109 protein-coding genes, 1 pseudogene and 1 other annotated feature (1 of these 111 cut by a window edge) are annotated in these 115343 nt (G+C 57.5%); of the genes and pseudogenes, 23 read left to right on the top strand and 87 right to left on the bottom strand.

The features are described from left to right. The 6 genes from ybeY to C7J97_RS02130 form a co-directional block, all read left to right on the top strand. A protein-coding gene (gene ybeY, locus C7J97_RS02150) for an rRNA maturation RNase YbeY (protein WP_005925846.1) crosses the window boundary here: on the top strand, positions 1 to 163 show its end. 329 nt of this gene lie to the left of the window's left edge; the window shows 163 of its 492 coding nt (coding positions 330–492); the start codon falls outside the window, past its left edge; it ends in the stop codon at positions 161 to 163. Then, a complete protein-coding gene (era, locus tag C7J97_RS02145) occupies positions 160 to 1134 on the top strand; it encodes a GTPase Era (protein WP_005925851.1) in 975 nt (324 codons plus the stop codon). Before ybeY ends, era begins: the two co-directional genes overlap by 4 nt. A gap of 103 nt (positions 1135 to 1237) precedes the next feature. Next, a complete protein-coding gene (locus C7J97_RS14950) occupies positions 1238 to 1402 on the top strand; it encodes a hypothetical protein (protein ID WP_170126615.1) in 165 nt (54 codons plus the stop codon). Beyond that, entirely contained in the window at positions 1353 to 2102 is a 750-nt protein-coding gene (gene recO / locus C7J97_RS02140; protein ID WP_005925854.1) for a DNA repair protein RecO, read from the top strand. The genes C7J97_RS14950 and recO overlap by 50 nt, the downstream gene beginning before the upstream one ends. Positions 2103 to 2117: 15 nt before the next feature. Continuing rightward, a complete protein-coding gene (locus C7J97_RS02135) occupies positions 2118 to 4532 on the top strand; it encodes an endonuclease MutS2 (protein ID WP_113991908.1) in 2415 nt (804 codons plus the stop codon). Positions 4533 to 4719: 187 nt separating this feature from the next. Next, positions 4720 to 5505 carry an N-acetylmuramoyl-L-alanine amidase gene (locus tag C7J97_RS02130; RefSeq protein ID WP_242983416.1) on the top strand — a complete coding sequence of 262 codons (786 nt, stop codon included), beginning with the start codon at positions 4720 to 4722 and terminating at the stop codon, positions 5503 to 5505. A gap of 629 nt (positions 5506 to 6134) precedes the next feature. Here the strand turns inward: C7J97_RS02130 and C7J97_RS02125 are convergent. From C7J97_RS02125 to queA, 7 genes are all read right to left on the bottom strand, one after another. Continuing rightward, positions 6135 to 7343 (bottom strand): tyrosine-type recombinase/integrase, encoded by a 1209-nt coding sequence (locus tag C7J97_RS02125; RefSeq protein WP_113991906.1) that lies wholly within the window; start codon positions 7341 to 7343, stop codon positions 6135 to 6137. 15 nt (positions 7344 to 7358) lie between these two features. Next, a complete protein-coding gene (gene radA, locus C7J97_RS02120; protein WP_015538502.1) occupies positions 7359 to 8705 on the bottom strand; it encodes a DNA repair protein RadA in 1347 nt (448 codons plus the stop codon). A gap of 131 nt (positions 8706 to 8836) precedes the next feature. Continuing rightward, positions 8837 to 9583: a hypothetical protein gene (locus C7J97_RS02115; protein WP_113991905.1), complete on the bottom strand. Its 747-nt coding sequence runs from the start codon at positions 9581 to 9583 to the stop codon at positions 8837 to 8839. 42 nt (positions 9584 to 9625) lie between these two features. Continuing rightward, positions 9626 to 10024, bottom strand: coding sequence for a TIGR04086 family membrane protein (locus C7J97_RS02110; protein WP_005925876.1), 399 nt, complete (start codon positions 10022 to 10024; stop codon positions 9626 to 9628). 66 nt (positions 10025 to 10090) lie between these two features. Beyond that, complete coding sequence (gene yajC / locus C7J97_RS02105) at positions 10091 to 10408, bottom strand: preprotein translocase subunit YajC (RefSeq protein ID WP_005925879.1); 318 nt, start codon at positions 10406 to 10408, stop codon at positions 10091 to 10093. Positions 10409 to 10482: 74 nt separating this feature from the next. Next, positions 10483 to 11628, bottom strand: a complete 1146-nt coding sequence (gene tgt, locus C7J97_RS02100) for a tRNA guanosine(34) transglycosylase Tgt (protein ID WP_055184384.1) — start codon at positions 11626 to 11628, stop codon at positions 10483 to 10485. Positions 11629 to 11806: 178 nt separating this feature from the next. After that, on the bottom strand, positions 11807 to 12835 hold the full coding sequence (gene queA / locus C7J97_RS02095) for a tRNA preQ1(34) S-adenosylmethionine ribosyltransferase-isomerase QueA (RefSeq protein ID WP_113991957.1): 1029 nt from the start codon (positions 12833 to 12835) through the stop codon (positions 11807 to 11809). 165 nt (positions 12836 to 13000) lie between these two features. Between queA and asd the strand changes: the two genes are divergently transcribed. The 6 genes from asd to C7J97_RS02065 all read left to right on the top strand — a co-directional run bounded on the left by asd (position 13001) and on the right by C7J97_RS02065 (position 18397). Beyond that, positions 13001 to 14083: an aspartate-semialdehyde dehydrogenase gene (gene asd / locus C7J97_RS02090; RefSeq protein WP_113991904.1), complete on the top strand. Its 1083-nt coding sequence runs from the start codon at positions 13001 to 13003 to the stop codon at positions 14081 to 14083. Positions 14084 to 14127: 44 nt separating this feature from the next. Continuing rightward, positions 14128 to 15021, top strand: a complete 894-nt coding sequence (dapA, locus tag C7J97_RS02085) for a 4-hydroxy-tetrahydrodipicolinate synthase (protein ID WP_005925892.1) — start codon at positions 14128 to 14130, stop codon at positions 15019 to 15021. 73 nt (positions 15022 to 15094) lie between these two features. Beyond that, complete coding sequence (gene dapB / locus C7J97_RS02080) at positions 15095 to 15853, top strand: 4-hydroxy-tetrahydrodipicolinate reductase (protein ID WP_113991903.1); 759 nt, start codon at positions 15095 to 15097, stop codon at positions 15851 to 15853. 41 nt (positions 15854 to 15894) lie between these two features. Continuing rightward, on the top strand, positions 15895 to 17187 hold the full coding sequence (locus tag C7J97_RS02075; protein ID WP_113991902.1) for a CapA family protein: 1293 nt from the start codon (positions 15895 to 15897) through the stop codon (positions 17185 to 17187). Between the two features lie 55 nt (positions 17188 to 17242). Then, positions 17243 to 17710, top strand: coding sequence for an ACT domain-containing protein (locus C7J97_RS02070; protein ID WP_005925901.1), 468 nt, complete (start codon positions 17243 to 17245; stop codon positions 17708 to 17710). Between the two features lie 117 nt (positions 17711 to 17827). Beyond that, positions 17828 to 18397: a PTS sugar transporter subunit IIA gene (locus C7J97_RS02065; RefSeq protein ID WP_113991901.1), complete on the top strand. Its 570-nt coding sequence runs from the start codon at positions 17828 to 17830 to the stop codon at positions 18395 to 18397. 57 nt (positions 18398 to 18454) lie between these two features. Here the strand turns inward: C7J97_RS02065 and tyrS are convergent, their stop codons facing one another. The 40 genes from tyrS to C7J97_RS01860 form a co-directional block, all read right to left on the bottom strand. Continuing rightward, positions 18455 to 19675 (bottom strand): tyrosine--tRNA ligase, encoded by a 1221-nt coding sequence (tyrS, locus tag C7J97_RS02060; RefSeq protein ID WP_113991900.1) that lies wholly within the window; start codon positions 19673 to 19675, stop codon positions 18455 to 18457. Positions 19676 to 19737: 62 nt separating this feature from the next. After that, positions 19738 to 19992: a binding site (T-box leader), on the bottom strand. 72 nt (positions 19993 to 20064) lie between these two features. After that, the gene (gene recN, locus C7J97_RS02050; protein ID WP_113991898.1) at positions 20065 to 21735 is read right to left on the bottom strand and encodes a DNA repair protein RecN; all 1671 of its coding nucleotides are present in this window, start codon (positions 21733 to 21735) and stop codon (positions 20065 to 20067) included. Positions 21736 to 21753: 18 nt separating this feature from the next. Continuing rightward, positions 21754 to 22242 carry an arginine repressor gene (locus C7J97_RS02045; protein ID WP_005925916.1) on the bottom strand — a complete coding sequence of 163 codons (489 nt, stop codon included), beginning with the start codon at positions 22240 to 22242 and terminating at the stop codon, positions 21754 to 21756. A 20-nt stretch (positions 22243 to 22262) separates the two neighbouring features. Beyond that, positions 22263 to 23114 (bottom strand): NAD(+)/NADH kinase, encoded by an 852-nt coding sequence (locus tag C7J97_RS02040; protein WP_005925919.1) that lies wholly within the window; start codon positions 23112 to 23114, stop codon positions 22263 to 22265. 30 nt (positions 23115 to 23144) lie between these two features. Next, positions 23145 to 23948 (bottom strand): TlyA family RNA methyltransferase, encoded by an 804-nt coding sequence (locus tag C7J97_RS02035; RefSeq protein WP_097783934.1) that lies wholly within the window; start codon positions 23946 to 23948, stop codon positions 23145 to 23147. Beyond that, positions 23945 to 25828 carry a 1-deoxy-D-xylulose-5-phosphate synthase gene (dxs, locus tag C7J97_RS02030; protein ID WP_113991897.1) on the bottom strand — a complete coding sequence of 628 codons (1884 nt, stop codon included), beginning with the start codon at positions 25826 to 25828 and terminating at the stop codon, positions 23945 to 23947. The genes C7J97_RS02035 and dxs overlap by 4 nt, the downstream gene beginning before the upstream one ends. 48 nt (positions 25829 to 25876) lie before the next feature. Next, on the bottom strand, positions 25877 to 26344 hold the full coding sequence (locus tag C7J97_RS02025; protein ID WP_113991896.1) for a divergent PAP2 family protein: 468 nt from the start codon (positions 26342 to 26344) through the stop codon (positions 25877 to 25879). Positions 26345 to 26362: 18 nt separating this feature from the next. Further along, positions 26363 to 27244 carry a polyprenyl synthetase family protein gene (locus C7J97_RS02020; protein ID WP_113991895.1) on the bottom strand — a complete coding sequence of 294 codons (882 nt, stop codon included), beginning with the start codon at positions 27242 to 27244 and terminating at the stop codon, positions 26363 to 26365. Beyond that, positions 27244 to 27474, bottom strand: a complete 231-nt coding sequence (xseB, locus tag C7J97_RS02015; RefSeq protein WP_242852882.1) for an exodeoxyribonuclease VII small subunit — start codon at positions 27472 to 27474, stop codon at positions 27244 to 27246. Before xseB ends, C7J97_RS02020 begins: the two co-directional genes overlap by 1 nt. Further along, positions 27452 to 28675 (bottom strand): exodeoxyribonuclease VII large subunit, encoded by a 1224-nt coding sequence (gene xseA, locus C7J97_RS02010; protein ID WP_113991894.1) that lies wholly within the window; start codon positions 28673 to 28675, stop codon positions 27452 to 27454. Before xseA ends, xseB begins: the two co-directional genes overlap by 23 nt. Continuing rightward, positions 28663 to 29505, bottom strand: coding sequence for a tRNA (adenosine(37)-N6)-threonylcarbamoyltransferase complex transferase subunit TsaD (locus C7J97_RS02005; RefSeq protein ID WP_242983415.1), 843 nt, complete (start codon positions 29503 to 29505; stop codon positions 28663 to 28665). The genes xseA and C7J97_RS02005 overlap by 13 nt, the downstream gene beginning before the upstream one ends. A 95-nt stretch (positions 29506 to 29600) precedes the next feature. Further along, positions 29601 to 30047 (bottom strand): transcription antitermination factor NusB, encoded by a 447-nt coding sequence (gene nusB, locus C7J97_RS02000; RefSeq protein WP_113991892.1) that lies wholly within the window; start codon positions 30045 to 30047, stop codon positions 29601 to 29603. A gap of 83 nt (positions 30048 to 30130) precedes the next feature. Then, a complete protein-coding gene (locus tag C7J97_RS01995; protein ID WP_005925945.1) occupies positions 30131 to 30505 on the bottom strand; it encodes an Asp23/Gls24 family envelope stress response protein in 375 nt (124 codons plus the stop codon). Positions 30506 to 30779: 274 nt separating this feature from the next. Further along, positions 30780 to 31403: a SpoIIIAH-like family protein gene (locus C7J97_RS01990; RefSeq protein ID WP_015538489.1), complete on the bottom strand. Its 624-nt coding sequence runs from the start codon at positions 31401 to 31403 to the stop codon at positions 30780 to 30782. 59 nt (positions 31404 to 31462) lie between these two features. Then, complete coding sequence (locus C7J97_RS01985) at positions 31463 to 31975, bottom strand: stage III sporulation protein AG (RefSeq protein WP_113991891.1); 513 nt, start codon at positions 31973 to 31975, stop codon at positions 31463 to 31465. Continuing rightward, positions 31972 to 32283, bottom strand: a complete 312-nt coding sequence (locus tag C7J97_RS15320; protein ID WP_242983414.1) for a hypothetical protein — start codon at positions 32281 to 32283, stop codon at positions 31972 to 31974. The genes C7J97_RS01985 and C7J97_RS15320 overlap by 4 nt, the downstream gene beginning before the upstream one ends. A 171-nt stretch (positions 32284 to 32454) precedes the next feature. Then, a complete protein-coding gene (locus C7J97_RS01975) occupies positions 32455 to 33486 on the bottom strand; it encodes a stage III sporulation protein AE (protein ID WP_242983413.1) in 1032 nt (343 codons plus the stop codon). Positions 33487 to 33509: 23 nt separating this feature from the next. After that, entirely contained in the window at positions 33510 to 33893 is a 384-nt protein-coding gene (locus C7J97_RS01970; protein WP_113991888.1) for a SpoIIIAC/SpoIIIAD family protein, read from the bottom strand. Beyond that, positions 33890 to 34084, bottom strand: coding sequence for a stage III sporulation protein AC (gene spoIIIAC, locus C7J97_RS01965; RefSeq protein ID WP_005925971.1), 195 nt, complete (start codon positions 34082 to 34084; stop codon positions 33890 to 33892). Before spoIIIAC ends, C7J97_RS01970 begins: the two co-directional genes overlap by 4 nt. A gap of 27 nt (positions 34085 to 34111) precedes the next feature. Beyond that, positions 34112 to 34576 carry a hypothetical protein gene (locus tag C7J97_RS01960; protein WP_113991887.1) on the bottom strand — a complete coding sequence of 155 codons (465 nt, stop codon included), beginning with the start codon at positions 34574 to 34576 and terminating at the stop codon, positions 34112 to 34114. Continuing rightward, entirely contained in the window at positions 34573 to 35463 is an 891-nt protein-coding gene (locus tag C7J97_RS01955; protein WP_242983412.1) for an ATPase, T2SS/T4P/T4SS family, read from the bottom strand. Before C7J97_RS01955 ends, C7J97_RS01960 begins: the two co-directional genes overlap by 4 nt. 156 nt (positions 35464 to 35619) lie before the next feature. Then, on the bottom strand, positions 35620 to 37635 hold the full coding sequence (gene ligA / locus C7J97_RS01950) for an NAD-dependent DNA ligase LigA (protein WP_113991885.1): 2016 nt from the start codon (positions 37633 to 37635) through the stop codon (positions 35620 to 35622). Between the two features lie 410 nt (positions 37636 to 38045). Beyond that, a complete protein-coding gene (locus C7J97_RS01945; protein WP_113991884.1) occupies positions 38046 to 39563 on the bottom strand; it encodes a DUF3794 domain-containing protein in 1518 nt (505 codons plus the stop codon). 120 nt (positions 39564 to 39683) lie between these two features. Next, positions 39684 to 39764, bottom strand: a complete 81-nt coding sequence (gene spoVM / locus C7J97_RS15590) for a stage V sporulation protein SpoVM (RefSeq protein WP_015538484.1) — start codon at positions 39762 to 39764, stop codon at positions 39684 to 39686. 71 nt (positions 39765 to 39835) lie between these two features. Next, positions 39836 to 40471 (bottom strand): thiamine diphosphokinase, encoded by a 636-nt coding sequence (locus C7J97_RS01935; protein ID WP_112120744.1) that lies wholly within the window; start codon positions 40469 to 40471, stop codon positions 39836 to 39838. Between the two features lie 18 nt (positions 40472 to 40489). After that, positions 40490 to 41368 (bottom strand): ribosome small subunit-dependent GTPase A, encoded by an 879-nt coding sequence (gene rsgA, locus C7J97_RS01930; RefSeq protein WP_097783927.1) that lies wholly within the window; start codon positions 41366 to 41368, stop codon positions 40490 to 40492. Between the two features lie 12 nt (positions 41369 to 41380). Continuing rightward, complete coding sequence (pknB, locus tag C7J97_RS01925) at positions 41381 to 43267, bottom strand: Stk1 family PASTA domain-containing Ser/Thr kinase (RefSeq protein ID WP_113991883.1); 1887 nt, start codon at positions 43265 to 43267, stop codon at positions 41381 to 41383. Beyond that, positions 43260 to 44009: a Stp1/IreP family PP2C-type Ser/Thr phosphatase gene (locus C7J97_RS01920; protein WP_005925995.1), complete on the bottom strand. Its 750-nt coding sequence runs from the start codon at positions 44007 to 44009 to the stop codon at positions 43260 to 43262. The genes pknB and C7J97_RS01920 overlap by 8 nt, the downstream gene beginning before the upstream one ends. Positions 44010 to 44025: 16 nt before the next feature. Beyond that, positions 44026 to 45066 carry a dual-specificity RNA methyltransferase RlmN gene (gene rlmN, locus C7J97_RS01915; protein WP_055184449.1) on the bottom strand — a complete coding sequence of 347 codons (1041 nt, stop codon included), beginning with the start codon at positions 45064 to 45066 and terminating at the stop codon, positions 44026 to 44028. Between the two features lie 41 nt (positions 45067 to 45107). Then, positions 45108 to 46439 (bottom strand): 16S rRNA (cytosine(967)-C(5))-methyltransferase RsmB, encoded by a 1332-nt coding sequence (rsmB, locus tag C7J97_RS01910; protein ID WP_113991882.1) that lies wholly within the window; start codon positions 46437 to 46439, stop codon positions 45108 to 45110. After that, on the bottom strand, positions 46439 to 47359 hold the full coding sequence (gene fmt / locus C7J97_RS01905) for a methionyl-tRNA formyltransferase (protein WP_113991881.1): 921 nt from the start codon (positions 47357 to 47359) through the stop codon (positions 46439 to 46441). The genes rsmB and fmt overlap by 1 nt, the downstream gene beginning before the upstream one ends. Next, positions 47359 to 47895, bottom strand: a complete 537-nt coding sequence (gene def, locus C7J97_RS01900; RefSeq protein WP_005926004.1) for a peptide deformylase — start codon at positions 47893 to 47895, stop codon at positions 47359 to 47361. The genes fmt and def overlap by 1 nt, the downstream gene beginning before the upstream one ends. Positions 47896 to 47914: 19 nt before the next feature. Next, positions 47915 to 50176 (bottom strand): replication restart helicase PriA, encoded by a 2262-nt coding sequence (gene priA / locus C7J97_RS01895; RefSeq protein WP_113991880.1) that lies wholly within the window; start codon positions 50174 to 50176, stop codon positions 47915 to 47917. Positions 50177 to 50204: 28 nt separating this feature from the next. After that, on the bottom strand, positions 50205 to 50777 hold the full coding sequence (gene gmk, locus C7J97_RS01890; protein WP_113991879.1) for a guanylate kinase: 573 nt from the start codon (positions 50775 to 50777) through the stop codon (positions 50205 to 50207). Further along, complete coding sequence (locus tag C7J97_RS01885; RefSeq protein WP_015538478.1) at positions 50767 to 51045, bottom strand: DUF370 domain-containing protein; 279 nt, start codon at positions 51043 to 51045, stop codon at positions 50767 to 50769. Before C7J97_RS01885 ends, gmk begins: the two co-directional genes overlap by 11 nt. 18 nt (positions 51046 to 51063) lie before the next feature. Then, on the bottom strand, positions 51064 to 51942 hold the full coding sequence (locus C7J97_RS01880; protein WP_015538477.1) for a YicC/YloC family endoribonuclease: 879 nt from the start codon (positions 51940 to 51942) through the stop codon (positions 51064 to 51066). A 268-nt stretch (positions 51943 to 52210) separates the two neighbouring features. Continuing rightward, positions 52211 to 52552 carry a helix-turn-helix domain-containing protein gene (locus C7J97_RS01875; RefSeq protein WP_015538476.1) on the bottom strand — a complete coding sequence of 114 codons (342 nt, stop codon included), beginning with the start codon at positions 52550 to 52552 and terminating at the stop codon, positions 52211 to 52213. 195 nt (positions 52553 to 52747) lie between these two features. Next, entirely contained in the window at positions 52748 to 54151 is a 1404-nt protein-coding gene (locus tag C7J97_RS01870) for an oxaloacetate decarboxylase subunit alpha (RefSeq protein WP_005926028.1), read from the bottom strand. A gap of 16 nt (positions 54152 to 54167) precedes the next feature. Next, complete coding sequence (locus tag C7J97_RS01865; protein WP_113991878.1) at positions 54168 to 54545, bottom strand: biotin/lipoyl-containing protein; 378 nt, start codon at positions 54543 to 54545, stop codon at positions 54168 to 54170. Between the two features lie 51 nt (positions 54546 to 54596). Then, on the bottom strand, positions 54597 to 55916 hold the full coding sequence (locus C7J97_RS01860) for a carboxyl transferase domain-containing protein (protein WP_113991877.1): 1320 nt from the start codon (positions 55914 to 55916) through the stop codon (positions 54597 to 54599). Between the two features lie 369 nt (positions 55917 to 56285). Between C7J97_RS01860 and C7J97_RS01855 the strand changes: the two genes are divergently transcribed. After that, positions 56286 to 58238: a glycerophosphodiester phosphodiesterase family protein gene (locus C7J97_RS01855; RefSeq protein WP_223451578.1), complete on the top strand. Its 1953-nt coding sequence runs from the start codon at positions 56286 to 56288 to the stop codon at positions 58236 to 58238. A 155-nt stretch (positions 58239 to 58393) separates the two neighbouring features. Here the strand turns inward: C7J97_RS01855 and tsf are convergent, their stop codons facing one another. From tsf to C7J97_RS01835, 4 genes are all read right to left on the bottom strand, one after another. Further along, positions 58394 to 59317 carry a translation elongation factor Ts gene (gene tsf, locus C7J97_RS01850; RefSeq protein ID WP_015538474.1) on the bottom strand — a complete coding sequence of 308 codons (924 nt, stop codon included), beginning with the start codon at positions 59315 to 59317 and terminating at the stop codon, positions 58394 to 58396. Between the two features lie 48 nt (positions 59318 to 59365). Next, positions 59366 to 60088 (bottom strand): 30S ribosomal protein S2, encoded by a 723-nt coding sequence (rpsB, locus tag C7J97_RS01845; RefSeq protein WP_015538473.1) that lies wholly within the window; start codon positions 60086 to 60088, stop codon positions 59366 to 59368. A gap of 201 nt (positions 60089 to 60289) precedes the next feature. Then, entirely contained in the window at positions 60290 to 62227 is a 1938-nt protein-coding gene (locus C7J97_RS01840; protein ID WP_113991876.1) for an LTA synthase family protein, read from the bottom strand. 155 nt (positions 62228 to 62382) lie between these two features. Next, positions 62383 to 62703, bottom strand: coding sequence for a PRC-barrel domain-containing protein (locus C7J97_RS01835; RefSeq protein ID WP_423240991.1), 321 nt, complete (start codon positions 62701 to 62703; stop codon positions 62383 to 62385). Positions 62704 to 62812: 109 nt separating this feature from the next. Here C7J97_RS01835 and C7J97_RS01830 point away from each other — a divergent pair, with 109 nt between their 5' ends. Further along, on the top strand, positions 62813 to 63427 hold the full coding sequence (locus C7J97_RS01830; protein WP_113991875.1) for an HAD family hydrolase: 615 nt from the start codon (positions 62813 to 62815) through the stop codon (positions 63425 to 63427). Between the two features lie 75 nt (positions 63428 to 63502). Here the strand turns inward: C7J97_RS01830 and C7J97_RS01825 are convergent, their stop codons facing one another. The 10 genes from C7J97_RS01825 to C7J97_RS01780 form a co-directional block, all read right to left on the bottom strand. Then, positions 63503 to 63661 carry a hypothetical protein gene (locus C7J97_RS01825; protein WP_015538470.1) on the bottom strand — a complete coding sequence of 53 codons (159 nt, stop codon included), beginning with the start codon at positions 63659 to 63661 and terminating at the stop codon, positions 63503 to 63505. 57 nt (positions 63662 to 63718) lie between these two features. After that, positions 63719 to 64141 carry a flavodoxin gene (locus tag C7J97_RS01820; RefSeq protein WP_113991874.1) on the bottom strand — a complete coding sequence of 141 codons (423 nt, stop codon included), beginning with the start codon at positions 64139 to 64141 and terminating at the stop codon, positions 63719 to 63721. Positions 64142 to 64348: 207 nt separating this feature from the next. After that, positions 64349 to 65104 carry a heparan-alpha-glucosaminide N-acetyltransferase gene (locus C7J97_RS01815; RefSeq protein WP_242983411.1) on the bottom strand — a complete coding sequence of 252 codons (756 nt, stop codon included), beginning with the start codon at positions 65102 to 65104 and terminating at the stop codon, positions 64349 to 64351. A 28-nt stretch (positions 65105 to 65132) separates the two neighbouring features. After that, entirely contained in the window at positions 65133 to 66356 is a 1224-nt protein-coding gene (locus tag C7J97_RS01810; RefSeq protein WP_113991873.1) for a peptidase U32 family protein, read from the bottom strand. Positions 66357 to 66437: 81 nt separating this feature from the next. Next, positions 66438 to 67580, bottom strand: coding sequence for an endolytic transglycosylase MltG (gene mltG / locus C7J97_RS01805; protein WP_113991872.1), 1143 nt, complete (start codon positions 67578 to 67580; stop codon positions 66438 to 66440). A gap of 16 nt (positions 67581 to 67596) precedes the next feature. After that, positions 67597 to 68409 carry a hypothetical protein gene (locus tag C7J97_RS01800; protein WP_097783918.1) on the bottom strand — a complete coding sequence of 271 codons (813 nt, stop codon included), beginning with the start codon at positions 68407 to 68409 and terminating at the stop codon, positions 67597 to 67599. 35 nt (positions 68410 to 68444) lie between these two features. Then, positions 68445 to 69116: a dTMP kinase gene (locus tag C7J97_RS01795; RefSeq protein ID WP_113991871.1), complete on the bottom strand. Its 672-nt coding sequence runs from the start codon at positions 69114 to 69116 to the stop codon at positions 68445 to 68447. After that, positions 69113 to 69892 carry an FAD-dependent thymidylate synthase gene (gene thyX, locus C7J97_RS01790; RefSeq protein WP_113991870.1) on the bottom strand — a complete coding sequence of 260 codons (780 nt, stop codon included), beginning with the start codon at positions 69890 to 69892 and terminating at the stop codon, positions 69113 to 69115. The genes C7J97_RS01795 and thyX overlap by 4 nt, the downstream gene beginning before the upstream one ends. Positions 69893 to 69896: 4 nt before the next feature. Further along, positions 69897 to 72575: an ATP-dependent helicase gene (locus C7J97_RS01785; RefSeq protein ID WP_113991869.1), complete on the bottom strand. Its 2679-nt coding sequence runs from the start codon at positions 72573 to 72575 to the stop codon at positions 69897 to 69899. Between the two features lie 83 nt (positions 72576 to 72658). Beyond that, positions 72659 to 73201: a GNAT family N-acetyltransferase gene (locus C7J97_RS01780; protein WP_113991868.1), complete on the bottom strand. Its 543-nt coding sequence runs from the start codon at positions 73199 to 73201 to the stop codon at positions 72659 to 72661. A gap of 176 nt (positions 73202 to 73377) precedes the next feature. Between C7J97_RS01780 and C7J97_RS01775 the strand changes: the two genes are divergently transcribed. From C7J97_RS01775 to C7J97_RS01765, 3 genes are read left to right on the top strand one after another with little or no spacing between them, the layout of a single operon-like run. Further along, positions 73378 to 74133 (top strand): GntR family transcriptional regulator, encoded by a 756-nt coding sequence (locus C7J97_RS01775; protein ID WP_113991867.1) that lies wholly within the window; start codon positions 73378 to 73380, stop codon positions 74131 to 74133. A gap of 17 nt (positions 74134 to 74150) precedes the next feature. Continuing rightward, complete coding sequence (gene pyrB / locus C7J97_RS01770) at positions 74151 to 75092, top strand: aspartate carbamoyltransferase (protein WP_015538463.1); 942 nt, start codon at positions 74151 to 74153, stop codon at positions 75090 to 75092. Between the two features lies 1 nt (position 75093). Next, positions 75094 to 75531 (top strand): aspartate carbamoyltransferase regulatory subunit, encoded by a 438-nt coding sequence (locus C7J97_RS01765; protein WP_005926098.1) that lies wholly within the window; start codon positions 75094 to 75096, stop codon positions 75529 to 75531. Between the two features lie 615 nt (positions 75532 to 76146). Here the strand turns inward: C7J97_RS01765 and C7J97_RS01760 are convergent. The 9 genes from C7J97_RS01760 to C7J97_RS01720 form a co-directional block, all read right to left on the bottom strand. Beyond that, the gene (locus tag C7J97_RS01760) at positions 76147 to 77439 is read right to left on the bottom strand and encodes a sensor histidine kinase (protein WP_113991866.1); all 1293 of its coding nucleotides are present in this window, start codon (positions 77437 to 77439) and stop codon (positions 76147 to 76149) included. After that, complete coding sequence (locus tag C7J97_RS01755) at positions 77432 to 78154, bottom strand: LytR/AlgR family response regulator transcription factor (protein ID WP_005926107.1); 723 nt, start codon at positions 78152 to 78154, stop codon at positions 77432 to 77434. The genes C7J97_RS01760 and C7J97_RS01755 overlap by 8 nt, the downstream gene beginning before the upstream one ends. Positions 78155 to 78289: 135 nt before the next feature. Then, entirely contained in the window at positions 78290 to 79660 is a 1371-nt protein-coding gene (locus C7J97_RS01750; RefSeq protein WP_005926109.1) for a sodium-dependent transporter, read from the bottom strand. 14 nt (positions 79661 to 79674) lie between these two features. Then, the gene (locus C7J97_RS01745; RefSeq protein ID WP_005926111.1) at positions 79675 to 80502 is read right to left on the bottom strand and encodes a pseudouridine synthase; all 828 of its coding nucleotides are present in this window, start codon (positions 80500 to 80502) and stop codon (positions 79675 to 79677) included. A 130-nt stretch (positions 80503 to 80632) separates the two neighbouring features. Beyond that, positions 80633 to 81037: a GerW family sporulation protein gene (ytfJ, locus tag C7J97_RS01740; RefSeq protein WP_005926114.1), complete on the bottom strand. Its 405-nt coding sequence runs from the start codon at positions 81035 to 81037 to the stop codon at positions 80633 to 80635. 79 nt (positions 81038 to 81116) lie between these two features. Beyond that, on the bottom strand, positions 81117 to 81845 hold the full coding sequence (locus tag C7J97_RS01735) for a DUF2953 domain-containing protein (RefSeq protein ID WP_113991865.1): 729 nt from the start codon (positions 81843 to 81845) through the stop codon (positions 81117 to 81119). A 3-nt stretch (positions 81846 to 81848) separates the two neighbouring features. After that, on the bottom strand, positions 81849 to 82394 hold the full coding sequence (gene scpB, locus C7J97_RS01730) for an SMC-Scp complex subunit ScpB (RefSeq protein ID WP_113991864.1): 546 nt from the start codon (positions 82392 to 82394) through the stop codon (positions 81849 to 81851). Continuing rightward, positions 82391 to 83113 carry a segregation and condensation protein A gene (locus tag C7J97_RS01725; RefSeq protein WP_097783908.1) on the bottom strand — a complete coding sequence of 241 codons (723 nt, stop codon included), beginning with the start codon at positions 83111 to 83113 and terminating at the stop codon, positions 82391 to 82393. Before C7J97_RS01725 ends, scpB begins: the two co-directional genes overlap by 4 nt. Next, entirely contained in the window at positions 83114 to 83788 is a 675-nt protein-coding gene (locus C7J97_RS01720; RefSeq protein ID WP_113991863.1) for a site-2 protease family protein, read from the bottom strand. It abuts the gene before it with no gap. Between the two features lie 193 nt (positions 83789 to 83981). Between C7J97_RS01720 and rpmB the strand changes: the two genes are divergently transcribed. From rpmB to C7J97_RS01695, 5 genes are all read left to right on the top strand, one after another. Continuing rightward, positions 83982 to 84170 carry a 50S ribosomal protein L28 gene (rpmB, locus tag C7J97_RS01715; RefSeq protein WP_080545321.1) on the top strand — a complete coding sequence of 63 codons (189 nt, stop codon included), beginning with the start codon at positions 83982 to 83984 and terminating at the stop codon, positions 84168 to 84170. A gap of 69 nt (positions 84171 to 84239) precedes the next feature. Then, positions 84240 to 84416: a DUF4250 domain-containing protein gene (locus tag C7J97_RS01710; protein WP_113991862.1), complete on the top strand. Its 177-nt coding sequence runs from the start codon at positions 84240 to 84242 to the stop codon at positions 84414 to 84416. A gap of 79 nt (positions 84417 to 84495) precedes the next feature. Beyond that, positions 84496 to 85254, top strand: a complete 759-nt coding sequence (locus C7J97_RS01705; protein ID WP_113991861.1) for an esterase family protein — start codon at positions 84496 to 84498, stop codon at positions 85252 to 85254. 269 nt (positions 85255 to 85523) lie between these two features. Continuing rightward, on the top strand, positions 85524 to 85886 hold the full coding sequence (locus tag C7J97_RS01700) for a metal-sensing transcriptional repressor (RefSeq protein WP_015538454.1): 363 nt from the start codon (positions 85524 to 85526) through the stop codon (positions 85884 to 85886). A 38-nt stretch (positions 85887 to 85924) separates the two neighbouring features. Beyond that, positions 85925 to 88480, top strand: coding sequence for a heavy metal translocating P-type ATPase (locus C7J97_RS01695; RefSeq protein ID WP_113991860.1), 2556 nt, complete (start codon positions 85925 to 85927; stop codon positions 88478 to 88480). A 273-nt stretch (positions 88481 to 88753) separates the two neighbouring features. Here C7J97_RS01695 and C7J97_RS01690 read toward each other — a convergent pair whose 3' ends face one another. Beyond that, positions 88754 to 89305: an NADH peroxidase gene (locus tag C7J97_RS01690; RefSeq protein ID WP_005926148.1), complete on the bottom strand. Its 552-nt coding sequence runs from the start codon at positions 89303 to 89305 to the stop codon at positions 88754 to 88756. Between the two features lie 256 nt (positions 89306 to 89561). Continuing rightward, positions 89562 to 90923 carry a uracil-xanthine permease family protein gene (locus tag C7J97_RS01685; RefSeq protein WP_015538452.1) on the bottom strand — a complete coding sequence of 454 codons (1362 nt, stop codon included), beginning with the start codon at positions 90921 to 90923 and terminating at the stop codon, positions 89562 to 89564. Between the two features lie 383 nt (positions 90924 to 91306). On the opposite strand from C7J97_RS01685, the gene C7J97_RS01680 reads away from it, so the two are divergent. Then, complete coding sequence (locus tag C7J97_RS01680; protein ID WP_113991859.1) at positions 91307 to 92428, top strand: cysteine desulfurase family protein; 1122 nt, start codon at positions 91307 to 91309, stop codon at positions 92426 to 92428. Between the two features lie 124 nt (positions 92429 to 92552). Here C7J97_RS01680 and tuf read toward each other — a convergent pair whose 3' ends face one another. The 15 genes and pseudogenes from tuf to C7J97_RS01605 form a co-directional block, all read right to left on the bottom strand. Beyond that, positions 92553 to 93755, bottom strand: coding sequence for an elongation factor Tu (tuf, locus tag C7J97_RS01675; protein ID WP_005926172.1), 1203 nt, complete (start codon positions 93753 to 93755; stop codon positions 92553 to 92555). Between the two features lie 172 nt (positions 93756 to 93927). Continuing rightward, positions 93928 to 96054 (bottom strand): elongation factor G, encoded by a 2127-nt coding sequence (fusA, locus tag C7J97_RS01670; protein ID WP_080545323.1) that lies wholly within the window; start codon positions 96052 to 96054, stop codon positions 93928 to 93930. A gap of 24 nt (positions 96055 to 96078) precedes the next feature. Then, positions 96079 to 96549, bottom strand: a complete 471-nt coding sequence (gene rpsG / locus C7J97_RS01665) for a 30S ribosomal protein S7 (RefSeq protein WP_005926179.1) — start codon at positions 96547 to 96549, stop codon at positions 96079 to 96081. 159 nt (positions 96550 to 96708) lie between these two features. Next, on the bottom strand, positions 96709 to 97137 hold the full coding sequence (rpsL, locus tag C7J97_RS01660; RefSeq protein ID WP_005926182.1) for a 30S ribosomal protein S12: 429 nt from the start codon (positions 97135 to 97137) through the stop codon (positions 96709 to 96711). A 293-nt stretch (positions 97138 to 97430) separates the two neighbouring features. After that, positions 97431 to 101003 carry a DNA-directed RNA polymerase subunit beta' gene (rpoC, locus tag C7J97_RS01655; protein ID WP_113991858.1) on the bottom strand — a complete coding sequence of 1191 codons (3573 nt, stop codon included), beginning with the start codon at positions 101001 to 101003 and terminating at the stop codon, positions 97431 to 97433. Positions 101004 to 101130: 127 nt separating this feature from the next. Then, a complete protein-coding gene (rpoB, locus tag C7J97_RS01650; protein ID WP_112120760.1) occupies positions 101131 to 104994 on the bottom strand; it encodes a DNA-directed RNA polymerase subunit beta in 3864 nt (1287 codons plus the stop codon). Between the two features lie 476 nt (positions 104995 to 105470). Beyond that, positions 105471 to 106553, bottom strand: coding sequence for an RNA polymerase sigma factor RpoD (gene rpoD, locus C7J97_RS01645; protein ID WP_005926193.1), 1083 nt, complete (start codon positions 106551 to 106553; stop codon positions 105471 to 105473). 48 nt (positions 106554 to 106601) lie between these two features. Beyond that, entirely contained in the window at positions 106602 to 108377 is a 1776-nt protein-coding gene (gene dnaG / locus C7J97_RS01640) for a DNA primase (RefSeq protein WP_112120761.1), read from the bottom strand. Between the two features lie 25 nt (positions 108378 to 108402). Next, a complete protein-coding gene (locus C7J97_RS01635; RefSeq protein ID WP_015538447.1) occupies positions 108403 to 109401 on the bottom strand; it encodes a deoxyguanosinetriphosphate triphosphohydrolase in 999 nt (332 codons plus the stop codon). 142 nt (positions 109402 to 109543) lie between these two features. After that, positions 109544 to 110164 carry an IMPACT family protein gene (locus tag C7J97_RS01630; RefSeq protein WP_005926201.1) on the bottom strand — a complete coding sequence of 207 codons (621 nt, stop codon included), beginning with the start codon at positions 110162 to 110164 and terminating at the stop codon, positions 109544 to 109546. 113 nt (positions 110165 to 110277) lie between these two features. Beyond that, a complete protein-coding gene (locus C7J97_RS01625; protein ID WP_112120764.1) occupies positions 110278 to 111216 on the bottom strand; it encodes a CAP domain-containing protein in 939 nt (312 codons plus the stop codon). Positions 111217 to 111763: 547 nt separating this feature from the next. Beyond that, positions 111764 to 112237: pseudogene (locus C7J97_RS01620) on the bottom strand (electron transfer flavoprotein subunit alpha/FixB family protein); the annotation flags it as partial. A 71-nt stretch (positions 112238 to 112308) separates the two neighbouring features. Next, positions 112309 to 113478, bottom strand: coding sequence for an acyl-CoA dehydrogenase (locus C7J97_RS01615; protein ID WP_005926213.1), 1170 nt, complete (start codon positions 113476 to 113478; stop codon positions 112309 to 112311). A gap of 106 nt (positions 113479 to 113584) precedes the next feature. Then, the gene (locus tag C7J97_RS01610) at positions 113585 to 114457 is read right to left on the bottom strand and encodes a 3-hydroxyacyl-CoA dehydrogenase family protein (RefSeq protein WP_055184540.1); all 873 of its coding nucleotides are present in this window, start codon (positions 114455 to 114457) and stop codon (positions 113585 to 113587) included. 39 nt (positions 114458 to 114496) lie between these two features. After that, positions 114497 to 115282 carry an enoyl-CoA hydratase-related protein gene (locus C7J97_RS01605; RefSeq protein ID WP_113991856.1) on the bottom strand — a complete coding sequence of 262 codons (786 nt, stop codon included), beginning with the start codon at positions 115280 to 115282 and terminating at the stop codon, positions 114497 to 114499. Positions 115283 to 115343: the final 61 nt, after the last annotated feature.

The raw sequence follows: 115343 nt of genomic DNA, 5'->3' as shown, positions 1-115343 counted from the left end.
TCCGCTGCAGCGGGAGGTAGCCTTTTTGACCGTTCACTCCATGCTGCATCTGCTGGGCTACGACCACGAAAACGGCGGTTTGGAAGCCATGCGTATGCGCGAAAAAGAAGAGGCTGTGCTGCTGCAGCTGGGTCTGCCCCGCACGGTCAGCTATACGGAATGATATCCCAGAACATAAAAACAAGACAGGAGTTCGCTTTGAGTACTACAACACCCGTTCAGGAGCATTACGACACCTCCTCTGTATTCGTTGCTGTCATCGGACGGCCGAACGTGGGCAAATCCAGCCTGACGAACCTCTTGGTCGGCGAGAAAGTGGCTATCGTCACCTCTAAGCCCCAGACTACCCGCACCCGCATTACCGGCGTGATCACCCGGGGGCCGCTGCAATATGTGCTGCTGGACACCCCCGGTGTGCACAAAGCCCACAACAAGCTGGGAAAGCGCATGGATAAGACCGCCAGCGATTCCATTGCGGATGTGGATGTTTCCATGATGCTGTTCGAGCCTTACGGCGCGCTGAACGAATCTGAGATGGCACTTGTGGAGGCGCTGCACCGCAGCGGCCCGGCCATTGCAGTCATTAATAAGACCGACCTTGTTAAAGAACCTGCCGATTTGGAAACCCGCAAGGCAGAGCTGAAGGCGCTGGGCGTGTTCGATGAGATCTATACCATCAGTGTGCGCAACAAGGAAGGCAGCGAGGAACTGTTCGATGCTTTGAGCCGCTACGCTGTGGAAGGTCCCCATTACTTTGACGATGATGCCTATACCGATATGCCGGAAAAAGAGCTGGTGGCCGAGGTCATCCGCGAAAAGGCACTGCTCTTTATGCGGGATGAAATCCCGCACGGCATTGCAGTGGTGGTGGAGCGCTTCAAGGAGCGCCCGGGCACAGACCTGATCGACATTGATGTGAACATCTACTGCGAGCGGGAGAGCCACAAGGGCATGGTCATCGGTAAGGGCGGTGCCATGCTTAAAAAGATCGCCAGCGCTGCCCGTGCCGACTGCGAGGAGTTTCTGGGCTGCCGGGTCAATCTGCAGTGCTGGGTCAAGGTGAAATCCGACTGGCGGGATAACGAGTTTTTGCTGAACAACTTCGGCTTTAAGCAGAATTCCTCCAACCGCTGAGTGATGCCAAAGCAGGACAGTTTTCCCTTGTATGCTGTGCTAGAATCAGGCTGACACTATAACAAAAGCAGCCTGTGCACAGAAAAGGGAAGGAGTGCTGAAGATGGATGCTGCTGCAAGCTGGCAGGCCTTTGCCTGCACGGGGAACATTCTCCGTTATCTCGATTACAAACAACTGGTGCAGCTGCCCGCCGAGCATCCGGCAGGAGAAACGGACGATGGAACCATTCGTGACCATGGGTCTGGTATTGAAGGAGACCCGTTATAGAGAAGCAGATCGCATTTTGACGATTCTTACCCCGAAACTGGGCGTGATCACAGCAATGGCTGCAAACAGCCTGCGGCTGAAAAGCAAGCTGTTCAGTGCCTGCGGGCTGTTCTGCTATTCGGAGTTTACACTGGTGCCCGGACGCAATATGTATACCGTGCGGGAAGCCGATGTGCAGAACATCTTCCATGGCATTTCCTCCTCCATTGAAGGGGTAAGCCTTGCCATGTATCTTACCGAATTGGCCGCTGCGCTTTCGCCTACCGGAGAGGAAGCAGCCCGGGAGCTGCGTCTGGTGCTGAACAGTCTGTATATGATCAACGAGCACCGCACCGACCTGCGGGTGATCAAGGCAGTATTTGAGCTGCGCACCATGAGTGAGTGCGGCTTTATGCCGCAGATTGTCTGCTGCCGGGACTGTGGCACCTACGATGAAGGAGATGCCTTTTATCTGGACGCACAGGAAGGGCACCTGCTCTGTGCGTCCTGTGCGGCAAAGGCAGGCAAGAACTGCAATCTGGACAAGGCTGCGCTGTTTGCACTGCGCCACATCTGCTTGGTGGAGGACAAAAAAATATTTGCATTCAAGATCTCTGTGGGCAGTCTGGCAAAGCTTTCCGCAGTGGCTGAAAACTATGCCCTGACGCATCTGGATAAGCCGCTGAAAAGCTATGCCTTTTTGAAAAGCGTGCTGCCCTGACCAAAAAGGAACAGTATGGAAACAAGCTACTTAAAAACATTAGAACTGGATAAGATCATTGCGCGTGCAGCGGAGGGCTGCGTATGCAAGGAAGCCCGTGCTATGCTGCTGGCCATTGAGCCGCAGTGCGACCCGGACGAGGTGCGCTACGCACTAGAGCAGACGGACGCCATCAACACCCTGCTGATTAAAAACGGCTCGCCGCGCTTTGGCGGGGTAGAGGGGGTCAGCCAGCTTGCCGCCCGTGCCGTAAAGGGCGGCGTGCTTTCCATGGGCGAACTGCTGATGGTGGCCGGTGCGCTGCGCAATTTTCAGCACCTGACCAGCTGGTACGGCTCCTCTGAGCATGACGCGCTGCCGACCAATGATCTGTTTTACGCGCTGGCACCGGAGCCGGGCCTTGAGCAGCAGATCTCCAGCGCCATTCTGGCACCGGATGCCATGGCGGATACCGCCTCCCGCACGCTGGCAGAGCTGCGCAAAAAGATCCGCGCCACCGAAAACAGCATCCGCGACCGGCTGGAAAGCATGGTACGCAATATGGACACCTCCAAATACCTGCAGGAGAGTGTGGTTTCCATGCGCAACGGCCGGTATGTTGTGCCGGTCAAGAGCGAGTACCGCGGCGAGGTGAGCGGTATCATCCACGATGTATCCTCTACGGGCGCTACGGTGTTCGTGGAACCGCAGGCTGTGGTGGAGGCAAACGCCCGCATTCTGCAGTACCGCGCACAGGAGGCACAGGAGATCGAGCGCATTTTGGTGGCCTTTACCGCACAGGTGGCCGCCATTGAGCCGCAATTCCAGTACAGCTACAAGGCCATGCTGGAAATCGACATCCTGCTGGCAAAGGCGCGGCTTGCACTGGAGCTGAAGGCCTTCAAGCCCGCTGTGCGGACGGATTCTTCCTTTAATCTGATCCGTGCCCGCCACCCGCTGATCGACCCGCAAAAGTGTGTTCCTGTGGATATTGCACTGGGCGGGGAATACGATTCCCTTATCATCACCGGCCCGAACACCGGCGGTAAGACGGTTACTCTGAAAACCGCCGGTCTGCTGTGCGCTATGGCACAGTGCGGTTTTTTGATTCCTGCTGACGAGCGCAGCGAGATCTGCGTGTTTGATGAATTTCTGGTGGATATCGGCGACGAGCAGAGCATTGAACAGAGCCTTTCCACCTTCTCCGGCCACATGAAAAAAATCACCGGTATTCTGGAACTGGCTATGCCGCACACCCTTGTGCTGCTGGACGAGCTGGGTGCCGGTACCGACCCCGCCGAGGGTGCCGCGCTGGCAGTTGCCATCATTGAGGAGCTGCGCCGCCGTGGTGTGCTGCTGATGGCAACCACCCACTATGCGGAACTGAAGGTTTTTGCACTGGAGACTAAGGGCGTGGTCAACGCCAGTTGCGAGTTTGATCTGGAGACCCTACGTCCCACCTATAAGCTGAGTGTGGGCGTACCAGGCAAATCCAACGCATTCCTGATCAGTGAAAAACTGGGCATCCCCAGCCGCGTCATTGAAGCGGCTCAACAGCATCTGTCTGCCGAGGATAAGCGTCTGGATGCGGTTCTGGGTCAGCTGGACGACCTGAAGCTGCAGCTGAAGGAAAGTCAGAACGAAGTGGAGCAGCTACGCAACGAAGCTTCCCATCAGCTGGAAGCAGCCCGCAAAAAACGGGATGAGTTGATCCAGCAGGGCGAAAATGAATTGGAAGCTGCCCGTGCCAAGGCGCGCACGCTGGCACAGCAGGTGGAAACGCAGGCCTACGCACTGACCGATGAACTGCGCCAGCTGCAAAAGGACGAGCGCATGAGCGCCCAGCAGAAGGCGCAGCGTGCCCGCGAAATTGCCAAAAAGGAGACCGAAAAGCTGTTTGCCGGTACGGAGGTGGTGCATAACCCCGTCAAGGAGTTTGTGCCGCTGAAGGAGGTAAAAGTGGGACAGGAGGTCTGCATTGCAGAACTGAACCAGCTGGCCACCGTTCTGGCGCTGCCTGATAAAAACGGCGATGTGCTGGTGCGTGCCGGTATCATCAAAACCAAGGTACCCCTCAAGGGCCTGAAGCAGCCGGAAAAGCTGGTGAAAGAACCCACTGTGCCCAAGACCAAAGCGCAGCAGCGGTATTCCCGCCTGACCGGCGACACTAACCGTCCCAACGGCAGGGTAGAGCGCGTACAGCGTACCGCCAAAATGGAGTGCAACCTGCTGGGACTTACAGTGGACGAGGCGCTGTCGGAGGTGGACTCCTTTATTGACCGCGCCATCCTGAACGGACAGACAGTAGTCTATCTGATCCACGGCAACGGCACCGGCGCACTGCGCACTGCCATCCATAAGCATCTGCGCGGCAACCGCATGGTAAAAAGCTTCCGTCTTGGCCGTTACGGCGAAGGCGAAAGCGGCGTGACGGTTGTAGAACTGAAATAACCCCAAAGGACTGCCTTTTGAAAAATTGGCAGTCTTTTTTTGTTGCAGTGCAGGGAAAAGGCGAGTATACTCGTATTATAAATGTAAAACGAACAGGAAGTAAAACTTTATGCCAACCAGTCATCGCAGACCCGCAAATAAGCATAGTAAACGCAAAACGCACCGCCGCAAAGCCCAGCGTCGGATTTTGCATGGACTACTGCTTGTTTTTGCGGCATTGATGCTCTGTTTCGGCCTGTTTTTATGGAGGGCGGCGCTGGAACTGAACGCACCCGCAGAATCCGCAGTCTCAGTCTCAGCGGAGGACTTTCGTCCTGTGGTGGGCGACCCGCCGTACCGGGTGGCAATAGACGCCGGGCATGGCGGCAGTGACCCGGGCGCAAGGGGAGTGGTCGAAGAAAAACAGGTCACCGCAGCCACGGCTGCTGCGCTGCTCCAATGGTTAGAAGAGGATTCGAATTACATCCCGCTGCAAACCCGGGAAAGCTTTGATGCAACCGCCACGCCTGCCCAGCGTGCAGCAGCAGCCAACGCCCAAAGCCCGCAGCTGCTGCTGTCCATCCACGGCAACTCCGCAGCCAATGGCTCTACGGCAGCCGGTTTTGAATGCTATCCGGCAGTGCCCGGGCGTACATGGCATCAGGAAAGTTTTTATTTTGCAAAACTGCTGGCCGGTGGAATGCAGAGCATTGGCGCAAAGCTGCGCGGACGTGGGGGAGTGCGTTACATTTATTATCTGGAAAACGACCAGAAGCAGCTGGTGGAGAATACCTACACGCAGGTTCGGCCTGAGCGCAGCTTTACGCTGCTGGAGGATGTGGATTGTCCGGCAGTGTTGGCAGAGCAGTGTTTTGTGACGAACGATGAGGATGTGGAGCATTTTGGCAGTGAACAGGGCTGCAAGACAGTGGCACGCATTTATTACGAAGCCATCTGTGTATACTTCGGCACAAAGCCGCTGCCGGTGAAATGAGCATCGCATCACCAAAGGAAAAGAAACGATACTGCTTTTATAACAGGACCTGTAACGCACTGGAACGGCTATCGCAGACATAAGTCGAACGCCTGAACGTACTGGTAATATGTCCAGCGGCGTAGAAGCGTGCGTGTGCGAACTGAAAAGCATCCACAGAAGCTGCCGGAAATCTGACAAAGAGAGAAGGGCAGCTTCTCTCTTTTGATTATAGATATTTCGTATAATGCACGTTATGCGAAACTTAGGGAAGCGAAAAATGCCCATTTCCCGGATTTTTGGCGTTCCAGCCTCAGCTGGCTCATTTTCGGGCTTAGTTCAGCCGTTTTGCACATTCTGCAAATTTTATCATATTTTATGGTTTTATTTGTCTCATGCTTACAGATGCTTCCTGTGTTATGCGCTGCTGCATCAGTTCATTTGTAATTCATTTTATTCCAGTAAGCATCTATGTGCTTGCTTTATAACATTTGTTTTTGTGTAGACATTACGTTGCGCGTTTCTATGGATGCTCCTGTATGTATTGCTGCTGACTGCTTATAATGTAAATTATAAAGACCCATGACGTTATCCGGTCAAGCCGGATCGCGCCATAGGTCTTTGAATCGTCTCAGACGTTTTGTGCAGGTTTAAGTATCGCGCGATGAATCGTCCATTTCATCGTTGGACATTGCCGAGATATCTGCCCGGAAGCCATCCTGTGCAGCGCCCTCAAAGGCCGCCATAGGGCCGGACGGCTCAGAAGCGTCATCTCCCGCCGGGTCATTTTCAACAGATGTCTCCCCTGCCGCATCTGTTGTATCCAAGCTTACTTTTGCAGCTTTGATGGGCAGTACCTTGCCCAGCGGGTTTTCCTCAATGGCAGAGCGCACCTGAAATTCTTGCAGGTGCGTATAAATTTGTGTTGTTCCCACACTGCTGTGCCCCAGAAGCTGCTTGAGGGTAAGGATATCCACATTGCCGGTCTGATACATCAGCGTTGCGGCGGTGTGCCGCAGCTTATGGGTGGAAAAGCCCTTCAGCCCCGCAGCCTTCATTGCACCGGAGATCAGCTGTTCTACTCTGCGGTTCGAAATACGTTCCTTGCGCATACGGGTAATAAACACCGCTTTTTCCTTGGGTGAAAGTCCCTCCATGGTGTTGCGCTTGCGCAGATATAGTTGCAGTGCCTCCACGCAGGCATCATTCAGGTAGACCATACGCTCTTTATGGCCTTTGCCGAACAGGCGGATCTGACGCTGCTCTAAATCGATGTCTCCAAGGTCCATGCCTACCAGCTCTGCAAGACGCATACCGCAGTTGAGGAACAGCACCACCATGCAATAATCCCGCTCCGGGAAATCGCTCTGGGTCTGGGTACTCTCCAAAAGCGAAATGGATTGCTCTGCCGTCAGGTACTTGGGCAAGACCTTATCCTGTTTGGGCGGGCGGATGGCCGCCGTAGGGTCCTCGGATAAGCGGTTGACCTGATTGACCAGATAATCATAAAAGCCGTGCAGACTGGCCAGCCGCCGGGCGGTAGAGGATTTTTTGTTGCCGCACTCCCGGTTCAGAAAATACAGATATTCGTAGATATCCTCTTTTGTTATGCTGCCCCAGAAGGCCGTATCCAGCCCCTTGGGATCGATCTCTTTGAATTCTGCATCCGTGGCCACAAGCCCGCGGCGGCGCTTCATAAAGCGGCTGAAGGAGCGCAGGTCACAGTAATAACTGAACGCCGTATTGGCACTTTTGCCGGCGATCACTTCAAGATAACGCACATATTCTACAATATCCGGCGCAGCATCCTCAAAGGGTGCGTGCTTGCCGGGGTTTCTTTCGTCCAGATAAATCGACATAGGTTCCTCGTTTCATCACAGGCGGTCATTTTTTAGCGCATTGATGGCATCTGCGATATACGCTGCACCGACCAGCTTCATGCCGGGATAATCTGCGGCATTCAGGTGTGCAAGGCTGTGCTTGGGGATAACAGCCCGCTCAAAGCCGATACGCTCAGCCTCGTGCAGGCGCTGTTCCAGATTGGGCACACTGCGCACTTCCCCGCCCAGACCTACCTCACCAATGGCGATAAGCTTATCGCTGACCGGGCGGTCCAGCAGCGAGGAGACCATGCTCAGGCAGACTGCAAGGTCGCAGGCGGTATCCCGCAGTGCAATGCCGCCCACGATATTGACATAGACATCCAGATTGCCAAAGAAGTACCCTGCCCGCTTTTCCAGCACGGCGATCAAAAGGTTCATGCGGTTATAGTCGTATCCGCTGCAGGCGCGACGGGGTGCCGGAAAATTCGTCTTGGTGGCAAGTGCCTGTATCTCGCTCAGGATTGGACGACTGCCCTCCATGGTACAGGCCACACAGTTGCCGGAAACCCCCAGCGGACGTCCTTCCAGCAGCATCTGGGATGGGTTTTCAATCTCGGCAAGTCCTGTGCCGGTCATATCGAACATTCCCAGCTCATTGGTGGAGCCATAGCGGTTTTTGGCTGCCCGCAGAATGCGGTACGGCAGCATCTTGTCGCCCTCAAAGTAGAGCACCGTATCCACGATATGTTCCATGACCTTGGGGCCTGCAATTGCGCCGTCCTTGTTCACATGACCCACGATAAACATGGGAATCTCCTGCTTTTTGGCTACCGCCAGCAGCCGGGCGGCACTCTCCTTCACCTGACTGACCGTGCCGGACGAGGACGAGATATCCATGCAGCGCATGGTCTGGATGGAGTCAATGACCACAAGGTCCGGCTTTTCTTTTTCGATCAGACCGCAGATCTCATCCACGTCATTTTCCGCCGCCAGAAAGATGTTATCCTGCGGTACCTTCAGCCGCGCTGCACGCAGCTTGACCTGCCGGACAGACTCCTCGCCGGTGATATACAATACGCTGTGCTGGTTGGAGATGGCGCCGCACAGCTGTAACAGCATAGTGGATTTACCCACGCCCGGCTCACCGCTCAAAAGCACCACGCCGCCCAGCACGATGCCGCCGCCCAATACGCGGTCCAGCTCCGAGATACCGGTCAGGATGCGGCTTTTTTCCTCCGTGGTGCTGATCTCTGACAGCCGCCGGGCGGTCAGGGTGGTCACGCCCTCCTGACGAGCCGCGGCAGCCTGACGGGCGGCAGGAGTCCCCGCCTTTGGCGCTTCAGCAACAACATCCTCGTTCATGGTATTCCAGCTGCCGCAGCTGGGGCAGCGCCCCATCCAGCGGGGGCTTGTCTCTCCGCAATTGGAGCATACATAGACGGATTTCAATTTCATGTCTGTCCCTCATTTATTATGGTCTTTTGTTATTGTAACACACTGTGCCAAAACCCGCAAGAAAAGGATGCTGTTCACAGGCGACTGCCAAGATACGAAAGCCCTGCTGCTGCACCGCACAGCGGCAGCAGCACCACCATGGTCAGCAGATATTGTCCCAACAGTGCCTGTACCCCGGGGCGGGCTTGTCCGCCGGGATGCCTGCGGAAGGAGTAGGCGTGGATCCGGCTGCTGACCTGCAAAGCACAAGCCCCGAAAAAGCACAGACAGCCGCTTGCTGCTGCCGCCGGCAGGCCTGTCCACAGCAGCGCCAGAAGTACCGTTTTCCATCCGCCTGCGGCGCAAAGCTGTACCATAAGCAACCCGCTGCCCAAGCCGTACAACATCATATTGCCAAAGATCATTACTGGGCCAAGGGCAGAAAGCCCCAATACCAGAAATAGGCTGACCACAAGGCCGAGTGTCAGGTATTCCATGCCGAAAAGCTGTACCGCTCCTTGCATACTGCCCGGCGCAAACAGCCTTTGCCACGCTTCCAGATAATACTGCAGCAGTTCTGTCTGCCGGGCATCGCATACGGCCTGCAATACACCGGCTGCCGTACACCCCAGCAGAAACGCCGCAGCCAGCAGCCAGCAATCTCGGGTGGCGTGGCGCTTTGCCGGGGTGCAGGGCTCTTTTTGCGTCAATTGTTCTGCCGGTTCAGCTGCCTGTGCCGGCGCGGGCGACAGGGCAGACTCTGGTGTTTGCACCGGTAGGCCGACCGTCTGCGGCAGCAAAGAAAAGTTTTCTTCTGATTTTGTCTGTTCATAGATCCACATACGCTGTTTTCTCCCTCTGATGGATTCGATTTGCCGGATCGATCAACGAAGCGTGTGCCTGCGGCTGCGCAGGGTGACTCCAAGAAGCCCACCAATGCAGCCGCAGAGTAGCACCGCCAGAAGGCGGCATACCACAGCAGGCTCAGCGGCTGTGCCGTTCCATATAGCAGAAAGCGCCAGCGGCACTGCCAGAAATGTACTTTGGAGCAGTCCGGTCAGCAGACCGCGCGCCTTTTTACGAAACGCTGCCGTCAGTGCACACAGCAGGCTGCCCATGCACACGGCTGTTGTGGCAAGTATCGGCACTACACTGCCGGAGCAGCCCTGCCCGGCCATCAGCTGCGCAAAACATGCCAAAGCTGCCGCCGTTACAGCTACCCCCAGCACCCCGAAAAGCAGAAACGAAAGAAGCTCCGCCGGGAAACCTCGAGACTCAGACATAACAAAACCGCCTCCCTGCACATAGTCTATGCAGGGAGGCGGTTCATGTATGCACGGTGTAAACGCTTACTTCTTGTCGGCAGGAGCCTTGTCCATGTTCAGCTTTTCGACCGAAGAGATCGCAGACTTGGTGAAGCGGATCTTCACGCGGTCAGCGCCGGTCTCCAGAACAAAAGTGTCGTCCTTGATGGCGACAACGCGGCCAATGACACCGCCGATGGTGGTGACCTGATCGCCGATCTCCAGACTGCTGCGCATAGCGGCATCCTTCTTTTCCTGCTTCTTCTGGGGACGGTAGATCATGAAGTACAGCAGGACCAGCATCAGTGCCAGCGTGAAGAACAGGCTGATATAGCCTTCGGACGTGGTAGTCAGAAATTGCATGGGGCAAAATCTCCTCTCAAAAATTCAGATAATGCTATTATACCCTCTTATCAGTCTTGTTGCAAGGCTAAAGTTTAAATTCGGGTATCCAGAAGTTTAACGTATCTGTCATGGAAGGCGGTAAAGGTGCCGGCATCCAGTTCGTCCCGGATACGTTCCATCAGATGATTGTAGAACCACAGGTTGTGCATCACGGTCAGGCGCATACCCAGCATCTCGTCTGCCTTGAGCAGGTGCCGGATGTAGGCGCGGGAATAGTTGCGGCACACCGGGCAGCCGCAGGCGGGGTCAATGGGACGCTCGTCCCGCTCATACTTGGCATTTTTAATGTTAATGATGCCGCTCCATGTATTCAGATGGCCGTGGCGGGCATTGCGGCTGGGCATAACGCAGTCAAACAAATCCACACCACGGGCTACGGCCTCGATGATGTTGCCGGGGGTGCCGACGCCCATCAGATAGCGGATCTTGTCCTTGGGCATGTGCGGCTCCACCTGACTGATCATCTCATACATCACCTCGGTAGGCTCACCCACAGCCAGACCGCCGATGGCGTAGCCGTCCAATTCCAACTCGGCGATCTGCTTCATGTGCTCCACACGCAGGTCTGCATAGGTGCAGCCCTGATTGATGCCGAACAGAAGCTGATCCGGGTTGACCGAGATACCCTCGTGCTTCAGCCGTGCCATCTCAGCCTTGCAGCGCTTCAGCCAGCGGGTGGTGCGTTCGCAGCTGTCCTTGGAGTAATCGTGCTGGGCGGGGTTCTCTACGCACTCATCAAAGGCCATGGCGATGGTAGAGCCCAGATTTGCCTGAATCTGCATACTCTCCTCGGGCCCCATAAAGATGCGGTGCCCGTCCAGATGGGAGGCGAAGGTCACGCCCTCCTCGGTGATCTTGCGCAGCTTTGCCAGACTGAACACCTGAAATCCGCCGCTGTCGGTCAGGATAGGCCCGTTCCAGCGGGTAAACTTGTGCAGGCCGCCCATATCCGCTACCAGCTTGTCGCCGGGACGCAGATGCAGATGGTAGGTGTTGCACAGCATGACCTGCGCGCCGATATCCTTCAGATCCTGCGCCGACAGGCCGCCCTTGATGGCACCGGCGGTAGCAACGTTCTGGAAGGCAGGGGTCTGCACCGTGCCGTGCACGGTTTTGAACTCGCCCCGCCGGGCGTTGTGCTCCTGCTTGAGCAGGGTGTAGGTCGTCAAAGAAGGCATGATTATTCGTTCCTTTCTGAGCACGGAAAACAGCCGTGCAGCCTCGATGCAGGCCACGAGCCTGCAAGTTATCAGAATGATCACAGCAGCGGTCTGCCGTAATTGTAAGGGGAGCGGCGGATGCAGATCGCATCCTTACCTTTCACATACAAATATCGCAAAAAGCGCGAATTTTGTATCAAACTATCAGCATAGCATCGCCAAAGGAGAAGAAACGGTACTTCTCTGCCACAGCCACCTCATAGGCGTGCATGGTCTTTTCGTAGCCGTACAGGGCGGACACCAACATGATCAGGGTGCTCTCCGGCAGATGGAAGTTGGTGATCAAACCGTCGATGCAGTTGAACTTCACCCCCGGGTACAGGAAGATGGAGGTGTTGCCGCTGCAAGCCTTGATCTCGCCGTACTTGGCAGCGGCAGCCTCCAGTGTGCGGCAGCTGGTAGTGCCCACAGCGATGACCCGGTGGCCTGCGGCCTTGGTCTCGCGGATGCGCCGGGCGGTCTCCTCGCTGATGGAGTACCACTCGCTGTGCATCTTATGGTCGGCGATCTCGTCCTCCTGCACAGGTCGGAAGGTGCCCAGACCAACGTGCAGGGTGACCTCGGCAATGCCGACCCCCATGGCGCGGATGGTGTCCATTAGCTCCGGGGTAAAGTGCAGCCCGGCGGTGGGAGCAGCTGCGCTGCCCAGCTCCTTGGCATAGACGGTCTGGTACTGGCTCTGATCCTCCAGCTGCTTTGTGATGTAGGGCGGCAGAGGCATCTTGCCAAATTCATCCAGCTTTTCATAAAGCGTTTCGGTATCATAATAGAATGTAACGTACTTGTTGCCGTCCTCCATGGTCTCGTCCACCACGGCGGTCAGACTGCCGTCGCCAAAGCTTACCTTCGTGCCGGGCTGCATCCGCTTGCCGGGCTTTGCCAGGCACTCCCACTGGTCTCCCTTCACCTGCCGCAGCAGCAGCAGCTCGCACACGGCACCGGTAGGCTGCTTGACGCCCACGATGCGGGCGGGCAGCACCTTGGAATTATTCACTACTAAAAGATCTCCCGGCTCCAGAAATTCCGGCAGGTCGCGGAATACCTTGTGCTGAATGCTGTCGTCCTTTTGGCTCAGAACCATCAGCCGTGCCGCATCCCGCGGGGACGCAGGTTCCTGTGCAATGAGCTCTTTGGGTAAATCATACCAAAAATCTTTTTTTAACATACTGTGCATTTGCCTTTCCGATGATTGACACGGACAACGTATCAATGATATTATAGAATCTGTATAAACAGTATCTATTATATTGCATTGCTGTCCGGTTTGCAAGCCGTGTTGTGCACAATGATAAGATTTGCTGTTTGTTTTTTGAAAGGAAAGGTGCTGGAAATGGATAGACAGTATAAAGTGGGTATCGTAGGCGCAACTGGTATGGTGGGTCAGCGTTTTGTGACTCTGCTGGAGAATCATCCCTGGTTCAAGCTGACCGTGCTGGCTGCATCCGGCCGCAGTGCGGGCAAAAGCTATGAGGATGCAGTGGGCTCCCGCTGGGCCATGACTACTCCCATGCCGGAGAGCGTGAAGAAGATGACCGTTTTGGACGCTTCCAAGGTAGAGGAAGTTGCTTCGCAGGTGGATTTTGTTTTCTGCGCTGTCAATATGCCCAAGGACGAGATCAAAGCACTGGAGGAAGCATACGCCAAGGCTGAGTGCCCGGTGGTCTCCAACAACAGTGCCCATCGTTTCACCCCGGACGTTCCCATGGTGGTTCCCGAGATCAACGCCGACCATATCGAGATCATCCCTGCCCAGCGCAAGCGTCTGGGCACCAAGCGCGGCTTCATCGCGGTCAAGTCCAATTGCAGCCTGCAGAGCTATGTGCCCGCCCTGCATCCCCTGATGAAGGACTTTGGCGTGAGTAAGGCACTGGTGTGCACCTATCAGGCCATTTCCGGCGCTGGTAAGACCTTTGACCGGATGCCTGAGATTGTGGACAACGTGATCCCCTACATCGGCGGCGAGGAGGAAAAGAGCGAGCGCGAGCCGCTGAAGCTGTGGGGCCACATTGAGGGCGACCGGATCGTCAATGCCGAGAAGCCGGTCATCACTGCACAGTGCTTCCGTGTGCCTGTTTCGGACGGCCACACCGCAGCCGTGTTCGTAAGCTTTGACAAAAAGCCCACCAAGGAGCAGATGTTGGAAGCTTGGGCGAACTTCCGCGGCCCTGCACAGGAACTGAACCTGCCCAGCGCTCCCAAGCAGTTCCTGCACTACTTTACCGAGCCGGATCGTCCGCAGCCCAAGCTGGATCGCAACACCGAAAACGGTATGGCAGTGTGCATCGGCCGTCTGCGGGAGGACACCCTGTTTGATTACAAGTTTGCCTGCATGAGCCACAACACCCTGCGCGGTGCTGCCGGCGGTGCTGTGCTGCTGGCCGAGCTGCTGGCAGCAAAGGGCTATATGGACTAATGCCTGAATTTTTGCGCGATACACGCAGCAAAGGAGTTTTTACTATGAAGAAGCCTGTCTTTACCGGTGCGGGTGTTGCCATCATCACCCCGATGTACGAGGACGGAAGCATCAACTTTGACGAGTTGGGCCGCATTATCGAGGATCAGATCGCCCGCCACACCGATGCCATCATCATCTGCGGCACCACCGGCGAGTGTTCTACCATGACCGATGAGGAGCAGCTGGCCGCCATCAAGTTCACCGTGGATACGGTCAATCACCGCGTACCGGTCATTGCCGGTGCCGGTTCGAACGATACCGACCACGGCTGCGCACTGGCAGCAAAGTCTGCCGCCTGCGGTGCCGATGCCCTGCTGATGGTCACCCCCTACTACAACAAGACCTCGCAGGCCGGTCTGGTGGCGCACTTTACCGCCATGGCTGAGGCCGGCGGCATCCCGGTCATCCTGTACAATGTACCCTCCCGCACGGGTCTGAACATTGCACCCGAGACTGCTCTGGAGCTGAGCAAGCACCCGCTCATCAACGGCATCAAGGAGGCCTCCGGCAACATCTCTCAGGTGGCCAGAGTTGCTGCACTGTGCGGTGATGCGCTGAACATCTACTCCGGTAACGACGATCAGGTGGTTCCCCTGCTGGCACTGGGCGGCAAGGGTGTCATCAGCGTGGTGTCCAATGTTGCGCCGGAACTGGTGCATAACTGCTGTCAGGCTTTCTTTGACAGAGATACCGCCAAGGCCTGCGCTTTGCAGCTGGAAATGCTGCCGCTGGAGGAGGCTCTGTTCTGCGAGGTGAACCCCATTCCGGTCAAGTATGCCATGAACGTGCTGGGCTGGAACGCAGGCGAATGCCGTCTGCCGCTGGTAGAGCCCAGCGATGCCCACAAGGCAAAGATCGAGCAGGCTCTGCAGGCTGCAGGTCTGATCAAGGAATAACAACAGCGTACAGAATGCCCGGGATCTTCAGCTTCCGGGCATTCTGCCATATTATAGAAATGAGGAAACAGCAATGACAGAGATCGTGATTCAGGGTATTGGCGGCCGCATGGGCCATGTGCTGTGCGATATGATCGCACAGCGGGAGGACTGCTGTGTGGTGGCCGGTATTGATATGAAGGACGGCGAGCAAAACGGCATTCCGGTCTACGACAGTCTGGAAAAGCTGAACGGCAAGGGCGATGTGATCATCGACTTCAGTTCCCCTGCCGCAGTGGAAAAGGCATTGCCCTACTGCCAGACCCACAAGCTGCCCATCGTGGTGTGCACCACCGGCCTTTCGGAGGAGCTGCAGCTGAAGGTAGTGCAACTGTCCCGCAGCGTTCCGGTGTTCAAGAGCGCCAATATGTCCATGGGCATCAATGTACTGGCAGAGCTGTGCAAGCGAGCCTCTGCTGTGCTGGGTATCAACTATGATATCGAGATCGTGGAGCAGCATCACCACAACAAGCTGGATGCCCCCAGCGGAACGGCACTGATGCTGGCCGACGCCATCAACGAGGGAAATAACGGCGCGTACCATTATGTGTACGACCGCTCCTCCGTGCGCCAGAAGCGTGACCCGAAGGAAATCGGCATCAGCTCTGTGCGCGGCGGCAGCATCGTGGGCGACCACGAGGTGCTGTTCTGCGGCCCGGACGAGGTGATCACCCTGCGGCATACCGCCTATTCCCGCAGCATCTTTGCCAACGGTGCAGTAAATGCTGCGGTCTATCTGGCAAAAAAAGAGCCGGGTCTGTACGATATGGGCGATCTGATCGCTGCACTTTGAAAAACGAGCTGCCCGGCATACGCCGGGAGAAGAGGTGAACGATGAAGCAGGAGCCTTTAAAGCGGCGGCGTCCGGCTGCCCGTAAGCGCGGCCAAAAACAAACGCTCCGGGCGGTGGTGCTGTCGGTTCTGGCTGTGAGCGTGATAGCATTGTGTCTGGGAATCTGGACAAGGCTGCCGGGAGAAGATGTACCGGTGGGCGGCGTCGAGCCGCCGGAGGAGGTGTTATCCCCTGTTTCATCCGTTGCGACCCCGGAGCCGGAGCCCGAACCGCAGCCTGTGGTGGAAACCATCCGTTTTTCCGCAACAGGAGATAACCTGATCCATTCTCCCATTTATAATCAGGCCGCCCGCCGGGCAGGCGAAGACGGAAAGTACAGCTTTGATTACTGCTATGAGCACATTGCTCCTTTCTATGCGGAACAGGATGTGAACTGGATCAATCAGGAGACCCTTTGCAGCGACACCCTTGCACCCTCCACCTACCCATGCTTTTCCACCCCCGGCGACTGTGCGCGGGCGCTGTACCGTGCCGGGGTGCGGGTGTTCAGCCTGTCCAATAACCACACCTATGATAAGGGCGCGTCCGGCATTGCGGCTACTCTGCAATTCTGGGAGTCCATGCCGGAGGATGTAGTCACCACCGGTCTGTGGTGCGGCGAAGAGGACTACGACCGCATCCCGCTGCAAACCGTCAACGGTGTGACCATCGCCTATCTCTCCTATACTGAACACACCAACGGTATCCGCCAGAATAAGAATATGACAGCCAATGTCATCTACACCAGCCAGACCGATGTGATCGAGCATCAGGTGCGCTTAGCGCGTCAGCAGGCGGACTTTGTGGTGGTGGGAGTGCATTGGGGCGTAGAGAACAGCCACGCCGTCGTGGACAGTCAGCGCACACTGGCGCAGAATCTGGCAGACTGGGGCGCAGATGTCATCGTGGGCACCCATCCGCATGTGCTGCAGGACGCCCAGTGGCTGACCGCGGCAGACGGACGGCGGAGTTTTGTCGCCTTCTCGCTGGGCAATTTCCTCAGCACCCAGAGCCACCCGGATCAGCTGGTGGGAGCGATCCTGACCTTGCAGCTGCAAAAGACCACCCAGCCGAACGGCTCGGTGCAGTGTGAAGTGCTTGCGCCGCAGCTGCACCCCACCGTGACCCATTATGATACCGGAAAAACCAATGTGCGCACCTACCTTTTGCGCGATTACACGCAGAAATTGGCGGCAGCGCATGGTGTGCGGGCAAATTATTCTGATTTCAGCCTTGACAGGATACAAAAAATCGCGCAAAATAATATCAGTGCATCCTTTTTAGCACTTACATAAAAATGTGAAATGATTGAGCGTTGTCCGGCAACCCGGGCAGAACGGAGGACTTTTTATGTACGGAGTATCGAAGATCAATATCGAGACTGACCTGATGATGATCAGCGTGCAGGACGTAGTGTTCCGGGGCAACAGTCTGTCCCGGTATCTGGATATTTTTGCAGAGACCGGCGTAGTGGTGGATATGATCAGCCAGAGCGCTCCCCACGGCACTACCATTGATTTCAGCTTTACTGCATCCAGCAGCGATTTGCCGCTGGTGATGAAAGCAATCTCGGCAGCAAATCTGGATAAGGACGCCAAGGCTTCTCCCCTGATCAGCGTAGGCTATTCCAAGCTGAATCTGTTCGGTGAGGATATGGTCACCAGCTGTGGTGTGGCTGCGCGGGCGCTGAATGCACTGGCTATGGCCGGTATTGAGGTGCTGCTGATCACCACCAGCGATCTGGATATTTCTCTGCTCGTCCACGCGGAAAACGAGGACGCCGCTTATGAGGCACTGAAAAAGGCATACGAGCTGTAACAGTAATCAGCCGGGGCCGAGGGGACAGCTTCCCTTTCGGCCCTGTTTTTGCGGAATGCGTAGAGACAAGAAAAACACCGCCACGGCAGTTTCCCTGCCGAAAGAAGGAAAAACGGAATGAAAGAACCTGCTACTCTTATGCACAGCATCCGGCAGCGGCTGCTGGCACATTTTGAGAAAAGCACACCGTTTGCCCCGGAAGACCCTGCAGCGGAAGCTGCGCCTGCGGACAGCGGGCAGCTGCTCTATGCACCGGTCTCAGGACGTATCCGCGCACTGACCCGGATCAAGGACCCTGTGTTCTCCAGCGAGGTGCTGGGCAAAGGGTGTGCCATCGAGCCCAGCTGCGGCGAGGTAGTAGCACCCGCAGACGGCATTGTGGAAAAGATCGCCAAGACCCATCATGCCATCAGTTTGCTGTGCGACAACGGCATGGAGGTACTCATTCATGTTGGCATGGACACCGTGGAGCTGAAGGGTAAGGGCTATGAGCTATTTGTACAGACTGGAGACCATGTGCAGAAGGGCCAGCTGCTCTTCCGGTTCGATATGCAGGCCATTGCAGCGGCAGGCTACACGCTGACCACCCCCGTGATCGTGACCAACAGCAGCCGGTTTGCACGGATAGAGCCTTTGCTCTCCGGCCGGGTGACTGCCGGACAGCAGCTGTTGCGCGCTAAAATGTAAAAAATGGGCCAGAAACGCCTACGGACGTTTCTGGCCCATAAATTTTATAATGCTTTTTTACAGCGTTACCTTGTGGTAGATCTTTTTGCCCTTCTTAATGACGATACCCTGGGCCAACTGTTCTGCGGTAAAGCTGACAGTGGGAGCAGCGACCTTTTCACCGTCTGCCAACACACCGCCCTGTACTACCAGACGGCGAGCCTCGCCGTTGGAAGCAGCCAGACCGGCCTTGACCATCAGGGTCAGAATGCCGATGGCACCATCCGTCAGATCAGCCTCGGTCAGCTGGGTGCTGGGCATGTGCTCGGTATCCATTGCGTTGCCACTGAACAGTGCGCGGGCAGCATTCTGAGCCTTTTCGGCCTCTTCCTTGCCATGCACCATGCTGGTCATCTCGTAGGCAAGAATCTCCTTGGCCTCGTTCAGGCGCTGATCCTGCCAGGTGCTCATCTCATCGATCTGCTCCAGCGGCAGGAAGGTGAGCATACGGATGCACTTCATCACATCGGCATCGCCCACATTGCGCCAGTACTGGTAGAACTCGAAGGGGCTGGTCTTGTTGGGGTCCAGCCAGACAGCGTTGCCGGCGGTCTTGCCCATCTTCTTGCCCTGAGAGTCGGTCAGCAAGGTCACGGTCATGGCGTAGGCATCCTTGCCCAGCTTGCGGCGGATCAGCTCGGTACCGCCCAGCATATTGCTCCACTGGTCATCGCCGCCGAACTGCATATTGCAGCCGTAGTGCTGGAACATGTAGTAGAAGTCGTAGCTCTGCATGATCATGTAGTTGAACTCCAGGAAGGACAGGCCCTTCTCCATGCGCTGCTTGTAGCACTCGGCGCGCAGCATGTTGTTCACGGAGAAGCAGGCACCTACCTCGCGCAGCAGCTCAACGTAGTTCAGGTCCAACAGCCAGTCGGCGTTGTTCAGCATCAGCGCCTTGCCCTCGGAGAAATCGATAAACTTCTCCATCTGCTTTTTAAAGCAGGCGGCATTGTGAGCGATATCGTCCTTGGTCAGCATCTTGCGCATATCGGTGCGGCCGGAGGGGTCACCGATCATAGTAGTGCCGCCGCCGATCAGGGCGATGGGCTTGTTGCCTGCCAGCTGCAGGCGCTTCATCAGGGTCAGCGCCAGAAAATGACCGGCAGTCAGGCTGTCGGCGGTGCAGTCAAAGCCGATATAAAAAGTAGCCTTGCCGTTGTTGATCAGGTCAATGATCTCCTCATCGGTGATCTGGGCTACCAGACCACGGGCTTTCAGTTCTTCGTACAGCGTCATGGAAAAACCTCCTGTTTTTGGGGCAGAGGAAACAAAAACGCCCTCTGCCAAAAATGAATTTGGCAGAGGGCGAGATAACTTCGCGGTACCACCTCTGTTTGCCGTTTCCTCACGGAAGCGGCCTTACGAGTGCGCACCCCAGAGTAGAGTGACACTCCTGCGTCTTTAACGCTCGCACGCGGCACAGCCTACTAGCCTTACGCATTCAGCCTGCAGCTCCGGGAGGTATTTCCCCTGCTGTTCTGTGATCCCTTGCACCAACCGGGACTTCTCTGGACAGAACACTCTAGGGTACTTGTTCCCTTCATCGCCATTAACATTGTCTACTCTATCACAAGACCGCCGCCTTGTCAAGAGCTGTCCTTTCTGCAAAAATGCATTCCGCTGCATCATCCGCCGTGCTTGCGCTCCTGCAGCATCTCTCGTGCATTGGCGCGGGAAAGCTCGGTAACGTGGTCGCCGGAGATGAGGCGCGCCAAGGCCTCTACACGGCCATTTTCATCCAACGGATGGATCTCGGTGTAGGTGCGCTCGTTGGACACATTTTTCTGGATGAGCAGATGACAATCAGCCAGTGCTGCAATCTGCGCCGTATGGGTAATGCACAGGATCTGATGCCCTTGCGCACTCTGACGCAGCACCTCGCCGATGCGTCCCGCAGCCTTGCCGGACACACCGCTGTCGATCTCATCGTAGATCACGGTAGGCACGGCATCCTTATCGGCCATTGCATTCTTGATTGCAAGGGTGATGCGACTCAGTTCGCCGCCGGATGCGATCTTAGCCAGCGGCTTGGGTGCTTCACCGGGGTTTGTTGAGATGTAGAATTCAACGCTGTCCTGTCCATGGCTGGCCAGCGGACCGCGGGTATGCCGCAAGGTCATACGCACACCCGGCATATTCAAAAAGTCCAGCGTGCCGGAAATGCGGGCGTTCAGTTCCTCAAAGGCCTTCAGTCGGGTCTGGGTCAGAACCTCTGCTTTTTCCCGCGCTTTTGTGTAAAGACGCAGCTTTTCTGCCTGCAATGCATCATAGCGCTGCTGGGAATGCTGGATGTTATCAAGCTCTTCCCGGGCCTTTTGCCCGAAAGCGATCACATCCTCCACTGTGCTGCCGTATTTGCGCTTCAGCCGGTACAAAAGATCCAGTCGCTGCTCCACCTCGTCCAGTTCTGCATCGTTGGTGTCGTAGGTGTCCAGCCGCCCAATCAGATCTGCGGCCACATCCTTGGCGTTATAGTATAAGTCCAGCAGCTGCCCGGCGGCGGCTGTAAGCGCAGGGTCTAACTGCGCAGCGGCATCTACTGCGTTGGAGGCTTCCCCCAGCAGATCCACAGCGCCTGCGGCATCATCACTGCCGGAAAGCAGCGCATAGCTTTGCGCCAGACGGTCCCGGATGGCAGACGCATTGGACAGCACCTTCCGGCGGTTTTCCAGCGTCTGCTCCTCACCGGCAGTCAGCCCGGCATCCTCAATCTCCTGCACCTGATACTGCAACAGGTCGATCTTGCGCTGCTTTTCAGCCTCGTCAGTGATCAGAGCATCCAGCTCCCGCTTGACCCGCACCAGCTCCCGGTACAGGGCATAGTACTCCTGAAAAACAGTGCGGTTCTGCGCATAATCGTCCAAAATGCCCAGATGATGCGCCGGGTTGAGCAGACCCACCGAATCGTGCTGGCCGTTGATGTTGATCAGACCACCGCACAGCTCCCGCAGAACGGCTGCCGTAGCCGGCATTCCGTTGATGCGGCAGCTGCTCTTGCCCTCGGCGGTGATCTCACGGCTGAGCAGCAGTGCTTCGGAGCGCTCGTAGCCGGACTGTTCAAGCTTATCCAGCACAGCAGGCGGCACCTGCTCAAAGGCGGCGCGAATCACCGCCTTTGCAGCTCCGGTGCGCACCAAGTCCTTAGAGGTGCGGTTGCCAAGGATCGCATTGATGGAGTCGATCAAGATGGATTTGCCCGCACCGGTCTCGCCGGTCAGCACATTCAGCCCCGGTTCAAAGTGCACCTCTGCCTTTTGGATCACGGCAACATTTTCAATTTGCAGGCTGCTCAGCATGGCTTCGTTCTCCTACCGTCATCTCTGCCCCACATAGCGGGTCAGCTCCGAACAAATGGTCTTGGCATCGCGCTCCGAGCGCGCAACAATTAAAAAGGTATCATCACCGGAAAGGGTGCCAACGACATTTTTCCACTGCAATGCGTCAAAAACCTCACAGGCGGCATTTGCCATGCCGGAATAGCATTTTACCAGCACAACGTGCCCGGCGTAATCTACCCCCAGAACGGACTCGTGGAAGATGGTCTCAAAGCGTCCTTGCGTCTTGGGGTTGAAGCTTTCATTCCGGCTGGAAACGTAGCGGTAGCCCTCGGTAGTGGCTGCCTTTACAAGACACAACTCCCGGATATCGCGGGAAACGGTGGCCTGCGTTACCTCAAAGCCTTCGTTCCGCAGGTGCTCCAGCAGCACCTCCTGTCGGCTGATGGGATGCTCCTGCACAAGACGCAGGATCGTCTGCAAACGTTCCGCTTTTGTTTTTGTATCTTCTTTGCGGCTGCGTGCCATCTTAAAAATCGCCTCCCGTGTTATTGTCTTTTGCGCAGTTTCTGGTCAATGGCCTGAAACTGGTCTGCCCGCCCAAAGGTAATAAGCTTGACGTTCTGATCGGACAGGCGGATCTCTGCGGTGGCACCCGCCTTGAGGGGGTAGCCCGTACCGCCGTCACAGCTGATAAATACTTCATCGTCTGCTACCTGCCCCACACAGACGTTCAGCTTGCGCTCCTGCGCAAATACCATGGCCGGACTGGCCAGACTGTGGGGACAGATGGGGGTCACCACGACGCCCTTGGTCTGAGAATCCAGAATCGGGCCGCCGGCTGCCAGCGAGTAGGCCGTAGAGCCGGTGGGGGTCGCCACGATAACGCCATCGCCCCGGTAGTGCTCTACCAGAATATCATCGCAGTAAATGCTGAAGTCGATGGCCTGTTGCAGGCGTCCCTTGGTCACGACCACATCATTGAGGGCGTGCCCCTCCCAGCCGTCCTGACCAAGCACCCGGGCGTATAAAAGCATCCGGTTGTCCAGCTGGAAATCGCCCCGCGCCACAGCGGCCAGCTTTGTTTCCATTTCGCCGATCTCGCAGGTAGCCAGAAAGCCGCAGCGTCCCAGATTGATGCCGAGGATGGGCTTTGCGTACCGGAGCGAAAGATTCGCTTCGTGCAAGATGGTACCGTCCCCGCCAATGGTCAGGATCACGTCAGCACGCTTCAGACACCGCTCCAGCGGCAGGTAAATGACCCCTGCCGTGTTGCAGCTTTCCCGCAGAGCATCGCTCATCAGTACAGCTGCGCCGTGGGTCAGCAGGATCTGCGCCGCACGCAACGCGATTTCGCTGGCAGAGGTCTTGCCCGGATTGGGCGAAATGTAGATCGTCATACCGGTTTCTCCTTTGCTGACAGTTGAGTCTCAGCGATCCAACGTGGTGTGGCTTGCTGCCACCACCTGTGCGGCGGCTTCGTCGTCCAGCACTGCGGGCTGGTCGCTCTTCTGCACAAACATCAGGTACTCGATATTGCCTTCCGGCCCTTTGACCGGGCTGTAATCCAACCCGCGCACTACAAAGCCGTTTTCCGCAGCATAAGACATGGCATTGTGCAACACCTCACGATGCACGGCAGGGTCACGCACCACGCCGTTTTTGCCCACTTTCTCGCGGCCTGCCTCGAACTGCGGCTTCACCAGACAGACGCCCATGGCGTCCGGGGTGGTGATGCGCTGTGCCACCGGGAAGATGTGATGCAGAGAAATAAAGGAAACATCCACACTGAAAAATTCAATGGGCTCTGCAAGATCCTCCGGCGTGACATAGCGGATGTTCGTGCGCTCCATATTCACCACGCGCGCATCCGTCCGCAGGCTCCATGCCAGCTGACCGTAGCCAACATCTACGGCATACACCTTCACGGCACCATTTTGCAGCATACAGTCGGTAAAGCCGCCGGTAGATGCACCGATGTCCATGCAGACCTTGCCGTTGGGGGTAAGCGGGAAGCACTTCATGGCCTTTTCCAGCTTTAAGCCGCCACGGCTGACGTAACCGATGTCGTGGCCGCGAACCTCGACCACAGCATCCTCCTTGATCATCTCGCCGGCCTTGTCCACCTTTTGTTGGTTGACAAAAACCACACCGGCCATGATCAGAGCCTTGGCGCGCTCCCGGCTCTGCACAAGGCCGTTCTGCACAAGATATTGATCCAACCGAATTTTCACAGCTCGTTTTCTCCTTTCGTGAGGGCAGACCGGACTGCCTGCACAAGATCCGCAGCGTCCAGACCGGTGCACTGCTTGATCTGCGGAACAGTCGCGTGCGGCAGGCAGGCCGTGTGGACAGCGCAGTGTAAAAAGCGGCCGTTCCAGCCTTTTTGCTGCAAAGCATATGCCAGATGTTCACCAATACCACCAGCTGCAACACATTCTTCTGCAAACAGTACGATTTTATATTTCGACACAGTATCGATAAGTTTATCTGTAAAGGGGTATAGCTTTACAAGCCTCAGAACGTCTGCATTCTGCGATGCAGCGTTCAATTGAACGGCAGCTTCCAACAGATCCTCCAGTTCGTCCGCATAGCTGACCAGAAGGACCTCTGCCCCGGGCGTTTCATACAAAAAGTCGTATTCCCGCTTTGTGCAGGGATACTGCGCCAGCTTTGCACTCTCGCCGCCGCGGGGGTAGCGGATGGCCCGAGGGCCGGAGACCGTGTCCTGCAGCAAATAGTGCAGCCAGTATTGCAGCTCCTCGTAATTGGAGGGTGCATAGACCGGGATGCCGATCTGGCTGAGGAAGGCTGCATCATAGATGCCCTGATGGGTCTCGCCGTCTGCAGGGACAAAGCCGGCGCGGTCGATGGCAAAGACCACATTCTCCTTCAACAGGTTGACATCGTGGATGATCTGGTCATAGGAGCGCTGCAGGAAGGTGGAGTAGATGCACACCACCGGCAGCATTCCCTGACTGGCAAGACCGGCCGCAAAGGTGACAGCATGCTGCTCCGCCATGCCCACATCAAAAAAGCGCTGCGGGTGACGATGGGCAAAGAATTGCAGTCCGGTACCGTACTTCATGGCAGCGGTGATCGCGCAGAGCTTCGGGTTTTGTGTTCCCTCCTGCACCAGCAGTTTGCCGAAAACAGTGGAGAAGGATTCCTTCGGCGCAACCTCCGGGTCCGGCATTCCGTCCGGGTCAAAAGCAGATACACCGTGATAGTTTCCTGGGTTCATCTCTGCCGGCTGATAACCTTTACCCTTTTTGGTCACAATATGCAAAAAATGGGGACCCGGCCGCTGATAGATCGAGCGCAGGGTGCGTTCCAGCTCCTCCACGTTGTGGCCATCCACCGGGCCGATGTATTCAAAGCCCATATCCTCAAACATGGTGGAGTGGTACATAGCGCGGCGTACCAGCGTTTTTGCGCCGATCAGAGACTTTTTCATCGGCGTACCAATCAATGGCACACCGTCCAGAAAACTGCGTACATTATCCTTGGCATCATAATACGCCGTAGTTGTGCGCAGATGGGTCAGATATCGTGCCAGTGCACCGACATTTTTAGAGATGGACATCTTGTTATCGTTCAAGATCACAAGCAGGTTGTCCAGCCCGCCGATATTGTTCATCCCCTCATACACCATGCCGCCGGTAAAAGCGCCATCGCCGATCACCGCCACCACAAGCCCGGGCTCATGCTTGATCTTTTTGGCCCAAGCCATACCAATAGCGAGTGAAAGCGCCGTATTGCCGTGTCCGGCAATAAAGGCATCGTGCACACTTTCGTGAGGATTGGGAAAGCCGGAAATGCCATCCAGCTGCCGCAAATGGTCAAACTGTTTCCGGCGTCCGGTAAGCAGTTTGTGGGTGTAGCACTGATGCCCCACATCAAAAACGATCTTATCCTTAGGCGTTTCCAGCACACGGTGCAGCGCCACGGTCAGCTCTACGGTGCCAAGATTAGAGGCCAGATGGCCACCTGTCTTGGAGATATTTTCCAGCAAAAAATGCCGTATCTCTGCGCAAAGTTTTTCCACCTGCTGCGCATTCAGCTTTTTAAGATCGCTGGGCTGATCGATCTTGTCCAGCAACAACGATTCCATATTCACACGTCCTTTATGCGTTTGTACTTTGGGCATCTCTGCCGTCTTTTACACGACCGGGAACAGAAAGCCTACCAGGGAGCCGAGCAGTACGCCCGCCACGACTTGCAGCGGCGTGTGGCCGACCATTTCTTTCAGGTGCATATTCTGCAAAAAGGGAGCGTTTTTCTCGCTTACATCGATCCACTGGGCAATCATCTGGTTCAGCACCTTTGCCTGTTCACCGGTCTCGTGCCGGACGCCCATGGCATCGTGCATGGTGATGATAGCCACCACACAGGCCACCGCAAAAATCGGCGAGGCGACCCCGGCGCTGCGTCCGGTAACAATAGCCATGGCGCAGACGGTCGCGCTGTGTGCGCTGGGCATACCACCATCGCCCCACATCCGCTCTAACTGGAACTTACCCAGCAGAATAAAGTTGATGATGGTCTTTAGCACCTGTGCAATGAACCAGCTGAGAAGCGATGCGGTCAAGATCTGATTGACTGATAAGATATTTTGAATAAACTGCATATCTGTATTCCTTTTTCTTTAGTTTTTGCGCACCAGAAGCTGCTGAGCCAGCTGTTGCAAAAAAGCTGCCTTTGCACCAAAATGCTGCTGCAGATCATTGCAGATCTGCTCGTTCAGCTTTTGCGCCAGCACCATTGCGCCGTCTACCCCATACAGAGTAACAAAAGTGGTCTTGCCGTTTTCGCTGTCACTGCCGATGGGTTTGCCCAGCTGTTCCGGGGTGCTGGTAACGTCCAGCACATCGTCCACGATCTGGAACACCAGCCCCAGCCCGTATGCGTAGGAGGCCAGTATCTCGCACTGCTGCGGTGTTGCACCGGCTGCGGCAGCGCCCATCTGGACGGCGGCATTGATCAGTGCACCAGTCTTGTTACGGTGAATGAGGCGCAGCTGCTCCTCGGTGGCCGCTAGCGCTTCATATTTCAGATCCAGCTCCTGCCCGTAGACCATGCCGCGGCTGCCTGCACCCGCGCCCAGTGCACGGGCGGCTGCCACGCAGATCTGCGGCGTAGCGGAGGCGTTTGCAATCACCTCAAAAGCCTCGGTCAGCAGCACGTCACCGGCCAGCATTGCCGTGGACTCGCTGAAGGCCTTATGGCAAGAGGGACGTCCCCGGCGCAGATCATCGTTGTCCATGCAAGGCAGATCATCATGGATCAACGAGTAGCAATGCAGCATCTCCACAGCTGCCGCGAACTGTGCGGCAACCTGCATCTCGCCGCCCAGCATATCGCAGACACTGAGCGTCAGAATCGCGCGGATGCGCTTTCCACCGCCCAGCAAGCTGTAACGGGCAGCTCTGCACACCTCCGATTCCTCAGGCAGAAAACGGGCGCTGGCAGCATCCAGCGCAGCCGTGGCTTGCAGCAGATATTCCTGATATTGCGCCTTGTATTCCATTATTCTTCCTCCTGCTCCTGCGGGGCTTCTACGGTCTCGGCGATCTTTGCACTGATTTCCTCGATCTGCAGCGAGGTTTTTTCCAACGTTGCATGGCAGTACTGCATCAGGGAGGCGGCTTCCGCATACAGCTTGACGGAATCTGCCAGCGAGGTGTCTTCCTGCTGCATCTGTGCAAGGATCGCGTTCAGCCGATCCATTCCTTCTTCAAAGCTTTTGGGTGCTCTCATTGATCTCCTCCACAGTTTCCACACGGCATCGTGCCTGATATTGCCGACTGCGCACACAGATGAGCTGCTCCGGCTGCAGCTGCTCCACGGTGCAGACCTTCCCTTTTGTATCGGTCACAAGGGCATAGCCACGGGCCAGCACACGGTATGGATTCAGCGATGTAGCCAGTGCAGCTGCGTGTTGAAGCTGCATACTTTTGTCATTCATACGCGCTTTTTGCTGCGTCCGGACAGTCTGCTGTATCTGTTGCAGGCGGTTTGAATACTGCTGTAAGATTTTACTCGGCGCGCTCTGCTCCAACAAAAAGTTGTATTGTTCTAGACCATTATAGCACAACGCAAGCCGTTTTTGTATATTTTTGTGAATATTTTCTTCAATATTTTCAAAAATGCGCTGCTGCTCCTCCCGATCCGGCACCGCAAGCTCTGCGGCAGCGGACGGTGTGGGAGCACGCTGGTCGGCTACAAAGTCCAGAATGGTGTAGTCGATCTCGTGTCCGATGGCACTGATCAGCGGCGTTTTGCAACGAAATGCCGCCCGGGCGATCTCCTCGGCATTGAACACCCACAGGTCTTCCCTGCTGCCGCCGCCCCGGGCTACGATGATCTCGTCCACCTTCCCGCTCTGATCCAGCGTGCGGATGGCTACGGCAATCTGCCGGGCAGCCTCAAAGCCCTGCACCGTTACCGGGCACAGCAGCAGCCGAACGGACGGCCAGCGGCGGCTGATCACGTTGCGGATATCCTGCAGCGCCGCCCCGGTTTTGCTGGTAACGACACCAATACATTTGGGGTATGCAGGCAGCGGCTTTTTGTGTGCCGAGTCAAACAGACCTTCCTTTTCCAACCGGGCCTTCAGCTGCTCCAGCGCAAGCTGTGCCGCGCCCAGACCATCCGGAAACATCTCGTTTACATAGACCTGAAACGCACCGTCCCGCTCGTAGAGGGTAGCGCGGCAGCGTACCACGACCCGCATCCCCTCCTCCGGGCGAAATGCCAGACGGCGGGCATCGGTGCGGAACATCACCGCCTTTACGCTGCAGGCATCGTCCCGCAGAGAAAAGTAGCAGTGCCCGCTGCGGGCGTTCTGCACAAAATTTGCGATCTCACCCCGCAGGGCCAGATCGAACAACCCATCGTTGACATCCAGCAGCGTTTTGACATAATGGTTCAGCTCTGAGACCGAGATCACATCAGCCATAGACCGGCCTCCCGTGCAGCAAGAATAGACACGCCGATGGCGTTATCACTTGAATACTGCCCCGGCACAAAATAGACTTGCGGCAGCCGCTGCTGCACCCATGTGCGGATGATATCGCTGCTCATCACGCCGCCGGCGCAGACCACCGGCAGACCGGGGTATTCCTTCTGTGCGGCCTTTGTCATGCGGACAACGGTATCTGCCACGCAGAGCAGGCAGTACTTGCAAACGTATTCCGGAGCTTTTCCGGCCGCAAGCAGGGCGTTACACTGGTTTTCCAGCCCAGAAAGGCTGCATTGCAGCCCCTTTACGCTGGACTTGGGCCGGATCTCCTCGGCGCACTGCGCAGCAAGGCGGGAGACCTCTGCCCCTGCGGGGAAGCCAAAGCCCAGCCGCACGCCCACGCGGTCCACCGCCTGACCAGCGTACAGATCGGTACTGGTGCCAAGGGTGGTGATAGCACGCACCTGATCGCACAGCAAAAGATCCGTGGTGCCGCCGGAGATATGGAACAAAAGCACCTTCTGGGAGAACAGTGCCTCACCCTTTGCGGCATACAGCGCCGCAGCAGCGTGACCCTGCTGATGGGTAGTGTGGATCAGCGGAATGTCCCGTGCCGCCGCAAAGGCGGTCGCCGCGCTGACACCAGCCAGAAAACAGGGCATATAGCTGCCCTCTACCGGGCGCGGTTTTTGCGAAACACCTACGGCATCTATTTTTGTCAGGTCGAATTCCTGCGCCAGCTCCTGCAGCATCTCCGGCAGAGCTGCTGTGTGATGGAACAGTGCATCGCTTTGCCGGAGACCAAGCTGCCCGGCTTTTACCGGCAAAAAGCGCTTTTTTGCACAAACAACCTCCCCGGCTGTATCAAAAACTGCCAGAGAGGTTGCATAGTTGCTTGTATCGACCCCGAGCGTATAACGGCTCACTGTTCAGCCGACTCCGTGACGGCTTCATCACTCAGGCCGTGGTCGCGTGCCACAGCACCCAGCAGGCCATTCACAAATTGGTAGTCCTCGCCCGCGCCGTACTTCTTGGTCAGTTCCACAGCCTCATTGATGGCAACGCCGGGCTTGTTCTCGCCGCCGAACAGCATCTCGGCCACGGCCAGACGCAACACAGTCAGGCTGACGCGGGGCAGACGCTCCATGGTCCAGTTGCGCAGGTGAGCGCGGATCTCGTCATCCACCTCTGCGGAATGATCGTAGTAGGCGTTCAGCAACAGACGGCTGAACGCGTCCACGGGATGCTCTTCATCGTTCTCAGCGTGGTTGGACAATGCCTCGGCCAGAGGAATGTCACCAAAGGTCTGCGAAAATGCCAGCAAAAAGGCGTTTTCGCGGGCTTCTCTACGGGGCAGAATGTTTTCCATAATGTTCCTTTCGCAATACAAACCCTCCCCGCCGGGCCTGCCGGGAGGAGGATCGTTTCTGATATGATTTTTTGCTGAATTCGTTACTGCGCTTCGGCAAGGCCTGCAATGACCAGATCCACGCGGCTAACCGTCACATTGGTCATGTTCTGCACAGCAGACTTGACGTTCTCCTGTACTTTTTCAGCCACAGAGGGAATCCGTGCGCCGAACTGCATCATCAGGTGCAGAGTGATGCTGGCCGTGCCGTCCCGCATCTCAACCACCACAGGCGGCTGGATACTGGCAGATTCCAGCAGGCTTTTCAGCTTTTTATTCTGCACGCCGCAGGACACCTCGGCAACGCCGTCCACTTCCAGTGCGGCGCAGCGGGCAATCTTACCCACGACCTCGGTCGAAATCTGAAGGCTGCCGCCCTGAAGATCCATGTTCTGTAAATCCATTGTGCTGTCCTCCATCCAAAGGCTGCTCCGGCAGCGGTTTCAAAACCCTGAAACCGGTCTGCCGTGTCTGCCTTTTGTGTTCAAACGCGCCCTTGTACAGTGCATAAAGGCGCGCAGCATTCATTTTTGATAGAGTTATTATACCATCAATGCGGGGGTAATTTCAATACTTGTTTGGAAAAGAAGATGGAAATCAGCATAGAATGGCATCCCGGCAGCGCATACGGCTTTCTGCCTGCAAGAAAAGCTGCGCCTGCGCCGCCGGGATATCCGCATAGATAAAGAGTGCTTACTTTACCTCCACCACCGTAATATTCTGGGCGGTCACGCTGCTTTTGTTCATCACCACATCCCGGATCTGTGCCACCTGCGCCGCCGTGAGCGGCTCACCCGCTGTCATCACGGTCAGGTCTGCCCGCCCTGCTTGCAAAAAGCACAGGCAATCCGCAAAGCCCTTGGCGCGCACCAGCGTTTCGATCTCGTTTTCTGCGTTCAGATCCTCCAGCCCTGCCGCCATTTGTGCGGTGTACTCCTTTTTCTCCTCCGCTGTCAGGGAGGAGGACTTCAGGCTCTTTTGCAGGGTATCCATTGCTTCGTCGTGTGCCTTTTCCCGCTTGAGCCGAGCCTGTTCAAAAAAGCGGGTGCCGCTGTCGTTTGCTACGCTGACAAGCTGTGCTTCGCCATAATTTTTATTGACACCGGAGGCGGCCTCCGCCTCTGTGGGCAGCGCATCCGTGATGGCAGTCTCCGCTTCTGCCTCCACTGGCTCTGCCGAGACCATGAGGGTGTCGTCCTCTGTCTGCGGAGTAATGTCTGCCCGGGCATACTGCCAGTTTAAGTAGACGGCAATGACCAGCGCCGCCGCCAGTGTCAGGGCGGTGACCCTGCGGGTGTTTCTGGAAAGTGCTCTCATAAAACGCTTCCTCCTTTGTTTTTGGGTAAATAGTTTTGGTACTCGATCAAAGCAGCAGCTCAGCACTTGCGTTGCTCCACGCAGATGCGGTTCGTGGGCAGATCCAACAGCGAATGCAGCAGCTCAGTAATGCGGGCTGCAACCCGGACATCTCCCCCGCCCTCACACAGCACGGCGACCCCGCAGACCTGCGGCAGATAGGTAGTCTCGGCCAGCGCAGACCCATCCTGTAAAAGAACGTGCGTCTCCTGCTGTTGCAGATCTCCGGTCTGGGTATCTACTGCATAGATAGTCTCCTCTCCGGTGGTCAGGGTGACCATGACCGTGGTGCGCCCTGCTCCCTGCAATTGGCTGATAAGCTCTTCCAGCTGCTGCTCCAGTTGGGTCTGGTACTGGCTGACGGCAGCAGTCCGGACAGTAGATGCCGCGGTTTTCTGCGTGTTGCCGCTGGGTAAAAGTTCCGACAGCAAAAGCAGCAGCATTGCCATCACGCCGACCGTCACCGCCAGCGCGGTGCGGTTTTTGTTGCTTTGCAAAGAGCGTAAAGCGGAAAGCAATTCATTCTTCTTCACGGTGTGCTCTCCTCCGCTGCCGTGGGAGCGGTGCCCAGTGTCTGCTGCAAAAAGCTGAGCGCTGCCTGCTTTTGGGCGGCGGTACAGCCCGCCGGGAAGGCAGCAACAACCTTTTTTACCACGACCTGCTGCCCGGCTTTTTCCAGCGTGACCGTCACGCTGGCATCAAGCCCGAACTGCTGGCGGCACTGTGCGGTACAGTACTCCGCCAACCGGGTCTCTGTCTCGGTCAGGATCTCCGTTTCCAGTGCATCCGGCTGTGCAGTGGACGTGGCCGCCGGGGCTGTATTCCCTGAAAAAGCGGTCATAATCTTGCCTGGCAGCCGTGGCAGCTGCGCAAGAAGGACTGCTAAAATATATAACCCGGCTGCGGCTTTTATGCACCGGCCAGCCCAGCTTTGCCCAGCAAAAAAACTGACCAGCTCCGCCCCGATGCACGCTATGCAGAATACTGCCGCGGCCCGCTGAAATGCCTGCATCTAACCACCCCCTGTCAGCATCAGCAGCACGATGCCCACCACAAACAACATAAAAAACAAGGCCGTAACAGCCGCCATGCAGCGCACAGCTTCGGCAAAGCATTGCAGCAGCTTATGGCAATGCTCCAGCCCGCCGATCCCGGCAAGCCAGCCGCAGCAGGACAGAAAAAGCAGATGCACCAGCAGCCCGAGATACAAGGGCGCAAATTCTGCCCCGATGCTGAGCAATGCGGCAATGCCAAGGGTGCTTTTGAGCAACTGCATCCCGGCCAGCACTGCATCTGCCGCGTTGCTCAGCGCCTGCCCTACAATGGGCACACTGCCGGTCAGCAGCTGTCCCAGACGGGAGGCTGAACGATCCAGCTGCACCGTGACTACGCGCTGAATGCTCATCAGAGCGGCGAACGCTTTGCCTGCCCAGCCGATGGCCTGCCGCAGCAGCCGCCCGGTCAGAGTGCAGCCCTCGAACAGACTTTTGCGGGAACTGATGCCGCAGGCCATGCTGATGGCAAGGTAGCTGCGCAGCAGCGGCTGCAGCCAGAGGGTGACCGCCTGTGCGATAAAACACAGCACCGTGAGCAGAAAGCCGTTTGCAGCCGCTCCGGCGTTCCATTCACCGCCAGCTGCCAACACGCCGCTGTATACCGGCAAAAAGCCCAGCAGATAACTTTTCCACCCGGCCATCCGGGTGCACAGGGCAGCGGCAAGCTTGTCCAGCTCCTGCCACAATAGAACGCCGCAGCCGCCGGCAGCCGCCAGCTCCAGCAGTGCTCTGTCGGCAGTGTCCTGCAAGAGAAATGCAAGTCCAGCTGCCAGCGACAAAAACAGCAGAACATCGGCATATTGTTGCATCGTATCCCGCAGCAATTGCACCGGTTCGGCGGCAAACAAACGCACAAGGGTGCCAAGCGGGTCTGCCGCAAACTGCTCGGCCTGTACAGGTGCCTTGTCGAGATAGGTTTGCCACGGTGTGGCTTCTGCTGCCGCAGCTTTCAGAGCGGTTTTGCTGCACAGAAAACCCAGCGTTGCCATGCAAATGATAAGGGCGCATTTTTTCATCCTGCCAACCCCCAGATCGTCTGGAATATCTGTTCCAGCAGCGGCCATACTGCTGCCAGTACGAGACACCGCCCCGCCAGCCCGGCGCACCATGCAAGAGTATCTGCTCCTGCTTCCTCGCAGAGGGTGCGGACGTAATCTGCCAGCAACAGGATGCCCGCGCTGCGCAAAAGGCAGGAAAAGGCTTGCGCATTGGTGCGCTGCCCCAGCTGTACCATTGCTTGCAGTACCCCGCGCAGCGGCTGTGCCAGACGGAGCAGCAGCCACACCGCAGCACCCAGCGAAAGCAGCAACGCAAATGCCGGGGAATACCGCTGCAATAGAACTCCCGCAAAGGCCATCAGCAGCAGCGCAGTCAGCACCGGAACTGCTGCGCTCATAGCGCGAACAGAGACCGGATGGTGGCAAACAGGGTGCTGATCTGCTTGACGAGAATGGAAAGCACTACCACAAGCCCCGCCAATGTGGTCATCATGGCCTGATCCTCCCGCCCGGAGCGGATGAGCAGCTGATTAAGTACTGCCACGATGATGCCGATGGCCGCAATTTTGAACACAAGTTCGATATCCATCCGTTTCTCCTTTGTTCTGTACAGCTTTTACCAAAAGAGTAGCGCCAGCATCATACCGCCAGCCAACCCCAGACGGTGCGGCAAACCGGCCTGCCGCTGTGCTGTGCGGCGTGCCTGCTGTAAATAGTCCTCAAACCGCGCCGTATAGTAACCCAGCCGCTCGCATTCCTGTGCGGCCTCTGCGCGGCCGATTCCGCTAAAGCACTCTGCAAAGCAGGCACGCTCCTCTGCTGAAAGCTGCCACGGTGCAGGCAACTGCTGCAATGTACCGCCGGGATTTTGTGGCAAAAGGCCCTCGCGGCAAAGCTGCCGGCAGAGGCTTTGCAGGTCTGCCCGGCGGTACTGTATCTCCTGCCGGATGCGCTGTAATAACGCGATGGTGCCCTGCAAGGCAGCAAGGTGCAGACTTGTCTGAGCCTGTACCGCATCCCCCGCCAGCCAGCCGCACAGTGGGAGCAAAAGCAGGCCAAGCCCGTGCAGAAGGCCACTCATACGGCGCACACTTCCCGGATGCAACCCGGTGTCTCCCGCCCGGCAAGGATGACCAGCTGCCGCAGCATCCCGCGCTGCAACAAAGCCTGCACCTGCGGGCGGCACTGTGCCTGTGCAGCATCCGGCGCGTGGATACTGGCAATAAAATCCACCCCGCTGAAAAAGCCCTGCTCCAGTGCCATCGTTTCCTCCAGACTGCCCAGCTCGTCCAGCAGGATCACCTGTGGTGCCAGCGTACGCAGCACCATCTGGACGGCGCGGGCTTTATCCACCCCGCCAATGCGCTCCAGCGGCGGAAGCGGCCCTTCCGGCGGGAAAAGCTCGCCCCGCTCGTCTATCACTGCCACCAGACGCTGCCGCTCGGCCAGCGTCCGGGCGATAGTGCGCAACAGGGTGGTCTTGCCGCTGCCGGGCTCTCCCACCACCAGCAGCCCGGTAAAGTGCTGTTCCAGCAGCTTGTCCAGCGCGGGCGGCAAAGGGATAACACAACTGCGTGCGATCCGCAGGTTGAGCGAAGTGACCTTTTGCAGAGCGATGCACTGCCCTTCCCGCTGTACGAACTGCCCCGCCACGCCCACGCGGTTGCCGACAGCAGTGGTCAGGTAGCCCTCAGCAAGCTCCCTTTCGTGGGTGTGCACCGAGCCATTGCAAAGGGTGTGAAATATCTCTTCTATTTGCAGCGCATTCAGCCTTATTGCAGCCAGCTTTGGAGGGCAGCCCGGCAGTGCCGAAGCAGAGCATTGCCGCCCCTGTACGGTAAATGTGACCGCACAGCCAGTGCGCAGCCGCAGCTCCTGTATGCGCACTGCCGTTTGTACGGGCAGCTGTGCCAGCGGCGATGCAAGCCAAGCGGGAAGGGCTCTGATAGCCCGGTAATACTCGTCCACTTTGGTTTCTCCTTCCACGAAAGCTTTGTGCTAGCATTGTATGCGCTTTGTGCGTCATTAGAACCGGGAACCGGGAACGGGCAAACAAAAAAGCCTCTGCAACAGCATTGCAGAAGCTTTTGAAATTACTTGTATTTCGGCATTTAAAAGGGCGCTTTAAGTCGTTTCCTGTTCTGCCGGAGCATCCTGCAGCATAGCAAGAAATTCCTGCTCGGTCAGCACCGGCACGCCCAGCGCCTGTGCCTTGGTCAGCTTGGAGCCCGCCGCTGCACCGGCCACCACATAGGCCGTTTTTTTGGAGACCGAGCCACTGGCTTTGCCGCCGTTTTTCACGATCAGCGCCTCGGCTTCGTTGCGGGAGAGGGTCTCCAGCGTACCGGTGACCACCAGCGTTTTGCCCGCCAGTTTATCTCCCTTCGGCTCGCCCTTCCACTGCATATTGACCCCGGCATCTGCAAGGCGATGCACCAGATCGGTGGTGCCATCCTTGGCAAAGAACTCCACCACACTCTGCGCCATCACGCCGCCAAAGCCGTCGATCTCGCTGATCTGCTCAGTGGTGGCTTCCCGGATGGCTTGCAGCGTGCCGAAATGTTCTGCCAGCAGCGCGGCTGCCTTATCGCCGATGTTGCGGATGCCAAAACCGAACAAAAGTTTATCCAGATTGTTCTGCTTGGAGGCGGTAATGGCCTGTAACAGATTGTCCGCGCTTTTCTCCTTGAATTTGTCCAGCTCCAGCAGCTGTTCCCGGGTCAGCGTGTAGATATCTGCTGCGGAATGCACCAGTTCCTTTTCCACCAATTGGGTGGCTACTGCCTCGCCCAAGCCCTCGATATCCATGGCATCCCGGGAGGCAAAATGGATGATATTGCGCAGTGCTTGTGCCGGACACTCCGGGTTCACGCAGCGCAGGGCAGCCTCGTCCTCCAAGTGCACCACCGGCGCACCGCAGGAGGGGCAGACCGTGGGCATAGTGTAGGGTTCAACTCCCTCTGCATGATGGGTGACCCCGATGACCTCCGGGATGATATCGCCCGCCTTGCGCACTTGAATGGTGTCCCCGATGCACAGCCCGAACTGTCGGATGAAGTCCTCGTTGTGGAGAGTGGCGCGAGCTACCGTAGTGCCTGCCAGAAACACCGGGTCAAAGCAGGCGGTGGGGGTAAGCACACCGGTGCGGCCAACGGCAACCTCGATGCTGCGCAGAGTGGTCTCCTTGACCTCCGGCGGGTACTTGAAGGCGATGGCCCAGCGTGGGAATTTGTTGGTGGAACCCATCAGCTCCCGCTGCGCAAAATCGTTCACCTTGATAACAGCACCGTCCATGTCGAAATCAAGCTTGGAGCGGTTCTGCCCGATGTTCTCGATTTCGGCAATGGCGTCCTCGATATCATGCACCACATGGTAGCGCGGCGATACCGGCAGGCCAAGGCTCTTGAGGTAATCCAGACTTTCGGAGTGCTTCGCTAAAGTCTTGCCCCGGATCTGCTGCACATTAAACACAAAGATGGAAAGTCCCCGGCTGCCGGTGATGCGGGCATCCTTCTGCCGCAAAGAACCGGCTGCTGCGTTGCGGGGATTTTTAAAGGGTGCTGCACCCTGCAGTTCCTGCTCGGCGCACAGGTGCTGAAAGGCTTCGTGGGGCATATATACCTCGCCGCGCACCTCCAAAAACTCCGGTGCGTCTTTAAGGGTCTTGGGGATGCTGCGGATGGCACGCACGTTTGCGGTAACATCCTCGCCCACCACGCCGTCACCGCGGGTGGAGGCGCGGACAAGCTGTCCATTCTCATACTCCAAGCTGCAGGAAAGACCATCGATCTTGATCTCCACAACATATTCCGGTTCTACTCCGGCCTCGCGGACGCGGCGGTCAAAGTCCCGCAGCTCGTCAAAGGAAAACGCATCCAGCAGGCTTTCCATCTTGACGGCATGGGTCACCTTGGGCAGCTTGCTGCTGGCGGTGCCGCCCACCTTCTGGGTGGGCGATGCTGCTGTGATCAGCTGTGGAAACTGTGCTTCCAGTTCCTTCAATTCCCGCGTCAGGGCATCGTATTCAAAATCCTCCAGCTCCGGCGCATCCTGATCGTAGTAAAGCCGGTTGTTTTTCTCAATAATTGCGCGCAGTTCTTTCACACGCTTTTTTGCCTGTTCCAGTTCCAAATATTCCACTCTCCCGCGATATCATTTTACCGCCCGCCGTGCTGCTTGCCCGACAGAAACCGTGCTGTACACCGGACACAGCAGACGAGCGGCAGTCGTTTGCATTTGCATCTTCCTTAGTATACCACATCCATGGATGGTCTGCAAAGCGCTAAATACAAATCGTATTTTTAAAGTGCTCTCGTACGTTGAAATCGATATCAGCACACATCAAATGTTGACTTTTAATCACTAGTGCAAGATACTAAACGTATACTCATTATATTTTATAACGTTGATTCGTTCTGTTTTTCATTTTCCTTTGCTGGCTTAATCAGTAATTCTTTGCGTTGTGTTTTCTACGCAGTACGAACAAAAAAGCCCCTCCCCGGTGCGGCAGCTTGTGCCATCCGGGAAAGGGGTACAGTTAAGTTTGCAGCTCAGGTGACCGGGATCAGCAACTGCTGTGCCTGCGGCAGACAGGCAAGCTCCTCTTCCAGCTGGTTTGCCGCAAGGATCTGCGCCGGGGCTACATGGAACCGCCGGGCCACTGCAAACACCTCCTCTCCGGCCTGCGCGTAGTAGATACGCAAGGCGATCTCGGGGTCGGTATCGGGCAGCGGGTCGCCAAGGGTGATGCTGCCGATGACCGGGCTGGTGGTACAGCCTAAAATCGCGCCCTCTGCCCGGACTGTAATCGTAGCTTCCAGTGTGCCGCCCGCACAGGTGCACTGCATGTTCTCGATGCTCAGCCAACATTCCGGCACAAGCACCGTTCCCTCCGGCGGCGTAATGGGCAGCGGGACAGCGACCTCCAAGGTTTTTTCGTAGCTTTCCAGCTCGCCGAGGGTATTCTCTGCAAGGGCAGTTACCACTGCTTTGGCGGCAAGCACCCAGCCCTCCCCTTTTTGGACGGCCTGCTGAGGGCCATAGTGCACAAAACAGGCCCGCAGCTGCGCCCCTGCATCCGGAAGAGGTCCGGAGCCTGTGGCGGTGGCGGTATCATTCAGGGTGCAGAGCAACTGCTCTGTGACGAGCGGCTGCGGTGTGAGTTCCGTTTCAAACCGGGTAGAAAAAGCATCCACTGCCACTTGCAGCTGATAGCTGCGCCATGCCCGCAGGTGCAGCATGACATTTGCCGTCAGCTGGGCGGCGGCGCTTTCTGCCTGCGACAGGGTAAACCCCACCGGCTCTGCCACACACAGGCAGCGGCAGTCCTCGGTGATGCCCTCTAAATCTATTACCTGCTGGAAGGGCAGTGCCGCCGCCTGACTTTGCAGGGCAGTGTCCCCTTCTGCCCGCCATGCACACTGCACCCGCAGTTCCCCCTTGACAACAGCTTTACCGGCAAGCAGCTTTACCTCTGCCACACAGGCGTTGCCGGTAATATCCAGTACAGCCGCGGGGGGCTTTGCAAAGACAAGCTCTCCCTCTAAGGTAACAAGCTTATCCAACACGGCCACACTGCGCACGCCTTGCAGGGTGCGCAGCTGCTGCTCGATGCCGCCATCTGCCAGTGCGGTGATCACCTCGGTCTTGCACTGGGTGTGCACCGTGACCACCAGCCCATAGGCACCCCGCACCTCGATGCGGCGCGGGTCTGCCGCGCGGGTGTTGAGGTACTCTGTCTGCCCTTCCACCACGGCTGTCCATGCCGTAAAGGTAAGCTCCGGCAGCTCCAGCTGCCGGGTGAAGGGCAGCTTTTGCTCGGTCTGGCACAGGCCTTTTTCTGCTTCGCTCTGGTAAAACACCGTGCAGCGCAGATAGCCCTCTAAGGTAAGTCTGCCCGGCTGCAGCTGCCGCTGCAGAACAACCGGGCGGACAAAGCACTTGACCAGCTTACCCACCGGCGGCAGGTCATCCGAGATGCGGATCTCGGTCTCCAGCGGAAGTTCTGCTTTTACGGTACAGCCTGCCCCGCCCTGCGGCAGCGTGTCCCGGAATATCTTCAGTTCCATGTGCAGTGTGCTCCTTTCCCTGTCCGTTTCCGTAAGAGTGTATGCGGCAGCAGGCGGCGGTATGCCGACAGTAAAAGGCCGGTGTGCAGCAGCTTTGCCACACACCGGCCTTTTATGGATTCAGTTCTCTTTGCGGATGCCGAACAGCTTGCGCAGAATGCCGCACAGCGCTTTCGGGCTGCGAATGACCACTACCTGCATCTCCACCCCGCCTTTCGCTCATGTTTACCCCATTATAGCGTCTGACGGGCAAAAATGTTCCGGGAAGAGGTTTAATCTGCGATGGTCTCCACCACCACAAGCGCGCCCTGCCGTGTGCTGATGGTGATGCAGTCCGATCCTTCGGCATATTCGTTGCTCACGCCCAGCGGATAGCCTGCTGTGAGCACGGCATCCTCTAACTCATAGAAGGAGCCTTTTTCATACACGCCCTCGGCGCGTCCCTCCATGGGGAAGGCGGAGAAGTAGAAGAACTCCTCCTTGGGATAGCGGCGGCTCTCGCCCGGCAGCACAAAGGTGATGCGGGAGCGCTCGTCCTGCAAGGCAGCGCGGATGCCGTGCTGCTCCAGCCCAAGGCCGGTGCACAGGTTTGCAAGGGTGTGCTCCACCCGCTTGCCGCCCAGTGCGCCCAGCAAAAGCACCTCGTCAAAGCCCTTTTGCGCCGCGAGCTTTGCGGCATACTCGGTATCGGTGTCGTCCTTGACGTGGGGTAAAACGACGATATCGTCCGCATTCTGCTGCGGACAGGGAGCGGAATCAAAATCGCCTACAATGATATCCGGCTTGCAGCCCAGCCGTTCGCAGTTGCGGTAGCCCGCATCGCAGGCAATGATAAAATCATCGCTGCGCAACAGGCGTTTGAGTTCCGGCTGCACCGGGCAGGCGGAAAGGATCACACAACGGGACATCTCATTCTTCCTTCCGTATTACACTTTCGGGCGCTGCCAGTCCTTGACATCCTTTACCTCGTCGTACATGGCGCAGTAGCTGTCGTACCGGGTCTGGGAAAGCTTGCCCTCTGCCAGCGCTTCCCGCACAGCACAGCCTTTTTCGCTGCGGTGGGAGCAGCCGGTAAACTGGCACTGTCCCAGATAAGGGCCAAATTCCGGGAAGGCGTGCTCCAGATTCTCCTTGGGGATGAACCCGGCACGATTCGCCTCCAAGCTGGCAAAGCCCGGCGTGTCGGCAATGCGTCCGCCGTAGGCTTCAAAGATGGTCACCTCACGGGTTGTGTGGCGGCCGCGTCCCAACTTCTGGCTGATGGCGCTGGTCTCGCGGGCAGCGTCCGGCAGCAATGCGTTCAACAGGGTGGATTTACCCACACCGGAGTTGCCGCAGAAAGCGCACAATCTGCTGTTGATCCACTGCTTTACTTCGTCCAGACCTGCACCGCTTTCGTAGTCGATACGGATAAACGGCAGGGTGGACTTTGCATAGGCATTTGCCAGAAAATCCGCCTCGGCAAGGTCACTTTTGGTACACACCACCACCGGCTGCACGCCCTTATCCACCGCAATGGCCGAAAGCTTATCCAGAACCAGCGTGCTGGGGGTAGGCTGGGTGGTGCTGGCCACAAGGAACAGCACATCCAGATTTGCCACCGGCGGGCGCACAAAAACGTTTTTGCGCGGCGCGATCTGCGCAATGACCGCTGCGCCATTCTCGGTCTCCAGCGTCACCTCATCCCCTGCCACGGGGGTGATCTTCTGCTTGCGGAAGATGCCGCGGGGTTTGCACTCCACGATGCCATCCGGCGTTTTTACATAGTAAAAGCCGCCAATGCCTTTTACGATATAACCGTTCATGCATATCCTCCGTCAGCCCAACAGCGAGGACCACCAGTCCAGAATACCGCCGCCTGTGGAGCTGCTGCTGGAGCTCGGCTCGCTGCTGCCGCCGGTGCTCTCACCGCCGGTAGAACCTTCGCCCGTGGTGCCGGAAGTAGTGCCATCGCCACCCGGCTGCTCCGGTTCCTGTACCGGTGCAGCGCCCGCGCTGACCACAACGTTTACGCGGCTGTTCAGTTTTGCGGTAGTACCTGCCGCAGGGTTCTGGCTGAGCACCGTACCTGCGGGCTGGTCGCTGTATTCTTCACTCTGGCTGCCAAGCCCCAGATGGTTCTGCACCAGCAGGGTGCGGGCATCATCCACGCTCATGCCGGTAAGCGAGGGCACCTTGGTGGTGGTGGACACCTGCGGACGACTGATATAGAGGATGACCGTAGAGCCTGCCGCCACCTGCGTACCGGCGGCAGGGTCGGTGCGGATGACCGCACCGGAAGCCACCGAGGTATCCACAGCCTGCGTGACCAGCACCGAAACGCCCAGTGCCTTGAGCTGCTGTTCGGCATCGGTCTGCACATAGTTGGTCAGGTCCGGCACGGTGACATACTGGGTGCCCAGACTAACGGTCAAAGTCACGCTTTGTCCCTCGCGGACGGTGCGGCCGGATACCGGCGACTGCTTATAGATATAACCGGCGGCGTAGTTGCTGTTGTACTCTTCTTCCCATTCCGGGGAAATCTGGCCGGATGCGATTTGATCCGTGGCCATGGCCTGATCCTTGGTCATGCCGATATAGTCTCCAAGGGTGACATCGGCCTTGTTGTTCATCAGGTTGGAGGAGTCGTTCAGGATCATCCAGCACAGTGCCATGCAGGCCAGTGCAAAGGCAATGGTGATGCCGAACAAGGCCGGCAAAAAGACAGTGCGGCGTTTTTTGCCCGGCTTTCCCTTGCCTTTTTTGCGGGGTGCGGGCTGTTCGTTCTGACGGATCGCGCGGTTCTGGTTCATGGTACGTTTCACCACCTTTTCGGGCGCTTCTTCTGTAATATACTGATATTCAAACAGCACGGAGGGGTTCTGCACATAGGTGTCCAGTGCTTCCAGCATCGCCCGTGCCGAAGGGTAGCGGTTCTGAGGGAGCTTTGCCATGGCCTTTTCGGTGATCTCCACCAGCGCATAGGGCACTTCCGGTGCCAGTTCGTGCAGCGAGCGGGGCTCGTCCGAGATCTGCTTGATGGCAACCTCAACCACGTCATCGGCATCAAAGGGCAGATGTCCGGAAAGCATCTCGTACATCATGACGCCCACAGAGTAGATGTCGCTGGTGCGGTCGGTCTCGTCTCCCTTGGCCTGCTCCGGGCTGATATAATGCACGCTGCCCATTGCCTTGCCGGCCAGCATCTGGTTATCTGCCCGGGAAATGCGGGCGATACCGAAGTCCATCATGCGCAGCTGGCCGTTATCCAGCAGCATAATATTCTGGGGCTTGATATCCCGGTGCACGACGCCGTTGGCGTGGGCATGCTCCAGCGCCTTGAGGATCTGGGAGATGAAGTGCACGGTCTCCCGGCTGGAAAGTTTGCCGCCCCGCTCGTTGAGATACTCCCGCAGGGTCATGCCGTCCACATATTCCATAACGATATACTGCAGATTGTCGTTGACCGAGACATCGTACACCTTAACGATATTGGGGTGATTCAGCAGCGAGATGGCCTTGGATTCGTTTTTAAAGCGGCGCACAAGATCCGGGTCGTGCATATACTCCCGCCGCAGCACCTTGACGGCCACCACAGTCCCGGCGGGCACAGGGCCGTTCTGTCCCCGCATGACCGCCTTATACACGTTGGCCATGCCGCCGGAGCCGATCAGCTCCTGCACCTCGTACAGACCGTCCAGTCTTTTACCGATCAGGTTATCCATGGCGCACCTCCATCGGCTCTACTCCCACCAGCAGGGCGGTAATGTTATCCGGGCCGCCGTTTTCGTTGGCAGTACGGATCAGAACGTCTGGCAGATCGTAAAAAGACCCGCTGCGCAGCAGTTGCTCCAGCTGCTCTGTGGGTACGGCATTGGTCAGGCCGTCCGTGCACAGCAACAGAACATCCCCTGCCTGCAGCGCTACGGTGGTGAACTCCGGCTCCAGCCGGTAATCCACGCCCAGCGCCCGGGTGATGATGTTTTTCTGCGGGTGATGCTCTGCCTGCTCCTGCGTGATGGTGCCGCAGTCCACCAGCTCCTGCACATAGGAGTGGTCGTGGGTTAGCTGCGCCAGCTTACCGTCCCGGTATAGGTAGGCGCGGGAATCGCCCGCGTGGCTCAGATAGGCCTTGCCGCCGCGCACCAGAGCGCAGACGGCGGTGGTGCCCATACCGGCCAGAGACTCCTCCCGCAGTGCCTTCTGGAACACATAGCGGTTGGCACTGAGCAGCGCCTTTTTCAGAAAAGTCTCCTCTTCGCCGGGGATGCACTGGTTGTACTGCTCCTGAAAGCAGCGCTCGATGACGCTGCACGCACACTGCGAGGCTTCCCGCCCGCCGCGTGCGCCGCCCATGCCATCGCATACCAGCGCCCATGCTGCATCGCCGGGCAGTTCCCCGGCACGGTAATCATCCTGATTGTCCTGCCGGACGCGCCCCACGTCCGTTTTTCCTGCAAGTTTCATAGGTTTCTCCCTCTATTTATGCCTTGCCGTTCATTTCGTCGCGGCGCAACTGGCCGCAGGCGGCGCTGATCTCGCTGCCAAGGCGGCGGCGCACCGTAGCGTTTACGCCAAGACTTTCAAGCTTTTGCTGGAACCGGCGCACATTGGCTGCATCCGTAGCGGAGTACGGACTGCCGTCCACTGGGTTGATGGGGATCAGATTTACATGCGCACCCATGCCCCGGATCAGGTCTGCCAGCTGCTTTGCGCAGACATCAGAATCATTGACACCGCGCACCATGGAATATTCAAAGCTGACCCGGCGGCCGGTGGTCTCCTGATACCGGCGCACGGTCTGGATCAGCTGCTCCACCGGGTAGGCATCGTTGACCGGCATCATACTGCTGCGGATCTGGTTGGTGGGTGCGTGCAGCGAGATGGAAAGGGTGAGCTGCAGTTTTTTCTCCGCCAGCTGGTCGATCTTGGGCACAAGGCCGCAGGTGGAAAGGCTGATGTTGCGCATACCGATGTTGACGCCCTCGGGCGAGGTGATATTCTCCAAAAAGCGCATCACTTCGTCAAAGTTGTCCAGCGGCTCGCCGATGCCCATGAGCACGATATGGGAGATGCGCTCGCCGATATCTTTCTGGGCAGTGTAGATCTCGGAGCAGATCTCGCCTGCTTCAAGGTTGCGCACCCGCCCCGCCTGTGTGGAGGCGCAGAACCGGCAGCCCATGCGGCAGCCCACCTGTGTGGATACGCACACGGTATTGCCGTAGTGGTAACGCATGACAACGGTCTCGATGCAGTTGCCGTCAGCCATGCGCAGCAGATACTTCACAGTACCGTCCTTGGCCTCCTGACGGCGCTCGATCTGCGGTGCAGCGATATAAAAGGTTTCTTCCAGCTTTGCCAGCAGGGTCTTGGGCTGGTCGGTCATGGCAGAAAACTCGGTGACCAGCTTCTGGTGCACCCAGTGGAAGATCTGCTTTGCCCGGAAACCCGGCTGCCCCAGAGCTTTCAGTTCAGCAGTCAATTCTGCCAGCGTCAGAGAAGAAATACAGCGTTTTTGTTCCATTCTGTTCTCCTATAAGAGGATACGACCCACAAAGGTCGTGGTTATTGCGTTGCGGCGGCTTTTTGCAACACGCACAGGAAAAAGCCGTCCATGCCGGTGCGGGTGGGCACCGAAAGGCAACCATGCTCCCCTGCCGTCATTCCGGCGGGCAGCGGCACCTCCGGCGCGCAGACCGCAAATTCCGGGTGGCGCTGCAAAAAGGCTGCGATCTGCTGCTGATTTTCTGCCGGGTCGATGGTGCAGGTGGAGTAGACCAGCCGTCCGCCCGCCTTGAGCAGCGCCGCAGCGGTATCCAGAATTGCCGCCTGTGTGGCAAGCAGTTCTGCCTGCCGGTCAGCTTCCAGCTTTTTATAGCGCAGATCCGGCTTTTTTGCCAGAATGCCCAAGCCGCTGCAAGGCACATCCGTCAGGATGCGGTCTGCCATGGGCAGTGCAGGGTTCGGTTTGGTGGCATCATTACAAAGGGTATGCACCCCAGTAAAGCCCATGCGGTCTACCGCGGTGCGGATCAGCCCCACACGGTTCTCTGCCGCATCGCAGCTGTACAGTATTCCTGTGCCCTGCATCTGCTCGGCCAGCAGAACGGTCTTGCCGCCGGGGGCAGCGCACAGATCCAGCACCGTCTCGCCGGGGGCTGCGCCCACGCAAAGGGCTGCCAGCTGGCTGGCCTGTCCCTCCACATGGTAGTAGCCCTGTCGGAACAGTTCGTTGTCTGCCGGACTGCCGGCAAATCGTGCCAGCACGCTGCCGGGCACAATACCCTGCCGCACCTCTGCTGCGCCCTGCTCTGTAAGCAGCGCGCACAGCTGTGCAGCGCTGGCCTTGAGGGGGTTTGCACGCAGACTGGTCAAACCGCCATCGGCCTGATAGGTCAGGATGCCCAGTGCTTCATCCGGGTAATTTTTGTGGAGGAATTCCGCCACATCCCGCCCGGCAGAGCCAAGCACCATCAGGCGCTGGATCTCGTCCGTAAAAACGGCAGCGTCCAGATCATAGCCGCAGGCCTTGCGCAGCACGGCATTGACAAGGCCGGAGGCGCTGGATTTTTTAAAGGTGCGGGTCAGCTTGACTGCCTCGTTCACCGCAGCAGAGACAGGCACCTGCATATAGCGTGCCTGTGCCAGTGCAGCGCGTAAAATTTCCCGCACGGGTGCATCCAGCTTTGCCAGACCCTTGGGCAGAAACTGCTCCAGAATATAGTCCAGCGTGCCGCGATGCTCCAGCACGGTGTAGAAAATGGCACTTGCAAAAGCCTTATCCCGGCCTTCCAGCTTCTGGCGCTTGAGCTCTGCGTCCAGCACCAGATTGGAAAAGCCGTTCTGCTCCTGCCGTACCAGTGCGGCAACTGCTGCCGCACGCGGATTTGCGGCCATCAGAGGCTATCCCCCGTTTTCAGGCGCAGACCCGCTGCAAAGGCAGTGCCGTCCATGGGCTTTTTTCCCTCTGGCACGACTACCAGCAGTTGGATAGCACCCTCGCCGCAGGCTACGGTCAGGGGCTTTGTGGCCAGCACCGTGCCGGGGGCTTCGCCATGAGCGGCGGCCACGCGGCTGGACATCACCTTGAGCTTTTTGCCGCCGGAGGTGATGAACCATGCACCCGGCCAAGGGTTCATGCCGCGCACCCAGTTGTGGATATGGACGGCAGTGTCGGTCAGGTGGAACTCTGCCATCTCCTTGTTCAGCATGGGGGCAAGGGTAGCGTTCTCGTGCTGTTGCGGCACAGCCGTCAGGGTGCCTGCTGCGATCTGGGGAATCGTTTCACACAGAGCTTCGGCACCCACAGCGGTAACGCGGTCGAACAGTTCACCGCTGGTCTCCTCGGGGTCGATGGTAATCTTTTTGCAGTACAGAACATCGCCGGTATCCAGCCCTTCGTCCATCTGCATGATGGAAACTCCAGTCTCAGCGTCACCGTTCAGCACCGACCACTGCACCGGGGCGCTGCCGCGATACTTCGGCAGCAGCGAAACGTGCAGATTGATGCAGCCGTAGCGGGGCATTTCCAGCACGGACTTCGGCAGGATGCAGCCATAAGCCACCACCACGATCAGTTCCGGGGCGAGGGCGCGGATGTTTTCATCCTCGCTGCCGTCCCGCAGGGTGCGGGGCTGGAACACGGGCGTGCCGTGCGCCAGCGCAACCTCCTTGACCGGCGGTGCGGTGAGCACCTGCTTGCGGCCGACGGGCTTATCCCGCCGGGTGTACACGGCACAGATATCATGCCCGGCAGCATACAGGGCTTTCAGGCACTCGGCAGCAATATCCGGCGTGCCCATGAACAAAATGCGCATCAGTTGTTTCCTTTCGCTTCGCGGGCAGCCTTTTTGCCTTCCTCGGTATCCTCATAGAAGTACTCGCTGGACTCCATGATGGTGATGCCATCCAGATGGTCGTTCTCGTGCTGGATACAGCGGCCCAGCAGGCCATCGGCTTCCAGCTCGAACCATTCGCCGTTGCGATCCTGTGCACGCACCTTGACGGCAACGGGGCGGGTCACAGCGCCGTTGTGCCCCGGGAAGGACAGGCAGCCCTCATAGGCGGTCTCTTCCTCCTCAGAAACAGCAAGGATCTCGGGATTGACGAAATCAATGAACTTGTACTCGTAATCCTCGGGGATCTCCTCCGGGGCATCGGTGGTGTCCCACACCACGAACAGGCGGCGCATCATGCCCACCTGCGGGCCAGCCAGACCCACGCCATCGGCGGCGATCATAGTCTCGCGCATATCGTCCAGCAGGGTGGCCAGACGGTCGTCAAAATTGGTCACAGGACGGCAGACCTTGTTCAGGATGGGATCGCCTTCTTTAACAATATTACGGATAGCCATAATGGTACCTCCAGTTTTATCAGATGTCACCGTCCGAGTGCAGGTCTACCACGACCGATGCCTTAGACGGCAGTTTTTCTTTTTCATACAATGCCAGCGTGCTGCGCACGAGGTCGCGGAAGCGGCGGTCGTTGCGGCACTTGACAGTAAGCTTATAGCGGTAGGTGTCGTTGATCTTTTCAATACTGCCGGGCGTAGGGCCCAGAATGCGCAGGGGCAGATCCGGCTGCTTGGCCGCCTGTTGCCCTAAAAGCGCCGAGAAACGGGCAGCGGCGCGCGCCACCTCGTTCTCCTTTGCACCGGCAAAGCCGATGACGCACAGCCCACAGAAGGGCGGGTACAAGCCAAGCTTGCGGTAGGTGATCTCCTGCTCGTAGAAGGCATCATAATCCTGTGCAGCAGCAAGGGTGAGCACTGGGTTGTCCGGGTCGGTGGTCTGGATGATGGCAAAGCCGGGCTCTTTTGCGCGGCCGCTGCGTCCCACCACTTGTGTGATCAGGCTGAACACGTTCTCGTATGCCCGGAAGCCCTGCGCGAACAGCAGCGAATCAATGCCCAGCACGCCCACAAGGGTCACATCCTCGAAATCCAGACCCTTCGCCACCATCTGGGTGCCTACCATGATGTCATATTCATGCGCTGCAAATTTGGCAAGCAGCTTTTCGTGGGCGTCCTTGGCGGCGGTAGAGTCTTGATCCATACGCAGCACCCGCGCCTCCGGGAAGAGCTTTGCCAGCTCCTCTTCGGCTTTTTGGGTGCCAAAGCCCCGGTACTGTAATTTACCGCCGCAGGCCGGGCAAAGGGTGGGCGGCGGCTCCTGCTGGGAGCCGCAGTAGTGGCACAGCACCTTATGCGCTGATTTGTGGTATACCATGGGCACGCTGCACTTGGGGCACTTGAGCACCTCGCGGCAGTCCTCGCACTGGGCAATGGTCTGGTAGCCCCGGCGGTTGAGCAGAAGAATGGTCTGCTTTTCTGCCTCAAGATTGCGGCGGATGGCATCCTCCAGCGCAAGGCTGATCTCCCGGGGGTTGCCCGCTGCCAGCTCTGCCCGCATATCCACGATCTGCACACTGGGCAGCGGGTTGCCGCCGTAGCGCTTGGTCAGGCGCACCAGCTGGGTGCGTCCATTCTGCGCAGCGTAAAAGCTCTCGGTACTTGGGGTGGCGCTGGCCAGAAGCAGCAGTGCGCCGTTTTCGGCGGCACGCTGGCGGGCAACCTCGTGGGCAGAGTAGCGCGGTGCGGATTCCGACCGGTAGGTGTGCTCCTGCTCCTCGTCAATGATGATAAGGCCGATATTTTCCAGCGGCGAAAACACTGCGCTGCGGGTGCCCACCACGATATCTGCGCCGCCATCCTGGATCATCTGCCATTGCAGCAGGCGTTCGGTGTGGTTGAGTGCAGAGTGCTGCACTGCTACGCGGCGGCCGAACTGCCCTTTTAACCGCAGGATCATCTGCGGGGTCAGACTGATCTCCGGCACCAGCACCAGCGCCTTGCGGCCAAGTTCCAGACAGCGGGAAATCAACTTTAAAAACACCAGCGTCTTGCCGCTGCCGGTAACGCCGTACAACAGCGCCGAATGGGGTACGGTATCTTCTAGCTTGGGCAGCAGCGTGTCGTAGGCGGCCTGCTGCTGCTCTGTGAGGGTGATGGGGTCGTTGCGCAGCGGGATGGAGGCGTAGAGGTCGATGGACTTATTCACCTTGCTACATTCCAGCACACCTTTGGTGCACAGGTTATCCAGCACTGCGCGGCTGATGCCCTTATCCTCCAGTTCGTTCAGGGTACGGGGGCCGCCGCTCAGCAGCGCCACCGCCGCCAGCTGCTTTGCCGTAGGCTTTGGCTTTTGCGGCAGTGTGCCCACCAGCTTATAGGCGTTTTCGGTGTGGCGGGTAAGCTGCTTTTGCAGCATCGGGGTAACACCGTCTGCGGCCACGGAGGGCTTGTACTGTGCACCATACGGAATGACCGCCTTGACGGCCTCGTAGTAGGTGCAGAAGGTGCGCTCCTTTAGAAAATGCACCAGCCGCAGCAGCTCCGGGGTCAGGCAGGCCGAGGCCGGGGCTACATCGAACAGATATTTCAGCTTGGAGTGCTCCGGCTCGGCATCGCAGGCCAGCACCACGCCCATGCGGGCGCGGCTGCCCTTGCCAAAGGGCACCAGCACCATGCTGCCCAGACGCACCGCATTCTGGTGCTCCGGCAGAACAGCGTAGGTATACAGCTTATCAAAATGGAAGGTCGCATTGCTGACGGCAACGCCTACCGTTTTGGGCATTCGTCCAACTCCTTCAACGCTTGATTTTTCAGCCCTGCAGCCCGGCGCGCTGGCAGATGACCTGATACAGTTCTGCGGCGCAGGGCTCGATCTGGTTGTTGACCAGCTTTACGGTAAACTTATCCTGCTCGTCCAGCTCCTGCCGGGCGGTGGCGAGACGCTCCTGAATGCTTTCCTCAGTCTCGGTGCCGCGGCCGCGCAGGCGATGCTCCAGCTCCTCCACAGAGGGCGGCAGCAGGAACACGGTGGTAGCGCCCGGGAACATCCGGCGGATATTGGCAGCGCCGTGCACGTCAATGACCAGCACGACCACCTTACCAGCCTCCAGCCGCTTTTCCACCTCAGACTTCAGGGTGCCGTAGTAGTTGCCGTTATAGAAGTTGTGCTCCACCACCTGATCGTTTTCCAGCAGCTGCTGGAACTGCTCGCGGGTGCGGTAGTAGTAGTCCACACCCTCCTGCTCGCCGGGGCGCGGGGCGCGTGTGGTGGCAGAGACGGTCTTTTCGATTTCGGGGTGTGCCTCGCGCAGTGCCCTGACCACGCTGTCCTTGCCGGTGCCGGCTGCGCCGGAAACTACAAACAGAAATTTATCATTCGCCATGAGATGTTTCTTCCTCCATTGATGCTCTACCCTCCTGCCCGGCGGCGCGGCTTGCCACCGTTTCGGGCTGAAGGGCAGACAGCACAACATGATCGGAGTCCATGATAAGCACAGCTCGGGTGCTGCGGCCGTAAGAGGCATCAATCAGCATCCCGCGCTCGCGTGCTTCCTTCACCAGACGTTTGACCGGTGCGGAGTCCGGGCTGACGACTGCCACCACGCGCCCCGCACTGACCATATTGCCAAAGCCGATGTTGATGAGTTTCATAGGCTCCTCCACAACATATTATTCCAGATTCTGAATCTGCTCGCGGATTTTTTCGATCTCCGCCTTCATATCCACCACAATACGGGTGATATCCAGATCCTGACACTTGGAACCGATGGTATTGGTCTCACGGTTCAACTCCTGCGTCAGGAAATCCAGCTTGCGGCCCACGGGCTCGTCCAGCTGCAGGATATCGCGGTACTGTGCAATGTGGCTGCGCAGACGGACAGTTTCTTCATCCACGGCGGTCTTATCGCCAAAAATGGCGGCCTCGGTCAGCACACGGGCGTCATCGATGTCGCGATCCTGCAGGATGACCTTGAGTTTCTCGTACAGGCGGTTGGTGTAGTTTTCCACCCGGCCTGCACTCAGGCTCTCCACTTTGCCGACGCACTGTTCCAGAAACACAAGACGGCTTTCCACGTCTGCTTTCATCTTGGCGCCCTCGGCGGCACGCATCTCCACAAAGCGATCCAGCGCCTGCGCGGTAACGGCAGACACATCCTGCCACAGCTGCTCCTCGTCCACATCGGCGTGGCGGGTGGTCAGCACATCCGGGAAGCGGGTCAGAACGGCAGTGGACACATCATTTTTGACCCCCAGCTGCTCGGACAGGTCCCGCATGGCCTGCTGATAGCTGCGGGCAAGCTCCATGTTGACGGCGACCACGGTATCCGCTGCGTCCACGTTCTGGACGGTCATGCTAAGCTCTACCTTGCCGCGGGAGATCCGCTGGTTGAGCTGCTTTTTCAGGCGGCTGTCCAGAGAACTGCAGGTGCGCGGGATGCGGGAGGAATACTCGAAATAGCGGGAGTTCACGCTGCGCAGTTCCACAGTGATCTCGCGGCCATTGAGCACGGCAGTCCCCCTGCCGAAACCGGTCATGCTTAAGATCATACTAGCTCCTATTCTTTTGCGGTTTAACTTCGGTTTTTCTGTATAGGTATCCGCTTTGGGCACACAAGCCCATGTTACGATACATATAGCATCATTTTACTATTCTTTTCTGAAAAATTCAAGGTGCAGACTGCATCCGTGCAAAAAACACAGTTTTCATTTTTACTGCTGCGCAGCCAAAACAACATGGCTGCGGCAGTTACCGCTTTTCCAGAAGTTTTCCCCTTGTAAAAAATATAACCCCGCGTTTTCACGCAGGGTCATAACATCAGTTCGTCTTATAAACGCAGGTCACACTGGTTTGCAGGATATCTGCATTGAGCAGCGTGCGCTCCACCCAATGGATGTTGTCGGCAATGGTATCCAGAGAAACCTCGTATTCCTTGGCAATGCTTTCCATCGTGCGGTACTCGTAGCGATAGATCAAGGTCAGGATGAGCTTGTCCATCATAGAGATCTTGGTAAAACGGGTCTTGCGCTTGTGCTCCTGACGGTAAGCCTCATGCAGAGCCTTGAGCATCCGGTCAAATTCCAGCTTTGAAATGCCAAAATACAGTTGATAGTCCTGCTCCTGAAACTCAGCAATGCGCTGCTCCGGGATGCTTCGCATAGCATTTTCCTCCACATCATTTGTTGTATTGTACGGCTATACCAAACATTATAAAAGGTATTGGGCGGCAAGTCAATGTGTAAGCAGAAGTTTTTCCGGGATTACCCGACAGAGTACGTCTTGTGCCTTTGCCGGATACGCAAAAAAGGCTGCTGCACAGCATTTTGTGCAGCAGCCTTGAAAGGGATTTATTTATCAGACAGGATGAGACTGGTTGGTGTAGTCCACATGATCGCCGTCCACGCCCTGCTTTTTGGCATTGCGCTTATCGAAGAACTTGGGAGCGACCTGCGGGAACATAGCGTAGGTCAGCACGTCCTCTTCCTGCGTTGCCCACTTGGCAGCCTCGGCCTTCAGCTTGTCCATCTCGGGAGCCAGCGTATCGGCAAAGCGGCAGGTAATGGGCTGCTCGTCGCCAAGGATCTTCTTGGTGAACTCGGGCTTGATGGGAGCGGGAGTCTTGCCGTAGTCGCCGTGGACCAGACCCTTGAACTCCTTGGTAACCATCTTGTAGCGCTCGCCCATGATGACGTTGAACACAGCCTGCGTGCCAACGATCTGGCTGGTGGGGGTGACCAGCGGCGGATAACCTGCATCCTCACGGACGCGGGGGATCTCGGCCAGCACTTCGTCCAGCTTGTCTTCCTTGCCGGCATCCTTCAGCTGCTTGAGCATGTTGGAGAACATGCCGCCCGGCACCTGATACAGCAGGGTGTTGGCGTCCACACCCAAGCTCTTGGGGCTGATCTGGCCGTTGGCGATGTACTTCTCACGCAGCTTTGCAAAGTAAGCGCGCACGACATTCAGCTGCTTCAGATCCAGACCGGTGTCGTAGTCGGTGCCCTGCAGGGCAGCCACCAGGCTCTCGGTGGGCATATGGCTGGTACCAAGGCTCAGGGGGCTCATGGCGGTATCGATGATATCGGCACCTGCCTCGATGCCCTTGAGGATGGACATGGAAGCCAGACCTGCAGTGTAGTGGCTGTGGATATCCACAGGGATGCTGACGGTCTCCTTCAGCTTCTTGACCAGATCATAGCAGGTATAGGGAGTGAGCAGACCTGCCATATCCTTGATGCAGATGGAGTTTGCGCCCATCTCCTCCAAAGTCTTGGCGTAGGCTGCAAAGTACTCGTTGTTATGCACGGGGCTCAGGGTGTAGCTGATGCAGCCCTGCACATGAGCGCCCTCTTTGTTGGCAGACTTGATGGCAGTCTGCAGGTTGCGGGGGTCGTTCAGAGCGTCGAAGATGCGGATGACGTCGATGCCGTTGGCAACAGACTTCTGTACAAAGTACTCCACAGCGTCATCTGCGTAGGGACGGTAGCCCAGCATATTCTGGCCGCGGAACAGCATCTGCAGCTTCTGGTGCGGCAGTTCCTTGCGCAGGATGCGCAGACGCTCCCAAGGATCCTCGTCCAGAAAGCGGATGCAGCTGTCGAACGTAGCGCCGCCCCAGCACTCCACGGAGAAGTAGTTGATCTTGTCCATTTCGGGCAGGATGGGGCGCATCTCGTCCATGGTCATACGGGTAGCCAGCAAAGACTGGTGCGCATCACGCAGGACGACCTCGGTCACCTTGATCGGCTTTTTTGCCATGGTTGTCACCTCTTCCTTAGTTCATGGAAACCAGAACGTCACCGGAGTTGACGGTATCGCCCTTGTTCACGTTGATGGAAGCCACAGTGCCATCCTGCGGAGCAACGATCTCGTTCTCCATCTTCATGGCCTCGAGGATGACCAGCACGTCGCCGGCCTTGACAGAAGCACCGGCAGCGACCTTGACATCCAGAATGTTGCCGGGCATGGGAGCCTTGACGGCAACAGCACCGGCTGCACCGGCGGCTGCCTTAGGAGCAGCTGCAGGAGCGGGAGCGGCCTTGGGTGCGACGGGTGCTGCGGGAGCAGCGGCAACAGAAGCAGCGCCTGCGGCAGTTTCCTCAACGGAAACGCTGTAAGCAACACCATTGACAGTAATATTGTAGTACTTCATGGAAGGATCCTCCAATTCAAAATCGAACTCAATTAACTTACATTCGGACGCTTACAGGGCCATATTGCCATGCTTCTTGGGCAGGCGGGCAGCGCGCTTGGTGCTCAGCAGCTCCAGTGCAGCCACAACGCTGGCGCGCACATTAGCGGCATCACAGCTCATATCGGCAGCACCGGCGGCCACTGCGCTGGCAGCGCTGCACACCTCAGCGGTGTAGGCAGCAGCCTTTGCCTTGGTGGCGGCAATGATGTTGTCGGAAGCATCGATCTCATCCTTGTACAGCACGCTGACAGCGGCGCTGGGCTCCAGTGTGCTGACGGTGCAGCCGGTCACAGCGATGCGCAGATCGGCAGCAGCCAGAGTGGTGTACACAGGGCCCACAGCCTTGCCGGCCAGCACTGCCACTTTTGCGGTGGTAGCATCGGCGTAGGTAGCGGCCAGACGGGCAGCCTCGCGGATGCCGCCAGCCACGTCATCGGTAACGCTGGGCACAAAGCCCTCGGTATCCACGATGGTGACCACAGGCACGCTGAAGGCATCGCACAGGCGCACAAAGCGGGAAGCCTTGGCTACGCAGTTGTGGCACAGCTGCTTGCCGGTTGCCACAACGCCCACGGCGTTGCCGCCGATGGTTGCAAATGCGGTGTAAACAGACTTACCAAAGCCTGCGTACAGCTCCACAGCGCTGTCCTTATCGATCACAGCGGCAGCGGCCTTTGCAGGCTCGGCACCGGCAGCCAGAACAGCGGTGGGCTGCTCGAACTCGAAAATTGCCGGGCCAGTCAGGTTGTTGGCGGGCAGCAGACCCACGATGTGAGCGGCCTTTTCAGCAGCCTCTGCAGCATCGGCAGCCACGATGGAGGCTACACCTGCCTTGGCGGCAGCGGCAGCGCTGCCTGCGTCGGCGACCTTATCGCCCTTGGCAGCGGAGGTAAACGGAGCGGTGAAGAACAGCTCTGCGCCCTCGGCCATGATGCAGACGTCTGCGTTGGCAGCGCTCAGAGCGCTGGTGCCGCCGCAGACACCCAGAACAACGGCCACCTGCGGAACAACACCGGAGACCTTTGCGATCTGTGCATTCAGCTTTGCGCTGGCGGTCAGCACGTCCAGACCCTCGGCCAGCTTTGCACCAACCGAGTTATAGAAGGTGACCACCGGGCAGCCGGTCTGTGCAGCCATTTCCAGAACCTTGATGTTCTTTTCAACATCCTTTACGGTGACAGCCTCGCCATTCTGATAAACGGCGTAAGCCTGCTGACCTGCAGCATAGCCGCAGGCAGCGCTCACTGCACCATCAGCAAACAGCGCAGTGTACTCCCCGTCATCGAAGAACTTGGCGAGGATTTCTCCCTTATTGATCTTTGAAGCCATAATTAGACCTCCTGGTTGTCTGTGTGAGCTTTCAAAATTATATTCATTATACAGAAGCTGGCAAAAAAATGCAAGGGATTCTATAAAATTCCATGCGATTCAACATCCGTCACTTATAGATACTCAAATTTTTAACGATTCATCGTTTTGCACGTTTTATCTGGACAAATGCTATCACACGACCATTTTGTGGATGTAGAAATTTTCCCGGTTTTTTTGGCAAAACTGCACCCGTCTGCTGCGTTTTCTTTCCGTTGCATTTATGTTACACTATATTAAAAATCATATATTTCCGGGCAATCTGCCAAACTGTACCTATATAGCGCACACGAAAAGCCCGGCAAATATGCAAAAGAGGTTGAAGCTATCTTGAAACAAATTTCCGTAAAGTTCCAGCAGCAGGAGCAGACCTACCGCTCTCTGCACGCTGCCGCTCGTTCCCTGCTTTCGTCAAAGGGGCGGGTGTTTCTGCTTTTTCTGTTGTTTTATAAGGTGCTGACAAACTTCTTGTTCGTACCAGCGCTGCAGCTGATCTGGGCGCTGACGCTGCGGTTCGCGCCCATCCGCTACCTCAACAACAAAACTGCATCCCGCATCTTTGCCTCCCCTGCCATCATCGGGTGCATCGTCGTGCTGGCGGTGCTGGCAGCCTTTTGGAGCCTGTACGAGGTTGCCGCGATGCTGCAGCTATTGACGCGGGTGCGGCACGGTGAACCGCTGCGGGTGGGTGCGGTGTTCCGGAATGCCTTTTGCAGCCTTGTGCGGGTGTTTCTGCCGCAGAATCTTCCACTGCTGCTGTATGGCGCTGCCCTGATCCCGCTGACGAACTTTTTTCTGGCAGCAAACCATCTGACCCAGTTTGCCGTGCCGGAATATCTCTGGGGGCTGCTGAAAGCGCGCGCTGCCAATCGTTTTCTATTTGCTCTGGCAGTGCTTTGTGTGCTGGCGCTGCTGCTGGACGGACTTGTAGTGCTGCCAAAATTCCTGCTGGAACGTAAAAGCTTTGGCTGTGCATTTGAGGAGAGTCTGCGGGTTTTGTGCAGCCGCGCCGGGCAGCTGTTTGCGCTGGCACTGCGCTGGATGCTGACCGCTGCCGTGCGCACCGGACTGATGCTGCTGTGCGGGGCTTTGCTGTTCTATTGTGTCATTCTTGGTGTCGGCTTTGCCAGCACTGCTGCCCTGCTGGCGCTTTCTCGCGCGGCACTGCTGATCGAACTGCCGTTCCTTTGTCTGCTCATGGACTGCGCCATGACGGCGGCGCAAAGCACCCTTACAGAGGCACTGTATGAAGTGACCAGACAGTCCGATGCAGCGCAGCCGACCATTTCCGGAGAGCTCCCCACCCTGCCCCGTGAGCAGACGGTGTTGGCCGGGATGATGGCCTGCGCCGCACTGGTCACCTGCGGCGTAGCAGCGGTGTATCTGCTGTTCCCGCAAACGCAGCCGCTGCAAAGCGTGCTGGGTCTTTCTGACCCGGTGATCACCTACCACCGGGGCTATTCTTCCCGTGCGCCGGAGAACACCATGGCCGCCTTCGAGGCCGCGCTGGAAGATGGCTGCCCCCGCATTGAGCTGGATGTGCAGATGACCGCCGACGGCGTAGCCGTGGTGACCCACGACACCAGCCTGCGCCGGTGCACCGGCTGCAACGCCAACATCTACGACCTGCCCTATGTGCAGGTGCAGCAGCTGGATGCCGGGCGCTGGTTCCATCGGCAGTTCACAGGCTCTTATATTCCCACGCTGGAAGAAGTTCTGGCGCTGTGCAAGGGCAAGGCTGAGCTGAACATTGAGATCAAGCCCAGCACCTTTACGCCAACGTTGGAGGCAGAAACGGTGCGGCTGATTCACGCATATGACTACGGCGCGGACTGCGTGGTCACCTCTCAAAGCTACGAGACCCTGTGCAAGGTGAAGGAGCTGGACCCGGACATTACCACAGGGTATATTCTGGCGCTGGGCGTGGGCACCTACTACGACCTGCCTGCCGCAGACTTTTTCAGCGTAGAATCCACCTTTATCACCGCCGGTATGGTGCAGCAGATCCATCTGCGGGGTAAGACCATCTCTGCATGGACCATCAACCGCCAGCAGGATGCGGAAAAGCTGCTGCAGCTGGGTGTGGATGACCTGATCACTGACAAGCCCGAGATCATTGCGCCGCTGCTGGCACGGGACAAGGCACTGGACAACCGTCTGCTCTGGCTGCGGGATCAGATTCAGGAGTTGCTTGCCGCCCCGGACGCTGAAGAAGCGATGGAGGTGGAGGAAACCATCGAGGATGCTATTGAGGATCCCGAAGAGGTTTTGGACGAAGCGTAAGAAGATTTATACGGTAATACCGGGCAGGCTGCGGGTACGGTAATACCGGGCAGGCTGCGGGCTGCCCGATATTTGTATTTTCATAAACATAAAAAAGGAGCCGCAGCCCCCTGTTACAGGTACTACGGCTCCCCTTTTGTCTTTGGAAGTTTAAATTACTTCACCATGCTTGCAACTTCAGATGCGAAGTCGTCAGCACGCTTCTCCAGACCCTCGCCCTTGACAAAGCGGGCGAACTTGACAATCTTGATCTCGCCGCCCAGATCCTTAGCGACCTTAGCGGTGTACTGAGCAACGGTCAGGTCGCCGTCCTTGACGAACTCCTGATCGACCAGGCAGTTCTCCTTGAAGAACTTCTTGATCTTGCCCTGGATCATCTTCTCCTTCACAGCCTCAGGCTTGTTAGCGGTCTTGGGATCCTGAGCCATCTGAGCCAGCATGATCTCCTTCTCCTTAGCCACGACCTCGGCGGGGACAGAAGCCTCGTCGACGTAGCCGGGGTTAGCAGCAGCGACCTGCATAGCGATGTCCTTGCCGTAAGCAACGAACTCGTCCTTTGCATCGATGTCGTTGGTGGTCTCGAAGTTGACCAGAATGCCGTGGGTGCCGCCGCCGTGGACGTATGCAGAGCAGACGCCCTCGTAACGGGTGAAGCGGCGAACCTTGATGTTCTCCTTGATGACCAGGATCAGGTTCTTCAGAGCCTCGTCAACAGTCTCGCCAGCCTCGGTCTTGCAAGCCATCAGAGCCTCGACATCAGCGGGGTTCTGCTTCATGATGACCTTGGTGGCCTCCTTGACGAAGTCAACGAACTTGTCGTTCTTGGCAACGAAGTCGGTCTCAGCGTTGACCTCGATGACAACACCGACCTTGCAAGCGGGGCAGTAGTCAGCGTAGACCATACCCTCGGCAGCAACGCGGCTTGCCTTCTTGGCGGCGGTAGCCAGACCACGCTCGCGCAGGATCTCGATTGCCTTCTCGAAGTTGCCGTCAGCCTCGGTCAGAGCCTTCTTGCACTCCATCATGCCGCAGTCGGTCTGCTTGCGCAGTTCCATAACGTCCTTTGCAGAAATAGCCATTTTTGTTTTCTCCCTTACACGTTATTTGATTGGTTGCGGAATGGGAAATCAGGCGTTTGCTGCGTCCTCGGCGGGAGCGGCCTCCTGGTTGCCCTGCTTGCCTTCCAGCACAGCGTCAGCCATAGCGCCGGCGATCAGCTTGACAGCGCGGATAGCGTCGTCGTTGCCGGGGATCACGTAGTCGATCTCATCGGGGTTGCAGTTGGTATCGACAATAGCAACGATGGGGATGTTCAGCTTGCGAGCCTCGGCAACAGCGATGCGCTCCTTGTGAGGATCAACGATGAACATAGCCTTCGGCAGGGTCTTCATGTTCTTGACGCCGCCCAGGTACTTGTCCAGCTTCTCCATCTCCAGCTCCAGCTTAGCCACTTCCTTCTTGGGCAGCAGCTCGAAGGTGCCGTTCTCCTTCATCTTAGCCAGCTGATCCATACGGTCGATACGCTTACGGATGGTGCGGAAGTTGGTCATCATGCCACCCAGCCAACGAGCGTTGACGTAGTGCATGCCGCAGCGCAGAGCCTCGTCACGGATGGACTCCTGAGCCTGCTTCTTGGTGCCGACGAACAGGATGTCGCCGCCCTCAGCTGCAACTTCCTTCACGTAGTTGTATGCCTCGTCCAGCTTCTTCACGGTCTTCTGCAGGTCAATGATATAGATACCATTGCGCTCGGTGAAGATGTACTTAGCCATCTTGGGGTTCCAGCGGCGGGTCTGGTGACCGAAGTGCACACCTGCCTCGAGAAGCTGCTTCATAGAAACGACTGCCATAATAAAATACCTCCAGATATTGTTTTGCCTCCGCACACCGTGATCTGCACAGTACATCGGGTACCGGCGGACTGCCCTCAACCCAAAAGGGCACAAAAGAGCATAGTGATGCGTGTGTAATGCTTTGTTATAATAGCACAAAAAGAATGCGGTTGCAAGTAGTTTTCTCTGTTTTGTATAAAGAAACTCTCACTTTTTCTCTTATTTGCCCGTATTCATCCCGCTCAGGCCTGCAACACCCATGCGGTTGAGGGCGTATCCCTTGCCGAACATCAGGTCGTATTGCAGCATCCAGTGCTCGTTTGTCCAGCGCTGCTGGAACTCCGTGGGCTGCTGGGTGGTGGTGCCGTCCAGATTCATGGTAGTGCCGCGGGTGCAGCTGCGGCTGGCGACCCGCAGCTGCCGGTTGAGGAACTGGAAGTACAGCGGCTGCTCCAGCCCGAACAGTTCCATCATCACCGGAGAGATATCGTAAGCGGCAATGGTGCCAAGATCCACCTGCTGCTGGCTGTAATTCGACCACATCAGCAGCGTGGTCTGGTGCAGACGGGGGTCGGTGCTGGAGCCGCTTGCATAACCGGTAGTGGTGTAGACATCGTAGTTGGAATCGATGGGGTTATAATGGTCGCCCCAGAACACCAGAATAACCGGCTCGTCCACCTGAGAAAAATACGCCGTCAGCTTGCCCAGCATCGCGTCTGCATCCCGGATGCCGGTAGCGAAATCTTCCAGCGCACCCACGGTGCTGCTCTTGAGCCCCACCGGATGGGATACGACGTGCACCCGCTCGTCGTCCGGGTAGTTGTCTCTATTATAATTGGTATGGTTCTGCATGGTGACCGCGTGCAGGAAGATGGGCTTATCAGAGGAAGTGCTCATCTTTTCGTACTGCTGAATGATCTGGTCGGCCATAGAGTCATCGGTCACAAGGCCGCTGGTCCAGTAGTGCTTGCGCACCTTGGTAACGCCGTGCATATCTTCCAGACTGATAAAATCACTGAAACCGAGGTTGGGATACGCCTTATCGCGGCTCCAGTATTTTGCCCAGAAGCAGTGCACCGCAGCGGTCTGATAGCCCTTGAGTTTGAGGTAATTGGGCAGGGCGAACATGGGCTTTGTGACGTGCTGCTGGTAGGGCTTGCTGCCGCTGGGCAGGAAGGACACCGAGTAGCCGGTCAGGGCTTCAAATTCCACATCACAGGTGCCGCCGCCAAAGCTAGGGCTGTAGGCTCTGCCGTAGGCACTGGTCTGCTGCAGAGCATGAAGATTCTGCGATACATCGGTATCAAAGGTGATGCCGTACTGCTCTAACTCCGAAACATCCCAGTAGGACTCGTCCATCACATAAATAATGGTAGGCTGCTTTGCCTGCTCCTCCTTGGGGGTGGTGGTGGCATAGCTGCCTGCATACATGGGGCCGGTGGAGAATTTCTCACTCTCGGCCACGTTATCCAGAATATCGTCCACCGCCTGCTCCGAGTAGCCCTCGGGCTTGTCGATCTCCAGATTGGTGAGGTTGGTCATAAAACCGGTAAGTACACCGTAGTAACGATAGTAGCGGTCCTGCATCCATGCATCCGGCGTGATGCCCAAAACCTGCGTGACTGCGGGCTGTAAGTAAACGCCGAAGATCAGCAGACACAGCGCCGCCGCCGAAGCACCGGTGCCCGCAAGCCTTGGCAGCCAGCGCTGGCGCAGCCGCCCGCGGTAAACAAAGAAGCTTGCCACCGTAAGCGCCAGCACCAGCACAATGGAGACCACCATGCTGGTCTGCAGCTTGAGCCCGGCAGCAGAGGCCACACCGGCAGCTTCGGACACCTGCATCAGATCCCACGGCAGAAAGGGCTCGCCCCGCAGCTGCATGGTGTAAAAGTTCACCGCACAGGGCGCACAGCCCAGAACGGCCATGCCCAGCGTGGCAAGCGGCGGGATGCGCAGCACCCAGTCCAGCAGTTCCCACACCAGAAACAGCAGCAGCCATGCCAGCAGGTATGCCCCGAAATGGGGAAAAATAAAGCTGATAAAGGTATCAGCGGTCAGCGACCCGCGCGCGATCCACTCACCCAGCAGCAGTACGATAAAGGAAGCTGCCACCGGGAAGAGCATCCGCAGGGTCAACAGCGGTTTGGATGTTTTCATAGTTGATATCCCTTTCCACGTCCCGAACCCTATTTTCAAAGTGGCTGTGCTATTTGCACAAGCCTTTCGTGCCTATTATAGTCACTTTGCCGAAAATGTCCATTCATGATTTTACAAAAATTAGTGTTTGATTTTTCAAAATATTCCCCTATTTTTCACAGACCCAGCTTAGCACGCAGCTGCTGCCAGAAGCCGTGCGGTGCTGCCGGTGCTTTTGGCAAGGCGGTATGCACCAGAATGGCGTCCGTGCCGATGGTCTCGATCTCCCTCCAAGGGATGGTCAGACTCTCATCCCGACCCAGCAGACCAAAAAAACGCGGCCTGCCCAGCAAGATCAGGCTTTGCAGTTGCGCCGTTGCGGGGTCAAACTCCAGATCATCCGCGCGGCCAAGGCACATCCCCTGCTCCAACTGAACGACCTCTTTCTCGCACAGTTCCCGGATCGTCACGGCACTCTCCCCTTTCTGCCACAGCATACGCCGGGGCGGCATTTTCTATGCCAAAGGGGTGGAAAGCACCCGCCCGGTTGTGGTATACTATGGAAAACATCTGAGAAAAACATCCAATACAAGCGAGGCAGCAGTTATGTATAAAAGCATTATTTTTGATATCGGCGGTGTGCTGGTGGATTTTGACCCCAAGGCGTACCTTGTAGACCGGCTGTGCAACGCCGAGATGGAGGAGAAGGTCTACGATTTGACCTTTGGCAGCGAGGAGTGGCAGCTGCTGGACGCGGGCAAGCTTTCCCGCTATGACGGCAACCAGCGTATGCTGGAGCACGCCCACGCCGAGGGCTGCGCCTTTGAGGTGCAGGGCGTTCTGGACGACTGGATGCACATTCTGCGCCCGCGTCTGCGGATGCTGGAGCTGGTGCGGCGGCTGAAGAGCCACGGCTATTGCGTGTATTACCTGAGCAACATCCCGCAGGATGTGCTGGAATTGCTGATCGAACGCGGCGTGCTGGCTCAGTTTGACGGCGGCGTAGCCTCCTGTGAGGTACAGGTGAACAAGCCCGACCCGCAGATCTACAAAGCTCTGCTGAAGAAGTATCAGCTGAAGGCCAGCGAGTGCGTATTTATCGACGACAGACTGGAAAACGTGCAGGCCGCCTTTGCGCTGGGCTTTGCCGGTATCCAGATGAAAGACAGTGTAGGCACGCTGATCCGCAGCCTTGCCACCTGTAACGTGACGCTGCGCTGAGCATTGATACTGTAAAACGCAGCAGCCCCTGCCGGAAAGCCGTTCCGGCAGGGGCTGCTTTGCGTTGGTAGGAACTTACTTTTCTTCGTAGCTCTGGCAGTAGTGCGGGGTCTCCACCTGCTGGGTGGTGCAGCTGCACTGCTCCGTCACCTTGATCTGCGGCAGATCACATTTGCAGCCGTCCACATTGTGGCAGCACGCGCAGACATCACAGGTCACGCCGATGTTTTCCATGCTTATCACCTCTTTGTCCATAGGTTACCCTGTGGAGCAAGGGTTTATACATGGATTTTACCAAGCAGCCAGATCTGCGCCCAGCTTACGGCAGGCAGCCTGCACATCATCATCGGGCGTTTCGTTGCAGATGAGGCCTTCCTCGCTGAACAGCTGTGCGCCGTCGTCCTGTGCGCGCTGCGCCCAATCGCGCATCCACTGACCGTCACCCCAGCCGTAGGAGCCGAACAGTGCGATCTTTTTGCCGTTCAGAGAGCCTTCCAGCGCAGCAAACATAGGCTCGAACTCGCTCTCCTCCAGCTGCTCTGCACCCATAGCCGGGCAGCCAAAGGCCACCACATCAAACTCTGCCAGCTTTGCGGGGGTCATCTCGGCGCAGGACACGATGGTGCCGTTGGCACCTGCGCCCTCGGCGATGCAGCTTGCCATGGTCTCGGTGTTGCCGGTTGCGCTCCAAAATACGATTGCTACTTTGCTCATAAAACTCTACCTCTTTCTCTGCGTAGTTAGTTTAGAATAACTTCATGTTCTGTAAAAATGCGTCCGTGTTTCATGACGCATTTTGCGGTTAGTATTTTCTAACCGTCAACAGGATACCACAGCCCTGCCCTGCTTGTCAAGACGTTCGTGCAATGTTTGCACGGTGCAACAATCCCGCCTTTCTCAAAAGTGCATGAAGCGTGTATTTCAGCCGCCTAATACGCGGAAAACTACCAACAGCACCCCGTAGATGACCGGCTGGTGCAGCAGATACAACAGCAGCGAGTGCCGCCCAAGCCAGCCAAGCGGCGGGCAGACCGAGCGGCGCAAGGGCTCCATGCGCTGCCGCCCTACAATGCCGCAGAGAAAGTACCCTGCCCAGAACAGAAACAGCCACGGCAGAAGGGCAAAATAATCCGTAGAATAGAACCACAACGGATAAAAGCCAAAGTACGCAGTAGCGTAATTTACATATAGTGTCTGCGGCAGCCAGAGGCGCAGACTGCCAAAACCCAGATAGCCTGCCGAAACATTGCGGGTAAGGGCGAACAGCACTGCGGAGATAGCAAACCCTGCTGCGGGTGGAATGCGCCGCAGCGGCTTTTCCAAAAGGCCGGTCAGCAGCATGGCGCTGCCCAGCAGGGTCAGCACACCAAAAACGACCCTGTCCTCCGGCATAAAAAGCAGCGTGACCGCTGTGACCAGCGCCCCTGCCCCGAACACCTGTGCGCCCCGGCGCAAGGTATGATGCCCCAGTTGCACACAGAAGCCGGACAACAGAATAAACACCCAACAGATGCTCTGCTGCCACAGATGCCCGGGCAGACCATAATACCAGTCGGCCTGAATGCCGAAGAGATTGACCAGATCCCAGCAGCCGTGATAGAGCATCATACTGACCAGATCCAGCCCACGCAGCTCGTCCAGAAGGGCGTAGCGGCCAGAAGTATTACTATACTTCACGGCGGTTTCCTTCCTTTTTGTCACGCTGTTACACCGTTTTCCGGCGCAGCAGGCTCATGGGCGGCAGTTCCGGGGTGGGCATAGTGTATTTTTCCATGGCGTGAGGCGTACTTTCCACCCGCTCCCCTGCTTCGTTCTCGATCCATTCCGGGGTAAGCGGGATGCTGCGTCCGTCCGGGCACAGCGCCTCCAGCGTATCCCCAAGGCTCCATTTGCCGCGCTGCTGGCAGTGGGCGATGCCGTTTTCCCAGCTGTCCACCGTGCCCACGAACTCCCACTCGCGGATGTAGGTGGCGCTGTCGGTGGCCTGTTTGGCCTGTTCGCGGCCGAAATAGAAGCCAGGAGAGTAGTGCCGGTGGCTGGTGCGGGTAAGCTCTGCGTACACCTCCGGCGGCAGTTCAAAGTTATCGTTTGTCGGGTCGGCCAGATAGGCGTCCAGTGCCTTGCGGTAGGCAGCGGTAACACTGGCCACATAGTAGAAGGTCTTGGCACGGCCTTCGATCTTCAGGCTGTCCACACCCGCCTTGCAGATCAAGTCGATGAAGGGCGCGGTGCACATATCGTTGGCGTTAAGGATATAACTGCCGTTCTCGTTTTCACCGATCTCGTACAGCTGGCCGGGGCGGGTCTCCTCGCTCAGGTAATACTTCCAGCGGCAGGGCTGGGCGCACTGGCCGCGGTTGGCGTCGCGCCCGGCCATATAGTTGGACAGCAGACACCGGCCGGACACGCTCATGCACATAGCACCGTGCACAAAGGCTTCGATCTCCAGCTCCGGCGGGGTCTTATCGCGCAGGATGGCAATATCCTGCAAGGTCATCTCCCGGGCCAGCACCACCCGCTTTGCGCCCATTTTGTAGGCGGCGCGGGCGGCTGCCCAGTTGGTGATGCCGGTCTGGGTGGAAAGATGCACGTCAATGTCCGGGGCAAAGGTCTTGCAGGCGTCCAGCACACCAAGGTCTGCCACGATAAAGGCATCCACACCGGCCTTGGCGGCTTCCTTGATGGCCTCCGGCAGGCGGTCGGCCTCCTCGTTGGTGGGCAAGGTGTTCATGGTCAAGTAGACCTTGCGACCACGGGCGTGGGCGTAGATGACGCTTTCCGCCAGCTGCTCCGGGGTGAAATTAGCCGGGGCAGAGCGCATGCCAAACTCCGGCAGACCGCAGTAAACAGCATCGGCACCGTAGTTGATGGCATAACGCAGACGTTCCGCATCGCCCGCCGGGGCAAGCAGTTCCGGGATCTGTAACATTTGTAGGTTCCTCTCTTATGTATCACAGTTTTTAACTGGAAATGAGCCGCTGCACCGTGTTTTTTGTGCAGCGGCCTTTCCTTAGTTTTTCAGGCTTTTGTTCACAGCTGCGGCAGTTTTGCAGTTGGCATTGTGCTCTGCCAGCGTGTGGGCGTAGTAGTAATTGCCCTTGAGGTCGGTCACAAAGAAGTAAGCGTCCTTGGCTTCCTCATCGGACTGCGGCTCCAATGCCGCCTTGATAGCGGCAAGGCCGGGGTTTGAGATGGGGCCAGCGGGCAGACCGGTGCAGCTGTAAGTGTCGTAGGCTGCAAGGATATTTTCCGGGATATCGTCCCAACCGCCGTAGTAGGGTGCGACCCAGTTCCAGAGATAGTTGTTGTCGGCGTCGCTCTGGATATGGCTGGAGGTGTTGCTTTGCAGCCGGGGATAGGGCGAGCCCTCCGCCAGACGGTTGCGAAACACCTGCGCCACGTTGGAGTCCTGACTGTTGCCCGCTTCCTCCTGCACAAAGGAGGCAAGGGTGACCAGCTCCGGCAGGGTCATGTCCTGCTTTTTGAGCGCTGCGTACATTTCCTTGGTAAATTGTGCATCGAACTGGGCGTAGAAGGTAGCCACATAGTTGTGCACCGTATCGTCCTTCAAAAACTCGTAGGTCTCCGGGAAAAGATAGCCCTCGCACTTCATAAAGCGGTTCGGGGCATCCTTATCCTCCGGGACATACTGCCAGAAGGTATAAGCGCTGAAATCGCCCTCGTTGGCTTCCTTCAAAAACTCCTCGGCGGTGCACAGACCGGCGGATTCCATCTTTTGGGCGATGGCAATGGCCGTGGTGCCCTCCGGGATGGTCACCCGCACCGTTTCTGCCTTGGCGTACTGGGAAAGGGTGGCAATGATCGCGTCGTAGGAAATCGCACTGGTCTGCAAGACAAAATCGCCGTACTGCAGCTTTGCGGCAGCGCCCTTTTGTCCCACATACCAGCGAAACAGGTAGGCAGAGCGGATGACGCCTGCATCCTTGAGCTTGTTGGCGATCGCCGCTACGCCGCTGCCCTGCGGGATGCTTACAGTCACCTCTGTGCTGCCGGGTGCACCATTGCCGTGGATCTCATTGTAGGCAAAGTGCACCGCTGCACCTACTGCCAGAAGAAGCAGCAGAAGCACTACCAGCAGAATTTTGCCTGCGCCGCCCTTTTTGCGGGCTGCGTGTGTATCGTTGTGTGCCATACGCACCTTCCTTTTTTCAGTTTTCCAGCATCAGACGCAGATAGCTTTCGCTTACGTCAAAAGGCTCTGCGTCAAAGCGGATCATGCCGTATTCCTGCCGGGTGCCCTCGCCCAGAAACAGCGGCTGGGCAGCGCCTACCGTGATGACCGCCTTTTCCACGATGACTTCCTTCTCGCGGGCGGCTTCCATCAGGATCTCGGCGGCGCGGTCGCTGTCGGCCATCATCTCCACAAAATACAGGGTATCCTCCTTGCGGAAGTAGATGCCGTAGCCATGTTCGTTGGACACGATGGTAGCGCCCCGGGCGTACAGCTCCTGCAACACCACCGCCATGCGTTCCGGGCTCAGCTGCACGGTATCCTTCCAGAACTGTTCCCGCAGCTCGCACAGCTTTTTGGCCGTTACCGTGTCAAATTCCGCCTGGCTCCACAGGTTGCGGCTCACCTCGCGGGGCAGACAACGCAGGGCAAAAGCCTTTGCAAAGCCTTTATCCTGCAGCAAAGCAGCCTGTGCTGCATCTGCCGGGACTGTCACGGTAAAGCCTGCGCCCCGCAGCTTTTGGTGGGCGCACAGGGTATCCAGCAGACCCGCCAGCAGCAGACTGCCCTCGCCGCACAGGCACAGGTAATTGCCCGTGCGCCCCTGCAGGGTGACCGGCACAGCCAGCGCAGCCGCCACGATGGCGTCGTTTTCATCGGCCACATAAATGTTCTGCATACCGGCAAAGCGTTCCAGTACCATTTTTGCAAAATCTTCGGTATCATGATGCTGGCTCTGCCACAAAGCCAGCACTGCCGCCTCATCGGACGGCTGCATCAGACGATACATCGTTCAGGATGCCCCCTCTTATCATATTTTATCGTTCAGCCCAGTGTTTTCCGAGCAAGCTGCTGTACCTCTTGCTGGATATCTTCAATGCTGCGCATGGCGTCCCCGCTGGTGCAGTGCACGGTATCCCAGCCAAGATGCCGGGCGCAGAACTCGGCAGCAGCGCGGCTGCGCGCCAGATAAGCCGTATCCTTTTCGTGCACGTCCTTTTTGCTCTCGTCGCCGTGGTAGCGCTGGGTCATCAGCCGCTGGCTGACCGCCGGGTCTACCTGCAAATAGATGACCCTGTCCGGTGCGGGCAGTCCCAGCAGACGGAACTCGTAATCAAACAGCCAGTGCAGATATTCCTCCCACTGCTCCTGCGGAAGCTTCGAGCACTGGTGCACCGCGTTGGAGGTGGTGTAGCGGTCGGCGATGATCACACCGCCCTGCTCGTAAAAGCTGCCCCAGCTGGTTTTATAGCTGGCATAGCGGTCCACCGCGTAAAAGCTGGAAGCCGCGTAGGCGTTTACATCGTCCGGGTGCTGGCCGAACTGCCCTGCCAGATACATCTTGACCAGCGCACTGGAATCGCTGGCATAATCCGGAAAGGTGATCTTCTGCACCGGCACGCCCTGCGCGGCAAGGTGCTCTGACAAGAGCTTTGCCTGTGTGGCTTTGCCGCTTCCGTCCAGCCCTTCCAGCACGATCAGTTTTCCCTTGCTCATACGACGGCACCTTCTTTAATGGCGGCATATTTTGCGCGCACCTCAGCGGTCTTACCGCAGCACATCTTGCCCTCCGGGCAGGGGCCGCACAGGCAGGCGGGGCCGGCCTTGGCAAAGATATGGGGTGCCACCGGGTACACCAGCGTGAACATCTTTTCAGCCAGTTCCCGGATCTCCCACTGGGCGCGGTTGCAGCAGCGCAGCTGGAAGAAGTTCATCAGGCTGCGGGCGTTCATGGTGACCACCATTTTGGTCTCGCAGGCGTTGGGCAACACAAAGCGGGCGTCCTCGTTGGCCTGTTTAGAAGCCTTGGCGCGTGCCTGCTTTTCCGGCATTCCCTCAGCCATCAGGCGGGCGGTGTGCCCCTCCTCCAGCTTGTGGGCAAGGTCGAGATAACGCTGGGCGTCCTCCTCCATGCTGGCAAGGAAAGCCGCCTTTGCTTCCGGGATAGCCTCGATCTCCGGGGGCGTCACATAGCGAAAATCATCCAGACGCACATAGCGCTGGCTCTGCACGCTGAAGGATGCGATGCGGTGCCGGGTGATCTGGGCAAGCAGAGTGCGGCTGACCCCCTCGATGCCAAAGGTAAAGCTGGCGTGCTCGATGGGACTGGCATGGCCAAGGTCGCTGAGCATGGTCAGGAATTTTGCAGTTTTTTCCTCGTCCAGACCGTCCAGAAGGTCAGTGATGTGGGCGTCGGAATAGCAGAGCTTTGCGGCAGCCGCCACCACCTTTTCCGGTTCCGGGGTGTGGGCGATCAAACGAACAGTCATCATAGGGTCATTCTTCCTCCGTAATCTTGGTCAGGGGCGCAAAATTGGCCATCGTTTTCTTGATGCCAACTTTTTCAAAGTTGATCTCTACGATCTGATCCCCGGCAGCGGGCTTTACTTTCAGCACCGTGCCGCGGCCGAACACTTTGTGCTCCACGATGTCGCCCGGCTCATAGTGCTTTGAACCGGAAGCCGCCGGTTTTACGGCAGAATTTACCGTAAAGGCTGTTTGCTTTACAGTATTTTTTGTCGCATTTCCGCCGGAATATGCGGAGCCAAATCCGCCGCTTCTTGTGGTCGGCTGGGTGGAGCTGTTGCCATAGTGGCTGCCAAAGCCGGTGGAAGATGTGCTTCTTCCGCCGTAAGAGGAGCCGAAACCACGGCTTTCACCGGCGTTATATTCCCGATTCAGGTAGCCGCTGCGGTTGCCCGAACTGTAACCCGAGCCATAACCGCCGCCGTAGCTGCTGCGGCTGTAACCGGAGGGGCCGGAGTAACCGGATGCTCCACCGGGCACGGTATCGCTGTAACCAGAGCCCCAGCCGCCCATGCGGGAACGCTGTTCCAGCACCGGGCTGCGAGTTTCCTCGATATACTCCGGCTCGATCTCACGCAGAAAGCGGCTGGGCTCGTTGCGTTGGGTTCGTCCGTACAGCATCCGGGTGACACTGTTGGAGATGTACAGTTCCTTTTTGGCGCGGGTGATGCCAACGTAAGCCAGACGGCGTTCCTCTTCCAGATCTGCTTCGGAGTATTTGCTCATCTCGCTGGGGAAAACGCCCTCCTCCATGCCGATGAGGAACACATAGGGGAACTCCAAGCCCTTGGCAGAGTGGATGGTCATCAGTACCACCTGATCGCTGCTTTCGTTGTAGCTGTCGATATCGCTGATGAGGGCGATATCCTCCAGATAGCCCTCCAGCGTGGCTTCCTCGCCGTGTTGGTCACAGTAGTTTTTGACGTTGTTCACCAACTGACCCAAGTTCTGCAGACGGTCGGCGGCATCCTCGTGCCCCTTGGCGGCGTCTGCTTCCAGCATGGCCTTGTAGCCGGTCAGTTCAATGACATCGGAGGCAAACTCGTCCAGTGTGCGGGTGGCAAGAGAATCCTGCAAACGCTGGTAGATCTGCCAAAACTTGAGCAGCGGCATCACCGCGCGGGAGAGCTTAGCGTACTGGTCGGCATGACTGATGACATCCAGCATACTGACGCCCTGCTGCCCGGCAAGGTCTGCAATGACATCCACGGTGGTAGCACCGATCTTGCGGGCAGGCTCGTTGATGATACGGCGCAGCCGCACATCGTCCCGGGGGTTGGCCACAATGGACATATAGGAGTGAATGTCCTTGACCTCCTTGCGGTCGTTGAAGCGCTGCCCGCCCACGATCTTATGCGGGATGCCCGCGCGGGTGAAGTAGCTTTCGATGGGAGCCGACTGGGCGTTCATACGGTAGAGAATGGCGTGGTCTGCCAGATGCCCGCCCTCCTTCAGGTGCTGACCGATGACATCCGCGATATGGCTGGCTTCGTCCTGCTCATTCTCGGCGGTATACACCTGCACCTTATCACCCTCGCCGTTGTCCGTCCACAGGGTCTTGCCCTTGCGCTCGGTGTTATGCTGGATGACGCAGTTGGCTGCGTTGAGGATATTGGAGGTGGAGCGGTAGTTCTGCTCCAGACGGATGGTCTTGGTGCCGGGATAGAGCTTTTCAAAGTTGAGGATATTTTCAATGGTAGCGCCGCGGAAGCGGTAGATGCTCTGGTCGTCGTCGCCCACCACGCAAATGTTGCGCTCCGGCCCGGTGAGCAGACTGACCAGACGGAACTGCGCCACGCTGGTATCCTGATACTCGTCCACCAGCAGGTAGCGGTACTTGTTCTGGTAGAACTCCCGTACATCCGGGTGTTCAGCCAACAGCTGCACGGTCTGGTAGATGAGGTCGTCAAAATCGAACGCACCGGCCTCTTTTAGCTTTTTCTCGTAAGCTGCGTAGATGCGGGCGGTCTGGGCGCTCTTCACGTCTCTGGCGTGGTCTGCAAGTGCCTGCTCCGGGCTGACCAGCTGATCCTTCCAGCGGCTCATCTGGTTGATGGCGGCCTTGATGGGCAGGAATTTATCATCGATGCTCAGCTCTTTATATACGGTTTTCATTACACGCTGGGCATCGTCTGTATCATAGATGGTAAAGCTGCGGGGGTAGCCGATCTCTTCGGCCCAGCGGCGCAGAATGCGCACACAGGCCGAGTGGAAGGTGGAGGCGAACACTTCGTCCCCTTCCTCGCCGCCCAGCATCCGGCGCAGACGCTCTTTCAGCTCCCCTGCCGCCTTGTTGGTAAAGGTAATGGCCATCACGTTCCAGCTGCGCACCGCGTTCTGGCGCAGCATCCCGTCCAGCCAGCTGGGGGCATCGGTGCCGGTCATGATGGCGGTACGCAGAGCCTTGACGTCCTCCTCGGTCACCGGGCGGGGCGTTTCTTTGGAGCCGTGCGCCGAGCCGAACCGGATAAGGTTGGCGATGCGGTTGACCAGCACGGTGGTCTTACCGCTGCCGGCACCGGCAAGGATGAGCAGCGGGCCATCCGTGGTAAACACAGCCTGCCGCTGCATATCGTTCAGGCGGCCGAATTGCTTTTCAATGTAAGTATCACGCAGGGTGCAGAATTCCTGCCCGAGAGATGCTGCCATGGTTTCACCTGTTTCCTTCGCTGTTATTCATACCGTATAGTATAACACATTTCGAAATAGTTGTACACCAAAACTGCATAGAGTTACAGCTGCTTTTCCAGCAGATAGCGGTCGTAGCCGCCGTACATCTCCCGACGGCAGCGGATGACGAAGCCGCCGGCCTGTGCGTTGTGCAGGCTATAACTGTTATCCGGGCTGACGGTAGCGCCCAGATGAGTGATCTGTGGCGGCAGCAGCGGCAGAGCCGCTTCCAGCATGGCGCGCTGCAAGCCGTTGCCCCGCCAGTCCGGGTGCACTACTGCGCTGTCTGCGTTGGCCCAGTGCTGCCACTGACTTTGCGGCACGCCCAGAAAGGCAGCGTAGTTTTCATCGCTTTGCCCGCACAGGCGCAGGATGAGGTAGGCCCCCAGCCGCCCCTGCTGCCACGCACCGATACACACCCCGGTGCGCAGATAATCCGCGATATTTTCCAGCGTATCCGGCACGAACTGCTCCGGGTGCGGCATGGCGGCGCGCACTTCGTTTTGCAGCGCGAACACCGCCGGTGCCTCGGCAGGGGTGCAGCGCCGAAGGGTAACGGTCTGCCGGGCGGGCCGGCCGCCTACTTTTTGCAGAAAATAGTCCATCTGTACTATGCCCTCCAAAATAAAATCGTACTTTTCAGCAGATTCCAGTATAAATGACGCTTTTCTAAATGTCAAATTATGCTATAATAAGAGAGAAGGGGCTGTGGAGGAATCCTCCCGGCCCGTTTGTATGAAGTTCGGGGCGGCATTGCCGCCCGGAAACGGAGGAACCATCCATGAAAGATCCCGCACTGGCATCGTCCAGCCGCTTGGGCGGCGCTGTGATCAGCGACCGCGTTGTTGCAAGCCTGCTGGAGGAGCTGACCAACGGGCGCTATGCCCAAGCCGACCGCCTGCCCGCCGAGGTAGACCTTGCCACCGAGTTGGGGGTAAGCCGCACCGTGATCCGTGACGCGCTGAGCGAGATGGAGCGCGCCGGTTATGTGGAACGGGTGCGCGGCATTGGCACGGTAGTGAACCGTGCTGTGCTGGGGCTGCGCAGCCGTTTGGACCAGAAGCTGGAGTACTACCCGCTGATCCGCAGCTTTGGCAGCTACCCCCATGCAGATGGCATTCAGGTGATGCTTCTTCGTGCAGGCGAGGAGATGGCCCACGCGCTGGCGCTGGAAGTCGGCGATGAGGTGATCTGCATCAAAAAGCGTATCCTTGCCGATACCACCCCGGTGATCTACTCCATCGACTACCTGCCCCGCAGCCTGTTCGGCAACCGGGACTACACCCGTATCGACCTGACCGGCGACATCTTTGAAATTTTGGAGCAGGAGTGCCACCAGCAGATCTCTTCCAACGTGGCGCACCTGAAGGCCAGCTGCGGCGACGAGGCCATCCGTGTAGCCATGCGTCTTGCCCCGGGCGAGGCCATGCTGCTGCTGGACGAGGTATGTTTCAATCGTTTGTGCAGGCCGGTGATGCGCTCGCTGAGCTACTACACAAACTTTTTTGATTTTTCCATTTTACGCAAACTGCTTTAAACGGAGGTATCTTATTTATGCGTCACCTGATCGATCCTTTGGATCTCACCCAGCAGGAAATCACACAGCTGCTTGATCTTGCCGACCGTATCTGCGCCGACCCTGCTGCCTATCAGGAGGTAGCCAACCATAAAAAGCTGGCCACCTTGTTCTACGAGCCCTCCACCCGCACCCGCCTGTCCTTTGAGGCGGCTATGCTGAACTTGGGCGGCCATGTACTGGGCTTCCCCAGCGAGAACGTGTCCAGCGCCACCAAGGGCGAGAGCGTGGCCGACACCATCCGGGTGGTGTCCTGCTATGCCGATATCGTTGCCATGCGCCACCCCAAGGAGGGCGCACCGCTGCGTGCCTCCCGCTACTCCCGCATTCCGGTGATCAACGCCGGTGACGGCGGCCACCAGCACCCCACCCAGACCCTGACCGACCTGATGACCATCCGCCGCCGCATGGGCAGGCTGGATAACCTGACCATTGGTCTGTGCGGCGATCTGAAGTTTGGCCGCACCGTCCACTCCCTGCTCAAGACCATGGCGCGCTGCAAGAATGTGCGCTTTGTGCTGATCAGCCCGGAGGAACTGCGGGTGCCGGATTATATCATCAACGACGTGCTGGAGGCCAACGGCATCCCCTACAAGGAGACCCGCAGTCTGGAGGAATCCATGCCGGAGCTGGATATCCTGTATATGACCCGCGTGCAGAAGGAGCGCTTCTTCAACGAGGAGGACTATATCCGCCTGAAGAACAGCTATGTGCTGACCCGCGAAAAGATGGCGCAGGCCAAGCCCACCATGGCGGTGTTGCACCCCCTGCCCCGTGTGAACGAGATCGCGCTGGACGTGGACGACGACCCGCGCGCCGCTTATTTTGAACAGGTGCAGAACGGCGTTTACGTCCGCATGGCACTGATTATGACCCTGCTGGGGCTTGCAGACCCCAAAGCACCGAAGGAGGAGAACTGATATGTTGAATATTGACGAGATTCAGAACGGTATTGTCATCGACCACATCAAGGCAGGTACTGCCGTTGGTCTGATGGATCTGCTGGGCATTGCGGGCAACCGCACTGCCAGCGTGGCGCTGATCCAGAACGCCCGCAGCAAAAAGACGGCCAGCGGCCGCAAGGACATCATCAAGGTAGAGGGCGATGCCTCCTGGCTGAACCTGGATGTGCTGGCTTATCTGGACCCGAACATCAGCGTGACCATTATTGAAAACGGCAAGGCTGTCCGCAAGGAGCAGCCCAAGCCCCCCAAGCGTCTGGTGAACATTGTACGCTGCAAGAACCCCCGCTGCATCTCCAGCATTGAAGAAGAATGCGACCAGATCTTTGAGCTGAGCTCCAACGGCAAGTACCGCTGCATCTACTGCGAGCAGGAATTGCAGGTAAAACCGGAATAACTGCGTTTTTGCTAAAGGCATCGCATTTTAGTTTTGTAGAACAGTCAAGCCTGCGGGCTTGGCTGTTTTACTTTTTCATGGGAGGGACGCAGAGGGAAACCGCAGCTGCCGCGCTGGTTTTCTACCGAAACAGTCGCGCGGCGGGTCGGCTTTCTGCTGACTGGCAGATACGATGATTTAATAGATAAAAAGGACTGCTATACTGGGCAAAACCCATGTACAGCAGTCCTTTTTGGTGCAAAAGAAAACTGACGGGACTCTTTGCAGCGCACGACACCCCGGCTTGCCTATGTCATTCCCGTACAGCAGGCAGCGCCGGAATTGCGACGCATCGAGAAACTTTATCGACTGCAACCCCCAAAAGGCCCGCCGCAGAAAGTCCCGTCAGCAAGGTACTGTGCATTCCTGCACAGCCCAAAAAAGCAAAGGTAGGCAGCCTGCTTACACGCACCGCAGGCTGTTTTTCCATCCAGCAACAAAGCTCTTAAAAAGAGGGGTGTAACCCTCCCACCGCAACGTGACCATGTCCGCACGGAAGGCTTCCTTTACTGACCACAGTATAGCAGAGTTACGCTTCTGTTGCACAAAAATTGTCATATTCTGACGGTGCAGATGTCATGAATTGCCGGTGGGCACCGCACAGGTAAAGCGGAACCAATTGTCCCGGCAGCTCAGGGTATACTCCGCGCCGTGGCGCAGCAGAACGTCCCGCACGTTGGAAAGCCCCATGCCGTGGCCGGGCTCCTTGCGGGTGGTGCGGGGCAACTGCCCATCCGGCGGCAGCTCCACATCCCGTTGCACCCGGTTGCGCACCGAGAGAAGATATTCCTCCTCCGTTTTGCGCACTCGCACGTAGACCTCCGGCGGGTACGCCTGCGCTGCGGCACAGATGGCGTTATCCAGCAGATTTGCCAGCACGGTGACCATATCCACCCCGCTCAAGGGGAAATCCCGCAGGTCGCAAAGGTCAAAATACACGCTTACGCCCTGCCGGGTGGCTTCCTCGTATTTGCGGGTCAGGATGGAGTCCAACAGCGGGTTGTGGGTGTCCATAATGGTAGTGCTGGCCGCCACAGCCTTATCCACACCGGCAATATAGTCCTGCGCACCGGCCACATCTCCCTGTGCCAGCAAGGCACGCAACGCACTGATGTGGTTGGTGAACTCATGGGTCAGACGGCGCTGGGCAGTGTAGGAATCCAGCAGAGCCGAAGCCCGCTGCTGCTCCAGTTCGGCCTGAAAATGCAGGCTGCGCCGTTGCATGACCTGATCGTTGAACATAGCCACGATACACAGATGCACCATGACGGCCACCGTAAGCCCCACTGTCATCCCCATTGTGGCCATGGTGGCCCTTTTGTTGTTATCTGTGAGCATAAGCAGGATGTTCAGCACCACGACCACGCCCGGAAAAAAGCTCATGGTCAGCGCCTGCAAAGGCTCCAGTGCATTGCGCCTGCGCCACTTGCTTACCAAAAAGGCCACAGCTGCGCCCACCACCAAATTTGCCACCGCTATGATGATCAGACAGTCTGCGCGTTGGATAACCTGCTGCAGTTCACACTTCAGTATCCACGATATGACATACCGCATACTGTTTTCGACCAACAGGCACATGGTACCGTTGATCAGGCAGGCGGTAAACTTTTGCCCCGGCGTGCCGCCAAACAGCATGACGGTGATGAACAGAAAAAGGATCGTGAGAGCCACTGCCCTCGGCGTAAAAAAGCCAAAGTTGTACACGACCGAGAGGGTCATCGTGAGCATGGTTATAACTCCGGACCACACCAGAGGGTGCTTTACCCTGCCCTTGCCAAGGTAAGCATATTCCACCATGATAAAGCCGAGCCATTGGGTCAGGCAGACCCAGTGGCCGTACATATACCAGCGCCAGAATTCTTCATTCATCACCGAACTGCCCCTTCCATTCCAGCCATGCGCTGCGGATGGCTGTATAGTACTGTCGGCTGACGCTCAGTTCTACCCCGCTGCGCAGCTCCACCTTATAGTTGCGGATGGAGCGCACATATTGCAGATTGACCACATCGCTGCGCCCTACCTGCAAAAAGCCGTTTTCGTACAGCATGGCGGGCAGATCAGCGATCTTGCCGTAAAAGGTGCAGATGGGCTGGTGCGGAATATCGCCGTAGACGTTGATCTGCCGCAGATCGCTTTCCAGATAATAGATCTGATCCAGCGGAATCTCACTGGTGGTGCGGTTATGGTGCACCTCCAGCGTTTTTCGGGGGTCGGACATGCCGGAAAAAATATCCTCCAGACAGCTGGGCAGCTGGGCGGCAATATCCCGCTTGAGTAGGTAGCGGTAAGCGTTGACCGTGTAGCCCTGCGGGGCAAATTCCAGATAAGCCGAAATGTACACCAGCACGATATCCGGGGCGACCTGCCGCAGCTTGCGTCCCAGTGCAATGCCGTCGGTGGTTTTCAGGTCTACATCCAGAAACGCCAGCTGGTAGCGTTCCAGCTCCGGGGTAGCCAGCAGCTGCTCGCCGCTGGTGCAGACGGTGCTCTGCACCTGAATCTCCCGGGCGCGGAACCATTCCGAGATGTACTCGTCCATCTGTGCAGCGAAGGCCGCATCATCGTCACAGACCAGAATGTGCATGGGTGTGTTTCCTCCTTTTTGAATACAAAAAAGCATATAGCAGTGTTTCCCGCCGGGAGAAGCACCCTATATGCTTTTATATTACACTTGTTCCGCCTGTTCGTCAATCAAAGACGGAGCAGACGCTGGGATCACTTATGCAAGGAATTTGTCGTAGAGACCAAATGCAAAGATGAACACCACGATGAGCGGCAGCACATAAGTCAGGTAGCCGCGCATCCAGTCCTGCACCTTGAGACCCTTGCCGGTGTTGACCTCTTTTTTGTAGTTCTGCCAGCCCCAGCCGTAGCGGGTAACGCAGAACAGCAGATATACCAGGCTGCCCAGCGGCAGGAAGAGGTTGCTGACCAGAAAGTCCTCTACATCCAGCACAGCACCGCCGAACACTGCAAAGCCATCCCATGCCCACAGGTTATAGCCCAGCACACAGGGCATGGACAGCAGGATGATGAGCACAAGGTTCACCAGACTGGACTTTTTGCGGCTGCAGCCAGTCAGTTCCATGCCACAGCAGATGATATTCTCGAACACTGCCAGCACGGTGGACATGGCTGCAAACGCCATGAACAAAAAGAACAGGCTGCCCCACAGCCGCCCCATGGACATATTGGCAAAGATGTTGGGCAGGGTGATAAAGATAAGGCTGGGGCCGCTGGTCTGGTCCACATGGTAGGTAAAGCAGGCCGGGAAGATGATCAGACCGGCGGTAATGGCTACAAAGGTATCCAGCACCACAATGCGGACAGATTCGCCCAGCAGGGAATGTTCCTTGCCGATATAGCTGCCGAAGATGGACATGGCGCCGATGCCAAGGCTCAGGGTGAAGAAGGCCTGATTCATAGCGGAGACCAGTGTGTTGACCACGCCCACCTCCTGCATCCGGGCAAAGTCCGGCACAAGGAAGAAGGAAAGGCCTTCCTTTGCCCCGGGCATGAACAGGCTGTTGACGGCAAGCACCACCATAATGAGGAGCAGGGCGATCATCATGCCCTTAGTCACGCGCTCCAGACCGCTTTGCAGACCCTTGGCGCACACCAGAATGCTCACTACCACCACAAATACCATCCAGAAGGTCATAGTAGCGGGGCTGGCCAGCATTTCGGTAAACTTACCGGCCACCTGCTCGGCGTTGAGCCCCGCCAGTTTGCCGACGGCGGTCATGTAGAAATAGTGCAGCATCCAGCCCGCTACGGTGGTGTAGAACATCATCAGCAGGTAGCAGCCGATGAGGGTGAAGTAGCCGTGGATGTGCCACTTCTGCCCCGGCTTTTCCAGTGCCTGATACGCCCGCACCGGGCTTTTGCGGGAGGCGCGTCCCACGGCGAATTCCATGGTCATGATAGGCAGACCCAGAATGACCAGAAAGATCAGGTAGAACAGTACAAAAGCGCCGCCGCCGCCCTGCCCTGCAATATACGGAAACTTCCACACGTTGCCGATGCCGATGGCACAGCCTGCGGAAAGCAGAATAAAGCCCAGACGGGATTTCAGAGTTTCTCGTTCCATGATCCGATAACTCCTTACTTCTGCTTCCGGGGTGCGTTTTTGCCCACGGGGCCGCGAGGACGGCGCTCGGCAGCCTTGGACTGCTGCGCAGCAGAACGGGTCTGTGCACGACCCTTGACCGCTGCGGCACGCAGACCGTTCACCTCGGCCTTAGTCAGCTCGCGGTAGGTACCGGGCTTGAGCATTCCCAGCTTGACCACACCCTCGGCGTTGCGCTTCAGGCGCACCACCTCAAGACCCACACTCTCGCACATCCGGCGGATCTCGCGGTTCTTGCCCTCTTTCAGGGTCATTTCCATCACGGTGCGGCCAGGCTCGTCAGTGACCACATTGATGGCACAGGGCATGGTCTTGGTGCCATCGTCCAGCACGACGCCGCTGCTCAGCTTGAGGATGGTGGCCTCGTCGGCGCGGGGCTGCACGGTAACGCGGTACAGCTTGGAGATGCCGCCGGACGGATGAGTGACGGCCTGTGCAAAGGCACCGTCGTTGGTCATCAGCAGCAGACCCTCGCTGTCCTTATCCAAGCGGCCCACCGGATACAGGCGGGCGGGGATGTCGCTGACCAAGTCCATCACAGTCTTGCGGCCCAGCTCATCGCTGGCGGTGGTCACATAGCCACGGGGCTTGTACAGCGCCAGATAATACAGCTGCTGGTTCTTTTGGATGTAGATGCGCTCGTCATCCACATGGAGCACGTCACGGTTGGGGTCCATCTTGTCGCCCACCTTAACCGGGTGGCCGTTCACCTTGACGCGACCCTCGGCAATGATCTGCTCGGCGGCGCGACGGGAGCACAGACCCTGCTCGGCCATGATCTTTTGAATACGTTCTTCTGCCATAATATTACTCCTTGTGCGCCTCACGGCGCTCAAAACGCGCACCGCTCCCCTGCTTTTGCGGGGCACGGTGCGCGGCTATATAGACCGCAGACCAAAAGATCTGCGGCTGCGGCTTGATTTGTATAAAAGGTTACTCTGCCTTGGGCTCCTCTGCAGGTGCCTTGGCGTCCTTTTTGACCAGAGTGGTAAGCTTTTCTACCAGCTCGGGCAGCATAGTCAGGGCACGGTCGATGCTGTTGGAGCTATCCGACAGCTGGATGGTGCGCACGCAGCCATCCTTGATGACCAGAAATGCCACCGGCTGAATGTTGACACCGGCACCGGAGCCGCCGCCGAACAGATCCTTGTTGGCAGCGTTCTTGCCGTTAAAATCGGTACCGCCGGAAGCGAAGCCGAAGCTCACCTTGGACACCGGCAGGATGGTGATGCCATCCTCGGTGGTGATGGGCTTGCCGATAATGGTGTTGGAGTCCACCATCTGGTGAATTTTCTCCATCGTAACGTTCATCAGGCCCTGAATAGGATGCTCTGCCATAAAACAACTCTCCTTTATTCATCCGTGCAGGCAGCAGGCCGCCGGAAAGCATTCTGATATAGATTTAGTGTACCACACTTTATATAAAGATGTCCAATACTTTTTTGCGCCAGAACTCGTACAGCACCCGCACGGCGGCGATAACGATGAACAGCGCCTGTGCGCTGACCCGGAAGGACACCTTGTCCTGCACAGTAGGCTGGGCGCTGCCGAAGTCCGGCAGAACGCGCAGCTGGTCAAATTCCAGAAAGAAAAAGTGGTCCAGCACGCCAAGGGTCGGGTACAGCCACGCCTGCAGCTTGCCGTAATTGCGGGCAGCTGCGGCGGGGTCGTCCCCGCGCACGCCAAGGCAGACCGAGATCTTTGTAAAGCGGACGGCACCAAACACTGCCCGCAGCAGCGTACCCACGCCCCGCAGCATGGTGCAGATCACATCCAGCGTGATCTTTGCCTTTTGGCGGGGCGGCTTTTCGGCTTTAGGCTTTGCGGGCTGCGCAGCCTTTTTTTCAGCTTTTTTGCGCTTACGCTCCGCACGCCATGCGCGGAATTTTGCTTTCAGTCTGCCGGTAAAGCCCTTGGGCTCCTCCGGCTGGGCGGGAGGTTCCGGCTTTGGGTATTGGAACACCGGAAAAGTGATGCCCAGTGCCCCGGCTTTTACGGTAAGGGTATCATTTTCCCAGCAGACATCCGCGCAGAAGGGGCACAGCAACAACAGCGCTGCAAGCACCAACAAAATCAGCAGCAGGATGCCCACCACCTTGAGGATGAACAGCAGACAAGCGCCCACTGCGGAAAGAACCATGCCCATGGATCAGCCCTCACTTTCGGTCGGATCATCTGCCGGTGCGTCGCTGTGCACCGGCGGCAGGTCTGCCAGACTGGACAGGCCGAACACACGCAAAAAGGTATCGGTGGTGCGGAAGCTGACCGGGCGACCCGGCAGATCCAGACGTCCGGCTTCCTCGATGAGCCCCTTTTCCAGCAGACCGGACACGCTGGAGGAGGAATCCACACCGCGCACCTGCTCAATAAAGGCGCGGGACACCGGCTGATTATAGGCGATGACGGTCAAGGTCTCCATGGCCGCAGGGCCAAGCGGTACGGCGCGGCGGCTGTCCAGCACGCGGCGCACACAGTCTGCCCACTGGGACTTGGTAGCCAGCTGCCACCGGGTATTCAGATGCAGCAGACACAGGCCGCTGTCCTCCCTCTGATAGCGGGTGTGCAGGGTCTCCAGTGCGGCATCCACGCTGGACTGGGGCAGCTGCACCGCCTGTGCCAGCTTATCGGCACCTATGGGGTCGCCGCAGGCAAAAAGCATGGCCTCCACGGCGGCAAGGATTTGTTTCTGGTTCATGGGTTCTCCTTATTGCGTTCCGGGCGGGTGCGGCGCATGGTCAACGCTCCCCGGTCGTCCAGCGCGATGCGTCCGCCGCGCACCAGTTCCAGCAGCGCCAGAAAGGTAGCTACGTTGGTGCTGCGGCTCTGGCTGCGGGAAAACAGCTGCTCCATTTTTGCCACGGTGCCGCCCAGCATCCGGCGCAGGATGTACACCACCCGGCTGGTGACCGATACCATGGGCGCGGTGACCAGCGGCTCAAACTGCTGCTGGGTGGGCACACGGCGGGTCTTGGTGCGGCCTGCCAACGCCTGCCAGTAGTCCGCCAAGATCTGCGGGGCATGGTGCAATGCGTAGGTGTTATCCCACTCCACTTCCATGGGGCGGCGCACGAATACCGGGGCAGCCTCCCCTTTTGCGCGCAGCAGAGCCGCCATGCGGCGGCACTGGTCGTACTCAATCAGCTGGCCGGTAAGTTCCTGTTTCATGCGCTCGCCCTCTTCGCTGCGGGGCAGCAACAGAAAGCTTTTCATTTCCACCAGATGCGCCGCCATCTCAATGAAGGCGCTGGCGGTCTCGGGGTCAGGGTCAGCCTGCTCCACGGTGCGGGTGTACTGGTCGATCAGCTGCAGGATGGGGATATTGTGCAGGTCCATCTTATGCTTGGCCACCAGAGCCAGCAATAATTCCAGCGGGCCGTCAAAATCTTCCAGATGGAAGGTCAATTCCTCTGCCACTCAGATCACCGCCCCAAGGCTGCTGGCATAAACGGTGTAGGCGATCTTATCAATATACCCGGTGCCTGCGCCCAAAAGCGACCACACTACGTTGTTCAGGTAGTAGAGCGGCACATCCAGAAAGCCGCCCCACACCGCTGCCAGCATGACGATCATGATATATTTTTCGTACCGCATCAGACCAAAGTAGATGCGCTGCGGCAGTACCACCAGCAGAATGCGGCTGCCGTCCAGCGGCGGCACCGGAATCAGGTTGAACACCGCAAGGCTGACGTTCATCAGCACCAGATAGCGCAGGAACATGGCAATGTAAATGGTGGCGTTATTGACCGGTGCCCAATAGTACATTACCTTCCATGCCACCATACCAAGGTAAGCTAGCACAAGGTTTGCCACCGGGCCTGCCAGTGCCGTAAGCGCCATGCCCCACTTGGGGTTTTTGAAGTTGCGGGGGTTGGTGGATACAGGCTTTGCCCAGCCCACGCCTGCAAACACCATGCACAGGGTGCCCAGCAGGTCAAAGTGCGCAAAGGGATTCAGTGAAAGACGCCCCTCGCGTTTGGCGGTGGCATCGCCCAGCAGCCATGCTGCCAGCGCATGGCCGGCCTCGTGGAACGGGATGGCCACCAGCGCCACCAGTGCGCGGATGATATAATAGGTTGCCTGTGTGGTCATGTAAATCTCCTGTCAAAACGAATTTCTTTCTTTATAATACTATTTTTTTGTGTCCTGCACAAGCCCCACAGCACCGGGAATGCAAAAAGCTACAGAAAATTTAAAAAAAGACTTGCTTTTTCTTTGTATCTCTGGTAAAATAGTCAAGCTGATTATTTTGATTCCATACTTCACTGTAGGAGGTGCAATTACCATGGCTAAGTGTGAATGCTGCGGCAAGGGTGTTACCTTTGGTATCAAGGTCTCTCACTCTCATCGCCGTTCCAACCGTACCTGGAAGCCGAATGTCCGTCGTGTCAAGGCGGTCGTGGAGGGCTCTCCCAAGTATGTCTACGCATGCTCCCGTTGCCTGCGCGCTGGCAAAGTTACCCGCGCTGTCTAATTTGGTGTATGTGGCCGGTCACTTTGTCGAGTGGCCGGCTTTTTTATTTGCCGCAAGGAGAGAAATAAAATGTCTTTGCCTGTTGATCCCATCATGCTGCTGAGCGTGGTGAACCTGAAACTGCGGGATCAGTATAAGGATCTCGATGCGCTGTGCGAAGATCTGGAGGCCGACAAGGCCGGTCTGTGCGCAAAACTGCACACTGTGGGCTACGATTACGACCCGCAGCGCAACCAGTTTGTCTGATTATAGCTTCCAAATCCGGCACCGGTGCGCAGCGACTGTGCCCGGGCCGGTGAATGATAAAATAAGGAGTGCTTGATTTATGATCCAGGGTACCTATTACAAAGAGTGGAGCACGGTTCTTGGCCGTGAGATGGAGTTTAAGGTGTACGGCCATGCCGGTGTGCCGGTGCTGGCACTGCCCGCCCGCGGCGGCCGTTTTTATGACTGGGAGAACAACGGAATGCCCGATGCCATTGCCCAGCTGCTGAACGAGGGCAAGGTGCAGCTGTTCTGCGCAGATGCCATGGACGGCGAAGGCCTTTTGAACGGTGATCTGCCCCAGCGCCGCCGCGCCGAGCTGCAGGAGAAGTATTTCGTCTACCTGACCGCTGAGCTTGCTCCCCGTATTCTGACCCTGAACAACGCCAAAAAGGGCACCCGGATCTGGACTGCCGGTGTAGACTTGGGCGCTTACCACGCCGTCCACTGCCGTCTGCGCCGTCCCACCCTGTTTGCAGGTGCTGTGGGCATGGGCGGCATCTACGACCTGACCCGATTCTGGGGCACCGACAGCGATGACATGGTGCTGCGCTGCGCTCCCCTTTCCTATTTGCAGGAGAACGGCATTGCCAACAAGCCTGCGCTGGCCAAGGCTGAGGAGAACAGCCTGATCCTCTGCGCCGGTCAGGGTGCCTACGAGGGCGATGCACTGGACGACACGCAGGCATTGGCCGATCTGCTGAAGGATCAGAGTATGCCCGCGCATCTGGAGATCTGGGGCGGTGACGTCTCCCACGACTGGTACTGGTGGGGCAAGATGTGGAGCCTGTTTGCACCGCGCATTCTGGAAGTAAAGTAAGAGCTTACAACGAGGGAAAGCCTGCGGGCTTCCCTCGTTTTCTTATGTGCAACGGTTTTGAATGACCCTCGCGTGCGCTCTGGCCATGTTCAGCGGAATTTCATCTTTTAATTTATGGTTCAGAAACGCCTGCGGCGTTTCCGAACCATTTTTTTGTCAGCTGTACTATTTATATTTCATTTCCTACTTGAATTGTCGGATATTATGTGCTATACTGCTGTTGTAAGAAAATATACCCCATGGGGGTTTATGAAAGGAGCGATTCCGATATGGAAGAGACCAAAAAGCACTGTTGCTGCTGCGTTGATACGCCGGAAGCGGACGCTGCGGCAGATACCGCTGTCCCCTGCTGCTGCCGCCACAAAGTGCGCAGCCCGGAGGAACACAAAGCTCTGCTCAACCGGCTGAACCGCATTGAAGGGCAGGTGCGCGGCATCCGCGGGATGTTGGAAAAGGACGCCTACTGTGTGGACATTCTGGTACAGGTAGCCGCAGCCAATGCGGCGCTGAACAGCTTTTCCCGGGAATTGCTGGCACAGCACATCGGCAGCTGCGTAGCGGATGACCTGCGTGCCGGCAGTGACGAAAAGCTGGAGGAGCTGCTCCGGCTGCTGCCCAAGCTGATGAAATGACCGCCCGCCGGGCAGACTGACCACAAGGAGAAACAACAATGGAACAATTCAACGTTACCGGCATGAGCTGCGCGGCCTGCTCTGCCCGGGTAGAAAAGGCCGTAAAGAGCGTGCCGGGCGTCACCGGCTGTTCGGTAAGCCTGCTGACCAACTCCATGGGCGTAGAAGGCACCGCTGAGGATGCCGCCATTATCCGTGCCGTAGAGCAGGCCGGTTACGGCGCAAGCCCCAAAAAAGCCGCCGCAGCGGCCAGCACCAGCGCAGAGCTGGATGCTCTAGCAGACCACGAAACGCCCAAGCTGAAACGGCGGCTCATCGCCTCGCTGGGCTTTTTGCTGGTGCTGATGTACTTTTCCATGGGGCACATGATGTGGGGCTGGCCGCTTCCCCGCTGGTTCGATGGCAACCACATTGCCATGGGGCTGGTACAGCTGCTGCTGGCAGGCATCGTGATGGTGATCAACCAGAAATTTTTCATCAATGGCTTCAAAGGGCTGGTGCACCGCTCCCCCAACATGGATACGCTGGTGGCTATGGGCTCGATGGCAAGCTTTGTGTGGAGCACCTACACCCTGTTTGCCATGACCGATGCACAGCTGCACGGCAACGAGGAACTGGTCATGCACTATATGATGGAGTTCTATTTTGAGTCTGCCGCCATGATTTTGACCCTCATCACGGTGGGCAAGATGCTGGAGGCGCGCTCCAAGGGAAAGACCACCGATGCGCTCAAAAGCCTGATGAAGCTTGCCCCCAAAACCGCTGCCCTGCTGCGGGACGGCACCGAGGTGACCGTACCCATTGAGCAGGTACAGAAGGAGGACATCTTTGTGGTGCGCCCGGGCGAGAACATCCCGGTGGACGGCATTGTGCTGGAGGGCAGCAGTGCCGTGAACGAGAGCGCGCTGACCGGCGAGAGCATCCCGGTAGACAAGGCCGTGGGCGATAAGGTAAGCGCCGCCACCACCAATCAGTCCGGCTATCTGCAGTGCCGTGCTACCCGCGTGGGCGAGGACACCACGCTGGCGCAGATCATCCGCATGGTCAGCGATGCCGCTGCTACCAAGGCACCCATTGCAAAGATCGCAGATACCGTATCCGGCTTTTTCGTGCCTGCGGTCATCAGCATTGCAGTGGTCACCACCCTTGTTTGGCTGCTGCTGGGGCGGGACGTCGGCTACGCACTGGCGCGGGGCATCTCGGTGCTGGTCATCAGCTGCCCCTGTGCGCTGGGTCTGGCAACGCCAGTGGCTATTATGGTAGGCAACGGCCTGGGCGCAAAAAACGGCATCCTGTTCAAGACCGCTGCGGCGCTAGAGGAGGCCGGGCGTACCCGCATCGTGGCGCTGGACAAGACCGGCACCATCACCTGCGGCGAGCCTACCGTCACCGACCTTCTGCCCGCTGTGGGCGTGACCGAGACCGAGCTGCTCACGCTGGCAGCTGCGCTGGAGGGCCGCAGCGAGCACCCGCTGGCGCGGGCAGTGCTGGCCTATGCGGAGGAAAAGCAGCTGGAGCTGCCCTCTGTTACCGATTTTACTGCCCTGCCGGGCAACGGCCTTACCGCCAAGCTGGAGAGCAAAGAGATCTTTGGCGGCAGCGCTGCATTTATTAGCACAAAGGTCGTTATCCCTGCTGCGCTGCAAACGCAGTCTGCCGCACTGGCTGCGCAGGGTAAGACGCCCCTGTTCTTTGGCGGCGCAGGTCGTCTGCTGGGCGTTATCGCGGTAGCTGATACCATCAAGGAGGATAGCCCGCAGGCCATCCGGGAGCTGCGGAATATGGGCATCCGCGTGGTGATGCTGACCGGCGACAACCAGCGCACCGCCGAGGCCATTGGCCGACAGGCCGGGGTGGACGAGGTGATTGCCGGGGTGCTGCCCGAGGGCAAGGAGGCCGTCATCCGGCAGCTGCAAAAGTACGGCAAGGTAGCTATGGTGGGTGACGGTATCAACGACGCCCCTGCCCTGACCCGCGCTGACACCGGCATTGCCATTGGCGCAGGCACAGACGTAGCCATTGACGCCGCGGACGTAGTACTGATGAACTCCAAGCTCTCGGACGTGCCCGCCGCCATCCGGCTGAGCCGCGCTTCCCTGCGCAACATCCACGAAAACCTGTTCTGGGCGTTTATCTATAACATCATCGGCATTCCGCTGGCAGCCGGTGTGTTCATCCCCTTAGGGCTGACGCTGAACCCCATGTTCGGCGCAGCTGCCATGAGCCTTTCCAGCTTCTGCGTGGTGAGCAACGCCTTGCGGCTGAACCTGTTTGACCTGCACAGCGCAAAGCGTGACCACCCGCCCAAACACGTCCCTGCCCTGCCCGCTGCCCTTGTGCAGCCCGCAGCGGAGGAAGATACAACTCAAAAGGAGGAGACCGCTATGAAAAAGACCCTGACCGTAGAAGGCATGATGTGCCCCCACTGTGAAGCCCGCGTCAAGAAGGCGCTGGAAGCTCTGCCGCAGGTGGACGAGGCTGTTGTCAGCCACGAAGCCGGTACTGCCATCGTTACCCTGAACGCAGAGGTGGATGATGAAGTGCTGAAGAAAGCCGTGGAGGCACAGGATTACCCCGTTACCGGTATCCAGTAAAGGGTATCAGCCACCACAAAATGCAAGAGGCAGCTGCGCAAAAATCTGCGCAGCTGCCTTTTTTGTCGCGGGACGATTTTGAATGCGCGCCGCATTCGCTTTGCGCATCTTCAGAGGAAAGATCCTTTTTTGTTTTAGAGCACCGGAGCGTCTGCGGACGCTCCGGTACTCCACTTTTACGAAAGAAGTCGTCACCACGATTAAAACGCAAAAAGCCCGCTGCAAGGCGGAATGTCCTTGCAGCGGGCAGCATAGATAACTGGGGAACCCTTATCAGACTTCGGTGTTGAAGTAGCGCTTCAGCAGGCCCTCGAAGCCGCGGCCATGGCGGGCTTCATCCTTTGCCATCTCATGGACAGTGTCGTGGATGGCGTCCAGATTCAGCGCCTTAGCCTTCTTGGCCAGATCCATCTTACCGGCGCAGGCACCGCACTCGGCCTCAGCACGCATCATCAGGTTCTTCTTGGTGCTGTCGGTCACGACCTCACCCAGCAGCTCTGCAAAGCGGGATGCGTGGTCAGCCTCTTCGTAAGCATAGCGCTTGTAGGCCTCGGCGATCTCGGGGTAGCCCTCACGCTCTGCCACGCGAGCCATGGCCAGATACATACCGACCTCGCTGCACTCACCCTCGAAGTTTGCGCGCAGACCATCAACGATCTCCTGCGGCACGCCCTCTGCCTTGCCGATGCCAACAACATGCTCGGTGACGTAGGTGTTGCCGGTCTTTTCCACAAAAGCGGAAGCGGGAGCCTTGCAAACGGGGCACTGAGCGGGGATCTCACCCTCAGCGATATAACCACAAACGGTGCAAACGTATTTCTTCATAAGAATTTACCTCCATTCGATCTGTTAAAAATGATACAGGACGGAAACCACCCGCCTGTTGCTTCTATGCTGGGCAGCCGCGCTGCCGGGTATAGAAAGAGCCATGGAAGGGGGCTTTGTGTACTTCCCTTTCCATGGCTCTATTATAGCGAATAATTCCTAGTTAGTCAAGTGTATCTTTAAGAATTATTCCTATTTATCAAAATCTGGCAGGATGCCCAAATTCCCTTATGGAAAACTGGACGCATTACCGGAATCAGACCTGCAGGTTGCCGCTGGTAGCAGCATCGGAACCGGCAGTGGCGTCAAACTCGTAGTCGTTGCCGGGCAGGATGGCGTTGAGCAGGATGCCTGCAATCGCAGCCACAGCCAGACCGGACAGGTTGATGGTGACGCTGCCAACGGTAAAGCCAACGCCGCCCACAGAGTTGAAGCCCAGTGCGCACACCAGAATGACGGCGGCAACGATCAGGTTGCGGCTGTTAGTGAAGTCCACGCGGTTCTCCACCACGTTGCGCACACCGATGGCAGAGATCATGCCATACAGCACGAAGCTGATACCGCCGATGATGCCGGTAGGGATGGTGTTGATGACGGCCTCAAACTTGGGGCTGAAGCTCAGGATGATAGCCAGCACAGCGGCAATGCGGATGACCAGCGGGTCGTAGATCTTGCTCAGTGCCAGCACGCCGGTGTTCTCGCCGTAGGTGGTGTTGGCGGGGCCGCCCAGCAGACCGGCCATGGTGGTGGCCAGACCATCGCCCATCAGGGTGCGGTTCAGGCCGGGGTCATTGATATAGTTGTGGCCAACGGTGGCGCTGATGGCGGCAATATCGCCAACGTGCTCCATCATGGTAGCCAGTGCGATGGGGATAATGGTGAACAGAGCGCTGATGAACTCCGGGCTGCCGTCAATGGCAAACAGACCCATAGCCTCCTTGTGCAGGGGGATGCCCAGCCAGGCGGCCTCGGAGATTTTCTGGAAGTCCACTGCGCCGGTGACCAGTGCCACAGCGTAGGAGACCAGCACGCCGATGAGGATGGGCAGGATCTTGACCATGCCCTTGCCCCAGATGTTGCACACGATAACAGTGCCCAGTGCCACAAAGGCCAGCAGCCAGTTGGACTGGCAGTTGGTGATAGCAGAGGGGGCAAGGATCAGACCGATGGAGATGATGATGGGGCCGGTGACCACCGGCGGGAAGAACTTCATGATGCGGCGGATGCCAAAGGTGGAGATCAGCAGGCTGGCCACCAGATAGACCAAACCCGAGAATGCAATGGCAGCGCAGGCATAAGGCAGCATCTTAGTGTTGGCAACGGTCAGGTTGCCATCGGCATCAGCCAGCATGGGAGCCACGATGGAGAAGCCGCCCAGATACGCAAAGGAGGAGCCGAGGAATGCCGGGACCTTCTTTTTGGTAATGAGGTGGAACAGCAGCGTGCCCAGACCGGCACACAGCAGAGTGGTGGAAACGCTCAGGCCGGTGAGCAGCGGCACCAGAACCGTTGCGCCAAACATAGCAAACATATGCTGCACACCCAGAATAAACATTCTGCCGGTGCCCAGCTTTTTGGCGTCGTATACGCCCTTGGAGTAATCGATCTTTTCGCTCATAGAAAACCTCCTATACTGTTATTCCCAAAAAAAGAGGCATTGCCGTTGAAACAGCAGTGCCTCTGAATTTCAGGAACAAGACCTCCACACAAAAATGGGAAAGAAGCAGCTATGCAGTCGCTCGCGCTTGAACATTGTGCTCCTCCCCTTCTTTTTGTGTTCTTTCCAACAACCGGAACCGCTCCGGCAAGGCAGCAGCAACGCCGCAGCCTTTTTGTTAAGTATAGCAGATTTTGGGCTTTCCAGCAAGGTGTTGACAGCTTTTTCTTGCCTGTTACACTGCGCCGTGGGCTGCGGGGGTTGCGCTTTTGGACGGAATGCCCTATAATAGAGCCTGTTCTTATTTCCTACTATCATAATATGTTGATATAACAGGAGGCTCTATGCTCTATCTGGATTACTCTGCCAACACCCCCGTGGACGAGGCGGTGCTGCAATGCTTCTGCGAAGCCGAGCGGCGCTACCCGGGCAATGCCAATGCCCACCATCAGGCAGGCGCTGCCGCAAAGGCTGCTATAAACGAGGCGACCCGCAGCATTGCCCGCTGTCTGGGCGCACCGCCTGCGGGCATCATCTATACCTCCGGTGCAAGTGAGGCCAACAATCTTGCCGTGAAGGGGCTGGCAGCGCTGGGAGGTACAGCGGACAGGCACATCCTCTCTACTCCGCTGGAGCATTCGTCCGTCAGCGGCAGTCTGGAGGCCCTGCAAAAGCAGAGATACGAGGTGGAGCTGCTGGACATCCTGCCGGACGGCACAGTAGACCTTGCAGACCTGAAAAAACGGCTGCGCCCGGACACCGTTCTGGTTGCTGTGACTGCCGTGGACAGCGAGTTGGGCGTAGTGCAGCCCATTGCAGAGATTGCAGAGCTTTTAAAGGCATACCCCAACTGCCATTTCCATGTGGACGCCACGCAGGCTGTGGGGAAAATTCCTGTGCAGTTTGAGGGCATGGACACCATGAGCCTGACAGCCCATAAGTTTTACGGGCTCAACGGCATCGGTGTGCTGGTAAAGCGGCTGGGGCTGGCACTGCCGCCCCTCATCCACGGCGGAGAGAGCACTACCCCCTACCGCAGCGGCACACCTACCGTAGCCCTTGCCTGCTCGCTGGCGCTGGCTTTGGAAAAGGCTACTGCGGAGCTGCCAGCCCGCGCCGCAACTGTGCGCAGCCTGAATGACCGGCTGCGTGCAGAGCTTTCCCGCTATCCAAAAGTACGCATCAACAGCCCGGCAAACGCTGTGCCACATATCCTGAACCTGAGTGTGCAGGGCGTAAAGGGTACCGTGTTCCAGCGGGAGTTGGACACACGCGGGGTATGCGTCTCGGTCAAATCCGCCTGTTCGTCCGATGGGTTGCCTTCCCGCGCAGTGCTTGCAGTCAGTCAAGACCGGCGCAACGCCCTTTCCTCTTGGCGCATCAGCCTGAGCCACCTTACCACAGAAGAGGAAGCGACCGCCTTTCTGCACGCCTTTGCAGACTGCTATAACACCCTGACCCAGTAAAGGAGCTGTGAAACAAAGCCGTTTGCAGCTGCCATAAACAAACAAAAAGACCTTCCCGCTCTCCGGAACGGGAAGGTCTTTATAAATTGCTAATTAGCCTTGGAACTTACGTTCAAGGACAAAATCACTCAATGATCTTGCCAACAACGCCGGAACCAACGGTACGGCCACCCTCACGGATAGCGAAACGCAGGCCCTCTTCCATAGCAACAGGGGTCAGCAGCTCAACGTGCATCATGACGTTATCGCCGGGCATGCACATCTCGGTGCCTTCGGGCAGGGTGATGATGCCGGTCACGTCAGTGGTACGGAAGTAGAACTGAGGACGATAGTTGGAGAAGAAGGGAGTGTGACGGCCGCCTTCGTCCTTGGTCAGGACGTAGACCTGAGCCTCAAAGACGTTGTGGGGGTGCACAGAACCGGGCTTAGCCAGAACCTGGCCACGCTCGATCTGGGAACGATCAACACCACGCAGCAGAGCGCCGATGTTATCGCCAGCCTCAGCGAAGTCCAGAGACTTACGGAACATCTCCAGACCGGTGATGGTGGTGTTCAGACGGTCGGGCTTGATGCCGACGATCTCCATAGCATCGCCAACCTTGGCCATACCACGCTCAACACGACCGGTAGCAACGGTACCACGGCCAGAAATGGTCATGACATCCTCGATGGGCATCAGGAAGGGCTTGTCCTCCTCACGATCCGGGTTGGGGATGTAGGAATCAACAGCATCCATCAGCTCCTTGATGCAAGCGTAAGCGGGATCCTCGGGATCGTTGGGAGCCTCCAGAGCCTTCAGAGCGGAACCACGAATGATCGGGGTGTCGTCGCCCGGGAAGTCGTACTCGCTCAGCAGCTCACGAATCTCCATCTCGACCAGATCCAGCAGCTCTTCGTCATCGACCATATCGCACTTGTTCATGAACACAACGATATAGGGCACGCCGACCTGACGAGCCAGCAGAATGTGCTCACGGGTCTGGGGCATGGGACCATCGGTAGCAGCAACGACCAGAATAGCGCCGTCCATCTGAGCAGCACCAGTGATCATGTTCTTAACGTAGTCAGCATGGCCCGGGCAGTCAACGTGAGCGTAGTGACGCTTCTCGGTCTGGTACTCAACGTGAGCGGAGTTGATCGTGATACCACGAGCACGCTCCTCAGGAGCCTTATCGATGTTAGCGTAGTCCATGAACTCTGCATCACCCTTCAGAGCCAGGTACTTGGTGATAGCAGCGGTCAGAGTGGTCTTGCCGTGGTCAACGTGACCGATGGTGCCGATGTTAACATGCGGCTTAGAACGGTCGAACTTTGCCTTTTCAGCCATTGGAATATCCTCCCTTAATTTAGGTTTTGATATTGGTTACAACAACCCTGCAAAATGCAGACATTGCACTGCAAGGCTATTCTACTAAATTTGCCCTGTAAAATCAAGTGCTTTTACAGGAAATTTTGCCGGAGTTACACTACCCCGGCAAAATTCTCATGCTTTTCAGCGCTTAGCCCTTGGTACGGCCAGCAATGATCTGGTCAGCAATGTTCTTGGGAACCGGCTCGTAGTGAGAGGGCTCCATAACATACTGGCCACGACCCTGAGTCTTGGAACGCAGGTCGGTAGCGTAGCCGAACATCTGAGCCAGAGGCACAAATGCGTTGACACGCTGGGTACCGGCCATAGCCTCCATGCCCTGGATCTGACCACGGCGAGCGTTCAGGTCACCGATAACATCGCCCAGATATTCATCAGGAACGATAACAGCAACCTTCATGATGGGCTCGGTGATGATAGGATCAGCCTTGCGCATAGCATCCTTGAATGCCATAGAGCCAGCGATGGAGAAGGCCATTTCAGAGGAGTCGACCTCATGATAAGAACCATCCCACAGGGTGACCTTAACATCAACAACAGGATAGCCTGCCAGAACGCCAGCCTTCATAGCACCCTGAATACCGTTGTCGATAGCAGGGATGTATTCCTTCGGGATAGCGCCGCCAACGATAGCGTTGACGAACTCGTAACCCTTGCCGGGCTCGTTGGGCTCGATCTTGATCTTAACGTGACCGTACTGGCCCTTACCACCGGACTGACGTGCGTACTTGGTCTCCTGGTTGGCCTCCTTGCGGATGGTCTCACGGTAAGCAACCTGAGGTGCACCCACGTTTGCCTCAACCTTGAACTCGCGCAGCAGACGGTCAACGATGATCTCCAGATGCAGCTCGCCCATACCAGCAATAATGGTCTGGCCGGTCTCTTCATCGGTGTAGGTCTTGAAGGTCGGATCCTCTTCGGCCAGCTTTGCCAGCGCGATACCCATCTTCTCGTTACCAGCCTTGGTCTTAGGCTCGATAGCAACGCGGATAACGGGCTCGGGGAACTTCATGGACTCCAGAATGATGGGATGATTCTCATCACACAGAGTATCACCAGTGGTGGTGTTCTTCAGACCGACAACAGCAGCAATATCACCTGCATAGCAGCAGTCGATATCCTTGCGGTGGTTGGAGTGCATCTGCAGGATGCGACCCATACGCTCCTTGCTGTCCTTCACAGAGTTGTAAACAGTAGTACCTGCCTCAACCTTACCGGAGTACACACGGAAGTATGCCAGCTTACCAACGAACGGGTCGGTAGCGATCTTGAAAGCCAAAGCTGCGAAGGGAGCGTCGTCGGAAGACGGACGGGTCTCCTGCTCTTCGGTCTCAGGATTCACACCCTTGATGTCCTCAACATCGGTAGGAGCGGGCATATAGTCAACGATAGCGTCCAGCAGCTTCTGCACACCGCGGTTCTTGTAGGAAGAGCCGCAGACAACGGGAACCAGAGTATTTGCAATGGTTTCCTTGCGGATAGCCTTCTTCAGTTCCTCGCGGGTGATTTCCTCGCCCTCAAGGTACTTCTCCATCAACTCTTCGTCGTTCTCGGCAACAGCCTCGACCAGAATGTTACGGTACTCTTCAGCCTGCTCGACCATATCCTCGGGGATGGGCTCGGTACGCATATCGTTGCCCATGTCGTCGTAGTAGACCTCAGCGTTCATATCGACCAAGTCAACGATACCGCGGAAGGTATCCTCCTGACCGATAGGCAGCTGGATGGCCACGCCGTTGGCGTGCAGACGATCATGCAGCATCTTGATGCAGCGGAAGAAGTCAGCACCCATGGTGTCCATCTTGTTGACGTACACCATACGGGGGACTTTGTATTCATCAGCCTGACGCCAAACAGTCTCAGACTGAGGCTCGACACCACCCTTTGCGGCCAGAACGGTCACAGAACCGTCCAGAACGCGCAGAGAGCGCTGGACCTCAACAGTGAAGTCCACGTGGCCCGGAGTGTCGATAATGTTGATGCGGTGACGATTCTTCTTGAACGCGACCGGATCCTTCTGGGTCTCGGAGTGAGACCAGTAGCAGGTGGTAGCAGCGGAAGTGATGGTGATACCACGCTCCTGCTCCTGAACCATCCAGTCCATCGTGGCGCCGCCATCGTGGACCTCACCGATCTTATGGTTGATACCGGTGTAGTACAGGATACGCTCGGTAGTGGTCGTCTTGCCGGCATCGATATGAGCCATAATGCCGATATTTCTCGTCATCTGAAGAGAAACTTCTCTGGGTGTAGCCATGAAATTAACCTCCTACAGAACAGATCAATAACGGAAATGTGCGAAAGCCTTGTTAGCTTCTGCCATCTTGTGAGTGTCCTCACGCTTCTTCACGGCGTTACCAGTGTTGTTGGCAGCATCCATGATCTCAGCAGCCAGACGCTGTGCCATGGTCTTCTCACCACGGGTGCGGCTGTAGGCAGTCAGCCAGCGCAGACCCAGAGTCTCGCGGCGAGCGGGGCTGACCTCCAGGGGAACCTGGTAGTTAGCGCCACCAACACGGCGGGTCTTGCACTCGAGGCTGGGCATGATGTTCTCCATCGCCTTCTCGAAAGTCTCCAGAGGATCGTTGCCGGTCTTTTCCTGAATCATGGAGAAAGCTTCGTAAACGATCTTCTGAGCGACGCCCTTCTTGCCATCCAGCATGACGCTGTTGACCAGACGGGTGACCATCTTGGAATTGTAAATAGGATCAGCTAAGACATCGCGCTTAGCAATGTTACCTCTTCTAGGCATCTTTCTTCCCTCCTTCACAGAATGATATCATCGGTACTCGAAAGTAATAAAACTCCCGTTGTGTCACAAAGAGCTGACCTTACATAAACCGTTACCCTCCGCTTTTAAGCGGACTTGTTATTTATATAAAGGAAAGCCGTTTATGGCGGTTGTCCTCAATTACTTCTTTGCAGCACCGGCCTTAGGACGCTTTGCGCCGTACTTGGAGCGGGCCTGATTACGGCCTGCCACACCCTGAGTATCCAGGGTACCACGGATGATGTGGTAACGCACACCGGGCAGGTCCTTAACACGGCCGCCACGGATCAGCACGACGGAGTGCTCCTGCAGGTTATGGCCGATACCGGGAATGTAAGAGGTGACCTCGATACCATTCGTGAGGCGGACACGAGCAACCTTACGCAGAGCAGAGTTAGGCTTCTTGGGGGTCATGGTACGAACTGCAGTGCAGACACCACGCTTCTGGGGGCTGCTCAGATCAGAGTACTGCTTCTTCTGAGAGTTATAAGTCTTCTGCAGAGCGGGAGCGGTGCTCTTGGTAGTCAGGACCTCACGGCCTTTGCGTACAAGCTGGTTAAAAGTAGGCATTTTGTTTCTCCTTTCTTAATGATGAACATCGGAAGATTTTCCGACTTTTTTGCCGCACTATCCCCATGAGGGACGCGCAACAGTTATATAATACCCGCTTTGCGGCCGGATGTCAACAGTTTTTGCAAATTTTTTTGTATTTATTCCAGATTTTTTCTTTCAGACAGTTTTGGGCAGAAAAAGTGCCTTTTCCATCCCCTGCTGCGCTGCCTTTGGCACGCAAAAACCGCCCCGCAGGCTTTCGCCCACGGAGCGGTTTTGTTTAACGGATCAGATCCTGACAGATGCCGCGCTTACTGTGCGGAGGCAGCCAGCTCGGCTGCGATCTCGGCATCGCGCTCAGCCTCACGGTTCTTCAGATCCTCACGCACCTCCGGCAGACCGGTACCGGCGGGGATCAGCTTACCGATGATGACGTTCTCCTTCAGACCGGACAGCGGGTCGACCTTGCCCTTGATGGCAGCCTCGGTCAGCACGCGGGTGGTCTCCTGGAAGGATGCAGCAGACAGGAAGGAATCGTTGGCCAGAGCAGCCTTGGTGATGCCCAGCAGCACCTGCTGATACTCTACCAGCTTCAGGCCCTCTTCGCCTGCATCAATGCGCTTCTGCAGATCGGCATTGATGTTCTCCACCTCCAGACGGCTTGCCAAGGCACCGCCGATCAGGTTGGAGGAGCCGGAGTCGGTCACACGCACCTTGCGGCACATCTGACGGACGATGACTTCGATATGCTTATCGTTGATCTCAACGCCCTGCAGACGGTAGACCTTCTGGACCTCGTTGATCAGGTAGTTCTGCACGTCCTCCAGACCCTTGATGGCCAGAATATCCTGCGGGTACAGCACGCCCTCACGGGTGATGATGTCGCCCTTCTCCACGCGGTCGCCGGGCATCACGCGGGAATGCTGAGTGAACGGGATGGAGTAGCTCTTGACTTCCTCAGCACCGTTCTCGTCCTTGCCGGTGACCTTGATGACCACGTTCTTCTTGGTGTCGTCCTGAGAGACCACACCGGAGATCTCGCTCATGATGGCCATGCTCTTGGGACGGCGGCTCTCGAACAGCTCCTCAACACGGGGCAGACCCTGTGTAATATCCTCGGCAGATGCGATACCGCCGGTATGGAAAGTACGCATGGTCAGCTGAGTACCGGGCTCGCCGATGGACTCTGCGGCGATAACACCGACAGACTCGCCCAGACGGACCGGCTCGCCGTTGGCCATATCGGAACCGTAGCAGCGTGCGCAGACGCCGGTCTTTGCACGGCAGGTCAGCAGGCTGCGGATTTTCAGACGGGTGATACCGGCTGCCTCGATCTCGTTGGCATCGTACAGGTCGATCATCTTGCCCTCGGGCACGATAACCTTGCCAGTGATGGGATTGACCACATCGCCCACGGCAAAACGGCCGATCAGACGCTCGCGGAAGCTCTCGATCTTCTCCTTGCCCTCGTGGATCTCAGAGACCCACAGGCCATCGGTGGTGCCGCAGTCGATCTCGCGGACGATGACGTCCTGAGAAACATCGACCATGCGGCGGGTCAGGTAACCGGAGTCGGCAGTACGCAGAGCGGTATCAGCCAGACCCTTACGAGCACCACGGGCAGAAACGAAATATTCCAGAATGTTCAGACCTTCGCGGTAGTTTGCACGAATGGGCATCTCGATGGTGTGACCGGCGGTGTTTGCCAGCAGGCCGCGCATACCGGCCAGCTGCTTGATCTGGTTCATAGAACCACGAGCACCGGAGTCTGCCATCATATAGATCTCGTTGTCCTTGGGCAGGTTGTCTGCCAGAGCCTTGGAGACCTTATCGGTGGTCTTCTGCCAGATATCGATGGTCTTGTTGTAACGCTCGTTATCCGAGATCAGACCACGGTTGAACAGCTTGCCGACCTTGGCGATTTCCTTATCGGCCTCGGCGATCAGCTCCTGCTTCTGGGGCGGGATCACAGCGTCGCACACAGCCACGGAGATAGCAGACAGGGTGGAGTACTTATAGCCCTGTGCCTTGATGGCATCCAGCATCTTAGCGCACTTGCGGGTGCCGTTGCGGGTCATGCAGCGGGAGATGATCTCGGGCAGGGTCTTTTTGGTCACGCGGAAGCTGACCTCGTACTCCAGCCAGTGCTCGGGATCGGTACGATCCACATAGCCCAGGTTCTGGGGAATGGGATTGTTGAAGATGATGCGGCCGGCGGTGGCATCCACCAGACCGGTGCGCTCCACGCCGTCAATGGTCATGGTGCGGCGCACCTTGATGGGTGCGTGCAGGGTGATGACGTGCTCGGCGTAAGCCATCAGAGCCTCGTTCTCATCACGGAACACCTTGCCTGCGCCCTCGTCGTTCTCGCGGACAGTGGTCAGGTAGTAGCTGCCCAGGATCATATCCTGCGTAGGCACGGTAACAGGTGCGCCGTCAGAGGGCTTCAGCAGGTTGCCGGAAGCCAGCATCAGCATCTTAGCCTCACGGCAGGCGTCCTCGCTCAAGGGCAGATGGACTGCCATCTGGTCGCCGTCAAAGTCGGCGTTGAATGCGGTACAGGCCAGCGGGTGCAGTTTGACTGCACGGCCTTCCACCAGCACGGGGTTAAAGGCCTGAATACCCAGACGGTGCAGGGTAGGTGCACGGTTCAGCAACACGGGGTGACCCTTGATGACGGTCTCGAGGCTGTCCCAGACCTCGGGCTTTGCGCGCTCGACCATCTTGCGGGCGGACTTGATGTTGTTGGCAATGCCCTTCTCCACTAGATCCTTCATGACAAAGGGCTTGAACAGCTCCAGAGCCATCTCCTTGGGCAGACCGCACTGATCCATCTTCAGCTCAGGGCCGACGACGATAACGGAACGGCCGGAGTAGTCAACACGCTTGCCCAGCAGGTTCTGACGGAAGCGGCCCTGCTTGCCCTTCAGCAGATCGGAAAGACTCTTCAGTGCACGATTGTTGGGGCCGGTGACCGGACGGCCGCGGCGGCCGTTGTCGATCAGGCTGTCCACAGCCTCCTGCAGCATACGCTTCTCGTTGCGCACGATGATGTCAGGAGCGCCCAGCTCCAGCAGGCGGCGCAGACGGTTGTTGCGGTTGATGACGCGGCGGTACAGGTCGTTCAGGTCGGAGGTGGCAAAGCGGCCGCCGTCCAGCTGAACCATGGGGCGCAGGTCAGGCGGCAGCACGGGCAGCACATCCATGATCATCCACTCGGGACGGTTGCCGGAGATGCGGAAAGCCTCAACAACCTCCAGACGCTTGAGGATGCGCACGCGCTTCTGGCCGGAGGACTTTTCCACCTCGGCGGTCAGCTCAGCGCTCAGCTGATCCAGATCGATCTCCTTCAGCAGGGTCTGGACAGCCTCGGCGCCCATGGCAGCCTCGAACTCGTCGCCGTAACGATCGCGCATTTCGCGGTATTCCTTCTCGGTCAGCAGCTGCTTCTTGTCCAGCGGGGTCAGACCGGGATCGGTGACAATATAGCTTGCAAAGTACAGCACCTTTTCCAGCAGGCGGGGGCTGATGTCCAGCATCAGGCCGATGCGGCTGGGGATGCCCTTGAAGTACCAGATGTGGCTCACAGGAGCGGCCAGCTCGATGTGACCCATACGCTCACGGCGGACCTTGGCCTTGGTGACCTCGACGCCGCAGCGATCACACACCTTGCCCTTGTAACGGATGCGCTTGTACTTACCGCAGTGGCACTCCCAGTCCTTGGTAGGTCCAAAAATGCGCTCGCAGTACAGGCCGTCACGCTCCGGCTTCAGGGTGCGGTAGTTGATGGTTTCGGGCTTTTTGACCTCGCCGTAGCTCCAAGCGCGGATCTGCTCCGGGGAGGCAAGGCCGATTTTAATGGAATCGAAAACGTTGTTTTCCATGAAACGAACCCTTTCTTAATCTCTAGTTGTTTCGATGATACAGGCGGCTTTTCTGTTACAGGATCACAGGCGCTTCTCCCCTGCCGCAGCACGCGGCCAAGGGGGAAGGCTGTGTTGTGTATCCAGATCAGAAATCTACTTCGTCAGAAGCAGCCGGAGCCTCGGCACCGGAGTTATCGTCCTCCAGCACAGAAGGATCATCGAAACCTGCATCGGCGTCCTTGATGTTGTAATCAGTCAGTTCGCTCTCCTGCACCACAGTCTCGGTACCGGCAACGTCACGCATATCAAAGCCGGTCTCTTCATCATCGAAGTTCTGGCGCATATCGATCTCGTTGCCGTCCTTATCCTGCACGATCACGTCCATACCCAGAGACTGCAGTTCCTTCAGCATAACGCGGAAGGACTCGGGGATGCCGGGCTGCGGGATGGGCTCGCCCTTGACGATGGCTTCGTAGGTCTTGACGCGACCCTCCACATCATCGGACTTGACAGTCAGGATCTCCTGCAGGGTGTAAGCGGCGCCGTAAGCTTCCAGTGCCCAGACCTCCATCTCGCCGAAGCGCTGACCGCCGAACTGAGCCTTGCCGCCCAGAGGCTGCTGAGTGACCAGAGAGTAGGGGCCGGTGGAACGGGCGTGGATCTTATCGTCGACCAGGTGATGCAGCTTGAGGTAGTACATATAACCAACGGTAACGCGGTTATCAAACTTTTCACCGGTACGGCCATCGTAAACGGTGGTCTTGCCGTCACGATCCAGCTCGATCTTGGAGAAGTCGATGATGTGGCCCTTCTCGCCCATGATCTTGGGGAGCTTGGTGGGGTATGCAGGTGCATTCTCACCGTGCCACATCTCGCGGGCGGTATCAAAGGTATCGCCGATGTCGTTCTCACGGGCAGAGTCAAAGACAGGGGTCATGACCTTGATGCCGCAGGCCTTGGCAGCGTAGCCAAGGTTGACTTCCAGCACCTGACCGATATTCATACGGGAAGGCACGCCCAGCGGGTTCAGCACGATATCCAGCGGAGTGCCGTCGGGCAGGTAGGGCATATCCTCCTGCGGCAGGATGCGGGAAACAACACCCTTGTTACCGTGACGGCCTGCCATCTTATCGCCGACGCTGATCTTACGCTTCTGGGCGATATAGCAACGGACGACCTCGCGCACACCGGGCTGCAGCTCGTCGCTGTTCTCCGGGGTAAAGACCTTGACATCCACAATGATGCCGTATGCGCCGTGAGGCACACGCAGAGAGGTGTCGCGCACCTCGCGGGCCTTCTCGCCGAAGATGGCGCGCAGCAGGCGCTCCTCAGCGGTCAGCTCAGTCTCGCCCTTTGGGGTGACCTTACCGACCAGAATATCGCCGCTCTTGACCTCGGCACCGATGCGGATGATGCCGCGCTCGTCCAGATCTTTCAGGGCGTCCTCAGAAACGTTGGGGATGTCGCGGGTGATTTCTTCGGGTCCCAGCTTGGTATCGCGGCTCTCGGTCTCGTACTCCTCGATGTGGATGGAGGTGTACACGTCCTCACGCACGATCTTCTCGTTCAGCAGGACGGCGTCCTCGTAGTTGTAGCCCTCCCAGGTCATGAAGCCGATCAGGGCGTTCTTACCCAGAGAGATCTCGCCGTTGCGCATTGCGGGGCCATCGGCCAGCACCTGACCGGCGGTGACGGTCTCGCCCACTTCTACGATGGGGCGCTGGTTGATGCAGGTGCCTGCGTTGGAGCGGGCAAACTTGATCAGAGAATAATCCTCCAGAGCGCCCTGCTCGTTGCGCACCACAACATGGTCGGCGTCGACCTTTTCCACAACGCCGTTGCTCTTGGCCAGCACAGCGGTGCCGGAGTCGGTAGCAGCCTTGTACTCCATACCGGTAGCAACAATGGGCTGCTGGGTGACCATCAGAGGCACTGCCTGACGCTGCATGTTAGAGCCCATCAGTGCACGGTTACAGTCATCGTTCTCCAGGAAGGGGATGCAAGCGGTAGCAACAGAGACCATCATTCGCGGAGAAACGTCCATGTAATCGACCTTCTCTGCGTCGATTTCCAAGATCTCGTCGCGGCGGCGGGCAGACACACGGGGACGGATGAAGTGCTTGCCTTCATCCAGCGGCTCGTTGGCCTGTGCCACAACGTACTCGTCCTCCACATCGGCGGTCATATACTCCACCTCGTCGGTGACGACCTGCTCGATGAGATTGTTGTTCTCGTCGTAGATCTTCTTGACCTTGCGGTAGGGAGCCTCCACGAAGCCGTACTCGTTGATCTTGGCGTAGGATGCCAGATAGGAGATCAGACCGATGTTGGGGCCTTCAGGGGTCTCAATGGGGCACATACGGCCATAGTGGCTGTAATGAACGTCGCGGACTTCGAAGCCTGCGCGGTCACGGCTCAGACCGCCGGGGCCCAGAGCAGACAGACGGCGCTTGTGGGTCAGCTCAGCCAGAGGGTTATTCTGATCCATGAACTGAGACAGCGGAGAGGAGCCGAAGAACTCCTTGATGGCTGCCACCACAGGACGGATGTTGATCAGTGCCTGCGGAGTGATGACGCTCTGATCCTGGCTCTGCAGGGTCATGCGCTCACGGATGACGCGCTCCATACGGGAGAAACCGATGCGGAACTGGTTCTGCAGCAGCTCGCCCACGCTGCGGATACGGCGGTTGCCCAGATGGTCGATATCATCGGTGGTGCCGATGCCGTAGCCCAGACCGTTCAGGTAGTTGATGGAGGACAGGATATCGTCGATGGTGACGGTACGGCCGATGAGCAGGTCGTGATCCTTCTTCAGGCTCTCCATGACCTCCTCGGCGCTGGAGGCGTTATCAAGGATCTTGCGCAGCTCCTTGAGGCAGCAGCGCTCGTTGATGCCGCACTCCTTGACATCCACACCCTTGAATGCGGGGTAGTAGCTGTCGATGATGGCCTGTGCATCCACGCAGCCGTTGGTGATGACCTTGACCTTGTGGGGCTGATCCTTCATGGGATCATCGATCTTCAGCACGACCAGATTCACGCCGGCAGCATCGATCCGCTCGGCCAGCTTGCGGTCGATCTTCTTGTCGGCCTCGACAAGGATCTCGCCGGTGAAGGGATCCACCACGTTCTCTGCGGCCACATGGTCCATGATGCGGCGTGCCAGAGACAGCTTCTTATTCATCTTATAGCGGCCGAAGCGGGACAGGTCGTACCGGCGCGGATCGAAGAACAGCATATCGATCTGGCTGGTAGCGGACTCCACCGTGGGGGGCTCGCCGGGGCGCAGCTTGCGGTAGACCTCCAGCAGGCCCTCCTCGCGGTTCTTGGTGGTATCCTTTTCCAGCGTGGCCAGAATGCGCTCGTCCTCGCCGAAGTAGTTCAGGATATCCTCGTTAGAGGACAGGCCCAGTGCACGGCACAGCACGGTGACGGGCAGCTTACGGTTCTTATCGATACGGACATAGAACACGTTGGCGGCATCGGTCTCGTACTCCAGCCATGCACCGCGGTTGGGGTTCATGGTGGCGCTGTACAGGTCGTTACCGACCTTATCCTTCGCATGGCCGTAGAACACACCGGGAGAGCGGACCAGCTGGCTGACGATTGCACGCTCAGCACCGTTGATGACAAAGGTGCCTGCGTCGGTCATCAGGGGGAAGTCACCCATGAAGATCTCCTGATCCTTCACCTCGCCGGTCTCCTTGTTCAGCAGACGGGCAGTGACGCGCAGGGGGGCTGCAAAGGTAACGTCGCGCTCCTTGCACTCCTTGATGCTGTACTTCGGCTCCTTATCCAGCCGGAAGTCCACAAAGCTCAGTGCCAGATTGCCGGTGTAGTCCTCAATGGTGCCGATATCGTGGAAGACCTCCTTCAGGCCTTCATCCAGGAACCACTGATACGAGTTCTTCTGCACCTCGATCAGGTTCGGCATACTGATGACTTCGTCGATGTGGGAGAAGCTCATGCGCTCGGTTTTGCCGAGCTTTACGGGCTTGACTTTCATCATAAAATCAACCACTCCTTACTTTTATATTCTACGGGATGTCGTATACGCGGGTCAAATTTGAGCAGACACACATAATTCGACCCGCGTCCTGCGGAACCTTCCGGCATTTTGCACAAACTTTTCGGGGTGACCCCTCAAGTGGCAGCCATCACAGCTCCCTTTTTGACGCACTAGTCCATTATGTGATACTAATGCAGTATACACCCCAAAACCCCTGTTGTCAAGCCATTTTTCAGTTTTTTGCCGAAATAAATTTAATTTTCGGTTTGTTTTCGAACGCCCGGCAGCGTGTAGCCGTTTACTTTTCAAGTACTTGATTTTTTTATTTTGCACGTTCCTGTTCATAACACCCTTGTGCAATTTGTCTATCTTTGCTCTTGCGCCCGGAGGTATTACTTTTCCGCTTCCCTGCCGCAAAAAGAAGAGGCCGCCGCACGGAACGCCGTGCAGCGGCCTTGTCCTATTATATAGAATGCTCACTCGTCCAGATAATCCCGCAGCAGCTTTGCGCGGCTGGGGTGGCGCAGCTTGCGCAGCGCCTTTGCTTCGATCTGACGCACCCGCTCCCGGGTCACGTTGAACTCCTTGCCCAGTTCTTCCAGGGTGCGGGCACGGCCATCCTCCAGACCAAAGCGCAGGGTGATGACCCTCTCCTCCCGGGGCGTCAGGCTTTTAAGGACGTGCAGCAGTTCCCGCCGCAGCAGCTGGCGCCCGGCTTCGTCCACCGGGACACCGGCGTCCTCGTCCTGAATAAAGTCCTCCAGATGGGCGTCCTCTTCCTCCCCCACCGGCGTTTCCAGACTGATGGGTTCCTGCGACAGTTGCAACAGTTCCCGCACCTTGTCCGGCTCCATATCCAGTGCGGCGGCGATCTCCTCCACGGTGGGCTCCCGCCCATTTTTGTGCAGCAGATCGCCTGCCGTTTTCTTGACCCGGTTGATGCTCTCCACCAGATGCACCGGGATACGGATGGTGCGTCCCTGATCCGCAATGGCGCGGGTGATGGACTGACGGATCCACCAGGTTGCGTAGGTGGAGAACTTGAAGCCCCGCTCCGGCTCAAACTTTTCAGCAGCCTTCATCAGGCCGAGGTTGCCCTCCTGAATGAGATCCAGAAAAGGCAGTCCACGCCCGGCGTAGCGCTTGGCTACCGATACCACCAGCCGCAGGTTTGCTTCGCTCAAGGCGCGGCGGGCATCTGCATCCCCGGCCCGGGCAGCCTTTGCCAGCGCCATCTCCTGTCCGGCGGTCAGCAGCGGCACCCGGCCGATCTCCTTTAAATAGGTCTTGACCGGATCATCCAGTGCCACACCCTCCGAGGATAGTTCATTCTCCAGCCTGCCGATCTGGGCATCATCCAGCACAGGCAGCTCGGCAGGCTCCTCCTCTGCCAGATGAACGCCCCGCTGCTCCAGCGCCGCGTAAAGCTCGTCCAGCTGTGCAATATCAAAATCCGCTTCTTCCATGGCACGGCTGATCTGCTCTGTGGTCAGGGTGTGACGGTGAGCCTTTGCGGCAAGGCTGCGGGCAAGTTCTTCCGTTTGCGACAATTTCTGCATGATTCCTGCTCCTTTTCTCTCCAGCTCCAGCCGGAGGGAAAACAGGGATCAGTCTTGTTCGGGCAGAGTCCCCTGCTTTTTTTCGCGCATCGACTGAAGATACTGTGTGATCTCATCGCCGGACATTGCAGCAGCTTTGCTAGCAACCGGCATTCCCCGGGCGATCCTGTCCAGATACAGACGGATATCGTCCGGGGTGCAGTTCACATCGCTGTATTGTGCCGCAAGCCGGCTCAGTTCATTCAATGCTTCTTCACTTACAAATGCCCGCAGTGCAGTCAGGCTGAGTTCCACGCCCTCCCGGCTGCAATTGAGCATCGCTTCGTATAGTTCCTTCTGCTGCGGCTGGATGAATTGCTCCGCCGTCAGCTGCTGTTTGGCCAATTCCAGATAGCGGGGCTCCCGCAGGATGGCTGCCAGCAGCCGCTGCTGGGCGCTGGCGATGCCCAGCGCCTGACTGCCGCCTGCGCTGTAAGGCACCTTGATCTGATCCATCTCACCGGAGCGCAGCAGCTCGCGATTTTTCTCCCGGCGGTACTTGCCGCCCGCCCGCTTTACTGCGGTGCCCAGCTGCGCCAGAATGGCGGTTTTGGAGATGTTGGTCTCCTCTGCCAGCCGCCCGGCGTACACCTCCTGCTCAGTGGGGTTAGAGCGCTCGGCCAGCATCTCCACGGCTTCCTTTACATATTGCAGCCGCTGCGCATCCTGCGAGAGATCATACTGGTCTCGCAAGCGCTTGAGCCGGAAGTCCAACGCATTGCCCACCCCGTCCAGAAGTGCCTGAAAACGCTCCGGGCCGTATTTTTTGATGTATTCGTCCGGGTCCTTTGCGCCGGGAATCTGCAAAACGCCCACCTTTACCGGGCTGTTGCGGAACAGTTCCAGTGAGCGCAGGGTCGCCTTCTGGCCAGCCTCGTCCGAGTCATAGCTCAGAATGACCTCATCGGCATACTCGCTGATGATGCGCACTTGCCCGGGGGTCAGGGCGGTGCCGCAGGCGCAGACGGCGGTGTCGATGCCCGCCTGCTGCATACTGATGACATCCATGTAGCCCTCGCACAGCACGAACCGCCGGGAGGCGCTGCGCTTGGCGATCTGCATGGCAAACACCGTCTCGGATTTGTGGTAGACCAGCGTTTCCGGGCTGTTGACGTATTTGGGCTTGGAGTCGTCCATCACGCGCCCGCCAAAGGCAATGATGTTGCCGCGCAGATCAAAGATAGGGGTCATGACACGCTTCCAGAACAGACAGTAGATGCGCCCGGACTGGCTGCGTTTGAACAAGCCGCTGGCGTCCAGTTCCTGCTGGTTGTAGCCCTTATCCCGCAGGTACTGGTACAGTGCCTGCCCATCGTTGGGGGCATAGCCCAGCCCGAACCGGACGATGGTCTTATCGTCCAGCCCGCGCCGCCGCCAGTAAGCGCGCGCCTGCCGTGCCTCCTCCACGGTAGAGTTCAGGCAGGCGTGGAAGAAGCGGGCGGCCTCCTTATTCATGGAAAGCACCCGGCTGCGCAGACGTCCGGTCTTGTCGTCCTCCTGCGGCTCCGGCATACCGGCGCGGGAAGCCAGCATCTTGATAGCTTCGCCGCTGCTGATATTGTTGATCTTTTTGACAAAGCTGATGGCATCTCCGGCTGCCTGACAGCCGAAGCAGTAAAAGCTTTGGGTGTCAGGGTACACATAGAAGGACGGCGTTTTTTCGCTGTGAAAGGGGCACAGACCGCCGTACAGCCGTCCCTTGCGCTTGAGCTGCACATAGCTGCCCACCAGTTCCACGATGTCGGTGCGGCGGGTGAGCTCCTCGATGTATTCGTGTGGGATCATGTTGTTTTAAACGACCTCTCCAGTTTTAAAGGACGTGCCATTTCTGGGGCACGAACAGTTCTTCAAAGGTGCGGATGGCAAACTCGTCGCTCATACCGCTGATGTAGTCGGTGACGGCGCGTTCCCGTCCCTCCTGATAGGCCAGCTGCACATAAAAGTTGGACATCTGATCCACATGGGTCAGGTAGTACTCGTACAGTTCCGCGATAAGCTTGTCCACCTTCTGCTCCTCGCGCTTGGCGTTTTTGTCCACATACACGGTGGCGTACATGAAATCCCGCAAAGCGAGAAAAGCCTCGTATTCCTCGGTGCCCATGCGGACATCTTCCTCGCTGTGGGTGAGGATGCTGTTGATCATAGTGGTGATGCGGGCGGACTTAGTCTGCCCCAGCACTGCCGTGCAGTCCTTGGGCAGGGTGGCAGCGTCCAGCACACCGGCGCGCACGGCGTCCTCGATATCGTGGTTGACAAAGGCGATCTGATCCGCAAGACGCACGATGCGCCCTTCCGGGGTAGCCGCCCATGTGCCCTTGGTGTGGGTAACGATGCCGTTGCGCACCTCCCATGTCAGGTTAAGACCCTCGCCATCCTTTTCCAGCCGATCCACCACACGCAGGCTTTGCATATAGTGGTGGAAGCCGTCCGGGCAAAGGTCGTTCAGTGCCTTTTCGCCTGCGTGGCCAAAGGGAGTGTGCCCCAGATCATGCGCAAGGCTGATGGCCTCGGTCAGATCCTCGTTCAGGCGCAGACCCCGGGCAATGGTGCGGGCGATCTGCGAAACTTCCAGCGTATGGGTCAACCGGGTGCGGTACAGGTCACCTTCCGGCGAGAGGAACACCTGCGTTTTCTGCTTGAGACGCCGGAAGGCCTTGCAGTGCAGCACCCGGTCGCGATCCCGCTGGAACACCGGGCGCAGCGGGTCCTGCGGCTCCGGCACGACTCTGCCGCGGCTTGCATCGCTGAAGGTCGCCCACGGTGCAAAGGTGAGGTGTTCGATCTCCTCGGTTCTCCGGCGCACATCCATACAGATCCTCCTTTTGTTTTTCGGGCTTCTCCCCTCCCCTCTGCGCACAGCCGATCCCAATTGCTGCGCTACGGCAATTGTAGCACATCGGCCGTGTCGAAGGGGGAAGTTCCGTGTCGGTTTGCAAAAAAGACTTTGTTTTTTAAAATGGTGCGTAGAACGGGTCAGACACCGTTACCTGAGCGCTGCCCCGGGTCAGTTCCCGCAGCTGCTCCAGCAGCGGGGCTTCGGTATGCTCCGGCATCTGCCAGCGCAGGGTGACCCGGTCTGTAAACTCCGGCGGTGCCTGCTTTGCCCCGGCGGCGTCAATGAGCAGAGATGCACGCTCGTAAAGGGCGTAGTCCACTGTCACTTGTAATTCCACCACGCTGCGCACAGTGACCACCTCGGCGTTTTCCAGCGCACGGGCAGTGGCGGTAGTGTAAGCGCGCACCAAGCCGCCGGTGCCCAGCAGCACCCCGCCAAAGTAGCGGGTGACCACCACGATCAGGTCTGTCAGGCCGCTGTGCTGCAACACTTCCAGCGCGGGCGTACCGGCGGTCTTGGCCGGCTCGCCGTCATCGGAATAGCGCTCGCGGTTGCCCGCCCGCAGGCGGTAAGCGTAAACGTTGTGCCGCGCGGTGCGGTTAGCCGCCCGCACCTGCTCCAGAAAAGCCACCGCAGCTTCCTCACTGTCAGCAAAGGAAAGCTGTGCGATAAAGCGGCTTTTTTTCTCTTCATATTCGCCGGTGGCCGTGCCCCGGACGGTGCGGTAATCCTCCACGTTAGATCCTCCTGATAATAACTCAGAATAAGTATAACACAAACGGGCGCAAATAAAAAGACTGACGAAGCCTTGCGGCCCCGCCAGTCTTTTTATAAGAAGAAAGCAGTTAATCACTTGGTAAAGATTTGGATCCACTGATGACCCCAAGTGCTGTTGCTGTTGTAGTAGTAACCAACACTCATCTTGCGAGCCTCAGGGTTCAGGATATTGGCACGATGGCCTTCGGAGTTCATCCATGCATTGACGACTTCTTCAGGAGAGACGCTGCCCCATGCGGCATTCTCGCCGGTGGGGGTATCGGTGACGCCATAGTCCTTCAGGACGGTGAAGCACTTAGAGCCATCGGGACGGACGTGGGAGTTCACAACGGCGATCTCCTCGGCGCGGGTCTGTGCAGCGGCGGTCAAAGCGTCATCGCCCATTTTCAGAGCAGTCAGACCATACTTTGCGCGCTGGGCATTGACCAGATTCAGAACTTCCTGACGGTAATCCTCGGTGTGAGAATTTTCGGGGTAAGAGAAGATCAGCACCCAATAGTTATTGTAAACACCGCCCTCATAGTAGCCAACGCTCACGGTGGTAGCATCGGCGTTCAGGATACGCTCGCGGGTGAAGTCGGTAGCCATCCACTGATCCATTGCGGAATCGGGGGTGGAGCAGCCGGCCATGTAGTTCTCGCCGATGGAGACATCGCTGATACCGTTCTCTGCCAGAACGGTGAAATCGCGCTGACCGTTGGGACGAACGTAGGAGTAAGAAACTGCCAGCTCTTCGGCACGCTCCATTGCAGCGGCGTTGTGGTTGCTGTCGCCCAAAGCAACAGGAGCCAGACCAGCCTGTGCACGCTCGTTATTGATCAGGGTCAGGAAGCTGCGCTGGTAAGCGTCTTCCTCAAAGTAGGAGTTCTCTTCTTCCACAGAAGCGGTGGCAGGCATGGCAGCCTGTGCAGCGTTTGCGGTGACGGGCTTGAAGCCTGCAAAGCCAAAAAACACAGCCAGCGTCATTGCAGCTGCTGCGATATTCTTCACGGTACTCATTGCACGCTTCATAAGATTGCCTCTGGTCTGTTGCCTTATGCAGTGTGATCTTGGATATTGCAACTCGTTTGCAACTCTGTCGTATCACATCCGCAACTCTTGTGTAACAAGAGTATCACAAAACCATACAGACGTCAAGAGGTTTAGAGCTTGATTTGCAGAAAAAATACAGATTTTTTAAAAAATTCTCGCCTTTTTATCGCAACTCAAGCGTAACAAAGAGTCCGAAAACGTTACAGTTGTGTTGCGATTCTCGCCAAAACAAGCCAAGTGCAACAGTTTCCGCACACTTTTTGGGACGCTTCGGTGCGTTTCGTTTTGTATATCACTGTATTTATATGCACCGCTTTGCATATCGTGGTTTCTGTGTACGTTTTTGTGGCGCTTCGCTGTGTTCCCTTCTGCGTTCCTTTCCTGTGGAGCAAATCGGAGCTGCTGTGCAGTGGCCGGCACAACAGCTCCTTTATAAAAAACACAAAAAAGAGGCCGCTGCACAAAAATGTGCAACGGCCTCTCACAATTCAGGCTATGCTATTGAACAATGCTCAGGAACAGGCGATCACAGAGCAGCCTTTGCTGCCTCGATCTGCTTGATCAGCTCAGGCACGACCTTGAACAGATCGCCCACGATGCCGTAGTCAGCAACGCCGAAGATGGGAGCACCCTCGTTCTTGTTGACGGCGATGATGCACTCAGAATCCTGCATACCGGCGGTGTGCTGGATAGCACCAGAGATACCCAGAGCCACATAGATCTTGGGGTGCACAGTCTTGCCGGTCTGACCGACCTGATGGTCAGCGGTCATCCAGCCTGCATCGGTGACGGCACGGGAAGCGCCCACGACACCGCCGCCCAGAGCGGCTGCCAGCTGCTCGGCCAGCTCGATGCCCTTGTTGACATCCTTGCTGATACCACGACCAACGGAGACAATGACATCTGCGCCGATCAGGTCGACCAGCTTCTCAGCGGCCTTCTCCACGCTCAGCACTTCGGTCTTGATGTCCTCAGCGGTCAGGCTGAAGGCGGGCTTGACGGACACCTTGCCGGAGGTATCAGGAACCTGCTTTACACAAACAATTGCTTTCATTGTAACTCTTGCCTCCCTTACTTCAGCAGCGCGCCGGAAATGACCATCATCTGCACTTCGCTGGTGCCCTCGTAGATCTCGGTGATCTTGGCATCACGCATCATGCGCTCGATGGGGTAGTCACGGGTGTAGCCGTAACCACCGAACAGCTGCAGGCAACGGCGAGTCACATCGCTTGCGGTGCGGGCCGCGATCAGCTTAGCCTGTGCAGCCTCGACGCTGTAACGAACCTTTGCGCCATCCATAGCCTGCTGCTTCTTCAGAGCGGCAGCATAAACCAGATACTTAGCAGCCTCAACACGAGCCTTCATCTCAGCCAGCTCGAACTGAGTGTTCTGGAAAGCAGCAATAGCACGGCCGAACTGCTTGCGCTCCTTGACGTAAGCAATGGTCTCCTCCAGAGCGCCCTCGGCGATGCCCAGAGCCTGAGAAGCGATGCCGATACGGCCGCCGTCCAGCGTAGCCATAGCCAGCTGGAAGCCCTTGCCGCGCACGCCCAGCATACGATCCTTCGGGATACGGCAATCCTCAAAGATCAGCTCGCAGGTAGAAGAACCGCGGATACCCATCTTGTCCTCTGCCTTACCAACAGAGAAGCCCGGGTCGGTGCGCTCCACGATGAAGGCGGAGCAGAGCTTGGTGGGACGGCCGCGCTTATCCAGCACGTTATCGGTAACGGCGATGACGATGAACACATCAGCAAAGCCTGCGTTAGTGATGAAGATCTTGGAGCCGTTCAGCACCCAGTAATCGCCATCTTCCTTGGCAATGGTCTGCTGACCCTGCGCATCGGTACCAGCGCCCGGCTCGGTCAGGCCGAAAGCACCCAGCCACTCGCCGCTGCAGAGCTTCGGCAGGTACTTAGCCTTCTGCTCGGGGGTGCCGTTCTCGTAAATGGGGGCAGCGCACAGGCTGGTGTGAGCAGAGACGATGACACCGGTGGTGCCGCAGACCTTGCTCAGCTCCTCCACGGCCATGACGTAGGACAGCACATCGCCGCCTGCACCGCCGACCTCAGTCGGGAAATAGATGCCCATCATGCCCAGCTTGCCCATCTTTTCGACGGTCTCCTTGGGGAAGTATTCCTCTGCGTCAACCTTCTTTGCCAGAGGCTTGACTTCGTTCTCAGCAAACTCGCGGTACATTTTCTGCACCATCTGCTGCTGCTTGGACAGAGTAAAATCCATCGCTATATCCTCCTAACAGGTCTTTTTTCATTTACCGGAATAGCCCGGTGCAAACAAATTCCTCCCGACCGCTTTCCCCGCAGCCGGGAGAAATGTTTATCAGAATTTACAGCTGGTCAACAGGGGTCTTGGTGCGGTCTGCGTTGTAAACGTAGAAGCCCTTACCGGTCTTGCAGCCCAGATTGCCGCCACGCACCATCTTGCGGATCAGCGGGCAGGCACGGTACTTGCTGTCGCCGGTCTCGTTGTACAGCACGTCCATGATGGCCAAGCAGATGTCCAGACCGATGAAGTCGCCCAGTTCCAGGGGTCCCATGGGGTGGTTAGCACCCAGCTTCATAGCGGTGTCGATGCCGGCGATATCGGAAACGCCCTCCATCTTAATGAAGGCAGCCTCGTTGATCATGGGGATCAGGATGCGGTTGACCACAAAGCCGGCAGCCTCGTTGACCTGAACGGGGCTCTTGCCGATGGCAACGGCGATCTCCTTGATCTTCTCAACGGTCTCAGCGGGGGTGTTGCAGCCGGCGATGACCTCGATCAGCTTCATACGGTCTGCGGGGTTGAAGAAGTGCATACCGATCAGGGGACGGGACAGACCCTTGCCGATCTCGGTAATGGACAGAGAAGAAGTGTTGGAAGCGAAAACGCACTCGGGCTTGCAGATCTTATCCAGCTCGCCGAAGGTGGTCTGCTTGACCTTCATATCCTCGAAAGCAGCCTCAACGACCAGATCGCAGTCTGCGCACAGATCTTCCTTCAGACCCGGGGTGATGGCGGCGACGATTGCGTCAGCCTTCTCCTGAGTCATCTTTCCCTTAGCGACCAGCTTCTCGTAGCCCTTCTTGATCTTTGCCAGACCATTCTCGGCCCACTCCTGCTTGATGTCGCACAGAGCAACGGTGTTGCCCTCAACCTGTGCAAATGCCTTTGCGATGCCCTGACCCATAGTGCCAGCGCCGATAACACCGATCTTCATAGGAAATCTCTCCTTTAATATCAAAAATTATGTAATGGATTAGTTGTTGGTGAACACTGCCTTGGGCTTCGGTTTCTCACGGGACAGGAAGCAAGCCATGCCCTCTTGCTGATCGTGGGTCTCGAAGCAAGCGCCGAACAACTTCTCCTCGACCTCAACAGCCTTCTCGATGGGCAGGCTGATGCCGTCGTTCATTGCCTTCTTGCAGTTACGCACAGCAATGGGAGCGTTCTTTGCGATCTTGCCGGCCAGCTTCAGGACATTCTCCATCAGCTCAGCCTGCGGATACACGGCGTTGACCAGACCGATGCGGTAAGCCTCGTCAGCCTTGATGTTCAGCGCAGAGTAGACCAGCTGCTTTGCCATGCCCATGCCGACCAGACGAGCCAGACGCTGGGTGCCGCCGAAGCCCGGGGTGATGCCCAGACCGACTTCCGGCTGACCGAACACAGCGTTGTCAGAGCAGATGCGGATATCGCAGCTCATAGCCAGCTCGTTGCCGCCGCCCAGTGCAAAGCCGTTGACGGCTGCGATGACGGGGATGGGGAAATGCTCGATCATCAGGAACACATCATTGCCCAGCTTGCCGAAGGCCTCGCCTTCTGCCTTAGTCATGGTGCTCATAGAACCGATATCAGCACCAGCAACGAAGCTCTTGTCGCCTTCGCCGGTCAGAACGATGCAGCGGACAGTCTCCTGATCGACTGCCTCAAAAGCAGCCTTCAGGTCAGCCAGAACCTCGGGGTTCAGGGCGTTCAGTGCCTTGGGACGGTCGATGGTAATGATCTCAACAGCGCCCTGCACCTCGGTTTTTACAAATGCCATTGTGAAAACCTCCATTTCATACAGTTCAGTTTTTTTCAAAACAGCCCCCAGAACGCAGGAG

The organism is Faecalibacterium prausnitzii (assembly GCF_003324185.1).
GTDB lineage: Bacteria > Bacillota > Clostridia > Oscillospirales > Ruminococcaceae > Faecalibacterium > Faecalibacterium prausnitzii.
Note: the sequence above shows the minus strand (reverse complement) of the source record. Positions and strands in the feature narration are given on the sequence as shown.

Bases quoted from the DNA above. Each gene is read 5' to 3' on its own strand.
- C7J97_RS01635 (WP_015538447.1), bottom strand. From the start codon at position 109,401: ATGGATGTGCGCCGGAGAACCGAGGAGATCGAACACCTCACCTTTGCA.
- dapB (WP_113991903.1), top strand. From the start codon at position 15,095: ATGACAGAGATCGTGATTCAGGGTATTGGCGGCCGCATGGGCCATGTG.
- rpoD (WP_005926193.1), bottom strand. From the start codon at position 106,553: ATGCAGAAATTGTCGCAAACGGAAGAACTTGCCCGCAGCCTTGCCGCA.
- C7J97_RS01995 (WP_005925945.1), bottom strand. From the start codon at position 30,505: ATGGAGGACAGCACAATGGATTTACAGAACATGGATCTTCAGGGCGGC.
- C7J97_RS01745 (WP_005926111.1), bottom strand. From the start codon at position 80,502: ATGGCAGAAGAACGTATTCAAAAGATCATGGCCGAGCAGGGTCTGTGC.
- C7J97_RS01820 (WP_113991874.1), bottom strand. From the start codon at position 64,141: ATGAGCAAAGTAGCAATCGTATTTTGGAGCGCAACCGGCAACACCGAG.
- mltG (WP_113991872.1), bottom strand. From the start codon at position 67,580: ATGGCACACAACGATACACACGCAGCCCGCAAAAAGGGCGGCGCAGGC.
- priA (WP_113991880.1), bottom strand. From the start codon at position 50,176: ATGCCCAAAACGGTAGGCGTTGCCGTCAGCAATGCGACCTTCCATTTT.
- spoVM (WP_015538484.1), bottom strand. From the start codon at position 39,764: ATGCAGGTAGTGGTCATTCGCAGCCCGAAAGCGCTGTGCGGCATTCTG.
- tgt (WP_055184384.1), bottom strand. From the start codon at position 11,628: ATGCCTTCTTTGACGACCTACACCCTGCTCAAGCAGGAGCACAACGCC.
- C7J97_RS01830 (WP_113991875.1), top strand. From the start codon at position 62,813: ATGTATAAAAGCATTATTTTTGATATCGGCGGTGTGCTGGTGGATTTT.
- C7J97_RS01870 (WP_005926028.1), bottom strand. From the start codon at position 54,151: ATGGCAAAAAAGCCGATCAAGGTGACCGAGGTCGTCCTGCGTGATGCG.
- C7J97_RS01990 (WP_015538489.1), bottom strand. From the start codon at position 31,403: ATGAGAGCACTTTCCAGAAACACCCGCAGGGTCACCGCCCTGACACTG.
- C7J97_RS01700 (WP_015538454.1), top strand. From the start codon at position 85,524: ATGGAAGAGACCAAAAAGCACTGTTGCTGCTGCGTTGATACGCCGGAA.
- rlmN (WP_055184449.1), bottom strand. From the start codon at position 45,066: ATGGAACAAAAACGCTGTATTTCTTCTCTGACGCTGGCAGAATTGACT.
- fmt (WP_113991881.1), bottom strand. From the start codon at position 47,359: ATGCGCATTTTGTTCATGGGCACGCCGGATATTGCTGCCGAGTGCCTG.
- ytfJ (WP_005926114.1), bottom strand. From the start codon at position 81,037: ATGGCAGAGCATCCTATTCAGGGCCTGATGAACGTTACGATGGAGAAA.
- tyrS (WP_113991900.1), bottom strand. From the start codon at position 19,675: ATGACGCTGTACGAAGAACTGAAAGCCCGTGGTCTGGTAGCCCAGATC.
- gmk (WP_113991879.1), bottom strand. From the start codon at position 50,777: ATGGCGAATGATAAATTTCTGTTTGTAGTTTCCGGCGCAGCCGGCACC.
- C7J97_RS01800 (WP_097783918.1), bottom strand. From the start codon at position 68,409: ATGTATCGTCTGATGCAGCCGTCCGATGAGGCGGCAGTGCTGGCTTTG.
- C7J97_RS01780 (WP_113991868.1), bottom strand. From the start codon at position 73,201: ATGGACTATTTTCTGCAAAAAGTAGGCGGCCGGCCCGCCCGGCAGACC.
- pyrB (WP_015538463.1), top strand. From the start codon at position 74,151: ATGCGTCACCTGATCGATCCTTTGGATCTCACCCAGCAGGAAATCACA.
- C7J97_RS15320 (WP_242983414.1), bottom strand. From the start codon at position 32,283: ATGACCGCTTTTTCAGGGAATACAGCCCCGGCGGCCACGTCCACTGCA.
- C7J97_RS14950 (WP_170126615.1), top strand. From the start codon at position 1,238: ATGGATGCTGCTGCAAGCTGGCAGGCCTTTGCCTGCACGGGGAACATT.
- C7J97_RS01760 (WP_113991866.1), bottom strand. From the start codon at position 77,439: ATGAATGAAGAATTCTGGCGCTGGTATATGTACGGCCACTGGGTCTGC.
- queA (WP_113991957.1), bottom strand. From the start codon at position 12,835: ATGTTAAAAAAAGATTTTTGGTATGATTTACCCAAAGAGCTCATTGCA.
- C7J97_RS01885 (WP_015538478.1), bottom strand. From the start codon at position 51,045: ATGAAACTCATCAACATCGGCTTTGGCAATATGGTCAGTGCGGGGCGC.
- C7J97_RS01865 (WP_113991878.1), bottom strand. From the start codon at position 54,545: ATGAAGTACTACAATATTACTGTCAATGGTGTTGCTTACAGCGTTTCC.
- C7J97_RS01960 (WP_113991887.1), bottom strand. From the start codon at position 34,576: ATGAGTGGCCTTCTGCACGGGCTTGGCCTGCTTTTGCTCCCACTGTGC.
- C7J97_RS02110 (WP_005925876.1), bottom strand. From the start codon at position 10,024: ATGTCTGAGTCTCGAGGTTTCCCGGCGGAGCTTCTTTCGTTTCTGCTT.
- C7J97_RS01795 (WP_113991871.1), bottom strand. From the start codon at position 69,116: ATGAGCAAGGGAAAACTGATCGTGCTGGAAGGGCTGGACGGAAGCGGC.
- xseA (WP_113991894.1), bottom strand. From the start codon at position 28,675: ATGGCTGATGTGATCTCGGTCTCAGAGCTGAACCATTATGTCAAAACG.
- C7J97_RS02125 (WP_113991906.1), bottom strand. From the start codon at position 7,343: ATGTCGATTTATCTGGACGAAAGAAACCCCGGCAAGCACGCACCCTTT.
- rpoB (WP_112120760.1), bottom strand. From the start codon at position 104,994: ATGATGAAAGTCAAGCCCGTAAAGCTCGGCAAAACCGAGCGCATGAGC.
- asd (WP_113991904.1), top strand. From the start codon at position 13,001: ATGGATAGACAGTATAAAGTGGGTATCGTAGGCGCAACTGGTATGGTG.
- C7J97_RS01615 (WP_005926213.1), bottom strand. From the start codon at position 113,478: ATGGATTTTACTCTGTCCAAGCAGCAGCAGATGGTGCAGAAAATGTAC.
- C7J97_RS01875 (WP_015538476.1), bottom strand. From the start codon at position 52,552: ATGCGAAGCATCCCGGAGCAGCGCATTGCTGAGTTTCAGGAGCAGGAC.
- C7J97_RS01610 (WP_055184540.1), bottom strand. From the start codon at position 114,457: ATGAAGATCGGTGTTATCGGCGCTGGCACTATGGGTCAGGGCATCGCA.
- C7J97_RS01690 (WP_005926148.1), bottom strand. From the start codon at position 89,305: ATGAAGAAATACGTTTGCACCGTTTGTGGTTATATCGCTGAGGGTGAG.
- nusB (WP_113991892.1), bottom strand. From the start codon at position 30,047: ATGGAAAACATTCTGCCCCGTAGAGAAGCCCGCGAAAACGCCTTTTTG.
- scpB (WP_113991864.1), bottom strand. From the start codon at position 82,394: ATGAACCAGAAACAAATCCTTGCCGCCGTGGAGGCCATGCTTTTTGCC.
- radA (WP_015538502.1), bottom strand. From the start codon at position 8,705: ATGGGGCGCTGCCCCAGCTGCGGCAGCTGGAATACCATGAACGAGGAT.
- rpsB (WP_015538473.1), bottom strand. From the start codon at position 60,088: ATGGCAGTCGTTTCTATGAAGCAGCTTCTCGAGGCAGGTGTGCACTTC.
- C7J97_RS02045 (WP_005925916.1), bottom strand. From the start codon at position 22,242: ATGGCACGCAGCCGCAAAGAAGATACAAAAACAAAAGCGGAACGTTTG.
- C7J97_RS01775 (WP_113991867.1), top strand. From the start codon at position 73,378: ATGAAAGATCCCGCACTGGCATCGTCCAGCCGCTTGGGCGGCGCTGTG.
- rpsG (WP_005926179.1), bottom strand. From the start codon at position 96,549: ATGCCTAGAAGAGGTAACATTGCTAAGCGCGATGTCTTAGCTGATCCT.
- rpsL (WP_005926182.1), bottom strand. From the start codon at position 97,137: ATGCCTACTTTTAACCAGCTTGTACGCAAAGGCCGTGAGGTCCTGACT.
- C7J97_RS01935 (WP_112120744.1), bottom strand. From the start codon at position 40,471: ATGTCCCGTTGTGTGATCCTTTCCGCCTGCCCGGTGCAGCCGGAACTC.
- C7J97_RS01625 (WP_112120764.1), bottom strand. From the start codon at position 111,216: ATGAAGCGTGCAATGAGTACCGTGAAGAATATCGCAGCAGCTGCAATG.
- rpoC (WP_113991858.1), bottom strand. From the start codon at position 101,003: ATGGAAAACAACGTTTTCGATTCCATTAAAATCGGCCTTGCCTCCCCG.
- C7J97_RS02115 (WP_113991905.1), bottom strand. From the start codon at position 9,583: ATGTGGATCTATGAACAGACAAAATCAGAAGAAAACTTTTCTTTGCTG.
- tsf (WP_015538474.1), bottom strand. From the start codon at position 59,317: ATGGCTATTTCTGCAAAGGACGTTATGGAACTGCGCAAGCAGACCGAC.
- C7J97_RS02025 (WP_113991896.1), bottom strand. From the start codon at position 26,344: ATGCAGTTTATTCAAAATATCTTATCAGTCAATCAGATCTTGACCGCA.
- C7J97_RS01810 (WP_113991873.1), bottom strand. From the start codon at position 66,356: ATGTTACAGATCCCGGAACTGCTTGCCCCGGCGGGCGATGCGGAACGT.
- C7J97_RS02075 (WP_113991902.1), top strand. From the start codon at position 15,895: ATGAAGCAGGAGCCTTTAAAGCGGCGGCGTCCGGCTGCCCGTAAGCGC.
- C7J97_RS01765 (WP_005926098.1), top strand. From the start codon at position 75,094: ATGTTGAATATTGACGAGATTCAGAACGGTATTGTCATCGACCACATC.
- C7J97_RS02065 (WP_113991901.1), top strand. From the start codon at position 17,828: ATGAAAGAACCTGCTACTCTTATGCACAGCATCCGGCAGCGGCTGCTG.
- C7J97_RS01735 (WP_113991865.1), bottom strand. From the start codon at position 81,845: ATGGGCATGGTTCTTTCCGCAGTGGGCGCTTGTCTGCTGTTCATCCTC.
- xseB (WP_242852882.1), bottom strand. From the start codon at position 27,474: ATGAGAGCACCCAAAAGCTTTGAAGAAGGAATGGATCGGCTGAACGCG.
- yajC (WP_005925879.1), bottom strand. From the start codon at position 10,408: ATGCAATTTCTGACTACCACGTCCGAAGGCTATATCAGCCTGTTCTTC.
- C7J97_RS01695 (WP_113991860.1), top strand. From the start codon at position 85,925: ATGGAACAATTCAACGTTACCGGCATGAGCTGCGCGGCCTGCTCTGCC.
- C7J97_RS01860 (WP_113991877.1), bottom strand. From the start codon at position 55,916: ATGGCTTCAAAGATCAATAAGGGAGAAATCCTCGCCAAGTTCTTCGAT.
- era (WP_005925851.1), top strand. From the start codon at position 160: ATGATATCCCAGAACATAAAAACAAGACAGGAGTTCGCTTTGAGTACT.
- C7J97_RS01920 (WP_005925995.1), bottom strand. From the start codon at position 44,009: ATGAAACTTGCAGGAAAAACGGACGTGGGGCGCGTCCGGCAGGACAAT.
- spoIIIAC (WP_005925971.1), bottom strand. From the start codon at position 34,084: ATGGATATCGAACTTGTGTTCAAAATTGCGGCCATCGGCATCATCGTG.
- rsmB (WP_113991882.1), bottom strand. From the start codon at position 46,439: ATGGCCGCAAATCCGCGTGCGGCAGCAGTTGCCGCACTGGTACGGCAG.
- rsgA (WP_097783927.1), bottom strand. From the start codon at position 41,368: ATGAACGGTTATATCGTAAAAGGCATTGGCGGCTTTTACTATGTAAAA.
- thyX (WP_113991870.1), bottom strand. From the start codon at position 69,892: ATGATGACTGTTCGTTTGATCGCCCACACCCCGGAACCGGAAAAGGTG.
- recO (WP_005925854.1), top strand. From the start codon at position 1,353: ATGGAACCATTCGTGACCATGGGTCTGGTATTGAAGGAGACCCGTTAT.
- C7J97_RS01825 (WP_015538470.1), bottom strand. From the start codon at position 63,661: ATGGAAAACATCGGCGTGACCTGTGATGTCTGCGCGTGCTGCCACAAT.
- C7J97_RS01835 (WP_423240991.1), bottom strand. From the start codon at position 62,703: ATGCTGTGGCAGAAAGGGGAGAGTGCCGTGACGATCCGGGAACTGTGC.
- recN (WP_113991898.1), bottom strand. From the start codon at position 21,735: ATGCTGAGCAGCCTGCAAATTGAAAATGTTGCCGTGATCCAAAAGGCA.
- pknB (WP_113991883.1), bottom strand. From the start codon at position 43,267: ATGGATAACCTGATCGGTAAAAGACTGGACGGTCTGTACGAGGTGCAG.
- C7J97_RS01720 (WP_113991863.1), bottom strand. From the start codon at position 83,788: ATGACCACACAGGCAACCTATTATATCATCCGCGCACTGGTGGCGCTG.
- def (WP_005926004.1), bottom strand. From the start codon at position 47,895: ATGGCTATCCGTAATATTGTTAAAGAAGGCGATCCCATCCTGAACAAG.
- C7J97_RS01705 (WP_113991861.1), top strand. From the start codon at position 84,496: ATGATCCAGGGTACCTATTACAAAGAGTGGAGCACGGTTCTTGGCCGT.
- C7J97_RS01685 (WP_015538452.1), bottom strand. From the start codon at position 90,923: ATGAGCGAAAAGATCGATTACTCCAAGGGCGTATACGACGCCAAAAAG.
- C7J97_RS02070 (WP_005925901.1), top strand. From the start codon at position 17,243: ATGTACGGAGTATCGAAGATCAATATCGAGACTGACCTGATGATGATC.
- C7J97_RS01680 (WP_113991859.1), top strand. From the start codon at position 91,307: ATGCTCTATCTGGATTACTCTGCCAACACCCCCGTGGACGAGGCGGTG.
- C7J97_RS01755 (WP_005926107.1), bottom strand. From the start codon at position 78,154: ATGCACATTCTGGTCTGTGACGATGATGCGGCCTTCGCTGCACAGATG.
- C7J97_RS02040 (WP_005925919.1), bottom strand. From the start codon at position 23,114: ATGACGATCTACATTTCGCCCAATCCGGGCAAGACCTCTGCCAGCGAA.
- fusA (WP_080545323.1), bottom strand. From the start codon at position 96,054: ATGGCTACACCCAGAGAAGTTTCTCTTCAGATGACGAGAAATATCGGC.
- C7J97_RS01710 (WP_113991862.1), top strand. From the start codon at position 84,240: ATGTCTTTGCCTGTTGATCCCATCATGCTGCTGAGCGTGGTGAACCTG.
- C7J97_RS01975 (WP_242983413.1), bottom strand. From the start codon at position 33,486: ATGGCAACGCTGGGTTTTCTGTGCAGCAAAACCGCTCTGAAAGCTGCG.
- dapA (WP_005925892.1), top strand. From the start codon at position 14,128: ATGAAGAAGCCTGTCTTTACCGGTGCGGGTGTTGCCATCATCACCCCG.
- C7J97_RS01970 (WP_113991888.1), bottom strand. From the start codon at position 33,893: ATGAGCGCAGCAGTTCCGGTGCTGACTGCGCTGCTGCTGATGGCCTTT.
- rpmB (WP_080545321.1), top strand. From the start codon at position 83,982: ATGGCTAAGTGTGAATGCTGCGGCAAGGGTGTTACCTTTGGTATCAAG.
- C7J97_RS01750 (WP_005926109.1), bottom strand. From the start codon at position 79,660: ATGGAACGAGAAACTCTGAAATCCCGTCTGGGCTTTATTCTGCTTTCC.
- C7J97_RS01840 (WP_113991876.1), bottom strand. From the start codon at position 62,227: ATGAAAACATCCAAACCGCTGTTGACCCTGCGGATGCTCTTCCCGGTG.
- C7J97_RS02135 (WP_113991908.1), top strand. From the start codon at position 2,118: ATGGAAACAAGCTACTTAAAAACATTAGAACTGGATAAGATCATTGCG.
- C7J97_RS02020 (WP_113991895.1), bottom strand. From the start codon at position 27,244: ATGGAATACAAGGCGCAATATCAGGAATATCTGCTGCAAGCCACGGCT.
- dxs (WP_113991897.1), bottom strand. From the start codon at position 25,828: ATGGAATCGTTGTTGCTGGACAAGATCGATCAGCCCAGCGATCTTAAA.
- C7J97_RS01605 (WP_113991856.1), bottom strand. From the start codon at position 115,282: ATGGCATTTGTAAAAACCGAGGTGCAGGGCGCTGTTGAGATCATTACC.
- C7J97_RS01945 (WP_113991884.1), bottom strand. From the start codon at position 39,563: ATGGAACTGAAGATATTCCGGGACACGCTGCCGCAGGGCGGGGCAGGC.
- C7J97_RS01880 (WP_015538477.1), bottom strand. From the start codon at position 51,942: ATGATCTTAAGCATGACCGGTTTCGGCAGGGGGACTGCCGTGCTCAAT.
- C7J97_RS01785 (WP_113991869.1), bottom strand. From the start codon at position 72,575: ATGGCAGCATCTCTCGGGCAGGAATTCTGCACCCTGCGTGATACTTAC.
- dnaG (WP_112120761.1), bottom strand. From the start codon at position 108,377: ATGATCCCACACGAATACATCGAGGAGCTCACCCGCCGCACCGACATC.
- tuf (WP_005926172.1), bottom strand. From the start codon at position 93,755: ATGGCTGAAAAGGCAAAGTTCGACCGTTCTAAGCCGCATGTTAACATC.